Below are 115,343 nucleotides of genomic sequence, written 5' to 3'. Positions count from 1 at the left end.
ACCACTCGGGCTACAGGGCCACACGGAGCCGGCACCCCAGGACCCACAAGGTATCCTCATCGCTGGTGAGGGCTGGGTCTTTGATGTATTGAAGAGACGGGGTCACGGCCACCTCCTTTGTCAGCTGATACCGCCAGAACACTTCGGTGGTGTACTGATCATCTGCCCCTTTGAACGACACGTCATTGGGGCGTCCCCAGTTGAACCCGACCCCGATGACACCGCGCATGGGCACCGGCTGACAGCCAATGCCCGCCGACACCGATCGCTCAAGGAGGCTGCCGCTGTGAGTCGCTGTCCCCGGACAAAGGGCAGCCATGTGTCGTCGATCCATCGTTGCCAGGAAAGGTTCAACCCCCAGCCGTCGTCCGTTCCGTTTGCACGTTCGTCAATCTGCCAGAGTGTGATGTGGGTGTTGTCGAAGTAGATCTTATCCTGGCCGGGGGTCCAGCCGATTTCAACCCATCTGAAAAAATCACTGTCGTCGATGACGGACTCAAACCCTTCAAACGGATCCCTTGGGTCGGCGTTGGCATCGGCGATTCCGGCCTGAATATAGAGTGAGCTGCTTACCATGGCACCGGCTGCCGCGCCCAGGGTGGCATCATTGGGCAGATCCATGGAGGCGGACCCCGTTGAAAAAACGAAGTTGGCAAACCCCGTCCACGGACTGGAGAGCAGGTAGACATCGATAAAATCCGTGGTGTCCAGAAACCCTCCCACAAACACGCCCTTGCCCTCGGATACATACTGTTTCCAGTAGAGGTTTGTCAGACGTGCCTTCTGGTTGCTGAACGGAGGTTCGATGATGCCCGCATACCCGCTTTCAAACCCCAGGGCGCTGGGCGGAATGTCCGAGTACTTGTGGCGGTTTTCAATTTTCCAGTTCAAGCTGCCCTTGTTGGGCCCCCCGCGGTTCACCAGGTCCCAGTAGCCATAAAACCGCGCAATGCCGCTGGAGGCGCTATCTTCCCCCGGGCTGTCGCTCACGTGCATGAAAAGGACTGAATAGTCGGCCGCCAGATGCAACCCCATCTGTTCTGCCACGCCATCCCGCCAGTCCCGTACCGGAGAGAACCACGCGATTCGTTCCGGGGCTGGATAATAACGCCCTGCTGCTGGTCCAGAGCAATCTGGTTTTCAACCTCATCAGGAGAAAGCCGCGGCTTGAGTTTGCCCCCGGTTGATGCAACGGAGACCCCAAAGCCCAGGAGAAGTCCCAGAGAAACGATCATCATGACAATGCACGGTTTTGTTTTCATGGCCTCCTCGGCTTCAACCCCGTTTTTTCACGTAAGGAAAGAAAAACAGATAGACACCTGTTGCCCAGACACCGGCCAGGAGAATGGCGGTGGGCAGAAGAACCCACAGCTTGACATGTTCATGGAAAAAGCTGCCGTCATGGATGCTTTCGATGAGGTCGGAACGCCGCACGGCAACGTGCAGGACTTCACCGGTTTTCGTATCAACCTGGATTTCCCAGTGGTTCTTGGCCCGCACCTTCACCAGGCCTTTTCCGGGTCGCACGTCCAGGCGATCGATATCCTCCCAGTTGTGGATCCCCACATCCGGAACGGAGGTGGCGATGGCCAGAATCTCATCAAAACTGAGCATCAACTCATGCCCCACCCCCTTCTGGGTCGCAGGCTGAATCCACTCCAGCTTCTTTTTCATCAGAAGGACAGCGCCGCTGAGGACGACGACAAGGACCGGTAAAGCCGTTGCAATGGCGGCCCATCTGTGTATCTTCCTGTTCATCACCACGGCTCTCATGTTGCCCCCCTTGCAATGGGGAGATGAAAACACCGAAGCGTCCGCATCGCCCCATCACCTGCTGTTCAGCTATTGAGCATGTGCCACCGTCGTTCCCTCGCTTTGCAAAAAATCAGCCCATGCAGCGAGTTCGGTATCGATCTCTTTTTCCAGCATATCCACCACATCGTAGGCAGACTGGGGCGGGCGGCCTTCGCTCTGGAACAACACCCAGTGGACCGTTTGAAGCTTGGACAGCAGCTTGGACGGCTCATTGGCGATCTGGGACAGGTTGGCCCCCATGGGGACCAGCTTTCCGATAAACACCGAGGACTCTTTTGCAATGGCTGAATCCTCTCCGGCGTCCTCGGACAGTTCCATGGCGGAGATAATGGTCTTATTGGTTCTCTCGAAAATGTCCCGGATGCGCCACCACAATTCAAAACGGGCATCCGCATCTTTCTGACTCCACGTCTCGTTAGGGTTCATGCGCAGTTCAAACGCCTGATCCTGGGACTGGCCGTCAACCGTCAACCTGGCGGTGTAGGTGCCGGGCCTGGCTTCCACCACAATCCCTGCAGGCGGCTTGCCCGGTACAGAGACCACATCCGGGTAATTCATGTCCCAGACCATCCGGTTCAGGCCCGTCTCCCGGCTCAGGATGTCTCCCTCGTAGGTTTTGATCAGCTCGCCCTTGCTGTCGAGAATACTCAGGCTGACATCCCGGGCCCCATCTCCGATCAGATAATAAATAATGGCACCACGGGGCCGGGCACCTCCGGCATCAATAAACCTGCGTTTACGTTCTCCGTTGACCACCCCGAGTTCGATAAAGGTGTGCCCCATGCGCCCGTTCTGGACAAAGTAGTTCTTCTGGCCCCCTCCCACGCCTCCACCGTAGAGAGCCCACCAGTTGATGCCCAGGCGCGTATGGGTTCGCGGTTTGAACAGATGAGCCGTCTTGGCCTGGATTTCGTCTGAGGTCTGCCGCAAGGGGCTGATGTCATCCAAAATCCAGAAACTGCGCCCAAAGGTGGCGATGCACAGGTCCTCATCCTTGATTTTGATGTCGTGCACCGGTACCGCCGGCAGGTTGAGGTTCAACCGTTTCCAGGTGACCCCGTCATCCAGGGAGGCAAACACCCCCGTTTCGGTTCCCACGAAGAGCAACCCTTTGCGCACCGTATCTTCCCGGATGGTCCGCGTGATCTCCGTCTGAGGAAAATTCTCACTCAAATTCGTCCATGTCTCTCCGTAATCAGATGTCTTGAAGAGATAGGGCAAAAAGTCATTGGCGGTGCGGTACCGGCTGATGGCCACATACGCCGTCCCCGCGTCATGGGGCGAGGCCTCGATCTCGTAGACATCCGAGTCTTCGGGAAGGCCGGGCGGGGTGACGTTGGTCCATTTCCGGCAATTGTTTCTGGTCACATGGATCAGGCCGTCATCACTGCCCGTCCAGAACACCCCCTTTTTGATCCTGGAGGCGGCCATGCGGTGGATGGTGTTGTAGGCTTCCTGGCCGGACGTCTCCAGGGATGAAGGAGAGCCTCCCGGCTGCTGCTTTTTCGGGTCATCCCGGGTCAACACCGGGCTGACAACCTCCCAGGTCTGTCCCCGGTCTTTGCTGCGGAACACCACCTCGGCGGCGGTGTACAGCACCTTCGGCCTGAAGGGGTCAAAAAGGACAGGGGCATGCCAGTTAAAACGGTACTTTGCCTCGCTTTGCCCTCTTCCGAAGGTGATCACCGGCCAGACATTGACCTGCTCCCACTGCCCCGTCTTCAGGCTGACCCGCTGGATCGGGCATCCACCGGCGGCAAAGGTGCTCTGCGCCAGGTGATAAATGGTATCGGGGTCATTGGGGTCCGGTACCGAAGCACCGGACTCCCCGCTGCCGATGACCGTCACATCAGCTTGCGAAATACCGCCGTAAATGGACGCGGAGGGGACCTTGTATCCGATAAGGTCCTGGCAGTTTCCATACAGGTTATACGGAAATTCATTGTCCACATCGAGGCGATAGACCTGCTGATTGGGCTGGGTATAGGGCCCGGACCAGGTAATTCCGCCGTTTCTCGTCACCATGGCACCGCCGTCGTGGGTAACGATCATGCGATCGGGGTCTTCCGGATCAAAGGCCATGTCGTGGAAATCATCCTTGGTCCCGGAACGCTGGGTCCAGGATTTTCCCCCGTCCAGGGACTGCCACATCTTGTTGGAAAGCACCCACAGCTCGTCCCCGTTGTGGGGGCTGGCGTGGAGGTGCATGTAGTAGAAAGGCCGCTGAATGATGTTGACGTTATCCGAGACAAAGGCCCACGTCTCGCCGCCGTCCTCGGACTGATAGAGCCCCGGCTGCTCCTTGGAGTCCACAAGGGCACTGATGCGCTCGGGGTTTTTCCTGGAGTGGGCAAGGCCGATGCGGCCTAAGTCGTCGGTGGCCATGCCCGGGTTACGGGTGATCTCGGCCCAGGTTTCCCCGCCGTCCGTTGACTTGAAAATGCCGGTATTGGGGCCTCCGGCTTTCAAGCCCCAGGTCCGCCGGAACACCTCAAAGGTTGCGGCATACAAAATATTCGGATCGTGCTCGCACAGCACCAGGTCGATGACGCCGGCCTGTTCATGCTTGAAGAAAACCCGTTCCCAGGATTTACCTCCATCCTTGCTGCGGTACACGCCGCGATGCTGGCTCGGCCCGAAGGGGCTGCCGATGGCGGCCATGTAGACCAGGTCCGGATTGGTTGGGTGCACGCGCACCCGTGAAATGCGTTTTGTCTTGGCCAACCCGATGTGTGCCCAGGTCTTGCCCCCGTCCGTGGACTTGTAGGCCCCGTCACCCCAGGTGGAGCAGTCGCGAAGCTGCGGCTCACCCGTTCCGATGTAGATGATGTCCGGGTTGCTGGGTGCCAGGGCAATGGCCCCCACCGGCCCCACGTTGATCTGGCCGTCGGTAATGGGATACCAATAGGTGCCATTGTCATCGGACATCCACACCCCGCCCGATGAGTGAGCATGATAGAACCGGTTCTTGTCCGTGGGGTGCACGGCCACGCCGCAACCGCGAACGCCCACAAAGGGCCCCACACACCGCCACTCCAACGATCGCATCTCCCGGTCCACTTCCAGGTCGGCCTGTTGTGCGAATTCCCCGGGAGCGACAGGCTCAGGCGCCTCACCGGGCCGCCACTCGGCATGGCCCATACCCGACCAGATCATGACGCATAAAGCTGTTGCAATGGTAACCACGCGCTTTTTCATACCGCACTCCTTCACTTTGAGTTTAGCGGGCACATTCGAAATACCAGAACAATAAACTGTTGTTACAATGAGTTAGCGAGAAAAGTTAAGGCATCACAAAAATACAAGCCACCATTTTGGCGCTATTTTTTCACCCTTCTGACGAACCGAGAGAACCCATCTACTGCATTATCAGAGCTTTTATAAAACAACGCGTTCTGAAAGCTCTGATGCCTTGAACAGAGTCCATGAATATGTGAACGAAAGGGATAAGGTGAAGAGGAGTGACAAGATGCTCTGCTTTTTTGACATCGGCTCCAAACGCGCGCACCAATACGACAAAAATACGAGCAACAAAGATACCACGGGTTATCTATGGCGATTTAATCGCCCGGCACAGCGGATATCAACATCTTGTAAGGTATGATTGTCTTTTGGATTGGACAGGGAAAGGCAAAAAATCATTATACGCTTTAATTTTGGAAGTTTATCAAAGCGAAAATTTTCACACAAGCCATTTTTTGCTCTTCAAAGAAGCGATTTGTAGGGTGCACTCTGTGACCCCAAATCAAAGCCCTGGATGAACCGAACATGCACCCTACGGGCCGACGGACTTTTGGGACAATATCATCAACAACACCCGCAGGCCGGGACCGCCGCAGCGAGTTAGCCGTCAAGGTGGCATACCTTGCCGCTGGAGGCATTGCTTTTTTTAGGCCCTTAGCATACCGAAAAGGCGTGGAAGAAACAGAGTTATGCTTGGAAAAAGGGCCAGGATCACGAGCCCGGCAAGCATGGCCAAAATGAATGGAATCACGGCCTTGAAGGTCTCCTCCACGGGAATCTCAGCCAGGTGGGTGGTCACGTAGAGGTTCACGGCAACCGGGGGCGTGAACTGCCCGATGGCCAGATTAAAGGTCATCATGATACCGAACCAGATGGGGTCCCACCCGAACCGCGCCATGATGGGCAGGAAGATGGGGATAAAGATATAAAATATGGAGATGGCATCGATGAGCATCCCGGCACAGAACAAGATGAGGTTGATAACAAAAAGAACCACATACGGATTGTCGCTGATGGCCAGGAGCGAAGCCGAAATGGCGTCCATGGCCCCCAGGGTGCTTGCCGTCCATGAAAACAATCCGGCAAAAGTGATGATGAGCATCACCACGGCCGAGGCGTTGGAGGCCTCCACCAAAATCTCGTACAGGGCCTTTAAGGTGAGGGTCCTGTAGAGGAAAAAGCCCAGGATCAGACCGTAGAAGACCGCCACCACGGCCGCCTCCGTCGGTGTAAACACCCCGCCGTAGAGCCCGCCCAGGATAATCCCCGGGGCCATGAGCCCCCAGAACGCCTCCCGAAAGGCCTGAAACAGGCCCATGTCCGACTCCATGGCCGTCCTGCTGCCATATCCCCTTTTTTTGGAGATCCACCAGGCGGGCAGGATCAGGCAAAGCCCGGCCAGGGCACCGGGGATGGCGCCGGCGGCAAACAGGGTGGTGATGGAGGTGTTGGTGAGAGCGCCGTAGATGATCAGCGCAATGCTCACGGGCACGATGATGGCGGTGGAGCCTGCCCCGGCGATGAGGGCGGCCACAAAGCCGCGGTCGTACCCGTCCCGGATCATGGCAGGAATCAAAATGGCGCCAATGGCAGCGGCATCGGCCGGACCCGAGCCGGAGATACCGCCGAAGAAGACACACACCAGCACGGCCACAATGGCCAGGCTCCCTTTTTTGCGCCCCACAAGGAGGTTGGCAAAGCGCACCAGCCGCTCTGAAATGCCGCAGCGTTCAAACAAAAACCCTGCAAAGATAAAGAGCGGGATGGCCAGGAGCTGAAACTTGGCGATACCCGAATAGAAGTTGGGCGAGACCACGGCAATGCCCAAGTCTGCCAACCAGATGACGACCACGGAAGAGAGCCCGATGGCAACGGCAATGGGCACGCCGGAAAGGAGCAGCACCATGAAAAGAAAAAACAGCAGCAATCCCATGGTCACACTCCTTTGAGTTTCGCCTTTTCGGCGATGAGCACCTGAACGATACGGACAATAACAAGAGCGGACCCCGCGGGAATGGCCAGGGCATAGATCCACTCCGGAAGCTCCAGGGCCTCGGTGGTGATCTCAAGATCGATAAGATCGTAAATGTGAAACCAACTGAGGCCCGCAAGGGTCGCAAACAGCACGATGGCCAGGACAAGGCCGCCCATGCGGACCAGGGTGGCCGCCCGTGGGGAGAGCTTTTTTTCGTAATACTGGAGGTTCAGGTGATGGCTCTTCTTGAAAGCCGCGCTGGTGCCGAGCATGGTGAGCCAGACCAGGCCGGCCACCTCCAGCTCCTCGGTGAAGGCCAGGGAAAACTCGAAAAAGTAGCGGGTGACGACGTTGGCCAGCCCCAGGACAAACATGGAGCCCAGAAGCAGGGCTCCCAAAACTTCTTCAAAATTGCGCACACAATATTTCAGGGTGTTCAAGGCTTAATTCCCCATGTCCGCTTTGGCCTTCTCCACCAGCTCTTCACCGATGCGGGGGACCCACTTTTTGTACACGGGCTCGGTGAGCACACGAAAGGCCTTCTTCTCTTCGGGGGTGAGCACCGTCACTTCCATGCCGTTTTCCCGCATCAGCTCGTGGGCGGAAAGGTCCGGGGCCACCAGGCCCTTTCTTACGACACCCTTCTGCATGCGACCGGCGTCCACCGCCGCCTGACGGATGATCTCACGGTCTTTTTCCGAGAATTTTTTCCAGGTCTTCTGGTTCACGGTGAACATGAGGGGATCGATGACATACCCCCAAAAAGACACGTGATTATGGAACTGCCAGATCTTCAAAGGAATCTCGATGCCCACGGCGGGGTTCTCCTGAGCGTCCACAACCCCCTGCTGAAAAGCGATCTTGGCCTCGCCCCAGTTCATGTTCACGGGGTTGGCACCCATGGACTTCATGATGTCGATGAAGATGGGGGTACCCACCACACGGACTTTCAAGCCCTTTAAGTCTTCCGGGGTCCGGATGGCCCGCTTGGAGTTGGTGATCTCGCGGTACCCGTTCTCTCCCCAGCCCAGGACCTTAACCCCTTTTTTGGCGATCAGGGCTTCAATGGCTTTTCCCGCCTCCCCTGAGGTCACCTTGTCCAGGGCCTCGTAATCTTCGAAAAAGAAGGGAAGGTTAAACAGGTTCAAAGGCTTCAGGGTAGACGACCAGTTGATGGGGGAGGCAAAGGCAAAATCGGCCACGCCGCGCTTGAGCAGGAGGAACTCGTTGGTCTGCTTGCCCGCCATGAGAGAACCTGCCGTGTAGACCTTGATGTTGACCCGGCCCTCGGTGCGCTCCCGCACCAGATCGGCAAACAGGGTCGCCCCTTCGCCCCAGGGCATCTTGGGTCCCACCACACAGCTTAATTTGTATTCCTTTTTATACCCCGCCTCGGAAAGAGCCGGGAGCATCAAAAGGCACACAACCGCGATCGTCCATTTTTTAAGCGCTGTCATCATCACACGTGTCCTTAACGTATCCGGTTACAAAAAAAGGGGCCCGGCGGCTTTGACGAGCCTGCCCGCCCCATCACATTTTCAAGGATTGCGGTTTCTTTCTTAGCCGGGGCCATTCCGGGCTGTCAAGTCACCAGCAGGCTCTATCCCACCGCCCACAGGCCCTCCCGGCTGTTTCGCCCCGAAGAAGCGTTCCCCTTCAAGGATCCTAAGCCTCCCATACGCCCCTGGTGCAACCCACCCGCCAAACCAAGCCCCACAAGCCTTAAACACTCATGATATCAGCCATATAAAAGCATACCACTCACCAGGATCGCCATGACTGGCGCCCCCTCCCCTCCCACGCCGAAAGGGCAAACCGCCCCTTTCATGGCAGGCCCTCCGCAATCAAAAATATCTAAAAAAAAATGCCGCCCATCTTCATCTTTTAATGAAAACGAGCGGCACTTTTTTATATTTCATTAATTAAGGACCGCAGGCCAAGCACGTCAGACATGGCCAAAACAAGACAGCAACATGATCAGGCCCACATGGAGAAAACGCGCCCCAATCCGGTCACCGATTTACTATCGCCTATAACCTGCTTTACCTATGACCTGCTTTGCACCTGCTTTTTAGTCATTCAACTGAATGTCCTTGCCCTCATGAACCCGCTTCATGTTACGCACTGCGCACATCTTGCCGCACATGGTGCAGCTGTCCTCAAACTCGGGCTTGGAGCTGTTGCGGTAGCTTCTCGCCTTCACGGGGTCCATGGCCAGGGAAAACATCTTTTCCCAGTCCAGGTCGGCGCGGGCCTTGCTCATGGCGTTGTCCCAGTTCCGGGCACCGGGGATCTTCTTGGCGATGTCGGCGGCGTGGGCCGCGATACGCGTGGCGATAACTCCCTCTTTCATGTCCTCCAGGTCGGGGAGGCGCAGGTGCTCGGCCGGGGTGACGTAGCAGAGAAAATCCGCGCCGTTGGCCGCTGCAATGGCCCCGCCGATGGCGCTGGTGATGTGGTCGTAGCCGGGAGCCACATCGGTGACCAGGGGCCCGAGGACGTAAAAGGGCGCGCCGTGGCAGAGGCGTTTTTCCATCATCATGTTGCCGGTGATCTCATCCATGGCCATGTGGCCCGGCCCTTCGATCATCACCTGCACATCCTGCTCCCAGGCGCGCTTGGTGAGCTCACCCAGGGTGATGAGTTCCTCCACCTGGGCCGCGTCCGTGGAGTCGTTGATGCTCCCCGGGCGGCAGCCGTCGCCGAGGCTCAGGGTGAGGTCGTACTTGGTGCAGATCTCCAGGAGCCGGTCGTAGTGCTCGTAAAAGGGGTTTTCGGCGTCATTGAGCATCATCCAGGTGTAGAGAAGGGAACCGCCACGGGAGACAACACCGGTGAGGCGGTCGTTGCGCTTGATCTTCTCGGCGGTGGCCCGGTTGAGCCCGGCGTGGATGGTGGCAAAATCCACCCCGTCCTCGGCGTGGCGCTCAACCACCTTGAAGAACTCGTCCACGGTGATGTCCTTGATGTTCTTGTCGTAGAAACCCACGGCGTCGTACATGGGCACCGTACCGACCATGGCGGGGCATTCGGAGATAACGCGGGTGCGGAACTCACGGGTCTTGCCGAAGCAGCTGAGGTCCATAATGGCCTCGGCCTTCATGGCAACGGCGGCCCGGACCTTGGCCATCTCCACCTCCAGATCGCAGCAGTCCTTGGAGATCCCCAGGTTGACGTTCACCTTGGTGCGGAGTCCTTCCCCCACGCCTTCGGGATCGATGACGGTGTGATTTTTGTTCACCGGAACAGCAATGGTACCCTTGGCCATGCGCTCCATGAGGGTTTCGATGGGCATGTTCTCTTTTTTGGCCACGGTCTCCATGGCGCCGGTAACGATCCCTTTTCGGGCCGCATTCATCTGGGTTGTGTAGCTCATTTTAGTTTCTCTCCATGGCTTTGCGGATGGCTTTGACCCGCTTTGAAATATCTTCGGCTCCGACGATCTCCGTCACCAGAGCAATGGTTTCCGCGCCGTGGGCTTTCACCTCGGCAATGTTGTGTTCCTTGATCCCCCCGATGGCCACAAAGGGGATTTTTTCGTTTTTCACCACATGATCGAGGTAGGTCAGCCCCACGGCGTCGCAGACATCCTTTTTGGTCTGGGTGGTGAAGATGGGGCCGACACCGATGTAATCGGCCCCCGCCGCAACAGCAGCCGCCGCCTGGGCAGGGCTGTGGGTGGAGAGCCCGATAATCATGGATTCCCCCGCAAGCTTTCGCACCACGGGAATGGGCAGGTCGTCCTGTCCCACGTGGAGGCCGTCGGCTTCCACGGCCAGGGCCAGGTCCACATGGTCGTTGACAATAAAGGTGACCCCCGCATCCTGTGTCAGCCTGCGCACCACCTCGCACTGCCGGTATCGCTCCAGCATGGATTTGTCTTTTTCCCGGTACTGGATCAGGGTAATACCGGCGTCGATCATCGCCTTCACCACCGTGATGTTGTCCCGGCCCAGGGAGTGCTCCTCCCCGGTGATGCCGTAAATATCGGCACCTGCAATGGATCTCATGGTTTCTTATTCTCCTGTAAAAAACGCCCCCCGGCGGCCAGGGGATTTTCCTTTAGCCCTTTGCCTTTGGCCTTCAGCCTTTATCCTTCCCACCATTCACCACCCAACCAAATACCAAATCCGCCTGTTTGGCCGCCGCAATGGAGACCACCGCAGACATGGGAGGGGCTGCATCATCCGCTTCAGTGACCCCGTCCCCCACCACATAACAGGTGGGGGTGATCTTCCGGGTCACGATGCGATCGGCATCTCCCCAGCCGCCGATGCCGGAGGCGGCCACGAGAAAGGTCCCGCGTGCCAGGTATCGCTCCACCAGGAGCTGCTTGGCTTCCACCCGGTCAAAGGCCTCCACCACGGCATCGCAGCCGTCAAAAAGCCCCCCGATGTTCTCGCCGGTCACCTGCACGCAGTGGGTTTTAACCTCTACCTCCGGCTCGATGGCGACCAGATTCTCTTTCAGGGCATCCACCTTGCTCTCCCCCACCTGGCGGGCAAAAAAGAACTGCCGGTTGAGGTTAGAGGGCTCCACCCGGTCAAAATCGGCGATGACGAGGTGGCGGAACCCCATGCGCACCAGGTGCATGGCACAATTGGACCCCAGGCCCCCGGCCCCTGCAATACCGATGCAGGCCGAAGAGACACGCTCCATGTGATCTTTCCCCACGCGGCTCACAAGGGCCCCTCCGAGGGTGTCCATCAGTGCATCCTCCAGTCCTGATAGACGGGCTGGTACCCGCGCCCCCTTAAGTTGGCATCCATCTCCACCACGCTCCGTTCGTCATTGATATCGAACTGGCCGGAGCCCTCCTCTTCGGTATGGCTGCCCACGGATGTGCAGGAACCTGCCGACAGGCGGGTAATGCCCAGGGGAAGCACGTTGTCCCGAAACGCAGCGCTCTCCCGGGTGGACAGGGTGATCCCGGCCCGGGGCAAAAAGAGACGGAAGGCGGTCATGGCCTAGACCATACCGGCGTCCAGATGGCTGTTTATAGCACCGGGCGCGGGGGTGCATGCCAGGAAGGAGGGAAAGGCCCCAAAGCCATCTTGGAAGGCTGATCCAGTTGGGCGCGGTGGAGCCCTCTGCGTTTGCCAGTGGTCCAGCACCAAGCCCGCCAAGATTGATCCCACGCATCCTGGCCCGGGCTCCCCGCTCCAGGGCCTCCAGTCGAAACCTGAAATCCCGCTTGGGTCCGGCCGGGTGCAGGGTCTTGTACAGATCTTCGTTGTAGGTCTCCTGATACACGGTGAGGCTGTCGGCCCCGGCATTCACAAACCGGGCATACCCATCCTCGTCCACGGGGTAGATCTCAATCCCCACCGACGTAAAGTATTTGGAGATGATGGCCAGGCTCTCCTCGATGTAGGCGGGGGTCGCCACGTTGGGTGCCTCGCCGGTCAACAGGAGGATATGCTTGAGCCCGGTCTCGGCAATGGCCGCAGCCTCGAACTCCACCTCTTCCAGGCTCAGCTGGCGCCGGTGGATCTTGTTCTTGGCGTTGAACCCGCAGTAAACACACTGGTTGATGCAGTGATTGGAGATATAGATGGGAGTAAACAACAGGATCTGTCGGCCAAAATGGCGCAGGGTCGACTCGTGGGCTTTTTGGGCCATTGCCTCAAGGAAAGGCACTGCCGCCGGAGACAAAAGGGCCATTAAATGATCTACCGAACATTTGTGTGCGTCCAGGGCGGCTTGCACGTCACGCTCCGTGGCTCCGTTGATGCGGGCAAGGGTCTCGTCCGGGTCCAGTGTTTTCCAAACATCGAAAAAACCCATCACGCCCTCCCCTGCCCGAGGAACCCGGTAAGGGGTGAGGAGGCCGATGCCTCTTTGCGTGTCGAACCAAGGCCTGCAAGGTAGGCGGCACGTCCGGCGTCAACGGCCCGGCCAAAGGCACGCCCCATGGACACAGGATCACTGGAAGAGGCAATGGCCGTGTTGACGAACAGCGGCAGCTCCATCTCCATGGCTTCGCACGCCTGGGAAGGCTTTCCGATGCCCATCAATAATGGGAAGGGAGATCTCATCGATAAGAATACGTATCATCTCACGGGTCCGGATCCCCCGGTTGGTGCCGATGGGAGCGCCCAGGGGCATGACCGCGGCGGCCCCTGCATCCACCATGCGCCGGGCATCCATGAGATCCGGGTTCATGTACGGAAAAACATGGAACCCCTCTGCTGCAAGGATCTCCGTGGCCTTTGTGGTTTCCAGGTTGTCCGGGAGAAGGTAGCGCTGGTCGCTGATCACCTCGATCTTGATCCAGTCCCCGCACCCGGCGGCCCGGGCAAGGCGGGCGATGCGCACCGCTTCTTCAGCGTTTCGTGCGCCGGAGGTGTTGGGAAGGAGCACCATGTTCTCGGGAATGTGCTTCATCACATTGTCGGTCTCCGAGGCAAAGTCCACACGGCGCAGGGCCACGGTGATCACCTGGGCGCCGGAAGCCTCGCACACGTCGGGGATCAGGCCGTCGGCCGGGTATTTCCCGGTTCCGATGAAAAGCCGGCTTGAAAACTCTCTTCCCCCAATTTGAAAACAATCGTCCATCAGCACCCCCCTCCCACAAATCGCAGGATCTCAAGTTTATCGGTTTCGCTCAGTGTCACCGCCCCGAACCGGGACCGCTCCACCACCTCACCGTTTCGCTCCACCACGACACTGCCGGGGTGAAGCCCTTTGTGCTCCAGGAACCGCTCCAAGGTCATGTCACCTTGGGACAGGCTCTCTTCGCTGCCGTTAACCATCATAGACACACCTCCTGGAAACCCCGAAAACGCGCATGGACCGTAAACGCAGACAAAAACCGCGCCACAGGCACACCGAACCAGGGCCATAAGCTGGAGGACAGGTATTCTTGTATGAAGGGGAGATACCAAGGAAAGGGTTTCCAAGGCGCAGGACCGATGATTCCGGAGCGGCACCGAGGCCTGTGAGCCTGGGCCAGGTACCGGACCGCGAGCGGCCAAAAAAAAAGGCCGCCCGCAGGCAGCCTGATACGTGAGGTGTCGGGGGGCTTTGAAGCGCCGCGACAAAAATCGTGTATGTGGCTTCCCTACGGCAGTACAAACTGCGTCAGGTTCAAAGGGTTGGAATATCTCCGTCTCAGCCCGGTTAAGGGCACCCCCAGCAAAGTTACAACTGATTGTGAGATTCTTTTAGCATCATCCGCCCCGCCCGCGCAAGGAAAACCGACGAGGCTGTGGACGAAGGGTTCCGCAACGACTCCCGGGAGCACCTGCAGGTCGTCCAGAGCCTGTTTTCACGGCTCAGCACCCACGCAGGCCCATGATTTTTCCGACACCGGCGCCCTTCCCATGGGCGGCTGCCGGGTCGGGCTTTCCGAACCACCCCTGTTTTACCCCATTGACCCGGAGGTACCATTCCAGTATAACTATTGAAGATTCCAAGACTTGGGGCCTCTTACCATGATTTTCCAAAGCACCTTCTCACCCCCTCGAATCCCTGCACCGGAAACCTCCAAATCTCTCGTTTTCAGCGCCTTCTCCGTTCCCTTTTGCGTCCACTTTTCCCCCTGCAGCACCCGTTTTCGGAGAAAAAAAGGTTCCCTCATGAGAATTTAAGATTGACAATCGTATGCTTTTGTATATATTCGGTGCCCTTGATTGCTCCTGACGCCGGCCTTTTGTCTGGTCTAAGCAAACAAACCACCATGAGCAAAATCTGGAAAGGCTCGTTAAACCGGGGTAACGTGTGACTTACACCCACCGGACAGGGAATGATACGTCTTCATTCCCTTTTGGGTTGTCATGTGCTGCCTCGATCGTTTTTTCAAGAAGGATACGTGACAATGAAGACCGACTTGCAGAAAGTTAGAAACATAGGCATCAGCGCCCACATCGACTCCGGGAAGACCACCCTGACCGAGCGCATTCTCTTTTACACCGACAGGATTCATGCCATCCATGACGTAAAGGGCAAAGACGGCGTCGGCGCCACCATGGACTCCATGGAACTCGAAAAGGAGAGGGGCATTACCATTGCCTCGGCTGCCACCTACTGTGAATGGAAGGGCCACGAGGTCAACATCATCGACACCCCCGGCCACGTCGACTTCACCATCGAAGTAGAGCGCTCCCTGCGTGTTCTTGACGGTGCCATCCTGGTTCTCTGCTCTGTGGCCGGTGTCCAGTCACAGTCCATCACCGTTGATGCCCAGATGAAGCGCTACAAGGTTCCCTGTATCGCCTTCGTCAACAAGTGCGACCGAAGCGGCGCCAACCCCTTCCGCGTTATCGAGCAGCTCAACGAAAAGCTCGGTCACAACGCTGTTGCCATGCAGATTCCCATCGGCCTTGAGGACAACCTCCAGGGCGTGGTGGACCTCATCGCCATGAAAGCCTACTACTTCGACGGCGACAACGGTGAAAACATCCGCGTGGAAGAGATCCCCGCTGAGCTCCTCGACGAGGCACAGGCCAAGCGTGAAGAGCTCATCGACCAGGCCTCCCTCTTCTCCGAGGCCCTCACCGACGCCATCCTCGAAGAGGCTGAGATCACCGACGAGATGATCGTTGACGCGGTCCGCATCGGCACCATCGAGCGCCAGATCACCCCCGTTTTCATGGGCTCCGCCTACAAGAACAAAGCGATTCAGCCCCTTCTGGACGCGGTAACCCGTTACCTGCCTACCCCCGACGACATCACCAACGAAGCCCTGGACCTCGACAACGAAGAGGCTCCCGTGGTTCTCGAAGGGGATTCCGAAAAGCCCACCGTGGCCCTGGCCTTCAAACTTGAAGACGGGCAGTACGGGCAGCTGACATACATCCGTGTGTACCAGGGCTCCCTGAAAAAAGGCGACACCGTGAACAACGCCAAGAACGGCCGTAAGATCAAGATCGGTCGTCTTGTGCGCATGCACGCCTCGGACATGGAGGACATCAACGAGATCCCGGCTGGTTACATCGGCGCCCTCTTCGGCGTGGACTGTGCCTCCGGCGACACCTTTGTTGACTCCGCGGTCAACTACTCCATGATGAGTATGTTCGTCCCCGAGCCCGTCATCTCTCTGTCCATCACGCCCAAGGATAACAAAGCTCAGATCAACATGAGCAAGGCCCTCAACCGTTTCACCAAAGAGGACCCCACCTTCCGCTCCTTCATCGATGATGAGACCAACGAGACCATCATCGAGGGCATGGGCGAGCTTCACCTCGAAGTATACGTCGAGCGAATGAAGCGTGAGTACAACGCTGAAGTGGAAACCGGTCAGCCCCGCGTTGCCTACCGTGAGACCATCACGCGCCGCGCCGAGTTCGACTACACCCACAAGAAGCAGACCGGTGGTTCCGGTCAGTTCGGTAAAGTCATGGGTTACATCGAGCCCCTCGAAGACGAGCAGTTCTCCTTCGAGAGCAAGGTTGTGGGCGGTCGTATCCCCACCCAGTTCATCCCCTCTTGTGAGAAGGGCTTCGAAAGCTGCATGGCCAAAGGGCCCAAGCTTGAGTTCCCCGTTACCGGTATTGCCGTTACCCTTGAGGACGGCGGCTTCCACGCGGTGGACTCCTCGGAGATGGCCTTCCAGGCTGCGGCCAAGGGTGCCTTCAAACAGGCCTATGAAAAAGCCAAGCCTGTTATTCAGGAACCCATCATGAAGGTCGAGATCGAAAGCCCCAATGAGTTCCAGGGCCCATGTATGGGCTTGATTAACCAGCGCCGTGGTATTATCCTTGGTTCTCAGGACGAAGGGACCATGAGCCGTATCGAAGCTCAGGTTCCCCTCGCTGAGATGTTCGGTTTCTCAACCGTTCTGCGCTCTTCCACCCAGGGCAAAGCCCAGTACACCATGGAGTTCAGCACGTACAAGACCGTGCCCTCCTCCGTGTCGGAAGAGATCGTAAAGAAAGTGAACGAAGAGAAAGCTGCCAAATAGCCTGATGGAACACATCACCCGGCAGCATATCCGAACATCCGAATTTTTGGTTGGAGGAGACTGCCGGGTTGACACCATGGGGTCATTTTTGAGTTCGAACCTCAGCGACGAGAGAGGATACTATGACAAAAAAAGAATTGATCTTCAGGAACCCCTTCGGTGCACTGGGCATCGATTGCGATGACATGATCAACGGAGGAGAGCTCGGTGCCGTTATGGCTCGTGCCGGTCTCGGCAAGACCTCCCTGGTTGTTCAGATGGCGCTCCACGCCATGGCTTGCGGCAAGAAAGTTCTCCACGTCAGCCTGGAGGAACCCGTCAACAAGGTCAGCGTCTGGTACAACGAAATGTTCGCCAACCTGGCGGATTTGAATCGTGTGGAAGAGCCTCAGTCAGCCTACGACGAGATCCTTCCCAACCGCATGATCCTGACCATGAATGTGGATGGCTTCTCCATGGCCCGCCTGGAAGAACGCATCAACGACCTCGTCGAGCAGGACCTGTTCAACCCCGACATGATGATCATCGACGGGTACCCCTTTGAAGAGAAGGGTCGCGAAGACATGGAAGAGCTCAAGGCCCTTGCCTCACGCATGGGTTACTTTGCCCTCTTCACCGTCAAGACCCACCGCCACGAAGCCCTTGCTGAAAACGGCCTGCCCGTTCAGCTCGGCGGCGTGGACGATATCTTCTCCACCCTGCTCCAGATCGTTCCGGAGAACAACACCATCTACGTCAAAGCTGTCAAAGGCTCCAAGGCAGACAAAGAGTCCGCCGTCCTCGACCCTGAGACCATGATTATCCGCTAAGCCAATCCCCTTTGAGGGGATTGTTCTTGGATTACGGACGCAAAAAAGGCACCCCGAACCGGGGTGCCTTTTTTATTTTGATGCCATCCGAGCCTCTTTCCCGTCGGGGAAACAATTCCTATACCTCCGCTTCCCCCCAGACCACACAGCGATTTCGACCGAGTTCTTTGGCCCTGTATAGCGCTTCGTCAGCCATGTGCACAAGCTCTGCCTCCCGGGCCCCACCGTGGGGAGTCATGGCAGCCACGCCCAGGCTCAGGGTGACGTGGGTTACGAGGTCGGCCCGTTCATTCGTCACAGCCAGCCCCTCAATGCAGCACCGCATGGTCTCGGCCAGGTGCCGTGCCCCATTGAGGTCGGTACTGGGCAGAATCACCACAAACTCCTCTCCCCCGTAACGCGCCACGAGATCTCCGGGTCGGCGGGCACAGGAGACAAGGGCTTCGGCCACCCGGGCCAGGCAATGGTCACCGGCCTGATGGCCGTGTGTGTCGTTGTAGCGTTTGAAATGATCGATGTCGCAGAGGATCAGGGAGAGTTCCGATTGCTCACGGAGATGGCGGTTCCACTCCGTCACAATGCATTCGTCAAAGTGCCCCCGGTTGGCAATGCCGGTGGTGGCATCCATGATGGACGCCCTGCGCAGCTCTTCGTTGACGCGCTTGAGCTCCTGCTCCACACGCACGGTCATGGAGATATTGATGCAGAACCCGTAAAATCCGTTCACGCGTTCCTTGGCATTACGGGTGACCTGACCGTAGCACAAGGCCCAGGTCAGCCCCCCTTCCCGCCTGCGCAGCTGACAGCGAAACCGGTTGAGCTGCTCCCCTTCGTAGAGTTGAAAAAGAAACGACTCGGCCTGGAGCGGATCGGAAAAGAGACAGGAGACATTCTGAAGGCTTTCTGTGAGATGGGTGGGGGATTCATATCCGAGCATCCAGGAGAGTTCGGGATTGACCACGAGAATGCGGCCTTTGATGTCTGCCTGGAAGATACCGATGGGAGAACTGCTGAAGAGGCTCCTGGCCTGGCTTCTGGCCCGGTTGAGTTCATTGACGGCCAGGGTCTGGGCCGTGACGTCCTTGACCATGACGGCCAGGCCGGTTTCACCGGACTCCCGGAGTGCGGGCACCGCATACCAGCGACAGAAACACATATCCCCCTGCCGGGTCACGCAGGCCGTGGACACGTCGGAGACGCATGCGCCCCGGAGACACGCCTTTAAAAAGCCCTTGAGAGTATCCCCCTCCTCCGGAGACGGAACCAGGGAGGTCACCTCACGGCCGATCATCCGAGACGCGTCATAACCGAACAATGCCTCGGCCGAAGCCTCCCACTGAGAAATGGACCCATCGGGTTCCAGCCCGATGCTCGCAACCCCCGCTTTGGCCTGAAGAAGGAGGTGAGCCGGCATGGCACCCTTCCCCTCCCCTCTTCCTGTGGCCCGGTGAAACTCACCTGAGCAGCAACCACCGTCCTTTACAAGCCATTTTTCCAGCACCCTTTCCCTCCAGACCAGGCCCTGCCTGCCGTAGCCCGGGTACACACCCCGAGCCCCGAGCGGTCCCGCCCATAAGGAGTCTGAGAAATAAAACCGGGATTACAAAGCCGGCAGCCGCTCAACGTGTCTGTTTGAACGTTCCCCTGTTCAAAAACCACCCAAACCAAGGAAAGACCTACCACAATAACTGCCCCATGGCAAAGAGAGCATAAATAAAGAGGGCGATGCTCAAGCAAAATGAGCACCGCCCCTGCGGATCCCCCATCCCGGCCACAAAGGCATCCCTGCCCAGCAACACGGTGAATTCATGGGCCTGCCATGCCCCCGCCCCTGTCATGGAGCATGACAAGGGCCTTGCTTACTCGCCCTGTTTTTTCAACCCCCGGGACACGGCATCGGCAATTTTACCGAGGTTTCCAAAGTAATCCTCCGCCAGGGGGTCCAGGGGAACCACCGCCCCGTCAACGGCGGCCGCCACCTTTTCCGCGGTGTGGCGATCAAACTGGGGCTGAACAAAAATCACGCGAACCCCATCTGCCCTTGCCTGTGCAATGTACCGTGAAAGGGCCTTGCCCTTGGGACTCTTCCCTTCAACCTCCACGGCCTTTTGAACCAGCCCGTAGGCATCGGCAAAGTACCCGAAGGCCGGATGAAACACGTAAAGGGTCTCACCTTTAATGGGGGCAAGCGCCCGGGCAATCTGAGCGTCCAGAGCGTCAAGGTCCTGAAGCAGGGCAGCACACCCGGCCTCGTAAACCGATCGGCCGGACGGGTCCAGGGCGATGAGGGCGTCCCGCATGGTCACGGCCTGGATCCGAACCCTGCCCGGGTCCAGCCAGATGTGGGGATCCATGCCTTCGTACTCATCGTGGCGGTCGTGGTGCCCCGATGCCTCGTGGTGCTCATGGTGGTGGTGGTGATCCCCGTCATGGTGATGATGATCACGGGCCATGGCCAGCAGGGGCACCCCTTTTCGGGTATCCACCACCTGAAGGTTTCCGGACATGCTCGTGATCTTGGGCATGAGGTGGGTTTCATAGGGAACCCCCATGCGGAAAAAAAGGTCTGCGCCACCAAGCCCGGCTATCACGGATGGTTTGGGACGATACATGGCAGGGCTCTCCCCGGGGGTAAGCAGCACTTTTACCTCAACCCGATCCCCGCCGATGCGCTCCACAAAGACCTTTTGGGGCGGAATACTGACAAATGCCGTCACCGCCTTTTCGCCTGCAACCGCCCTTAAGGGCAGACTCAAAAACATCACACCAGCAACCCATTTCACCCACGTTTTCATATTCCCTCCTTAAGGTCTGTTTCTTTTACGGCCGCACCACTTGCCACAAGATTGCCTTCAGTGGTCTTTTTCCATCTCCTTGATTTCCCGGCGCCTTTCATCCTCTGCCTTCTGCAACACAGATTCCACCTCCCGGGCCTGCTCAAGGGCATCTCGCTGCGCATCGTACATCCGGGTGTCCTCCTCCTTCTTCCCGTCACCGGAGCAGGCAACAAAAAGGGCCACCACACACGCAGCAGCCATAATCACCACATGCTTCTTCATCATGTTTGACATCCTTTCCAAAGGGTTGGCGGAAATAAGGCAGGCAAGGGCTGTCTCCGAAGCGGGCACAGCCCCTTCAAAACCGGGAACGGCACACCATAACTAGGGTGTGCCATTGCAAAATGATCCGTTCATAGCGAAATGTCAACAGAAAGTCAGGATGAAAAAACAGCGGTGAAAGAACAAAAGCAGAGAGGATGGGAGGGGGAGCCCGCTCCTGGGGCTCCCCCGATTTCAGAGACCTACCGGTGGGAGACTGGGAGTCCTCAGGCCATGGACCCCACGGTATCCAGGACAATCAGCACGGCCTCGGTCTTTGCGAGCACCTCTTCCACGCTGACCCCCGGAGCGGTCTCTTTGAGCAGGAGGCCGCCTTCGACAACCTCCATGACGGCCAGCTCCGTGACGATCAGGTTGGCTTCCTTAACGGCTGTGAGCGGCAGGTTGCACCGCATGAGGATCTTTGACTCTCCTTTTCGGTTGGTGTGATCCGTTGCAATGATCACCTTTTTTGCCCCGGTGCACAGATCCATGGCGCCCCCCATGCCGGGCACCATTTTTCCGGGAATGATGTAGTTGGCGATGTTGCCCTCCTGATCCACCTCAAGGGTCCCCAGGACCGTGGCGTCGATGTGCCCGCCCCGGATGATGCCGAAGGAGGTGGCGCTGTCGAAAAAGCAGCCTCCGGGCAGAATGGTGACGGGCTGGTTCCCGGCGTTGATGAGATCCGGATCCGCCTCCCCTTCCGCCGGTGCCGGGCCGATGCCGATGAACCCGTTTTCGGATTGCAGGAGCACTTCCACACCGTCTGGGATATAGTTGGCCACCAGGGTGGGCATGCCGATGCCGAGGTTCACGATGTCGCCATCCTTGAATTCCCGGGCAATGCGCCGGGCAATGAGTTCCCTTCCTGTCGGTTTATCAGCCATTTTACACCTCCCCTGCCTGTACAACGGCGTCCACAAAAATCCCCGGAAGCATGACATGGTCGGGATCCATGGTCCCGGTGTCCTCGATATGCTCGGCTTCCACAACAACGTACTCGCAGGCCATGGCCATCAGGGGGTTGAAGTTCTGGGCCGACTTGCGGAATATCACGTTGCCGGCCCGGTCCGCCCTGTGGGCCTTGATCAGGGCCACGTCTCCTTTGATGGGGGGCTCCAGAAGATAGGCTCGCCCGTCCACCTCGATTTTCTCCTTTCCGTTCTCAACCTCGGTGCCCACCCCCGTGGGGGTCAGGATGCCGCCGAGGCCCACTCCGGCTGCACGGATTCGCTCAGCCAAGGTTCCCTGGGGCACGAGGACGGCTTCAATGCGGCCTTCGGTCATGGCCTTGCCGAACTCGGGATTGAGCCCCACGTGTGAGGCGTAAAAGGTTTTCACCGACCCCTGGCGCACGAACTTGCCCGCCCCTTTCCCGGGGACGCCGGCGTCATTGCAGACGATGGTCAGGCCGGTCAGGTTTTTGGCCACCACCGCGTCCACGAGCAGCTCAGGGGTGCCGACGGTCATAAACCCGCCGACCATAATTACATCATCGTTTTTTATGCTCCGGACCGCCTGGTCCAGCGTCTTTACCTTGTTCATCGTTATGCCTCCAAAGGCCGTTAGATATGTCCTCAAAGTCTTGAAGCGTAAGCGTTGTTAAAGGAACATCAGCACCACCGAGGTGACAAGACCTCCCCAGAGCAGGGCCACGGTGCAGTAGCCCATGATGTCCCGGATGGTGAGCCCGGCGATCCCCAGGAGGGGCAGGGCCCAGAAAGGCTGAATCATGTTGGTCCAGGCATCACCCCAGGCAATGGCCATGGCCGCTTTCCCCAGGGGAACCCCCAGCTCTTGTGCAGCTGGCATCACAATGGGGCCCTGGACGGCCCACTGACCGCCGCCGGAGGGCACGAAGAAGTTGACGATGCCTGCGGAAAGGTAGGTGAAAAAGGGGAAGGTGGTGACCGTGGAGACCTCCACAAACCACTGGGAGATGGAGGCGGCCAGGCCCGAATGGACCATCATCCCCATGATGCCTGCGTACAGGGGGAACTGCAGCACGATGCCGCCGGTATTCTTGATGGCGTCGTTCATCACGCGAAGATACTTGGCCGGGGTCTTGTGAAGGATAATACCGGCAAAGAGAAAGATGAGGTTCACGCTGTTGAGCCCCAGCTTGCCGCCGGTGGCAAAGTAGTAGATGATGTATCCGAAACCCATGGCGCCCAGGAGCATGGAGATCACCATGGAGTTCTCCAGCCGTTCGGCAGGTGTCATCTCGGACCGGGGCTTCAGGGGCTCCTCTTCGTGCTCATCGGCAAAAAGGGCGGGATCGACCTCCACCACATCCTCGGCCTTGGGCATCATCATTCGGTTGATGATGGGAAGGGAGGCAAGGAGGATCACGCAGATCAGAAGGCTCTGCCAGGAAAAAATCGTCTCGGATACGGGGATCTGCATGCCCCCGGTGATCTGAGCCATGAAGCCCTTGGCATCGGCCACCTTCAGGGGAATGGACCCGGAGAGCCCGGCGTGCCAGACAATGAAACCGGTATAGGCCGAGGCCACGAGAAGGCCGTAATGGACCCCCTTGACCTTTTTGACCATCTCACGGGCCAGGAGTGCGCCCACGATCAAACCAAACCCCCAGTTGACCCAGCAGGCCACCAGGGCCACGAAGGTGGTCACCGTGATGGCCTGGGACGGTGTTTTGGCAACCCCTGCGATGGCCTTTAAAAACGACTCCACCAGCTGAGTCCGTGCCAGGGTGTGGCCGGTGACCAGCACCAGCACCATCTGCATGGCAAAGGCGAGGAGTTTCCAGAACCCCTCCCCCCAGTACTTGACCATGGAGACAGGGGACTGGCCCTGAAAGATCATACCGAAGATAAAAACGAGAAACGTCAGGATGGCGGCAAACAGAAACGCATCCGGCAGCCAGCGACGGACGATTTTGCTGAAAAAGGCAGCGAGACCTCTTATCATGGTGATTCCTCCCTTGTTGTGATGCGGCCCGAAACACCCTTGTGACGGTGCCGCACCCACGGTTAAACCCAACTCTTGTCACAGGGTTAGCACCATGCATGCCAAGCCGTGAACATCAGCCACAACAGCCCTGTTTAATGAAGGATACAGATATAGCCCAGGTATCTGATCAGGAGGATAAATCGAAAAGGTGTGCAAACTTCGGGAGAGGGCTGTGTAAGGTTTACACAGCCCTGTCAAGCAGAGGAGATCGAAAAGAGATGAACCGTCAGTGTTGTGTCAATCCGTACTTATCAATTTTATAAATCAATGCCTTGCGGCTCATCTTCAGCATGTCGGCTGTTTTCACGCGGTTCCAGCCGGTGTCGTCCAGGGCGCGTTGCAGGATGTCCGCCTCCACGGCGTCCATCTTCTCCTTCAGGGAGCTTTCCTGCCCCGGCACCCCGGGCCCTGCCGTGCCGGAGGTTCCGCCCCGGAGCGAGACAGGCAGGTCTTCGGCCATGATCACCCCGCCCTGCCCCATGACCACGGCCCGCTCCACGGCGTTTTCGAGCTCACGCACGTTCCCGGGCCAGGGATAGGCCATGAGCTGGTCCAGGGCTCCGTGGGAGATCTGCTGGACCTGTTTCCCCGTCTCCTTGTTGGACCGTGCAATAAAATGGTCCACAAGAAGGGGGATGTCTTCCCGCCGATCCCGCAGCGGCGGGATATCCAGTAGAACCACGTTGAGGCGGTAGTAGAGATCTTCCCGGAAGCTCCCCTGGCGGATGGCCTCGGCAAGGTCCTTGTTGGAGGCCGCGATCACCCGGACATCTGCATCAAGGGTCCGGGTCCCCCCCACGCGCTGAAAGGTCCGGTCCTGAAGAACACGCAAAAGCTTTGCCTGAAGGTTCGGGCTCATCTCACTGATTTCATCGAGAAAAATAGTCCCGCCCGCCGCCAGTTCAAACTTGCCGGGATGGGGTCCCACCGCCCCTGTGAAGGCGCCCTTTTCATGGCCGAAGAGCTCGCTCTCAAGGAGTCCTTCGGGGATGGCGGCGCAGTTGAGGTTCACCAGGGGGCCCTGGCTCCGACGGCTGTTGTAGTGAATGGCCCGGGCCACCAGCTCCTTGCCCGTACCGCTCTCGCCCTGGATGAGCACCGTGGAGTTGGTGGGGGCCACCCGGCCGATGTTTTTGAAGACCTCCTGCATACCGGTCGATGTGCCGATGATGTTGTTGATGGAGTACCGGGTCCTCACCACCCGCCGCAGGTCTTCCACCTCACGGGTCAGGCTCTGGATCTCCAGGGCGCGCCGGACGTTGAGGATGATCTCCTCATTGTTGAAGGGCTTGGAGATGTAGTTGTACGCCCCCAGCTTCATGGCCTCCACGGCGGTGTCCACCCCGGCAAAGGCCGTGGTCATGATCACCGGCACCTCGGGCCAGGCGTCCCGCATCACCCGAAAGGCCTCCATGCCGTCCATCTCCGGCATGCGGATGTCCATGAGCACAAGGTCCACCGACTCCGCCTCCATGCGCGCCAGGGCATCCTTGCCGTTGACCGCATCCACACAGGCAAATCCCTCCATTTTAAGGACCTCGCACAGGAGAATCCGAACATGGGCCTCATCATCCACCACCAGCACGCGTTTTTTATCCGTTCCCATGGGCCTCCCCTCTGGTCTTCACAGGCAACACCACCGTAAACCGGGTCCCCTTGCCCGGCCGGCTCTCCACCTCCACCACCCCGTGATGGAGGTCCACAATCTTCTGCACGACTGCAAGACCCAGGCCAGTGCCGTTGCTCCGTGTCGTAAAAAAGGGGTCGAACAGCCGCGGGACCTGTGAAGGGTCAATGCCCTTTCCGTTGTCTTCCACCACCACGGCAACGCCCCGGTCAACGACCAAACTCTCCACACGGACATGCCCCCGGGGTCCCACCGCCTGCACCGCGTTGATCAAAATATTGAGAAAGACCTGTTTCATCTGCTCCTGGTCCACCACCACCTGGGGCAGGCCCTCGCCATAAACGGTCTCGACCTGCACATCCTGGCGGCTGGCGTTGAGATTCACCAGAAGCAGGGTATCGGTCAGGATGCCGTTGATGTCCACGGCCAGCTTCAGGGATTCGGACGGTCGGGCATAGTAGAGAAGCTCCCGGACCATCTTGTTGAGGCGATCTACCTCCGCCGTGACAATGCCCGTGTATTTGCGCCTTGGGTCACCGGCCTCCATGCCGGTTTCAATGAGCTGGACAAACCCTTTGATGGAGGTCATGGGGTTGCGGATCTCGTGGGCCACACCGGCAGCAATCTCTCCCAGTGCGGCCAGGCGGTCTGTTCTCTGCATCTGCTCTTCCAGGCGCCGCCTGGACTCCAGCACTTCTGCAAACTCGTTGACCGAAACGGCAACCTCCCCCAGCTCCCCGCCCATGGGTGCGATGCGATGGGTTACATCGGTTTCAATGGCCTTTATGCCCCGCTTGATCTCCCGAATCCTCAGGCCCACGGCATGGGCGATAAACGCCGTACCGGCAAAGGAAAAAATGATACCGGCGGCAATGGCCACATAAAAACGATAGAGCATCTTGCGGATCTGGTCGTTGATGTCGTCCATGAGCTCGTTGGCCCAGATGTAGCCGATGACCTCACCGTCCCTGTTGATGGGGAGCATGCAGTTCATGATCTCACCGCGGACCAGGGCGGCGGTCTGTACCCGTGCCATGCCCGTGGCCATGACAAACCGCCCCTTGTGATCCGCGCTGATGCTCTGCCCCACTTTGTGGCCCAGGGTTTTGCTGGGACCGTAGGTGATGATGGCGTCCAGGTCCCGTGAGTAGTACCCCACCCCCACGCCGGGCTCGGACAGGGCCACCCGATCCGTGATCTCCTTGAGCCGTCGGTTCAGGGCACCGATGCGGGCGGCCCGGGAAACGGTGGTCAGGCCATCGGCCTCAAGGATGGATTCGAAGGATCCGGCCAGACTGGCGTCCAGCATGCGGGTCAGGGCGAAGAGCTTGCGCTGCTTTTCCTGAAGCAGGGAGTGTTCTGCCTCGCGCATCAGGACAAACCCGGTGCCGATGGAAGAAATCGCAATGATAATGGAGACAAAAAGAAAGATGAAAATCCGGATGGGTATACGTCTCATGCAAACACAGCCGTTGGGGTAATGGGGGGTTGCCGTTTGGGACGCTTCAGCCTGGAGCCGCAGTCAAAAACGGCACCTTATTTCTATTAAACCCAAGGGCCCTGTGCTTGTAAACACTTTTCACACCCCCATGACCGATATTTGCCCAATAAATACCAGAAATTGTTTTCTTAAAAAACAACGACTACAAAACTCAACATACAGCCGAACATATGAGCATTGAGCCGACACAGGGAGGCCGTGGCGATATTGACACCCCCCACCAGACCCGGTACGATAGAGAGCTTTACAATCAGGGACCGACCCCATTACCCTGGGCATCCGAAGGGCATGAGGCCCATCTGGTCTGCGGGAATAGTCGCGTCCCCATGAGCCGGTGTGAACCGAAATCGATTCGCCGGTGAACTTTTTTACCAGAGCAACAACCTCGGAGACCCGACCCGTGCAATCAAAAATATTGATTCTTAAGTTCCCCAAGGAGGCCTCCCCAGAGCCGGTGGTCTGCTACCTTGCCAGAGACTATGAACTGACCTTTGCCATCCTGCATGCCAACATCTTCCCCCGTCGGGAAGGGATCATGGTTCTTGAGCTGAAGGGCACCCGGGAAAACTTCAAAAACGGATTGGAATACCTGAAAAGCAAGGGCATCAAGGTGAGCCGCTCGGATCAGGAAGTGACCCGCGACGAGGCACGATGCACCCACTGCGGGGCCTGCACTGCCGTCTGCCCCACCGGGGCACTGGCCATCGAGCGTCCCTCCATGGAGGTGATCTTCGACCTTGAAAAATGCAGCGCTTGTGAACTCTGTGTTCCCACCTGCCCGTCCAACGCCATGAAGGCCAATCCCAAGGACAAGAATTTCTTCTGATGAACAGCCACACCACAGCCGTCGCAGTAAGCGGGGGCATCGACTCCCTGTATGCGGCCTGGCGTCTCAAAAAGGCAGGCCACAAGGTGGTCGGCATCCATTTTATAACCGGCTACGAGCCCGTAAGGTCGGCGCACCAGGCCGTAAGCCCGTCCCCGCAGCTGACCCTTCATTCGGAAAGCTGCCGGGTGGCTATTCCCGCCATGAACCACGTGGCGGAGCAGCTCGACATCCCCATCCACATCATCGACATCAGAGATCGGTTCGAGGCAGAGGTGGTCTCCCATTTTGAAAAGGCGTACCGGGACGGGCTCACCCCCAACCCCTGCCTTCTCTGCAACCCCACGGTCAAATTCGGTTACCTCCTGGACGTGGCCGAATCCTTAGGCGCCCGGGACCTTGCCACTGGCCATTATGTCCGCACCCGCACCGACGAAGATGGCGGCCTTCACCTTTTAAAAGGGGAAGACCCTTTCAAGGACCAGTCCTATTTCCTTGCCATGGTGCCGCCGGAGCGTCTTGCAAAGGCCGTGTTTCCCCTGGGAGGCCTGCGCAAGAAAGAGATCAAGAAAGAGGCCGCTCTGGAAGGGCTTACCTCCTTTGCCAAGGGAGAGAGCCAGGATATCTGCTTTATTCAGGACGGCGATTACAAAGCCTTTCTCCTGTCCCGCCCCGGCTTTGCCATGGAGCCGGGCCCCATCGTCACCCCGGACGGCACCGAGGTCGGGCGACACCTGGGCCTCCACGGGTTTACCGTGGGCCAGCGCCGGGGCATCAACTGCCCGGGTCCTTACCCCTACTACGTCCTGGCCCTGGAGCCCGAGGCAAACCGCCTGGTGGTGGGCAAAAAAGAGGACCTCTTGTCCGAGGCCTGCACGGTGGCCCGAATCAACTGGATCCGCCCACCGGCCAGTGACTCATTTGAGGCCACCTGCAAAATCCGCTACAGCCACAAGGGAAGCCTTTGCCGCATCGAGCTGGACCCGAGCCGTGAGGGAGCCACCGTAATGTTCGACGCCCCGCAGTCCGCGGTGACCCCGGGCCAGGGGATCGTGTTCTACGCAGGGGACGAGGTCCTGGGCGGAGGCTGGATTACCCGTTAAAGATCATGAGTTGAGTACAATGATCAACATGACCTCCGGCGGCTCTGCCGGGGGGCAGCTTTTCTGCGACGTTTTTCCCTTTGCACGCCCGACCAACGGACGATGCAGGGACACGTTGCGCTTTTATACCCAAACACCATCGCCATGTGATCATGGCGACCATCACAGGTCGATATTATGCCACGCTATTTCATCAACACCCTGGGCTGCAAGGTGAACCGGTTTGAATCCGACGCCGTGGGCATGGCCCTTACCTCCCGGGGCTGGCAGGAAACCCAAAAGCCCGCAGACGCCGACGTCTGCATCATCAACACCTGCACCGTCACCGGCAAAGCCTCGGTGGAGTCGCGGAACCACATCCGCCAGACCATTCGGAAAAACCCATCCGCCAAGATGGTTGTCACCGGATGCTACGCCCAGACCGAAGCCGAAGAGATCGAAAAAATCGACGGCGTGGACGCCGTCATCAGCCACACGGAAAAACACAAGCTCCCCGAGCTGATCATCGCTCTCGTTGAAAAAGGAGAGGCCCACTTCTCCGAGGACCGCAACAAGAGCTGCCGGGAGACCGAGTTTAAGGGCATTGACGTAGACGCCCTGGGCACCCGCACCCGCCCCTTGCTGAAGGTCCAGGACGGCTGCAACGCCTTCTGCTCCTACTGCATCGTGCCCCACACCCGGGGCCGCTCCCGCAGCATGCCCATGGCCGAGGCCGTTTCCCGGCTGGCGTCCCTTGGAGCCCGCGGATACCAGGAGGTGGTGCTCACCGGCATCCACATCGGCTGCTACGGCCAGGACCTCACCCCCCCCACCAGCTTTTACGCCCTGCTCAAACGCCTGGAAGAGGAAAAAGCGGTGAAGCGGGTCCGCCTGAGTTCCATGGAGCCCATGGAGATCACCGACGAGGTCATTGACATCATCACCGGGTCCCCCTTCTACTGCGACCATGTCCACATTCCCCTTCAAAGCGGGGACGACACCGTGCTCTCACGCATGAAGCGCCCATACACCACCGAGCGTTTCCGCGAGCTGGTAACCCGGATCCACGCTCTTTCCCCGTCGGCAGCCATCGGCGCGGACGTCATCATCGGCTTTCCCGGTGAGACCGAAGAGCAGTTCGAGAACACCTGCGCATTCTTAGAGTCCCTGCCCCTGGCCTATCTCCATGTCTTTCCCTTCTCCCCACGGGCAAAGACCCCTGCGGCCACCTTTGACGGACGCCTCGACAAAGAAACCATGAAGCACCGCACGGCACGCGTGCGCGCCATCGGCCAGGCCGCAAAAAAACGGTTCATGGAAGCGGCCGTGGGAACCCGCGCCGAGGTCCTTGTGGAACGGGAGCGGGACCATCAGACGGGCCTTCTCAAAGGGGTGACCTCAAACTACATCCCGGTGCAGTTTGAAGGGGACGACAGCCTCATGAACCAGCTGGTGCCGGTGATTCTGAAATCCGTCACCCCCGACGGCCACCTCACGGGGAGACAAGAGGAGAGCTGATGATTCGGCGCGGTCTCTTTTCCATGGCGTGTCTTATCCTGCTCCTGGCCGGAACCTTGGCCCAGGCAGCTCCCCCGGAGCGCATCGTCTTCGGGGGAGACGCCCAGTACCCACCCTACGAGTTCCTGGATCAGGACGGGAACCCCACGGGCTTTACCGTGGAGCTGACCCGGGCTCTTGCCGAGGTCATGGGCATGGAGATCGAGATTCGCCTGGGCCCCTGGGAAGAGATCATGGAGGCCTTTAAAAAAGGAGAGGTGGATGTGATGCAGGGCATCTCCTACTCGGACGAGCGGGCACGCCGGTACCTGCAGCTCCACCACCTACACCCTGATCCACCACTCCATCTTTACCCGGGAAGAGACCCTGGGGGTGGGCAGCCTCTCCCACCTGGCGTATAAGCAGGTCCTTGTTCAGCATGACGGGATCATGCACGAGACCTTAAGGCAGAGCCCCCTGTCCATCACCCCGGTGCCCGTTCCTTACCAGACCGACGCCCTGCGCATGGTGGCGTCCGGCGCCTACGACTACGCCATTGTGGCCAACCTGCCCGGTCTCTATTACATCCGGGAACACAAGCTCTCCAACATCCGCAAGCGTGGAAACCCCGTGGCGGTGCAGCTCTACTGCTACGCCACCTTAAAGGACAACACCGAGCTGATGGCGCAGATCAGCGAGGGCCTTGCCATCCTGAAGAAAACCGGCCGCCTCCGGGAGATCCACAACCGCTGGCTCGGGGTCCTCTCCCCGGGGATCCCCACCCGAAAGCTTATCATCGCAGCCGGTTTGCTCTTCACCTTCATGGCCATGGTGGTCATCGGCAACATCCTGTGGTCCCGGACCCTCAAACGGGAGGTGGCCCTGCGCACCCGGGAGCTGGAGACCCGGCAGAAGCAGCTCCTCCAGGCCGATAAAATGACCTCCCTGGGGTTTCTGGTCTCGGGCATCGCCCACGAGCTCAACAACCCCAACGGCCTGCTCCTGCTCAACATCCCCTTGCTGGTGGCCGCCTTCAAGGAGATGCACCCCGTGCTGGAGCAGCACTACAGGGAACACGGCGATTTCAAGGTGGCGGGCCTTCCCTACTCCCGCATGCGAGACGAGATCCCCCTGATCCTGGACGAGACCAACGACGCCGCCCGCCACATCAAAACCATTGTGGAGGACCTCCGGGATTTCTCCAGGCAGAGCGACGATGAGAAGGAAGAGACCAACCTCAACACCATCGCCGTCAATGCCCTGAGGCTTGTCCGGCCCACCGTGGAGAAGGCCACCCGCCACCTGGGCGTGGAACTCCGTGAAGGCCTTCCCCCCATCCAGGCCAACCCCCAGCGCATTGAACAGGTGGTGATCAACCTGCTGCTCAATGCCTGCCAGGCCCTGGAATCAACGGAATCCGCCATCCTCTTGAAAACAGACAGCGACCCGGCCAAAGGCATCGTCACCCTGTCGGTGACCGATGAAGGCTCGGGCATCGACCCAGAGCATCTGGACCACCTCACCGATCCCTTTTTCACCACCAAGCGGTCGGTGGGCGGCACCGGCCTCGGGCTGTCGGTCTCAGCGGGCATTGTCAGAAACCATGAAGGCAACCTGACCTTCAAATCCCAGCCGGGCCGGGGCACCACCGCCACCCTTGAACTCCCCGCCCTGGACAAGGAGTAACCCATGACCGGTGTGTTGACCCACGATTTCCCCATTCTCCTCATTGATGACGAGCCCTCGTGGCTCCGCAGCTTGGGGCTCCTGCTGGAGCGCGCCGGGTTCACCAACCTGCGCAAGCTCAGTGACGGACGCAAGGTGCGCGACATCCTGGCCGAGGAAGAGATCGGAATCGTGCTCCTGGACCTCATGATGCCCGACATCCCCGGTGAAGAGCTGATCTCCGTCATCCGGGAAGAGTCCCCGGACACGGTGATTGTGGTGGTCAGCGGCATGAACCAGGTCAGCCTTGCCGTGCAGTGCATGAAGATGGGCGCCAACGACTACATCGTCAAAACCGGCGCCGAGGAACGCATCGTGGCCACGGTGAGAAACGCCGTGAACCTCTGGGAGCTGAAACGGGAAAACCGGGCCATCCGCTCCACCATCAGCAAGGCCCCGAGCAACCCCGAGGCCTTCAGCCACATCGCCACGGCCAACCGGTACATGATCTCCATCTTCAGCTACATCGAATCCCTTGCAAGCTCCCGCCAGCCGGTCCTCATCACCGGAGAGAGCGGAACGGGCAAGGAGCTCGTGGCCCGGGCCATCCACCGCGTCTGCAACCCACCCGGCCCCATGGTGGCAGTGAACGTGGCCGGGCTGGACGACACCATTTTTTCCGACACCCTCTTCGGCCATGTGCGGGGCGCCTTCACCGGAGCCGATGCACGGCGTGCAGGCATGGTGGAAAAAGCCTCGGGGGGCACCCTTTTCCTGGATGAAATCGGCGACCTCTCCGCCCCCTCCCAGGTGAAGCTGCTTCGCCTGCTCCAGGACGGATTTTCTCCCCGGTGGGAAGCGACCACTCGGAAAAAATCAACGCCCGGGTGGTCTGCTCCACCCACCAGGACCTCACCATCAAAGGAAAAGAGAGCAAAGAGCGACGCTTCCGCAAGGACCTCTTCTACCGTCTCCAGACACACCACATCCATATGCCCCCCTTAAGGGAGCGGAAAGACGACATTCCCGTCCTTCTGGACACTTTCCTTGCCATGGCCGCCGAAGAGACCGGCAAGAAGGTCCCGGCCTATCCCCCGGAGCTGCCGGTCCTCCTGGCCACCTACCACTTCCCCGGCAACATCCGGGAGTTAAAATCCATGGTCTTTGACGCCGTGGCCCGCCATGGGGGCGGCACCCTCTCCATGGCATCCTTTAAAGAGGCCATGGAAGGACATGCTCCGCACCACCCCGACGCTCAGGCTGTCTCCAGGCAAGCGGACGGCAACCCCTTTTCGGGCCTGGACCCCCTGCCCACCCTGGCCGATGCATCCAGCCTCCTGGTGATGGAGGCCATGGACCGGGCCGAAGGCAACCAGAGCATCGCGGCCCGAATCCTCGGGATTTCTCAACCAGCCTTGAGCAAGCGCATGAAGCAGCTCAGGGAAAAGCAGGATGAGTAAGCAATGGCCCCATCGCCTCCGGGCAGAAAGGGTTTAAGAAGCAAAAAAACAGGAATCGATGCGCGTTGCCTGAAGACCTGCCCTAAAGGGGTATAACCAAAATTATAGCCATAACTTTTGTTATATAAGAAAGTCTTCCCCTGTTTTTTGAGCTTTTCCACAATCTGCCGCCACCATCTATTCCTTTGGTTATAGCCCCTCACGCATATTAGAAGCCCCTCAAAATAAGACATTTTATCCATTCAATCAGTTTGTTACGAAAATTAGTATATCTTGGCACCGACCTTGCTCTTAAAAAAACTGACTCAGCACCGGAGTCACGGTTTATTTGCGTTTTCCGTTTCTCCGGTCATCAGGATGGAATGCTGCCCTTAAAATCAATTCGGATTTCGAAAGCGCTCACTTGTGCACCGTTGTGTCATTGCTTTCCGGGGGTCGCCAGAACTCGTAACGTGTAACAGGCAGGGGGACATATGAAACTTTGGATGAAAATCATGATCGGTCTGGGCTTAGGTATTGTGGCCGGACTTATCTTTCAGGAAAAAGCGGCACTGGTAAAACCCATCGGCACGCTCTTTATCAACGCCATCAAGATGCTTATCATCCCGCTTATCTTCTCGTCCCTTATCGTTGGCATGACCAGCCTCAAGGACAGCAAGCAGCTGGGTCGCATCGGCCTCAAGACCCTGGCCATCTACCTTGTCACCACAGCCTTTGCCGTCTGCATCGGCCTCCTGGTGAGCACCATCCTCCAGCCCGGCGCGGGCATGATGATCGACATGGGACAGGCCGTCTCCGCCAAGCAGGCGCCCCCCTTCATCGATACCCTGGTGTCCATCGTTCCCAAGAACCCCCTGGGCGCTCTCTCCAGCGGCCATGTGCTTCAGGTCATCTGTTTTGCCATCTTCCTGGGCATCGCCATCAACATCACCGGCGAGAAGGCTGAGCCCTTCAAGAAACTCTGCGAATCCGTGGCAGAGATCATGTACACCCTCACCGCCATTGTCATGGAATTCGCCCCCTACGGCGTCTTCGCATTGATGGCCTATGTGGTGGGACAGTACGGCGCATCCACGCTGCTGCCCCTGCTCAAGGTGATCCTGGCAGTCTACATCGGCGCCATTGTCCATGTTATTTTTGTCTACGGTTCCGGCGTCGGCCTTGTTGCACGCCTGAGCCCCGCCAAGTTCTTCAAGGGCATCGTTGACGCCCAGGCCGTGGCCTTTACCACCACGAGCAGCTCCGGCACCCTTCCCGTGACCATCCGCTGCACCCAGGAGAACCTGGGCGTCTCCAAGAGCGTCTCAAGCTTTGTTCTTCCCATGGGCGCCACGGTCAACATGGACGGTACCGCCATCTACCAGGGCGTGGCCGCTCTCTTCGTGGCCCAGGCCAGCGGCATCGACCTGACCATGTCCAACTACATCACCCTGATCCTCGCCTCCACCCTGGCCTCCATCGGAACGGCCGGCGTACCCGGCGCGGGTCTCATCATGCTCTCGGTGACCCTCTCCTCCATCGGCCTGCCCATGGAAGGAATCGCCCTCATCGCGGGTATCGACCGAATCCTCGACATGGCACGTACCAGTGTCAACGTCACCGGCGACGCCATGACCTCCCTGATCGTTGCCAAGAGCGAAGGCGAGTTCGACAAGGAGATCTTCGACGCCACCGAGGCGGTATAGCCTCAACCCAAAAAGGAAAACCCAGGAGCGTCCGGCCCGCGGAGTCCCCATTCCGCGGACCGGGCTTCGAGACCTTGCGGGGTCCCCATCCCGCAACGAATCGAACTATCCCCTCCTGATTTTCATACACATCTCAGAACACTGACACACTTTCTTCTATCCCCATAGAGAAGTGAAAGAGAAAAGGGGCCTTCCCGGGAAACCGGTGGAGGCCCCTTTTCTTTTTTGAACCCTTGCGGCCTTTCTCTATCCCGGACATTTCACGATACCACCTCATTAATAATTAAGGTGCCATTGCTTCGATCCGATGGTTTTCTCGTGAAATAGTCGGGCTAAATGAATGAAAAGAGAGGGGGTAAAAAATAAGGTGGGGAGGTCAAATGGCAGGCGCGGTTGGAAACGGGAGCACCTTACCATTTGACCAAGGAGGTAAACCGACTCAGAGGGCACCCTTGCCGGAGGCAAGGTCTGGTCAAAGAGGGCTTATAGTTTAAGCAAAATAGAGCATTCAAAATGTGAGTCCAGAAGCATTTTCACTGTATCCCCTTTATGAAAATTTCGCCTGGAAACCTTAAATCCGTCCTTTGACACAAAAAGGACATCCTTGGCAAAGGAGTGGTTCACATCACCCATGGTGACAATCCAGGCATCGATGTAATCAATTTTTCCTGTGTACCATCCTCCGCTTACACTTTTCACGTAGGCCATGACGTTCTCACCCTGTGACTTCCGAGCCCAGGCCAGCCCCGGAGAAAAAACCCCGTTCGAATAAAACCCCACAACAAAAAACGCAAGGGCCATGACGTAAGCGACCGATTTCTTCATGATCGTATCCTCTTTTAGAAATCCTTTGCATTGGTGACGACATGGGGGGCTGAGCCCCCATGAAAACCCTGTAACATCAGTCGACAAACCGCCAGTAATAGAGCCCCAGCACTTCTTTTTCGATGGCCATGGACTGCGCGGTTCCGGCCCCGTCATCCTCTCCATAGATAAGGACGTCCGTGGCATTGCCCTTGCGGTTCAGAATCGCAGGGGAGTAATAGATATCATCTTTAAACCGCCTGCCCGAAAGCGTGCCGTCGGCATCGTCCACATCCCCGTCGCCATCGGAATCAAAAAAGGGTTCGTCCGGCTGAGACCCATCGCAGGCATTGAGCGTGTAAAACACGGACCCGCCCCCTGCCGTGCAGGGAGAGAGCTTGGGAACGATGGAGGCCACGATGGCTTTGCCGTCGAGCAACTGGGTCTTGGTCACCACGCGCTCACCGGTCAACGGCAGGTCCAGGAACCATCCCACATGGGTCCCGCCCTCGTAAGCTCCCGCCTTCACCCACTCTTCGGGCACCAGCCAGTCAATGTCGTGGGAGGTTGAGTGGAGCAAGGCAGACGAAGCAGATGATGTCACGGACTGCTTTAATAAGGTGGCGTCTGTAAAATGCGAAAGGGTCCGATCGGCGGCGTAGCTTGTGGGCTGCTGCAATGATCCCAGATATCGGAAATCCGGAGATTCCCACTCATCCGCCCAGTCCCAGATGCCGTAGATGCTTTGAGTGTCCGTATTGGAGGGATCTTCATTGGCAAGGTAACGACCGGTCCCGAAAATGACCATGACCCCTTTGCGGTTTCTGTCACAATGGGACATGACGGCCGGTTTTCCTAAAATGGGCTGTATCTCACCGTCCTTGTTTTTTGCGGTAAACAGGGGGTGACCACCGTAGGCAACATGCCAGGCCACGGCACTTGAGGACGAAAGATCGAACTTCCACAGGTTTCCCAGCATATCCCCTGCATAGACGATATCCACGGTACCGTTAAAATCCGTATCAATGGGCACCGGAGAACTCAGGCCATTGCATTTTTCATCGGCGGGCACAGCGCTGCCCTCGTTGGTGCCAATGGTGGTAAACAGAGAACCGTTCATGTTTAACGCATACAAAACGGCCTTTCCGTTCAGGCTGTCGTATCCGTTGCCGACCAGAATGATGTACTGACCGGTATTGGCCTTGACGATGGCAGGCGCGCTGTAGCTGAATCCCATGTCAGAATCCGTATTGCCATAGGCCGGATACTCCCAGATTGCGGGGATCTGATGTTCTGAAATTTTCGTGGGGTTGGTGATGTCCATGCCATAATACCCCCTGCCCCCTTTGCCCAGCCCACCCACCAGCCAGGTCTTTGCGGATATGCCGTTTTTGATGGTTCGGATTTCAACGGTGTTGTCCACAAAATAGGTGTGGGTGTACTCGGAATCGGCGAGGTAGGCCAGGTTCTCGGTGACAAAGGACGGTATGTAGGCAAAGAGCTCGTTGCCGTCGGCAGAATCAAAGGCGTGGAGCATGCCGTCATTTGCGCCCACGTAGACCACGCCGTTTTCATACGTCGGCGACGAATTGACGATATCACCCAGCACAAGCCCGTCCCGGTCGCGATATGTTCCGCCTTTGGCCTTTTCCCTGCTGGAGTCACCCCGGACAAAATCCAAAATGCCCTGGGAAAGGCACTCCTTCTGGGCATCGGACAGGTTGTCGTACCGAAATGCCGTGCTGCCGCTCTCCCCATTGGTGAGGATGCATCGCGATGAGTCCCACCAGGTCAGGGACTTGGCCGCCATCACCTCCTGGGCGTCCCAGGCCTTGGTGGTGGTCAGCTTCCCGGCTGAATCCGTTCCCAGGTCAAAGGCTTTCAGGTTCCCGGTCCAGTTCGACGAATCAAAATACCCCTGGTACAACTTGGTATCCTGTTTCAGTTCCTGGGAGTTCATGCTCACACCCGCCCCGCTCATGACCTGGTTCTGGATATCACCGATCACACTCACCAGGGCGTTGGCAAGGGCCTCGCTATTCCCGGCTGTCATGAATTTTCCCCGGCCGTTGACCGCTGCATGGAACAAATCATCAATTTTTGTCTTGTCCGATGTGGGGGCGGGCCATGCCAGTTCATCCTTCATACCCGGACAGTTCGTCGGACAGTCGTAAGCGCTTGCTTTCAAGGTCCCCGAAACCCCGAAGGCCACCGTATAGGTCACCATGTGCTGGTGCCGTGCGGTACCCTTAACGGTTGTCGGCACGTTGTCAGCCAGGTCGGTGCGCAGGTCCCTTTCGTAAAAATGCATGGCGATGTCGGCAAGGGTGTTTGACGATTCATCGGCATACGGCACCCCGTCCCAGGTGGACGTATCGGATGTGGAGTTTTTGTCTGCGTTGCCCACAGAATAGTCAAAATCCCCATTGTAGTACCCATCGGTCATCACGATGGTGAATGCTTTCTGGCACGTCCCGCCGACCTCCTCGGTGTCAAAGGGGGACGCCCCGAGCCCTCCTCCCCAGGCCTTGTCGTAACACGCTCTGAACCAGAAGGGCATTTTTCAGCTCGGTCCCTCCTCCGGATTTTATGGCATAAAGCTTTTGCAGCAGGGTATCGGTCAGGTCAGTTCCATCGACATGAATCGATTTTACCCCGGACACCGCCCCGGTGTTGATGGCGTAAAGCCCCACCTTGACCCCGCTGACCTCGCTGATTACTTGGGCTACCGCCGACTTGGCGGCAAGTTCTCGGTTTCGGCTGTACTGATACCAGTTGGCCATGTTCTGAAGGGCAGCCTGGTAATCGGTAACGGCGATGGCCGAAGGCACGGAGTTGAGAAGCGTCAACGAAGCGACCTGATAATAGTTGTCTTCCCCGAAATCCGTCACCTCGTAGTACTTTGCGCTCCCACCACTCAGATTGACGAGATACACCTTGTCACCGGAAGTCTGATAATAGTGGGCATAACTTAAATCCACGTCATCAATCACGGCGAAATTACCGGCAGCATCCATATCACGGGTTCCATCATCAAAGTAGGGATGCTCTCTCGTGCTCTGGGGGTTGGCATTGGTATGCAGAGGCCAGGGCGTGTAGGTCACCTCCGGGTTGTAATAAACCTTGTTGTACCCGGCCCACTGGGTTTTCCAGTACGATTTCGCCTGGGACACGTACTGGGCCCAATTGCTCCCCCAAGAAATCTTGCGATAAAAGACACCCGTCTCGCACATAATATCGAATTTCATGCTCCCCGAGTCGTCAAGGAGAAACATCACCAACGGGGGCGCCGCCGCAACCTGGGTCGTCAACGGGGCATCAGCGATGTCCACGCACACCGTGCTCGTGCCACAGACCCTGTCCGCGCCGGAACAGTCCTGATCGACACCATCCCCGCAGATATCGATGGCATCGGGGTTGACGGATGAATCCGAATCATCGCAATCACCGCGGCGGAACGACCGACACGGCCCCCTCGGGTATGGTGCAGGCAAGATGCGTGTTATCGGCATCACCATACCCGTCACCATCCATGTCGTCATAGTAGAGGACCTTGGCCGAATCCGGGGCGTCCTCGTCCGTGAGGCCGTCACAGTCATTGTCCATGTTGTCGCACTGATTGTCCTCGGCACCCGGGTGAATCGCGGGGTTCGTGTCATCGCAATCACCGGACTGGGTCACCCACCCGCCACCGGATGGGGAAGCTGTGGTAATGTTCGGGTCACCCCATCCGTCTCCGTCACTGTCCCGGTAATGCGTCGGCCCATCCGGTTCAAACTCCAGAACCAGTCGGTACGCACCGATGTTCTTTTTCTTCTTTACCCCGCGAAGCATGGTATAGTACGAACCGGCTGAGCCCAAATACCGCTCAATCCGAAAATTGTCTTTATAGCCATCGTAATTGTCATTCACGATCATCGAATCATTGTTGTTCGTACGATAGAGAAACCCCACGGTCCTAAGGCCCGAATTGGATACAGGGACCACAGAATATATTGTTACCGTCCCGGGGGTATTGACGGAAAACCTGTAGTAATCCCTGTCAAAGACATCAAGCCCCAACCAGTCCTCTCGACGCTCAAGAACCCCATCCCTCACGATACCTGCATCGGTCAACGTGCCCAGATCGTGGGCATGGGCGATGACATCGGCAAAACCCGTTTCAGCGTCCACCGAAGCGCTCCCCCCCATCACACAAAGGAGCAGGCCACCCAAAACAACCGGCAAACACCATCGTTGAGCCATCTTCCTGCAAGCCTTCCAAATATCAGCGAACCCCATGCATCCCCTCCGTCAATTCGTCTTTTTACAATAGCCCGCCGCCATCTCGACCTTACCGGAGGAGAGCACGGAACGTCCGTAAATCACGTATTCCCATTTGAGCGGGGAGGTCATATCCAGGCTGGAGCCAGAAGCCACCCCCATGCGCAAACCGCAGAATTCGGCTTTTCCGTCCGTATAGAATGTGGACACCGCAGCGTTGGTATCCGATCCTGAGGTTTGCCATGCGTCCTGTTCCGGCTTAAAACACGTCTCCTCATTGATTCCGTCGGAGAGCCACGACAACCCGGCCGTGGCCGGATCGACGTCATCTGCATGTTCGAGGGCCAGTGCGGCCTCTTTGATGGCCGACTCCGCCCGGTAAAAATTCCGGGTGTAGCTTTGATCGTTGCCGGAAATCTTGAGCTCGGTCTGGGTTGTTGTCAGCGCATTGACCCCCAACAGAGCAACCAGAAAAAGAACGACCAACGCAATGAGGAGGACCGATCCCTCCTCACCTTCCCCATGGACATACCTGCAACACATCAAATTCTCCCGATTCAAATAAATGGTCCATGTGCTTGATGGCACTATACACACAATGGCTTTTGGAGGGGTCAAATACCCCGGGCTTTTAAAAACCGATAATCGAAGGAGTGGGCCCTGTCCCCCTCTTTCCATGCAACGGTCACCGTGATATCCCGCCTGTCGGGATCGGTTGTCGGCGAAACAACAACCCATTCCACCCCAAACCCATTAACCTTTTCTGAGCCGTCCGCAAGGTCGGCTGAGCCGAAATCAAGGGCCAGAAGCTGTTCGGCACGCTCGGAAGCGACCATGGAGGCCTCGGTGATTTTGTAGGCCGTCCCGTTGCCTTTAATGGCAGTAATCTGCATGGATGCCGCTCCCAGGATACCCACCGCGAGAATAAGCAGTGCGACCACTACTTCGATGAGGGTAAACCCGTCAGCAGCCCATGAGGAGCCATGGGAACTCGCGTTTGTGGGCCGACACGGTATCGTCTCCATCATTGATCGCATCACCTTTCTATTTGTCTTTACATATTCCGGCAATTGAAGACCCCCGTGACCATTTGCCGATAGACCCCGTCAGAAGAGAAATTCAGGGTGTTTTCCGTATGATCGTCCGGAAAAGGAAGGGCAAAGGCGGTGGGTGTCGGGTAGTCAGCCACGGAACTTTCCGTTCTCGCCACGATGGTTACCCTGATGCTTCGAATGTCATTCAGGTGCTTGGCTTCGGGTGCCCAGGTGGTGCTCCCGCTTTTCAGTACATAGATAAACTGAAGGGTTTCAATATCTTCGGCAATGGGTGCCGCCACCCCGGAAACGGTGCGGACAATGCGCTTTACCCCGTCGTCTGCAACGAGATCAAATGCCACGGGGATCAGGTTATCCGTTCCTTCTTCAACATAGGTAAAGGTCAACGCACTCTTGGTCGCCCGAGTAAAACCGGGCTGAAATTCACTGACAATATTACTGCAGTACCCTGCTTTCATCAGCTCCCTGCCCAGGACATAGTGACCGGCTCGCCAATTCTGGCGCATGGCAACAATTTTGTCCTGGGTATTTACCGAGTGCAATTGGCTGATATAAACGGCATAGACCGCCGAGATCACCACAGAGCCGATGGCCAGCGCAATGAGAAGTTCCAGCAACGTAAGCCCGGTGTTCATTGAAAGGGTTGCGGTTGATTGAGGACACTGCCGTTTCTTTCATAATCCCCGCTTCAACTTCATCCCCCCGGCAGCTGCAAGGATCACATTATGGATCTTGACGCCCTCCGTGTTGGTGACGGAGATGATTCCCGAACTGGCAGGAAGCCCTCGGGCGTTAAAACAGGCCTTTTCATCGGGCAATTCCGTCTCCGCGACGGTAATGCCGGACGGCATCTTCCCCTGTTTCACCACGTCCTCCCCCGAGTCGTGAACCAGGTTTCCGTTATCGACAAACACCGTGTACCCACTGTTGCTCCCGGTTGTAAACGCCACGACAACAGATGCATTTTTCGCGATGGCCGTGGAGCGGGCCAGCACCAGCGCCGAGCGAACATCGGCGCTGCCGTTTTTCAACCGGCTGGTTTCAACCCATGCAGCGAACTGCGGTGCAGCCAAAGCAGCAAGAATAGAGACAATCGCCACAGTGACCATCAGCTCTAATAAAGTAAAACCCGTGGTGCCGCCAGTGGCCCTTTCCTCATTCTTAAACAACCCAAACCCATTCATTATAAACGCCTCTCCACCCCGAAAGTATTCCAAGGGCATGCCTTATATTTAATTCGATTATAAAAACAGATATTCACGAGAAACGCACGAAAACTAAGCGTTAAAGAATGTTACTTTGAAGGAAACTTTGTTATTTACCATAACTCAAATCGTCATGAACCCATTCGATAGTTCTAAAACTATTATTATAGTCAAATAATTTGTTTGACAATATTTTTCTTACTTAAAAGAGATTCAGACGGCTTATTTGAGAAGCCAATGATTAAGTAAATGAATCAAGAACCGCATATTTCATGCGTCTTCGCAGTTAGAAAAAAAAGAAGAAAAAGCGGATAGAGACAAGCTCAAGGGTATCGGACAGGCGCACCGGAGCAATGCCTTATTTCTTGCCCGCGTATGGACCATAAAGGAAAGGGACCGGCCAAGGCCGAAGGAACTTCAGGCGTGAAACCACAAAGGTCACGTTTTGGAGAGAAACCAGACAGGCACAGAAAACGCCATAAAAACGGCAGGGCCCCAAGACAATGTCCATGGGGTCAGCCGGATTCACCACGGCCCCGGAGGGCAACGCCTGAGCCTTTGGTGATGGAACATGAAAAACCCGCCTCCCTTGCGGGGACGGGCCACTATATCAGCTCAACCGTCACGCGAAACCCATGGCATGAATCGTTTCGCCATACCTGCCTTCGCCGTCAGGTTTCAAGCTGCCCCTCACATTGCTGTTGGGGGCAAACTTGAACTGAGTTGATTACGGTTGCTTTATATACGCTGAATACGAAAGTTGATACCAAGGTGGGAGGGAAGGCAAATCGTTACACGGCTCTACTTGGAAATGAACCGTACCCTTGAGGTTAACCACTTATTAGCACACTACAAGGAATCCACGGCGTGGAGAAGGGCCGTGTTCTCCTCGGCCGTGCCGATGGTGATGCGCACAAAGGGGGTCAGCCCCTCTTTGTTAAAGAAACGCACCAACACGCCCTGGGCTTTTAGGCCTTCGTAGACGGCTTTGCCGTCGCGGTCCGGGGCCCCTGCAAAGACAAAGTTGGCTTCAGAAGGCAGCACCTTCCACCCCTTGGCGGAGAGGGCCTCGGAGACACGTTCTCGCTCGGCCATGACCGGCTGCGGTGTTCGTCAAACCATTCCCGGTCCGCCATGGCGGCCATGCCCGCTTTCTGGGTCAGGGTGTCCACGGGGTAGGAGTTGAAGGAGTCCTTCACCGCATAAAGGGCCCGGATCAGCTCCTCGCTGCCCATGGCCCAGCCAAGCCTGCTTCCGGCCAGGGAGTAGCTCTTGGAGTAGGTCCGCACCACCAGGAGGTTGGGGAACCGGTCGATGAGGGCAACGGCGCTTTCGCCCCCGAAGTCGATGTAGGCCTCATCCACAACCACCACGCGATCTTCTGGCCAGCGCTCCATAAGGCGCGTCACCTCATCCAGAGAAAGGAGCATTCCTGTGGGGGCATTGGGGTTGGGAAAAATAAGCCCGCACCCCTGCTCAGCCAGAAAACGATCGATGTTGACGAGGTAATCCTCGTCCAGGGACACCTTTTTGTAGTCGATGCCGTAGTAGTCGCAGTACACGGGGTAAAAGCTGTAGGTATGCTCAGGGAAAAGAAGGGGCCCCTTCGACGAATCGAAAAAGGCAAAAAAGACAAAGGAGAGGATCTCATCGGACCCGTTGCCAACCATCACCTGCTCCCGCTTGATACCGTGGGTCTCTGCGATGAGGCGGCACAGGGCGTCTGCATTGGGGTCGGGATATCGACGGAGGCTTCCAGATCGCAGAGGGATCGTAGTGCTCGGCCACACCCGGTGCCGGGGCATAGGGGTTTTCGTTGGTGTTGAGCTTGATGTAACTGCGATCCTGGGGCTGTTCGCCGGGAACATAAGGGGTCAGCTTCGTGAAACGTTCGGAGTACATTCTGGTGGGGCTCCCATCTGTCGTCATGGTCGAAAACCTGCCCCGTCAGCCGTCTGGCCAACGGAGCAGGTGGTGTCTCGTGCGTTTTAGAGCATCCTTTATAGCACCGACCATACGTCCCGGCAAGGCAACCCCACGGGCGCACGGCCAAAAAGCCCCGGCCCGCCCATTGTTCGGGCCCCCGCGCCCCCATAATTGAAAGAGCAAAGTCTTATCGCTTTTGGATCACATAGGCAAAAAGAGTGCCGTCCTTGCGGGCCACGCCTTTAACATAGACACGGTCCCGACGCTTGAAGCGAGAAAGCTTCGCCGTATTCCCCGACGCATCGAGGAGCTTCGTCTTGGTACGGGTGCCGTCATGGAACCAGGAACCGATCACAAAGGTGGACTCACCGATAAGCATCCACGTGCCGTCGGCCGCGACCTCCATCACTTCCGACTTTTTTTCCACCACCCGCTTGTCGTCATAGACCCTGGAGCTGCCCCCCGGATCCATTGAAGCAGGCACCTCAAGAACGAGGGTACGGGAATCCCCAGCCCAGGCAAAGGCGGCCGCACCGGCAGTTGCAAGAACCGCCGCCAGGAGAACAACTCCGATTTGTTTCAGCATCATGATGTCTCCTAAAGAGTTTGTTTCCAGTAAAAATAATCAACCCGATCATCTTTGGCAGCGTCCCAGCTCATGGGCCCCACCTGGATCTTCGTTCCGTTGAATATGGGTTTGGCGATGGGAAGGTTCCCCGGAAGCTCAGTGGACCGAGTCTTCGTGGATCCGCCCCAGGTGGTCACAGCCTTGCCGTCAAAGGCGCTCACCGCGTAAAGGCGCCCGACCCCGCGGGCCCCCGCCCCTGCACACGGATCCGCATCTGAATCGGAGCTGCTTTCCGAGGTAGGTGTATAGGTCGTAAAATACACAACACCTGAATTAACAAGGGCCCTGGAAACCACTTTTTCGTTGGTATTGGGAAGGTTGAAATACCACCCTTTTTTGGTTTTCAAGACATCTGCGTACGAAGCAGACTCATCGGTGACATTGACCAGGTCGCTGTCCGTCAAGTCGCTGTCCCAGAGGGTGTTCCGAACCCCATAGAACCGGTTTGATTCGGAGCCCAGGGGGTTGGCCCGGTTCCCGGTGCCGAAATAGAGAGTCTCCACCCCGGACACCTCCGCCGGTACCGGCGCATAGAAAAGCTTTCCGGAATTACACGAAAACAAGCGGTTCCGATACGCCCAGGTACCGTCCGGGTCCTTGGCCTCCACCACGCGGCTCCCATCCCTTACAGTATCCAGCACATCGTCGGCCACCACGAACACCTGCCCTGCCATGTCCCCGGCGTAGACGCGGGTGGTGATTCCGTCGGCATCGGTATCCACGGTATACAGATCCACGATACTGTGGGTCATCTTGTTGAAATTACCGTGGTTGACCTTAAGCCCGGTAAAGCTTCCGTCCGAGGCTTTCACGGCAAACAGAGCCCGGCCCATTTCCGGAACGGTGCCGACGCCAGAGCTCGCCTCCTGCTTGACCTGATTGTAGCCCCCGGGCATGACAAACACCTTGGCATCGGTGGTGGAGCTCAACTTGATACGGCAGTAGGCCGGCCGTCCCCAGGTCTGTCCCAGGGCTTCGCCCCCTGCCGTTGTCACCTCATATTTCCACTTTGGCTCACTGTACGATGAGATATCCAGGGCGTAATACCTGTACCCGCCCCTGCGTTCCCCCACCAGACGCATTGTGAAAACAGAGTGGTACCGCTCATGAGGCTGCCGTAGGAGACAGAAGGAGACCCGTCCACATAGTAATCGTAATTGTTGTCCGACAGACGATCCAGCCGATCCAGCTGTCCCGGCGGAACAAAGGCCCAGAGTTCTTCCCCGTTGGCGTCGTTGATGGCCCGGAACAACCCGTCGTTGGAGCCAAAATAGATCACCGACGAGCTGGTGGAGTAATGCACCACCACCGGTTCGGAATGAATAATGGAACCGATGGGCCACCCACCAACGCCCTCCTTCACTGCGGTAATGGCATCGGTGGTTACCCCGAGATCCAGTAAATCAGAATTGGAGGCATCAAACCGGTTGACGGTGTTTGTCAGGCTCTTTTCACTGCCCCCCGTATACGTATAAAAATTGCGGGAAGTCTGTTCCTGAACTCCAGCGAGCTGCCTCCTTTCCCCCTTCAACACATCGGCGCCGTCGCTTGTCGCCTGTGTCCAGAGGGACCTGCTGTTCTCTTTCATGGTGCCGTCTGTGTTGACCGCGTTGTTGCCCAGGGCATCCAGAACATCGCCAGACTCGGAGAGGGTGTACTTCTTAAGGTTCCCCTTCCAGTCGCCAGCCTGAACGGGTTTGAAAAAGGCAAGGTAAATGGAGTCGGCTTCTGCCGTCCGGTACTCCCGGTTTACCGGCACCACCGGAGCCACGAAGGTGGAGGACTCTTCGTACTTGGTGCTGATGATCTGCTGAAGCTCTCTTCAAATCCGAAGCCCTGGAGGCCGTATGGAGACTCTACTGCTCAATGGCCGCCCGGTTGAGCAGGTGATCGAGAGGAGAAAAACCCGATGGTGTGGGTGATGACATTCTGCTTGGCAAAAGAGGTTCCCGTCCCCATGGAGCTCACCAGGTCCTCGTTGTAAAGGAACATGGCCACGTCATCCAGGAAATCGGTGGTCCCGTAGTAGGAGTCGTCCGAGGGGTAACGATGGACACTGCCGTCGGCATTGAGATCCCGGTCGTCGTCGTCGTAGTCCCCGATGGTCTTGCCCATATATTTGTTTTTTCCGTAGAGGAGACTGGATTCGTCGCAGGTGGCCTCTCCATCGGTAAAAAGGATCACGTAGTTCTTCTGGCAGGAGTACTCGATGGGGCTGACGTAATTTGACGTCGTGTGGCTGAAATAGCCCGTTTTTCCTGCAAAGTAGAGCCCGGCTTCGGCAAGGGCTTCGGCAAGGGGGGTGCCGCCATTGGCGGTGAGGTCATCGACTTTGGAGGAGATGACCGAATTGTCCGTGCCGCAGGAAGAGATGAGGCGACCTCCGTCGCAGCTGTTCAGCTTCATCAGACCGAAGCGGACCCCGGTGGTCTCGGCGAGAAGCTCCTTGACCACATCCTGAGCAATTTCCAGTCGTGTCCTGTCAGACGCCACGGGCCGCTCCAGAAAATTCCTGTAGTTGCCGATGCGCATCCATGTTTTCCACTGTCGCCGACCCGAGCGCATGGTCACTTCTGCGTACCCGACGCTCAACAGGGTTGCCTCGATGGCGTCGTTACCGATGTCGTCCACATCATTGCTGTACCACTTCCAGCGAGAACCGGACTTGTAATAGACAGCCCTGCTCGGATGCGAACCCGAGTAGGCCGTGCCCGGATCATACGTATCGCTGACGCCGTCGGAGGGGGCACTGCCTTCGACGGTTTCAGACATACTGCCCGAGGTGTCAAAAATGATCAGCACGTTGGGCTCAATGGTCACGGACTGGGTGCCGTAGATGGCGACATCATCGGCCAGGGCGGTCAGGGGGCAGGTGAGAACCAGCCAACACAAGATGAGAGCATGCCTGAATTTCATTGTTTCCTCCGTGGGATCAAATTCCCTGCAAATGTTCCACTTTAACCAGCTCTTCCTGCATATCCACGCCGCACTGAAGAACCACGCCCGTCAGCGACGCCTTGGGATTGGCGGCACTGTAAACCGTGGGATCGATGGCTGTGGCGGTGACAGCATACCGCCGCGTGCGGTACACGCCCTTTTCAGACCCCTTGGGCGCAGGCCCGATATGGGCCACGGAGGGAATGTCGTCGGCAGACGCCGACAACGTGCTTGCCTGCTTGTTGGCCAGCAGCACAATGGCACGCACCTCGATCCAGGCCACGGGGATCCCCGCATCATTTGTCACCGGAGAGGCAAACTCGACCCCGGCATTTCTCGGATCGCGGTCCCTTAAGGGAAGGTGGGTGGAATCCTTCAGGTAAAGCCGGTTCCCGTCCGAGTCCGCCTCGTTGGCATAGATCCGGTCAAATATGGCCACAGCATCGAACAGGCCCGCTTCCGCGTTATAGAAATTGCGTTTGCTCACCCTGTCGTTGCCGGCGATCTTCAACTCTGTGACAGAGCTGTTCATGGCCGATATGCAAACAACGGTCACCAGCACAAGAAGCACCAGAACCACGAGCAGGGCACTGCCCTCCTCTCCCGAGGGGTGTGCGCCCCGTTTTCTGCCCTTCGTCATGCACCCTCCTTTCCGCGCCAGAGGTTTGTGAATGATATGGATGTTCAATGCATTGTCCTCACCACCACCTGGGAGACCCGATGCGTTTTCCCCTCTTCCGTCCAGAGCACCGTGAGGTTCACGGTCTTGCTCATTTTGTCCGAGGCATCGGTAACGACCCAGTTGACGGTATACCCGTCGGCGGTGGCCGTATGCATGTCTTCCGGCGTGTCCGGGTCGTTTGCGGCCAGGTCGCTGTCAACGGTCTCTTCCGTCCACACAGCGCTCATGATCTGCTCCACGCGGTCGCTCGCATAATTGGCGGCTTCCGTCATGGAGCGGGCCTGGGCATTTGCCTTCATGGCATGGACCTGCATCAGGGCAAGTCCCAGAAGCCCCACCAACAGAATAACCGAAGCCACCATCACCTCAATGAGGGTCATGCCCGCCTCGTCCTGTCCAATGGAAGTGCAGCGCACCGGTTTCGTCATTGGTCTATCCCCCGATTTCTGCAGCGCACCGTTCGTCTCAGAAGGCGACGCCGATACCCGTCATTGTATGGCCCCCACGTACTGGTGTAGCCCCTGTACGTTACACTGTTGGAAAAACCCGAGTCTTCGGTCCGGCTGCGCGCCAGAAGCGCCATGCGCACGGCAATGACACGTTCTCGATCCGTTGGGACGGAGACAGTGCTTCCATCGTCAAGCACGTAGTTGAACTCCAGGGCCTCCATGTTTTCCCCCACAACAACCCGGCTCGTTCCGACGACACGCACCAAATCCTGATCGCCGTCTCCGTCTTCGTCGTTCAGGGTGTAGCTGATGGTTTCAAGGGTCATGGGCAGGGCGGCTTCGCCCGCTTCGTCGGTGTCCCCGTCCCCGTCGTCGTCCAGGCCGTTGGCTTCCGCCTCAACCGAGGTGGTGAAGGTCAACGTGGAGGCCGTTGCAGCCGTGATCCCCGCATCGGTCGTTCCCTCGGGGTCGTAGCCCGCCATGCGGATATCAGAGCCCATCATGACCATGGCAGCCCTCAGGTTCTGCTGAATGTCGAGGACCCGTTCCTGGGTCAACCGGGTTTGGACCTGGGTGTTGTAGAAAAAGTACGCCGCTGCAACGATAATCACGGAAATTGCCACAGCCACGAGCAATTCGAGAAGTGTAAAGCCCTTCCGGCAGGTCATCGCGTTCATCCTGTGCATCCTTACATCATTTCAACCCGGCTGTTGCCGGCGCTGTTGAGAACCACGCGCACCGCTTTGCCGTAAACGTTCGTCATTCGGACCTCACCGTTTCGTCCGGTGGTGAGCCCCCGGCTGTCAAAGTGGGTTTTCAGTTTGTCCAGGGTTCCTGTTCCCCCCAAATCAAACCGGGCACTGCCGATGGTGACCTGATTCGAGAGGCTCCCGGAGGCAATAACCTTTTCGCCGGTGTCCTGGTCCCTGTCCCCGTCTTCATCCACAAAGGCGGCGTAAGTCCCGCTGGGCCCCGTGCCCTCGGAAAAGGCGACAACCACATTTCCCCCCACCTTGATGGCCTCCAGCCGAGCCAGCTGAAAGGCCGAGTGGATGCTCCGGACAGATGCGGAGAGTCGCTGGGACGCGGCCCACTGCTTGAGTTCCGGCGCGGCCAGACCTGCAAGGACCGTCATAAGCCCCACGACCACCATCAATTCCAGCAGGGTAAACCCCTTATTATTATCCATATGTGTTTCCTCGGCCGAAACGACCCTGAGATTCCGAATAACCGACGCCCAATAAGATGAAACGTTTCCAAAGTTTACTTATTAGCCGGTCGGCCCAACGGCTTGAAGCAGAGAGGATCATTGAAATTTTTGACTTAATTCACAAACTCACGCGCAAGGCGTGATCACAGTGCCCAGGCTGATTCGTTGCCGGCGACAAAAGCCCTGTAAAGGCTAATCTTACGTTGAGTCACCATTTATAATTCTACATTTCTAAAATTATCACTATCTCGTAATAAGTCGTTTGACAACACTTTTTTTAAGTCGCAGGGAACAAAAAAAGGCCCACGGTAAGGAAAACCTTTCCGAGGGCCTTTTACTTGTCTGTTTTATTGCATAATCTATCAGGGAGATATCACCCAAAACCCCTGAAAAACATTGTCTGAACCCACATCCTGATTCACGGCCGTAAGGAAAAGATAGTCGTTCAGCACAAACGGTTGTTTCGCATTAAGTAAAGGACGTCCGTAATAGTCCAGCACCGGTCCCAGGGTTGCCCCGCGGGTTTTGTAGAGGCACCGTTTCCCTTCCAGGGGGTGATCCGCCAGAAAGTAGAGGGCATCGCCAACGGTTCGCAGGGAACTGGCGAGTCCTGTGACCTCCCCGGGTGCCAGGGACGAAAGAGGGGTTGCCTGAAGGCTCCCGGCCGGGAGCTGCCATATGCCCCGGCTCCCCGATACATCGGCAATCACCCACAGGAGTCCCCCGGTACCGCAGAGTTCGTCGGGGTTGATCAGGCCACGGCCCTTGCTATCTGCGGGAACGGTCACGGTGTTGTCCGAAACGGAGAATCGAATGAGGCGATGCTCGGCCTGCCCTTCAGGGAGGGCGGAAAAATAGATCAGATCCCCGGTGCGATGATAGTGCTCCGGTGCCAGAAGGACGCCTTGGGGGCTTTCCAGGGGATCACCGGCCTCGCTTTGGCCAGCAGCCAGCAGCCAAAGGCGCGAAGGCCCCGAGCCTCCGGCGACCTGGGCGGCAAAAAGCAAAGATCCCTCCACAGGGTACAACGCCTCAGGGTTTTCGACCCCGAGGACCCGAGCCACCTCACCGCTGCTCTCCCGAACCCGCAGGTCGCCGCCAACACGGAAGAAAACCCGGTCTCCCGCTGTGGCAAGGGCAAGACCGACATCGGAGCCTTCCACATACGGCCCCACCACCACGACGTCATCGTTTTCGTCTGTGACGGCCTCGGTGCTGTCCTTGGTTCCGGAGGTTTTCCAGAGTTGCCACTCGTCGCTTTTAACGGCAAGGAAAAAGACCGCATCCGGGCCCGCCGCGAAAAAACGGGGCGAGACAACCGTCTCCCCGTTGCGATCCGTCAACCGCTCGGTGGACTCCAGGGTCCCGCGGGTGACCCACAGGGATCGGCCGTTCTCTTCGTCCCGGGCCGAAAAATAGAGGCGATCGTCATGGACAAACAGCCCTTCAGGGGCGCTGCCCCCGTAGCCGGGAAAAATATCCGCAAGGACCTCCACCCCACCTTCGGCGTTGAAGGTAAAAAGTTCGCGTCCGTACTCTCCGGAGGTGGCCACCATAACGGCCCGTCCCCCCACGCGCACCATCTGGTCCACATCGGGGTCCACATAAGGGTTCAGGTTATCCGTCAGTCGGGTGCCCGCCTCTGTGCCGTCGCTCTGCCAGAGTTCGCTCCCACGGACACCGTCATCAGCCCGAAACCACAGGGTGCCGTCCAGGTTTTTCAACATCTCGGGGTAACTCCCTTTTTCACCGGCACGGATATCCCGGAGCCTGAAGGTGGTGTTAACCTCGCCTTCGCTGAACCAGAGTTCCTTGTCGAACGCACCCTCCTCGGCAGGAAAGATCACCCCGCCACCAAAGGGGACCATGGGGCCGATGCCGCTGCCTGCCTCTCCGGACCGGATATCCCGGACAAGGACGGTTCCCTCTTCGGTGCCGTCGCTCTTCCAGAGTTCAAATCCTTCTCCTTGGGTTTGTGCCTTGAAATAGAGCACGCCGTTTGACCCGGCAAGTTGGGCGGGCTGGCTCCCCAGGGACGGCTCCGTCAAGATGTCCTTCACGCAGACCGTGCCTTCACCGGTGCCGTCACTCCGCCAGAGTTCCCGGCCATGTTCCATGGTGTCAGCGGCGAAGAAGAGGATGTCACCGGCCACGGCAAAACCGCCGGGCGCACCGGAAGCTCCCCCCGGAGCGATCTCTTTGAGCAGGGCGGGCCCGGCGTCTCCGTCCACCACCCACAACTCCGACCCATGCCCGGCCAGGGTGGCTCGAAAATACAGGCAGCTCCCGTACACAACCATTTCCTTGGGGCTCCCGGAGGCGTCTCCGGGGTTGATGTCCAGCAAAACAGCGGTGGTGCCCTCCACCCGCCAGAGTTCTCGCCCGGCATCGGAGGTGAATGCGGAAACATAGAGGCGACCGTTGTACGCCATACCGAACTCGGGGTTCTGCAGCGCCCCCTCCCCTTCGGCCCGAGTCACTTCCTCGGCAGCACTTGCATCATCTCCCTGCCGCCACAGGGTGACCTCTTCTTCCACGGTGCCGTTGGCAGCAAAATAGAGGGCCTCCCCGACGGCCGTAAGGTAAGTGGGGACACGGCCAGGAACCGGCTCGTCATCGTCATCCTCACTGCCGGGGGCGGGCACTTCCGGCCCTGCCAACCGAGGAGCCTGACCGGCCCTCATCACCCACAGCGCCCTGCCGTGTGTGCCGTCATCGGCGGAAAAATAGAGGCACGGGCCACACACCGTGAGTTCCATGGGCAAACTGCCCTTGTCCCCGGCATGGATGTCCGCCACCTGCTCAGCCGGAGCATTGCCCTGTTTACGCCACAGCTCCCGGCCATACGCCGGGGAGTAGGCTGAAAAATAGACGGCACCTTCAAAGGCCGTGAACCCGTCGGGGGAGCTGTGGCGGTCCAGGGCACCGTCAAAGGGAAGCATCCGGGTAGGAAAGGTATGAAACGACCACTCCTTGGAAGCGGCAAGGCTCTCCCCCTCGTCGTTGAGGGCTTCCACCTTCCACGTGTAGGTCGTGTTGTCGGACAGCTGGAGCGGGCGATAGGACTGGGCCGTTGTGGACAGGGTCATCACGGTCTGTTTGATTCCGTCCACCTCCGTAGATACCGTAACCCCCCACCGGGACTCCCCTTTGGTTTTGCTGGGACTCCAGGCAAGGGAAAACTCTTTGTTGAGAAGCGTGGCACCATGGACCGGTGACTCCAGGGACACCTCGTCAGAACTCCTGCCGGGATCCGATGTCCCCGAGGACCCGCCGCTGCTTCCACAGGCAGCCACTGCCAGGGACATCAAAAACAACACTCCGAATCGTAGGATGAAAGCCATGGTTATCTCCGGAAATGGGGAACAGGTAACGGGCCAACTCAGAACAGAGGAACCATACAACAAACACTAAATCTATTACACAAACAATGTTCACAAACAAGACAAAAAGAAACAGTACTCTTCCACAAGGAAAACCCGCACCATTGGCCATTCATAAAGTTCCCCGCCCGTTGGACATGACAAAGAAACGTCAAAACCCACTATCCTGTTGTGTCTTGCCCGTTTTCACAGAGGAAGCGAGTCTTCTTTTTCTACTTTTTTAAAGCAACAAGTGTTGAATTTTTCATCTAAAAATGTATGATATTTAAAAACAACGAGCCCACCGGTACCACAACACCATGACTGCGACCCGTGTTTGTCGGGGCCGAGGAAAAACCATGCAACCTTCACTGTTTTCCCGAGCCCTGCTCTCCTGCGATTCCTGACCACCCCTTTGGAAAGGAGCACGTTGATGTCAACACCCCGTGGAGTCACACCAGACGCCTTCGACAGTCCCGCCGATTCCCTCAGTTGCCTTATTCCCCGCCCCGCCGACACACCGCCGGATCGGTTTCCCTTCTGGAGAGCCGTTGCTTCCAGAGACGGCACCCGACTTGCCATTCCCATGCGCACCGAACCTGAGGAATGCTGCCTCTACACCTTAAGCATCGACAAAACCGAACCCGACATCTCAGAACCCTTTGTCTCCATCACCGACCTGAGGCCCATGAGAAACCGCGACTTTGCCTACCTCTGCCAGGGCGACGAGGGCTGGACCGCCGTTGCCGCTTCAACCCCCTGGCAGCTCACCGCGGAAATCGCCTGGAACCTTTCGGTCACCGACCAGGACACAACGGCCTGTGAAACCCAGGACCAACGGCGCTACACCCCGGTCGTAGACGACACCCCCTGGCCGGAATCCTACGAGAACACCTTTTCCCTCACCCTTGCCGAAACAGGCTCACGGTCCGCCGCCGTGGTGCAGACCGCCCCCATTGCCGAAGGCGACCTGGAAACTTTTCTCTCCGGGTGCTTCACCCTGGCAACGGACCAGGGCGCCTGGGCCGGTCGCTACGTTGGGGCCTTCAACCCGGTCCTCTCTGCAGACGGAGCCCTGAGCGCCGTGGATGTACGCCTCAACCAGTACGACTACACCATCTGCGTCAACGACCAGTGCTGGGGAGAAACCTGGCCTTCGGTCTGGGCCCCGGTGGTCCACCCGGAAGGAACCATGGTGTGGGCACCGGTGAAAAGCCCTGAAGGATGGATCCTGGCCTGTGACGGGGAGCAAGCATGGCCGGAGACCTATTTTCAGTTATGGGAGGTGGCCCTCTCCCCGGCTGGGGACCGCATCGCCGCCGTTATCGCCCCGGACTTCGGCAAATGGGCCGTGGTCCTGGACGGCACCCCTTGGAAAACCAAGGTGGACGGATACCTCTCCAAACCCGTGTTCAGCCCCTGTGGAACCCGCCTGGGATGCTGCGGCCACCACCGCGGCAAAGCAGTCATCCTGGTGGACGACCACCCCATGGGCAATGGGTTCGACACGGCATGGGACCCCATCTTCAGCCACCACGGAAACCATGTGGCCGCCAAGGTCAAACGGGGTGCCTCCAGTTCTCTTAGACGGCATGGAGGTCAAGCGCCCCTACATCTGGATGGCCCCCCCCGCCTTTACCCCGGACAGCAAGCACCTGATGATCTGCGGCATTGAAAAACAAGGCCCTGAGTATCGCTACACACGGGAGTTCATCGTCCTTACATAAAATCGGAGTGATCGCCATGCACTACACCCTCTACGCTTTCATGACCGGCATCGGATTCCAGGCGGCGCTCACGGTCTGCCTTATCGGAACCGCACTGAAGCTCATCCTTTTTTTCAAGCGCGCCGCGCAAAAGGACAGGGCGTTCTTCGCCTTTTACTCATGGAAATACGCCGGGCGTTCCATCCTCTTTCACCTTATCCCCTATGTCAGCCGGACCACCCGCACGCACCCGGTGATGACCGTGGCCACCACCGCCTTTCACATGGCCATCCTCACCCTCCCCTTTTTTTACTCGGCCCACGGGGTGCTCCTGTCGGACAGCAGCTTTTTCCGGCTGCCCCGCTACCCCGAGGCCGTGGCAGACGTGTTGGCCGTCATCGCCCTGTGCGCCCTGCTCTTCTTTCTGGGCCGACGTCTGTTCCTGCATGCGGTGCGTTACATCACCACCCCTGCGGACCACATGCTCCTGGCCTCGCTGATAGCCCTGGTGCTCTCCGGCCTCTGGGCCCGATTTCAATGGCCGGGCTTCCTCTGGGCCTCCCTCATCCACATGACGGCAGGCAACCTCATCATCGCCGCCATCCCCTTCACCCGACTGAGCCACATCTTCTACATGCTCATCACCCGCGGCTACGCCGGATCCGAGTTCGGCGGGGTGCGCATGGCAAAGGACTGGTAACATGACCGAGACGACCCAACGCCTGTTGGCTATCATGGACGACGGCATCGAAGCCGGGCTGGCCCGATTTGATGAAAAGAGGGTCAAAGAGATCATCCGCACCGTCATCCACAAGGAGGCGAGCCCTCGCCTGGACGCCTACCTCTCCACCTGCGTCCACTGCGGGCTCTGCAGCGATAGCTGCCACTACTACCTTTCCCGGGACAAAGACCCGGCCTACTCACCGGCGGGCAAAGTCAAAAAAAGCCTGCTGGCCCTGACCCGAAGCAGGCGCATCACGCCCGAAATCCTGAAAGAAGCGGCCATCGTGGCCTTCACCCACTGCAACCTCTGCCGCAGATGTACCCTCTACTGCCCCTTAGGCGTGGACATCGCCTACCTCATCGCCATGGTCCGTCGCATCTGCTTTCTCTGCGGCGTGGTGCCCCACTACATTCAGGACACGGCCAACAGCCACTCCGCCACCTTCAACCAGATGTGGATCAAAAACGACGAGTGGCTGGACAGCCTTTACTGGCAGGAAGAGGAGGCAAGGGAAGAGTTGCCGGACCTCACCATCCCCGTGGAGCGGGAAGGGGCTGAGATCATGTACTCGGTCATCGGCCCGGAGCCCAAGTTCCGCGCCCAGCTCATCTACCAGGCGGCGGTGATCATGGACAGAGCGGGCATCAGCTGGACCTATCCGGGCACCCGGGGCTGGGACAACAGCGACATGTGCATGTACACAGGGGATTACGAGATGATGGGCAGGCTCAAGAAAGCCCACTTCGACACGGCCATGCGCCTCAAGGTCAACCGCATCGTCATGGGCGAATGCGGCCACGCCTTCCGCAGCGTCTACGACACCGGAAACCGGTACCTCGGCTGGAAAACCCCGCCGGTTCCGGTGGTGCACGCCGTGGAGTTCTACCACGAGATCCTCACCGAAAAACGAATCACCATCAAAAAGAAACTCGACACCCCCGTCACCTTCCACGACCCCTGCAACATCGTGCGGGGCAGAGGGCTCCATGAGCTGGCCCGGGAGGTCACCCGCATGTGCTGCACCACCCTCATCGAGATGGAACCCAACCGGGAGCACAACTTCTGCTGCGGCGCAGGCGGAGGGGTGATCAACTGCGGCCCCAACTTCAAAAACGAACGGGTCCTTGGCAACCGGGCCAAGGCCGAACAACTCATGGAGGCCAAAGCCAAAGGGGCCGACACCGTCATCACCCCCTGCCACAACTGCCACGGAGGCCTGGAGGACATCATCCACCACTTCGGCATCGACATGAAGATCAAGTTCCTCAGCGACATCATCTACGAAACCATGGAGATCTGACGATGACCCGATTTCTCAATCCCTGCCTTCTGGCCCTGGCCCTTGCCCTTGCCCTTACCGGCGCAGCCTTTTCCTCCGTCCTGGAAGAGAGCATGGACGCCCCCCGCACCCGTCCCCTCTCCCGGTTCGATCACGACACCCACAATGAAGCCGCCGACCTGGAAGAATCCTGCGCCCTCTGCCACCACCTCTTTGATGACGAGGGAATGCTCCTCCCGGACGAAAGCTCGGAAGAGACGGCCTGCCGGGAATGCCATGATGACGCGGCCAAAGGCGTCCCCAAAACCGAAGCGGCCTTTCACAACCGGTGCAAGGGCTGCCACCTCTCCGTTAAATCCGGCCCCATCACCTGCGGGCAATGCCATGCAAAAGATCAACCTTGAAAAAGGGGCCTCCGGCGACCCTGCCGGGGGCTAAACTTTTAAAAAGTTTAACAAACAGGTTTTAAAAACAGATTCAGGCCAATCATAATAAAAGGCGCATTCGCAACCTGATTTCGAGGTGTTTTCGCTATCGTGGTTTCACAACCCTTTCCGCCGGAGTTATTCCGGTTAAAGTCAAGCGAATCCCAAAAATTCTTCAGCGTGTTTTTAGAAGAATGAAATGGGCTTCTCCTGCAAAGACGGTTGCCAGATGTTACACATCACGCGAATGCCCCGATAACGCAGGTAGAATGGCTACCTCCATGCATTCGCCTCAGGGTTTCAAGGTGCCCGCACCTTGCCGCCGGAGGCTTGCTTTTGAGCCCGACGTTGACCATCGAATCCATTCCACGTGATGGGCTGTCCCTGCATATACCCCCATGGCCCCTTTCCCCTGCCTGTAGTTTGCGGTTGAACCCTGGGCTGCCCAAAGAGTATAACCATACGGGCGTAGCAAACCATGAGGCCCCCGCATCGCCCTTGCCAATCGCCGTCTTCCCGGGCGCCTCGCCATACCTTGCCGTATAAGGAGCCCTGCATGGAATCACGCGTTCACGAACTCATTGACGCCCTGGATCTCGTCCCTCACCCCGAAGGCGGGTACTACCGGGAGACCTACAAATCGGACCTCTTCTTCGACGCCATGGACGAAGACGCCTCCTTTCCGGGGCGGCGCAGCACAGGGGCCGCCATCTACTTTCTCCTGGAAGGCAGGGACATCTCCCGCATGCACCGCATCAAGGCCGACGAGCTCTGGCACTTCTACGAAGGCACGACCCTCACCGTCCATGTCATCCACCCCGAAGGGACCCTGGAAGACATTCGCTTAGGTGCCGACATCGCCCGGGGCGAAACATTCCAAGCCCTTGTCAAGGCGGGCTGCTGGTTCGGCGCCTCCCTTGAAGGGGAAGGCCACGCCCTGGTGGGCTGCACCACCCACCCCGGTTTCGAGTTCGAGGACTTTGAAATGGCCGAACGAGACGACCTTCTTTCCCAGTGGCCCGAGCACGAGGCGGTGATCCGTAAACTCACGCCATAGCATCCATGATGACCCCTTTTGAAATCCACCTGATTGTCCATGGAGAGATCGGCTGGTTCCTCACGCGCAGGAACAACACGGCAGACCTTCGTCTGGTGCGGGACAGGCGGGCCTCCCTCAAGGACACCCTGGAAGCCCTTGGCCTGCCTCACACCGAGGTGGGCCGCCTTCTCGTAAACGGGATGGAGATGGGGTTCGACCATGTACCGATGCAGGACTGCCGCGTGGACGTTCACCCTGTTGAACCGCCCTTAGACGTCACCCGCCCAACCAAACTGCGGCCCGAGTCCTGGGACAACGTCCGCTTTCTCGTGGACGACAACGTGGGACGGCTCGCAGGGCTCCTGCGTGCCGTGGGTGCGGATGCCCTGCATGTCCGAGGAACAACGGATTTCGACCTTGCCGCCCGCTGCGAGGCCGAACGCCTCATCCTCCTCACCCGGGACCTGGGGCTGCTGAAACGCAAAAACATCCTTTTTGGACGCTTCATCCGGGCAACTGATCCTTACTTGCAGCTCAAGGAAGTTCTCACCGTCTTCGGCCTGACCCCACCCTACGATTTTTTCTCACGCTGCTTTCTCTGCAATTGCCCCCTTAAGCCCGTGGAGAAAGAGATCGTCTCCCACCGTCTCAAGGCGGAAACCCGCAGGTACGTCTCCGCCTTTTCCACCTGTCCCTCCTGCAAACGGCTTTACTGGCACGGCCCCCACGTCCGGCGCATGCTCGGTAAAATGGCCGATGCAGGCATCGATGTCTCCGGGGCAGGCACCGGCCCCGGAAGGTGAACGCCCCGCGAAGGCTGAAGAGAACCATCAGCAAAATTTATCGTTTGAATGCCAAAAATTTCGACACGTTAAAAACCCACCGATATTTCATCGTTCCCAATCCTCTTTTCCCTTGATTTTTCTCCCCACACCCCCTATTTAACCAAGCTCTTTTCCCAAAAATGAACGATCGCCACGGGCATGGTCCTCATTGCGAAGGCCATGCCCGTTTTGTTGTACCCCTGTGGCACTGATGCGCAGAAGCGAAAGAGAGATTGATGGTTGACCTGATCAAACGAAGCACGAGCAGCGTAAAAAACGATTTCACCTCCGGACTCACCGTGGCCCTGGCCCTGGTGCCCGAAGCGGTGGCCTTTTCCTTTGTGGCCGGAGTCGATCCTCTGGTGGGGCTCTATGCCGCCTTTATGGTGGGCCTTGTCACCTCCATTTTCGGCGGTCGGCCGGGCATGATCTCAGGGGCCACCGGCGCCCTGGCCGTGGTCATGGTCTCCCTTGTCCGGGAGGGCAACGCCCTGGGTCTTGCCATGGCACACCCCGTGGCCAACATGGGGCTGAACTACCTCTTTGCCACGGTCATCCTCATGGGCCTGATTCAGGTGGCGGCCGGGACCTTTAAACTGGGAAAATTCATCCGCCTCATTCCCCATCCGGTCATGCTGGGCTTTGTCAACGGCCTGGCCATCGTGATTTTCCTCTCCCAGCTAAACATGTTCAAAACCGTTGACGCAGGTGTCTCCCAGTGGATGCAGGGCCAGGACCTCATCACCATGGTCTCCCTGGTGCTTGCCACCATGGGCATCATGATCCTCCTGCCCAAGCTCACCCGAAAAATCCCGGCGGCCCTCACCGCCATTCTGGTGATCACCGCGGTCACCGTCTTCATGGGCCTTGATGTGCCCACCGTGGGCTCTTTTATCCGCGACGGCGGAGGCGAAGGCCTCAAGGGAGGGCTTCCCGTTTTCCAGGCCCAGCTCTTCACCCTCATCCCCCGGAACATGGAGACCCTTAGGTTTATTCTCCCCTATGCCGTCATCCTGGCAGGTATCGGCCTCATCGAGTCCCTTCTCACCCTCAACCTGCTGGACGAAATCACCGAAAGTCGTGGCAACAGCAACCGCGAATGCGTGGCCCAGGGCGCGGCAAACATCGTCACCGCCCTGTTCGGGGGCATGGGGGGATGCGCCATGATCGGCCAGTCCATCATCAACGTCAATGCAGGCGGCAGGGGGCGCCTCTCCGGCATCACCGCGGCCCTTGCCCTGCTCTGTTTCATCCTCTTCGGGTCGGCCTACATCGAGCAGGTCCCCATTGCGGCCCTTACCGGCATCATGTTCATGGTGGTCATCGGCACCTTTGCCTGGTCAAGCCTTCGCATCATGCACAAAATCCCCAAATCAGATGCCCTGGTGCTCATCTCGGTGTCCGTGCTCACCGTGGTGTTCGACCTGGCCGTGGCCGTCTTTGTGGGCATCATCATGTCCGCCCTGGTATTCTCCTGGGAAAGCGCCTTGAGGATCCGTGCCCGCAAGCGCATTAAAGAAGACGGCACCAAGGTGTATGAAATCTGGGGCCCCCTCTTCTTCGGTTCCACCAAAATGTTTGTCTCCAAGTTTGACGTTAAAAACGACCCCGACCAGGTGGAGATCGATTTCGTCGAATCCCGGGTATCGGATTACTCCGGCATTGAGGCCATCTCCGGCATCGTTGAAAAATACCACAAGGCGGGCAAAGAGGTCCGACTCAAACACCTGAGCACGGACTGCAAAAAGCTCCTCAACAAAGCCGACGACAAATACCGGTCCATTATCCTGGAAAAAATCGACGACCCCAGGTACCACGTGGTGGCCGACCCCAACGCCTTTCACTAATAAAGGACGAGGTGAGCCACCTCGAAAGCATATTGCCATTGCGCTTTGCCCTTCGTTCCTCAGGCCAAAGCGCAATGGCCTTCGGCTCGGGCTACGCCCGACATAAACGCTGATGGTTTGTGCGGACTGACTCACAAGTTTCGAAGTTTCAGGATACGTTGTTGCCGATAGTCCATTATCGATGTAACCGCAATGTCTCCGGCGGCAAGGCGAGGCCAACGCATGTAACAATTCAGTTGCCCCTAACGGGTCGCTGTGCTCACCCAAAAAACGAAGCCTCTTTGTCAAACGTTCCAAAAATTTTGCCCCTGGCAGGGCCACCGGAGGCAAAATCTAAATGCGTTGGCCCTGGCCGGCAAGATGAACCTCCTTGACAGCAGGTTGTGGATTCGTTTGGGCCATCGGCGTATTTGCATCCCCCCGCTCCCCTTTATCTTCTGGAGCGCCGCACGCCTGTGCGGCACAGGTAACGACGGACTAAAAAGCCGCACCGGAGTGCGGCGCTCCGTTTCGGTGGATCTTTCTCGATTTTTTTGAAGCTCGCGGCCCAAGCGATAACCAAAGTCCAAACCCCATTCAAGAGGGGCTATCAAGACCTGTTTATGTTTTTTTAAAAGCTTAGCCTCCGGCAGTGCTGCCGGAGGCATTGGCTGAGTCGTACCCTTTCCCCTGCCTCTCCCATCCCGAAAATGTTCCACCCCGCCTGAATATTTGTAACTTCCCGCCTACCGCGAACGAATTACTCATACAGAGAACATCGTTCTTACAAACAAACATAAAACCATAAGGAACCATCCCCATGCGAACGAACCGATGGTTTGCCGTAGCAGGGGCCCTGATTGTCCTGTGGGCCACGGGCTGCGGCTCCGAAGACGAAATGGAAGGGGTAAACATCCAGAAGAACGAGGCCTCCGGCTTTACCCTCATGGACATTTTCGAAGGCGAAGGCGCCCTTGAAGAGGCATGGGATGCCATCGACGGAGAGATGGTCAACGACCTCTTTGCCGACACGGTCAATGACAACCCCGAGGCCTTCGTCATCTTTGCCTCAGGGGTTGACGACCTCATGACCGTAAACCCCACCCTCATGCCCGACATGTGCGGCAAAGACACCCGGGGCCTCCTGGGCGTCCTCATGGCCCCCTCCCCCGACCACAGGACCGCCCAAGGGCTGGAGACCTTTTATTCGGGAGCGAGGAGACCGCGACGCCGCGCGGGCCTTTTTCCGGTTACCTGGACGATCTTGCCACAGACGTTCCCCTCCGGGATGAAGGGTATACCAACCAGATATTCGCCAGCATCCTGGGCTACTGGCGGGATACCGACACCCCGAAAGAGTTTCTCGACGACCTCCGGGACATGGTAGACACCATCACCGCCCCGGACTTCGACGAGGACTTCCATGATTTTTCGCAGATCATGGGAAAGCTCCTCATCCGGTCCGACTACCCCATGTGGAAGAATGACGACGGCAGCCTCCTCAACAGCCGGGAGATCGACCCCATGGTCCACGAAAACATGGGGATGGGCAATGTCGTAGCCGGGGTCCATGCCCTGTTAAAAGGCCTTGACGAGGTTATGGGTGATGAGCAGGCGCGCCTTTCGATCCATCAAATGATCAACGGGTTGGGGGAGATCTTCGATCCGGGCATCGACACCCCCAGAATGATCCGGGATCTCCTCTGCGGCATGGAGGATCGCCTCACCACAGGGGGTGAGGTGTACGAGGCCGACGCCACGTACCACAGGCATGACGGGGAGATCTACTCCGATGCGGAACTCGGCATTGGCCTGCGGGAGGTGTTTCCCTACCTCATGCAGTATTTCCTGCGGGCCGACAGGGAGATGGGCATGATTTCCGATCTCTTCGGCAACACCCCCTACCCCCTTGGGATCCTCTCCCAAAACCTCCACGCCATGCAGTGGGACATCCCGGGCGCCCGCATTGAGGAATCCCTCTACGACATGCTGCGATACGATCTCTGGGGCAGGGACCGCCTCACCGATCCCGAGGCCTTTCACACCTCGTTCCTTGAAAACCTGATGTTCTTCGCGGCCCTGGGGGCCCACACCGGCTACGACGACGGGGGCAAGACAGGGGAAATAACGGACAGCGGCAACCCCAACTTCGACCACGGTCACGGGAAAGGGTGCGGCACCCTCACCGTCAACGACACCCTCTTTGCCATGACCACCCACAAAACCCTGGGCATGGGCATGTACGACATCGCCCTGCAATCCAAGGATTACAACTACATGTTTCGAGGCCGTGCGCCCTTTTACGCGGACGGCCCGGAGATGGATGACTACCACTTTCGCTACGACCAGAACTACCCCATCGGCCTGATGGTGGCGGGCACCCCGGGGGACATGGGCTCTCCACAAGGGGGCAGACCCAGGCTGGAGGAAGACGGCACCCCGGTACTCAACAGCTATCGCCCCTATGGTGCCACCGGGGTGGAAGACGACAACATCGCCCTCAACACCATGAGCGCGTCGGTTCGCGCGGCATGGCATGCGGAAGGCCCCTACTACTATGCCCCCGAGACCCCGCAAACCGTCACCTTCCACAACCGAACCTGGCAGGTCACCCACACCCCCGGGGGCCTTGTGTATGCCTGGATCCACAAGCCCTCTGCAGACCCGGCCACCTGGGAATACCTCTACCCCGCCCAATTCGAAGGCCAGACCATGGAAGAGCAGGCAAGCCTTGCCGTGCAGTACGGTGTCCCCACCCACGCCCTCTTCACCTCGGACATCGACCTGAAAGACGGAATCGACAACAGCATCTGGACGGGAAGAAAGCTGGAGATCCTGCTGGGCCCCGACCGCAGGGCCACCATAGACTTTGATAAAAACCAAAAATACTTCCGGGACGACATCGTCACCATGATCAACGAGGCCTTTGGCGAAGCTGTCTGCTTTCCCCACGACGAGGGCGACGGGGAATACCTTCATATTGTCAGCGACTGCGGGCCCATCCATATAGAAAACGCAGCTTACAACCCCCTGGGGGCGTTCTTTAAACATGGCGCGGGGCTTTTAGACGATGTCGACGTGGCTGTCGAAGCATTTCGGGTCTCAGGGGACGCCACCGTCTCCATAGCCGTGGACAGCGGCCCGCCCGTGCCCGTTTCCTTTGAAAACCCCTCCCGGACCTGGACCGCCAACATGATCCTGGACCGGCTGCGTGGCCAAGGGCTCACGGTCCGCCCCTTTGGAACCGGCATCGAGATCCTCGGGACCAGCCCTGCCTCCGACGTCGGCCGCATTGACATCACCGATGTGTCGGGACAAGGCGTCATCGATTTTTTCGGGGGCGCCTCATCCACCGTCACCGGCTACCTCCATCGCATGGAGCATTACAAGGACGCGTGGCGTTCCGACTACTACCTGGGAAAACTCGGCGGCACCTACTACACCGTGGGCTACGATGCCTCGGGGAACCTTGCCATGCCCGAGGTGCAATCGGGTGAGGAGGCGGGGTCCCTCATCGTAAACGAGCTCATCGGCGACAACGACCCCGTTCGGGAGTGTGCCAGCCATGAAGAGGCCCTCTTCCGGAACTACCAGTTCTTTTTTGCCGAACGGAAATTCGTGCTGGTCATGCCCATTCACGTCACCGTCCTGGGGTCTGAAGCGGCCTTTATCTTCCAGGTGATGGAGGCCAACGGATACACAGGGTTCATGAACGGCCGCAAATACCTGGGCAACCAGGTGTGGGCCAAAAAACGAGTCCACGGCCCATCCGAGCTGCCCGGGGACTACCGCATGTGCATCCGGGTGATCAGCGAGGGGCTCATCGGGAGCATCGCCGTCACCGAAGAGTCGGTCTACAACGACACCATCGACTGCGGCGTGGCCTTCAACGCCGTCTTTCCCCACAACTCACCGGTTATCTACCGCATGGGATTTCCCCGGGCGCCCCTGATCTGCCACGGCACCGACGCGGAGGGCAACCCGGTCACCGACGCCCTGGTGGGCTCCCGTGAATTCGAGGTGGGCGACGAGATCTGGCAAAACCGCAACGCAGTGCTGGTGATCCTCCAGGCCCTGTGGGGCAGCCTGCATCGCCACACCGAGGTGGGGTACGAATCCACGCGGGGCGGGATGCTCTCCTTCTTCGACATGATGGCCTACCTGCTGAAACCCCTGTTCTACTACCAGAAAGACGCCGGACAGTGGCCGCGTGAATGCTGGAAACCGCGACTGATTGAAGGCCGTGATTTTCTTTATCCCAGTGCGGGCTTTTACGACGATCAGCCCATGGCCACATGGTACGGAAGCGAGGAAGAGCGCGGGTACTACCGCCCGGCAAAGGTTCAAACCCTTATCACCCTGCTCACGGACAGCGACCCTTACGGAGAGATAAACCCGGACAGCACGCCCCTGCGGTGCGACGGGCTCCTTGCCAGGATGACGGAGTACGACCTGGAAAACGGACCTGCCCGCTCTCGCCTCCTCACCGGGCTTTTTGCCTTTCTCCAGCGCCTGGGCGATCCCGCCTTTGACGACGCCTCCTCTCCCGCCTGCGCCGATGAGGCAAACGCCGCCTGCGAGCGATGGGGCCCGAGGCGGGACATCCTGTTCGGCCTGGAGCAGATCGTCAGCGCCGTCCGCATGACCAAGGCACCGGCCACGGCATTAAACGAAACCAAAAACGTCCCCATCGTCTTTCCGCCCTGGCTCTTTGCCCAGGGAGACCTGGACGCCCCGACCCACCTTCGGGAAGAGGACCTTCTCCTGGACTGGGGCATCGACCTCATTGTGGGGGAAGACGAAACAGAGGAAGAGGAGGGCCGGGGCCTGGCCCACTACCCGGACGACAAACTCACCGACGCGGACTGGGATGAGCTTTACGACACTGTCCACCTGCTGGAAGGGATCCTCCACCCCGGCAGCCCCCACAGCATCACCGGCAACCTTCTGGGGCTCCTTGACTCCGTCATGGCAAAACCCACCCCCTTCGACAGCTTCGAACTCGCCGGGACCCTCTACGCCCTGGGGCGCCTGTTTGCGCGCTACGATGCCGAAAGGGGCCAATGGATCCACCAGGGCGACGAAGGATTCGACGATCTCTATAACCTCCTCAAACACAGGCTCCCCGAGATCCACGCCATTTTGGACGACGACACCGGAACAACCTACCACGCCTTTCTGGTGATCCTTGCCGACCTGCTCAAGGAAAAGGGGCTGGTGGAGTGCCTTGTGGACGATGTCACCATCCCCTCGGGCTGGGAACAGATCCTCACCGACCTGTACGCCTTCCTGGGCAAACCCGTCATCACGGAACACACCCCCCTCTGGTCCACCCTGGCCTCCCTTTTAGGCGACCTGGCCCATGCCGTGGACCTGGCCCGGGACGTCACGCTCCTGTGGGATGTCTATGAAAAGTACGACCTTCAGGTAAACGAATAGGAGCACGCTGCCTTCTATGGTTTTGATGAAAAAGCGGCCTCCGGCGGCGAGGTGAGCCACCTCGAAAGCTGATTGCCCTTGCGCTTCGTCCCTCGTTCCTCGGGCCTAAGCGCAAGGGCCTTCTACTCAGGCTTCGCCCGGTAGAAAAGCGGATGGTTTGCGCGGGCTGGTCCACACACCTCGAAGCAGCAGGATACGTTGCCGTAACGTCTTTATTATCTTCTACTTTCAAACAAGCCAAAACCGTTATCAAAACCTGTTTGTCAAACCCAAGGCATCTAAATTGGCAAAAGTTTGGCCCCCGGCACGGCCACCGGAGGCATGCTCTTGTTTTTTAATTCCACCCCACCCTTACAACGACTCTGGAGCAACAATGAAAAAACTGCTTGCATGCATGGGAACGATTCTGTTGATGATCACCTTCAGCCGGTCCGCCTTTGGGAGCAGCTTCGGCACCACGTACGGTTTTTCCCCACGGGGCATGGCCATGGGCAACGCCATGACCGCCCATGTGGACGACTGGTCCGCGGTCTATTACAACATGTCCGGTTTAGGGCGAACCCTCGCCCGCATCGAACGAGCCGCCGAGACCGGTGAAAAAAGCGGCATCAACCAGATCTCGGTGAACTACCTCCACGCGGTGCCCTCCTTTGACCTCGATATCAACCGCTTCGACCCGGACACCGGAAGCCCCCTGCCCACCCACGGTGCCGACGACCTTGACTTCGGGACCTATGTCTTGGGCATGGCCATGGACCTCAACATCATCTATGAAATGCCGGAATGCATCTCGTCGGCCCGCATGGGACTCTCCATGGGCATCAACAATGATCTCACCGTGGTCAAGATCAACGACATCGACCCGCGCACCCACAACTTCATGCGTTACGGACGGGAAGCCCAGCGGGCGTTGATTATGACCGGGGCGGGGTTCGGGTTCATGGAGAGCCTCTTCGCCTGGCCTGGGGCTCAACATCTCCTTCGGCGGTTCCGGCACCATCGACCTGTCCGACCTCCAGATCACCGAGGATGAACAGATCCCCGTGGACAACGCCATCATGGACATCTCCCTGGAGCCCACGGTGGTGGCCGGTTTTTACATCAGCCCCGGAAAAAAATTCGACGCCCTTGAGGGACTGGAGCTTGGTTTTTCTTACAGGCAGAAGTCAAAGCTCGACATCTCCCCGCTGCAGACCGTGGCTGTCCTCGAAACGGGCAATGTCCTCCTCAACCTGAGGCTGGCCCTGCTGGATTACTTCCAACCGGACATCTACACCTTCGGCACCTCCTACGCCTTCTCCGACAGGCTCATGGTCTCCCTTGAGGCGGAGTTCCAGAAGTGGTCCGGGTTCGAAGTCTCTCTCAACCACGAAGAGAACTTCGGGGACGTGCTTCCCGAGCTGGACGACATTGTCGTTCCCAAACTGGGCATCGAATACCGCCTCACCCGGCGGCTGGCGTTTCAAGGGGGCTACTGCTTCGAACCCAGCTTTATCCCGGACGAAGGCCTCACCGACACCATCAACTTTCTCGACAACGACAAACACATCCTCTCCGTGGGAACAAGCTACCGCCTTCCAAGCTTCGGCCGCATGAAACGGGACATCAATTTTTACGCCGCCTACCAGCATCAGATCCTCGACGACCGGGAGGTCACGAAAACCGAGCCCACAGGCGTCAACCCCGACTACACCTTCGGCGGGACGTGCAACACCTTTTATGTGGGCATCACCATCGATATGTAACCGCCGCCATCACGCCGAAGGGGTTTCGACAGCACCGTGTGCAGGGCTGTTCATTCGTGCCATGGAAAGGAAGATCCCCAGGATGCTCAAGGCTGCGAACACCAGAAACGCATCGTGCATGGCAAGCAGGAACGACTCCCGGGTGGCCTGCTCGACGGCTTTATCTCCCAGGTGCCCTGAGACAACCAGGGTGGCAATCGTCATGCTCACGAGCATGCCCAGGGTGCGCATGGTGGAGACCAGGCTCGATGCCAGGCCGTAATGTACGGGCTCCACACTCCCCATGACCGTCAGCATGTTGGGTGTGGAAAACAGGGCAAACCCCACCCCCATGACAGCAAGGACCGTAACGATCCGTCCGAAACCGGTGCCGCCGTCCACGGTGGAGGCAAGGGCCAGGCCCGCCACACAGATGGCCATGCCCGTTGTGGCAAGGGTCGCTGTCTGAACCCGTGTGGCCAGGGCTCCGGCCACCGGCGACAGGGCCGCCTGGAGAAGGGGCTGGCTCACCAGGATCAGCCCTGCGGTGTGCGGAGCCACGCCCTTAACGACCTGAAGGTAGAGGCTGAAGAAAAAGGTAAGCCCAAAAGACGCGGCATAGTTGATGAGGGTCGCCAGGTTGCTGAAGGCAAACACGCGACGGGAGAGCAGCAGGCGGACATCGAGGAGCGGAGTATCCTTTTTGTATTCATAGAAAAAAAACAGGGCCAACCCGGCAATACCCAGGGCTGCCATGGCCTGGAACCGATGACCGGCGGCCTGATTCACCACCCCCACGATCAGCAGGAACAAAGCCCCCATATACAAAAAACTGCCCAGGGTATCGAACCGCGTCCCCGCAGCCTCCGCCCACTCACCCTTGAGCTTGAGGACGGTAAGGAGCCAGGCCGCGCTTCCCGCCCCCGCCCCCGCATAAAAAATCCACCGCCACCCCAGGTGCGTGATGAGAAATCCCCCCACCACCGGCCCTGCCGACACCCCGAGGTAGACACAGCCCACCACCGCACCCATGGCCCTGGCCCTTTTCTCCGGCGGAAACACCGAGGAGAGAATGGCCAGGCTCGTGCCCGTAATCATGGCGGCGCCGCTGCCCTGGATAAAACGAAACAGGATAAACAACGCCACGTCACCTGCCAGGGCCGCCGCCAGGGTAGCAGAGGTAAACAGGAGGATGCCCAAAACAAACACCCGCCTGCGGCCGTAGATGTCCCCCAGGCGCCCGCATGGCAGCAAAAACAGGGAGACAGCCAGGATGAACACCGTCTCCACCAGCCCCAACTGCACACCGCTCGCACCGAATTCCCCACCGAGAACGGGAAGGGCCACCCCCACTGCGGACATCATAAAAGGCGTCAAAAACTGAACCGTACAGACAATGCCCAAGGTGACCCACCCCGAGGCCTGGCCCCGGGCCATCGGCACCGCTGTTGCACTTTTTCTGTTTTGATATGCTGAATCCATTGGCATCGCTCCTTTTTCGATTTTCTCCACAAAAGCCCCCTTTGCCGATCAATTTTTCTGTCGGGGCTTCGACCCGTTGCGAGGCGTAACTCATGGATGCCTCACACCGATTATGTTCCACAGAGCATGCCAACATTCATTCAGCCATGAATTCAAACCATTGGGAAAAATCCTCGGATAGTGTGTCGCATACGACGCCCTTAAGGTGCCTGATATACCACCTTAGACAAAAAAAGCCCTGATACGGCACCTTCGAACCGCAAAGGAAACGGGTGGAAAAGAGCCGTGGGTTCCTTCCAACGAAGCGCGTTGCAACATTGCATTTGAACGAGGAAACGGAATCGTATAAGACATGTATTGCCACAGAAAAAGAAGCAATAAGGGGAGAGACACATGGATTTATATGACATGACCTTTTTTGGGGAGGCCACCAACAGGATCTGCGGAAGCCTCGACATCCACACGGCCCTGGAGCGATGCTTTCACTACCTCAAGGACTACCTGCCCATCAACGGCCTCGCCATGAACACCTACGACCCCGAAAAAAAAGAGGTCCGGAACATTGCCGTTGTCTCCGACCTCGACAATGGTCGAATCCTCTCCTTTGACCCGGTGAAGCTCACCCCCGAGGCCATATCGTTCATCGAAAATTACCCACCGACCCCCGGCCCGGCCCTTATCCTCAACGTGCCCAACCAGCAGGTGGTCGCCAACCTCGTCTGGAAAGCCATGGGCAAGCCGGAGATCTCACTGCTGCTGCTTCACCCCATTGTCGATGAGGTCAGGCTGGGGGTGGTCTTTATCTTTGCAGAAGGGTTTGACCGCTACGAGCCTGAACACTCCCGGCTCCTGACCCTCCTGCACGACCCCTTTGCCATGGCCTTTTCAAACACCCTCAAGCACCGGGAAGTGGTCAGGCTCACGGAAATGCTGGCCGACGACAACCGGTACCTGGCCCGGGAGCTCCACCACCTGGCCGGAGACCAGATCATCGGAAGCCGACACGGCCTCAAAGAGGTCACGGAGATGGTCCGCCAGGTGGCTCCCCTCTCCTCCCAGGTGCTCCTGCTGGGTGAAACCGGGGTGGGAAAAGAGGTTATTGCAAACGCCATTCACCGCGCCTCGCCCCGTGCGAACAAGCCCTTTATCAAGGTCAACTGCGGGGCCATTCCTGACGAACTCATGGACAGCGAGCTCTTCGGCCATGAGCGCGGGGCTTTCACCGGAGCACTCCAGAAAAAAAGGGGACGGTTTGAGCGGGCTGACACGGGAACCATCTTCCTGGATGAAATCGGCGAGCTGCCGCCCCGGGCTCAGGTACGCCTCCTCCGTGTCCTGCAAACCCGCGAGATCGAACGGGTGGGAGGCACGGCACCCATTGCCCTGGACATCCGGATCATCGCAGCCACCAACAGGGATCTGGAAGAGATGGTTGCCCGCGGGGAGTTCCGGCAGGACCTCTGGTTCAGGCTCAATGTCTTTCCCATCCATATCCCAGCCCTGCGCGACAGGCCCGTGGACCTTCCCGAGCTCATGGACTACTTCATCGAGCGGAAGGCAAAGGAGATGAACATCCATCCGGTCCCGGTACCGGCCCCCGGGGCCCTGGCGGACCTGTCCCGCCACGACTGGCCCGGCAACGTCCGGGAACTCGAAAACCTCATCGAACGGGCCCTGATCCTTCATATCACCTCCCCTGCCGGAACCCCGTTGCGGTTTCCCGACCTCGATTCACCGGAGACGACATCTCCTGCAACGCCCCCGCCCCTTCCCGAGGAGGCCACCCTCAACCTCGACGACGCCATCCGCCACCAGATCCGCAGAGCCCTTGAGGCAACCCATGGAAAGGTCAAAGGAGACAACGGTGCCGCAGCCCTTCTTGGGGTCAACCCGAGCACCTTAAGAAACAAAATGAAAAAGCTGGGCATTCCCTTCGGAAAGAGCCTTAAAAAATAGCCTTATAGGGACAGGGTAAAAACAATCATCCGGCGGGTCGCTTTTTTGAAATAAAGCTGCGCAAAAAACGTTCTTAATACCGAAACAGGCAAAATTACTTCGGCGGAGCCTGGAAGGCCTGCTTAAGATTTGTTTGTCTAACTTTTCATAAGTTTGGCCCCAAGCAGGGCCGCAGGAGGCTTTTCACCCCCACAAGCCACGGTGTTTCGTTTATCGCTTCGGGTACCCAACGGGCACGAGATAAAGGGGGCTTGCTTCCTTCGGAAGCTTGAGAATCTCTGCGATGCGGTCGTCATGGAAAGCCCCCACGGGAACGGCCCCCAGTTTAAACGCCGCAGCCTGGAGCAAAAGATTCTGGCAGGCATGCCCGGCCTCCATGTCCACGTAGCGGGTGGCCCTTCCTTTGTATTTAACCGCCACCCGCTCATACACGGCGGCAAACACAAACACGGCCGGGGCATCGCCCACGGCCCCCTGGTTCAGGGCGGCCTTTTGAAGGGCGTGTCGCAGGTCCCCCGGTATCTTCAGGGACAGCTCATGGCGCTGCGGGTTGTACCAATACACCCCTTCGGGCAACACCACAAAGGTCTCCAAAGGATACAACGCGCCTGACGACGGGGCCGTTCGCAGCCCCCGAACCGCATCCGTCACGCCCTGGGCAGCCCAGAGCAGCTGGCCGATCTGAGCCACAGTAAGCGGCTCTTCCGCAAAGTAGCGAACCGAACGACGGGCAGCAAGACTCATGGAAAGGGTGGCCCCTCCCGTGGTGTCCGGTGGGGGAAGCCGAATCACCTCCCCCGCCCCTGCCGCTTGAGCCATCACAACCATGGTCATCCAACCCAGAAGATTCATCTGCGAGCCTCCTTCATGCATGTCTTGGGATATTGTTGTTGATCAGGCCGCGCCGGTGAAGCACAACGCCCTGAAACCAAACGGGGGCCGCGGCCTGTTCGGCCACGCCCCCCTGGTCTTTGTCCTCAAAGAGGATTATCCCTTCATGATGCTTGCCCTAGCCTCAGCGTCTGTGCCTGCCTGACAAACCGGATCCATGAAAATGCATGGGCGATAGAAGCATCAGGAAAAACCGAAGCATCGGGCGGTTCATGCCTTGATGGGAGGGGTCCCCTCTTGGAACTCCTTCAAGATCATTTTCCTGAACTCAGGTGTATCTTTATAGCCGTGGCACTGTGTTCCGTGCTGCACAACGGCTTCGAGCAGCTCTTCCTTTGTGTCCGCCGCAAGGGCGACGGTACACTTTGTGTCGCTCGGATGGTTGCGGCAATCGATGAAATATCGTGACATGGTCCTTATACTCCTGTGCTTTGTGTGACCATGATGCGGGAAACGGTCCAGAATCGGGCCGCCCGCCCTTCCGTACACGAAATGAGAGGCTCAATGAATCGCCTGTGGGTCTTGGCACCGCATGTTGATGCCCCGCATTCCAAGGCACCGATTATACCATATTTCACAGAAAAAGAATCGCTATCAAGAGGCCACCCGTGAGGGGCTCAAAAGGCTTCCGATATTCCGACGTAGAGCCCGTCGGAATAGTCTTCGCCAACCGCATAATCGATGCGAAAGTTCAGCCTGCGCTCTTCGCTCAACAGGTACCGCAGCCCCGTGCCTGCACTGGAATAAAAACTGTCCCGACTCAGGTCCCCCGGGTCAAAAAGCACCGCTTCCCCCACAAATCCCACCACGGCCCACTTGGGTCTGCACTGCCAGCGATACTCCACCTGGGCACTGATCAGGTGCCGTGCGATGTTCTCACCTGCTATATATCCCCGCAGGTCTGCTTTCCGCCCGAGGGTAGACAGATCCGAATAGGGCGTGTCACTCGGCGTGAAGCGCCCGTAAAGGCGCCATGCAATGACATGTCCGGGTCGATATTGATCGTATCCGTTAATAAATCCGTCCAAAACGCCGTAGGATTCGTCACTGCCCAAAATGGTGGGATTGAGCATCAACGTGGCCTCGGCATAAATCCCTTCATAGGGAAAAAAACGATTATCCCGGGTGTCGAAGGAAAGTACCGGCCCCAGGGATACACTGAGATCATCGGTGGCATTGACAGCGTCGAGGTACTGCCTCCCCGCCTCGTTATCCGGAGAATAGCCAATGTCTTTGACCACCCCCCGCATCCCGGCAAAAAAATGCTCTCCAAAACCATACAGAACGTTCAAATGGATCACACGGACGGAGGTGGTAAAATCCGCCCGTTGGGGCAGTTCATCCACATTCAGTTCGCTTTTCACACCGATATCGGCCACGGCGGTCTTGATGCGCCACGCCTCGCTCGGCAACACATTTCCCCCCAAGGCCAGCAAATGGCTCCCCCGATCCGTATAGATACCTGTCAATCCAAGGGAAGACGACTGCACATTCTCATTACCGGGAGCCAAATCAAAGAGTCCCATGAGGGTGGCCCCTCCCCCATTGCCAAAATTGGGGTTGGACACGACCATGGGAGCGGTCACAAATTCAAGATTGTACCTGTCTTCGGGCTCCTCGCCACGTAATTCGCCGGGAGCAATGATGAATGTTGCCAGCACAAGGAACAACCCACGGATAAAGGGAGCATGACGCATGTCAACGTTTTCCTTTGAATATGCCATGTAAAGACAATGAAAACAGAGCACCTGGTCTCCGAGTCTCAAACGGAAATGCATCACAAAAAGAAAATTCAGAACGGTATGATCACGCTGGATACAATACGCAAAAGCAATGCCCACATTTGAGCTGCTTTCCTTGAAAAAACGCTACGTGCTGACTTTATGGGACCTTATGAAATTCAATCCCACATGCCCGATATCGGCCTGAGATGATACTCATCTGCAAGCTGTAATCTGTTTTTTATGTATCACAAATTATGAATGGGCAGCTATCACGATTTTTGTTACACTCCTCCTGATTAAGGTAAGTCTGGCAAAACAAAGGCCACCAGGCACAAACAAATAGAATTAATGAATAATATGAGGCAGAAACAAACGATCTAAAATCATAAAATACATGCTGTTTCCCTGGTAACAAGCAATCTTGCGACAAACACATCTATGCTTTTCGTCGTGCCATACACCTAATCCTTTTTTCACTTGTCACGATACCTTTACCAAAGGAATAATCCCGAATGCCCACCACCTTCAGGACTATTGTGTACAGCGTTTCAATTCTCATATCTTTGACCGGTTTCTGCCTGGCAGAAGTGAAACCCCTGTCTGAGAACCAACTTGATTCATGCATCGCAGCAGAAGGGCTTCGAAATGTTCGGTGTACAGGCACTGAAAGGTCACAAAACCCCTCTGAACTCAAAAGAGAATTCCCCATCGGCAGCACTCCGTCTCACATACATCATGGTACTGTCCGTTCCAGAATCAATCCCCCTGAACCGGTGCCACCGGAGTCAGGTCATATTACCATCTCGCATCACACCTTAGAGCATCCGACACAGGCCCAGATAAATCTACCGAACGAATTTCCCGTCCAGGTAAACCATGAATCGTTTTCTCCTGCGAGACCCCACTATCCCCTTTCTAGCGGGGGAATGTCCGGTGTTTCTGCCGTAGACTAATTCAGTCATTAGCCATCACCCCATTCACCACATCACTATACGTTCAACAAGGTGACAGCATGCCCAAGAAATACTCTCGCCTGCGGCTCATCCTCGGCGACCAGCTTAATCGCAGCCACTCCTGGTACAGGCAAAAAGACGATAACACCTTGTATGTCATTGCAGAGTTGCATCAGGAGGCATCGTATGTATGTCACCATGTCCAGAAGCTGTGCGCGTTTTTTGCTGCAATGGCCAACTTTGCCGAGACGCTCCGCAACGCCGGTCATCAGGTACTGTACTTGACACTGGACGATACAGCGTCCTTTGCAAGCCTGCCGGAACTGCTCAGCCATTTACTCGAAAAACACCAGGCAACACAATTTGAATACCAACTGCCGGATGAGTACCGCCTGCGAGAACAACTCGCTCAGTTTTGTCAATCCGCGGCGATGAAAGCCGTGGGCACCATGGTTTGTGATACCGAGCATTTTTATCTTTCAGACGAGGAGATCCATCGCATATTCAGCCGGGGCAAACGGCATCGTATGGAAGCTTTTTACCGAAAGATGCGGGTACGATTTCACATCCTCATGGATGGAGAGGAGCCGGAAGGGGGCCGCTGGAATTATGATACGCAAAACCGCAACAAATTGAAGGCCGACGACCTGAAACTGGTGCCCGAACCGTTGCTGTTCGCAAACGATGTCCGGGATATCCTGACGCGAATCAAACGGCACGGCATCCAGACCATCGGGAAAGAAGCGCCCCACCTGATCTGGCCGGTCAATGACCAGCAGGCATCAGAATTGCTGAATTATTTTTGTCATAGCGGCCTGGAGCACTTCGGCCGGTTCCAGGATTCAATGACAGGCAAGCTTGGCCCGGCAGACATTAAAAGGCAATTCGGACTGTTTCATTCCAGGTTGTCTTTTGCCTTAAACAGCAAAATGCTCAGCCCGCAGCACGTGGTCAACACGGTCATTGAGCACTACCGCAGCAGAAAGCCCGAAATGGACCTGGCACAGGTGGAAGGATTTGTGAGGCAAATCCTCGGGTGGCGGGAATTCATTCGCGGTATTTACTGGGCCAACATGCCCGAATACGAATCCTGCAACGGCTTAGATGCGACTCGCCCACTGCCTTCCTGGTTCTGGACCGGAGAGACCCGGATGCATTGCCTCCGACAGGCCATCACCCAATCCCTTGACATGGCCTATGCTCACCACATCCAGCGCCTGATGATCACGGGAAATTTCTGCCTTCTCGCAGGCATAGATCCCGACCAGGTCGATGGCTGGTACCTGGGCATCTACATTGATGCCATCCAATGGGTGGAACTGCCCAACACCAGGGGTATGAGCCAATTTGCCGATAACGGCACCGTGGGCTCCAAAGCCTACGCAGCCAGCGGAAACTACGTCAAAAAAATGAGCGACTACTGCAGTGACTGCCACTATCGCGTTGCAGAGACAACGACCCCGAACGCCTGCCCCCTCAATGCCCTGTACTGGGGCTCATACACAAGCAACCAAGTCGTTCCGGTGGTCCAACCCCAGAAATAAAATGGTGTATGCTGTGTGGGGCAAAAAATCCGAAGACCAGCGGCAGGCAATACTCGAACGGGCAGCAGCCTGGCTGGATGGTATTGAGGAGCTTTGACCCCTCTCCGTTACCATGGAGGCAAGCGGCAAAAGATACACACCGGGCGGCCCCCATGCCTTGCTCGACTCCGAAAACGTCTCCCGCCTACTTCACCCCTTCAATAAACTTAGGTACATGTTTGACCTAATTCCAATCCATGTGTTAAATTTCGGATTTCATTCTGACGCCACAAAAACGTGATCCTGTTGGAAGTCAGCCCCTTGATTTTGAGAGAATGACCGGTGCAAAGGAATATGGTTTATGAAAGGCCTGGAACTCAGTGAGGCGTACTACGCTGCATGTGCAAAAGAGATTTTCGAGCAGACATTCAAGTCCCTCATGGACCGTGTTGCCATCGGGCTCGTTGGACCCGGCTCCGAATGCTTTGGATTTGATGATGCATACTCACGTGATCACGACTGGGGCCCTTCCTTTTGCCTGTGGGTTACCCGAGAGGATTACCAGCGCTACGGCAAAGAGCTTCAGGCCTGCTACAATGCCCTGCCCGAAGAATACATGGGATTTGGCCCTCGGGTCGTGAGTCCGGGCGAAGAGGGCCGCGTGGGCGTTATGACCACCAGCAGCTTTTACGCCCGCTACACAGGGTTGGATCACACACCGGCTTCCATGAAGGATTGGCAGATACCTTCAGAAAATTTGGCCCTTTGCACCAACGGCAAAATCTTTTCAGACCCCTTGGGAGAGTTCTCCTCATGGCGAACAGCCCTTCTTGAGTTTTACCCTGAAGACCTCCGGCTTAAAAAAATCGCGGACTGCTGCATGCTCGCAGGGCAGGCAGGTCAATACAACTGGCAACGGGGTATTTTAAGAAACGACCCCTATGTAACACATACCGCCACGGTAAAATTCTGCACAGAGATCATGCACCTGGTTTACCTCCTGAACAAAGCCTATGCGCCCTTTTACAAGTGGCTGTTCAGAGGCGTTGCCCAGTTGCCGATACTTGGGGCAGAACTCTCCCCCCTGATTGCACAGGTCCTCAACGAACAGTCCCAAAATGACGGCTGGAAGAATCAACAGGACACCATGGAGATGATTTGCCGAAAAATCATCGCCGAGCTTCAGGCTCTCGGACTCACCGATGACAACATACCCTTTTTAGCAGATCAGGTCCCATCCATCCTCGGCCGCATCAAAGACCCAGAATTCAAAAACACGTTGTGGGGCGTGAAAAAAAAGGCGTCCGATAAAAAAGAGATCATCAAACAAATTCTGGAAATCGAATGGGAAATGTTTTCCTCCGTCAACGACAAGGCCGCTTCAGACCCACGGAACCAGGGCCAACCCACCTGCCGGGACTTCCCTGACGAATTCAAACTCCACAGGACGGCAAAGTTCCTGGCATGGCCCGAGACCACACTCCTCAGTTACCTGCAGGATCTCAAAGAGGCAAAACAAACCAATCGCAACCTGATGACCTATAAATATGCCAGGATGGACAACCTGATCCCCAGCGAAAACAACAGCCCCTATGTTGATAAAATCACGGAGGTCATGGTTCAGTGGCAAAAAGAGTTCATGGCCAAGTACCCGCGCATCATGGCCGGAGGCCGTGCTTTGACCGGCGGAGAGGCGGGCATCGACTGGGCCTCTTTTGAAAATTACCTGCGTTGCGAGCTGGAGTCCTACTCCGAAAACACACTGAAATCTCTTTTCCTTCACACGGAAACATTGAAAGGCTCAGGCAAAAGCATGTCCGAAGAGATCTATAAAACGTTGATTCAAGAAAAAGGATACAACAGTTTGGAGGAGGCGGAGGGAAAGCTGTCTACGTAGGGATCAGGCCTGCACAGTCGACAAAATTATTTTTTTGCATGTGTTCAGACATTGTTGAACACTCCTATCTTCATTGGACAAGACATCAAACCGCCCGCACACCTGGGAGACTGCCGATTCACTCAACCCAAAGGGTTCTCCGATCGCCTTCAGCGTGGCTCCTGAATATCTCTTCATCAGGTAGATTTTCATTTTACGGGCGAGCTTCACATCCTCAACATGATCATCTACAACACTGGCTATGACCGAAAATGACGGCCTGCTGTTCAACGCACTCAGAGCAGGCAATTCCCGATCGCTGCGTCGTCCTTCGAGGTACTTCTTGCTACATCCCTCGTAGAACTTTATCCGGCCCCAGAATGGTATCCGCCGATGCATTTCCCAAAGGGTTCGGGCAATGAAGCGCGCTCTTCTTTTCAACGAACCTCTCATATTCCCTTCTGGCCTGTGAAACCCGTTTTCCGAAATACCCATGAATGTAATCCGTCTCAAGCCATTCAGGTGACGCCTCTTTGCCGACAAATGCCCTGTAACTCGACCAGGGATAGTCGATCACTGAGTCAACCATGGCCGCCCGGACAGGATTCAAATGAATATATCTCGACAGCTTCAGGGCGTAATCGTCCTTATAAACGAGAAAGGCCTTGTAACGCCCCTGAAACAAGTGCCCGAAACGCTTCCGTTTGATATTGAAATACGTCGTATAAGAGCTGTTCACATGCTTCATGATCTGTGGAAGATTGGCATCGGGCGTCTCAATAAGGAGATGATAATGATTGGTCATGAGGCAATAAGCATGGATGATGGCCCCGTAACGTTCATGGGCCTCGCCGAGATACTCCAGAAATTTCTCCCGATCCCGCTTGCTCTTGTAGATGTTCTTTCGCTCGTTGCCCCGGGAAACGTAATCCGTAAGGGTCGTGCCATGGGCTGCCTTATTTTGAATGTTTCGAAATGGCGAAAGGGGCTGCAGATCGCGTCTATGAGCATAAACAAACTAAATCAAATCATTTTTTATATTTTGTCAAATATGTAGACTTGCCCCCTTATCTCTCCTTTACAAGATATTAAATGTGTGATCCCTATCTCAAGATAGCATTCTGCAAAACCTCTATTCTGATCTTTAAAAAATACCCCCGGGCCACAGCATCCGGGGGCATATTGCACGTTTACATTTGACACACGTGAATTCTATGGGTTTACCGTAACTGAAATGTCATCCCACTCTCTTCCGTCGGATGTGAATGAGTAATTATCGTACTGCTGAAATCTGATTCGAAACTCAGAGGTATAACCAAAACTTGCATCATAGCCGTTTCTGATTCGTTCAATTTCCGCATCAAGATCAACGGCAATGGTTTTCCCTGCGCTTCCCACATCTATATCTACGGCATTTAATATACGATACCATTTGATATTATCCATACTATACATCGCATTCATGTGCCCAGTAAACATTTCTCCCATCAAATGGCTTTCATCCGAAGATTCAGCATGGAAAAAGCTTAGTGTCACATTACTAAGTGAGTTCAGATCGATTGTCAGTACTGCCTCATTAAGATTGTATTGACCATTGGTATTTACGTCCATCCGCAATCGCCCATTCAAAACATCAATTCTTCCTATGGACGTATCAGACGAATAATAATCCCATGAGTCATCAACGCCGGGCAGGCCGCTGGAAAATTCCTGAAAATAGGGTGGGCGAAGCGTATCGCCTTTCATCCGTAAGGTAAGGCTACGTTGTTGGGTAACGTTAATAGAGTCTGAAAATTCAACGATCCCGGTATGGGACTCTCCCGAAGCAAGCCCTGCAGCATCCCAACACGCGTCGACAGTTGTCGTTTCTCCCGGTGCCAGCTCGCCCTGATTTATACTAAATGTCAGCCATTCTTCTGCTGTCGTTACTGTCCAGTCCACACTCACAGTACCGGTATTCGTTAAAACAAAGGCCTGGCATTCTGCCATTGTTGGATGATCAGCCGGGACTAATATTTCTGCCAGTTCTACCGGATTGATTTTCAAGGCAGATTTTACGCCGGTAATCTGAATAGTATCCCACTCCCGACCATCTGAAGGATAAATATAATTATCATATTGTTGAAACTTCAGTTTAATATCCGCTGAATATGCAAAGTCCGGGTCAAAATTTGAACGTATTCCTGAGATCGTTTCATCGAGAGAAATGGTATAATTCTGTCCGCTGCTACTCACATCAAGGCTGGATGAACTTATAATACGGTACCAGGTGTTCCCGTCACTGCTGATGGCAACTCCATCTCCATTAAAATGCCCGGTAAACTGCTCAGGAATTACAGTCACTTCATCACCGTGGTCTGCCTGAAAAAAACTGAGCATTACATCACTTGCACCTTCCAGATCAACTGACAATATTGCTTCATTTAAATTATAGTTACTATTCTGACTGACATCCATTCGCAGCCTTTCACCAACGATCTGAATGCGGCCATACTGGTGAGAAGAATAATACGTCCAACCGGTTTCTGCGTCGGGTAAGTCATCTGAGAAGAAATATTCATAAGGCAGAGTATCTTTCTCTTTATCAACCATTATAGAGATATCGCGTGTTACGGATAGCCCACTTGATGTTTCAAAAAAAGTAATACGTGCACTATAATTACCTGCCTGAAGCGCCTTTGCTGATGACGTCAGACATAGCTGAACATCCTGACTTCCGCCTCCAGTAACCCTCCCTGCATTTACGGATGCCTCGATCCACGGTTCAGAAACCGTGAGTGTCCAGTCAACCGAATTTACAGACTCATTCGAAATTGTGTAAACAGCACATGCAGGAGTAAAAATGCCCCCTTCAATACCGTTGAACTCAAAAGGCTGATCAGGTGAAACATCAAGAGAATAGATTGGTAACACTGTAACAGTCAACGTATCTTCGCCAACACCACCATCATCATCGGAAATCCTCAGAGTAACAACAAAGGTTCCGGGCCTTGTGAAGGTATGCTCTGGTGTCAGTGTACCCGAACTCTGAAACCCGTCGCCGAAATCCCACACGATTGTATGGGTATCGAGACTCCCTTCGTCACTGTACTGTCCGGCAAAGCTGACGGGTGAATACATACTCGTACTGATATGATAGCCTGCGTCAACCAGAGGAGCTGAATTCGTCACGGATACAACTTGGCTGTCACTACCTGACAGCCCGTTATTATCCAGTGCGGTAAGCGTTATCGTATAGTCTCCGTCGTCAGCATATACATGATTAACCGTACCGGTACCCGTAGCGGTAAAGCCATCCCCAAAATCCCATAAAAAGCTATGGGTATCGGCAATGTTCGGGTCATAAAGATAATCCAATTCCACTTCAACCGAAGAGCCTTCAATAATGGTACCATCAGGGTTAACGCGGAGCATCACAATCGGAGGCTGGTTCGACATTGGAAGCACCTGAATATCCTGACCGGCTGTATTGTTTTCATAATTATTGTCAGTTTGCTGAGTTGATATCGTTGCTGCAAAATTATGGACACCGCCTGTTTTAGGAGTGACAATGAACTCTTTTTCACCCGATGATCCTGCCTCAACACTTCCGACATAGCAGGTAAATGTGTTTCCAACCCTCTCACAACCCGGAGATGCGCTAACAACATATACATCCTGAGGCAGGGTGCCGGAAATAACAACTCCGGATGCTTTTTCACTACCGGTATTTCCGTAATAAAGGGTATAGTTCAGCTCTCTACCGGCTTCTATCTGGTACGGAAAATCGCTTTGAGTTAACCCAAGGTCCACTTCGGCATCCCGTGGCGTACCTGTAATTAAAAAGTCCCCCCAGTCGCGGCCGTCATCATAAAAAAACGTGGAGTTATCATACTGCTGAAAACGCAGTTTAAATCCAGAGGTATATTGAAACAAAGGATCATAATTACTCCTGACACGAGCCACTTCAGCATCCAGGTCAACGGTAAACGTATTTCCCCTTGAACCGACATCCAGGTCTTCTGCAGAAACAATCGTATACCAGGTTGCTCCGTCTGAACTGATGGCAACCCCATCACCATTGACTGATCCGGTGAATGTTAAGGGCAACCCATCAGCTTCGTCTCCGTGGTCTGCCTGAAAAAAAGTCAGGAAAACATTTGCGGCACCTTGCAGATCAGCAGTCCAGTCTATTTCATTCAGTGTATAATACGAAAATGGCAAACTCTGATCCATTCTCAGCCACCCGTTGACAACTTGGAACCGGCCATAACTATTACTCGACTGAAGGTTAAATCCATAATCACTATCGGGGTAAGCCCAATCAAAATGGTGCTGATAGATTGTATCGTCGGGAGTGATAATCTCACCCGGTTCATCACTCAGGGTGAGGCCTACACCATAGAAGACCTGATTACTAGTCTGATAGCCATTAAAAATTAGTTCATCATCATATGTATTATTGATCATACCTTCGCTCGCTACGCGCACATTCAAGCCCAGATACCGGTACCCTTGATGAATCAACTCTCTTATATAAGGTGCGAGCTCTACCTGGTGACTTCCAGCCCAATCCAGAACCACAGATGATATTAACACATCTCCTTCGTTTGAATCCGAGAGATCTGCAACCCCGTTTCCTTTATATCCCCAGAATTGAATCTCAGGCCGATTGGAAAGCTTTGTCGCATAAAATTTTAAAAGCGCAGATTCAACTCGGCTTTCAGCTGGAAAAGCTGAAAGGTCAACTTCAATAATCCCTCTACTTTTATATCGCTGGTTCTGATAGTTTACATTTCGCCATATAACACGAATCTGTGACGTTGATATTACAGACTCAAATGTATCATCCCCACCTGAATCGTAGACACTCACATTTCCGACAATTGCAGCTTCATACTCTGTTGCGTTCGTTATTACAACCGACAAGATTAAAAAAAGACAAGTGAATAAAAACAGTTTTTTTTTTCATTTGATCCTCTTTAGCCTTCGTTAAAGTTTTTTTACTTACATTCGACGCAAACGAGTTCATGAACATGTGCCCATGACTTATAAAATATATGCTGGCCCGGAATAATCTGGGGAAGCCCGGTTTCGTTGGATTTGAAAAGAAATCACTGACAAAAGTTGAGCAGGAATTGGTCAAGGTGGACCGGGATATTCTAAAAAAGGCCAAGTGTTTTTTGCAAATCAGTCGTTCTGAAGTGCGCGTTTATAGATCTTGAACGCTAACCATTCAGATCCTCGTTCCCTCAAGAGGTCCAACCGGGGCAAAGCTTTAAAAAAATAGGCAAACAGGTTTTGAAAGCTGCTTCGTATAAGCAAACCCATTAGTTTGACACAATTTTCGATTTAACGAGTAAGCATTCCCTACATAAACCCCAATGTTAAACTCACTTGATTAATCAAACAGTTACTAATAGGGTCATTTTGCACCCGACATTTGATCACCTGTACTAACCGAACATACGGGTCGTTGAAGCATTTACTACGTCGAGTAAACTTCGATCTTATTAGTAAAAAAACGAGAACCGGTAGAAATGACACAACGAACTAAACCACTCGAAAACAAGTGAGACAATCAACGCAACCCGATATAAGCACGTAAAACCCTGTACCTATCTCAATCAAGGGCATGTAACGGCTTCATTGGGTCTAATTACGAAATGCGGATAATTAAAAAGTGAACGCATCAAAGCCAAATCAACACAAAAAAGAGTTAAGTAGATTGGACCGTCGCGATCTAAATAAGGTTGGAATCTAAGACTGGGAAGCGACTGCTCTCAATTCTCAACCAATTGACAAACAGCTAATTATATACAACTTTTGGCCACCCATCATTATTCACGTTTCCCAGAGAGTATTTTTTACAGGAAAGATCACAAAACAACAAGATGAAATTCCAAGCTCTCCCATTAGACACCATGGACCACAACCATCCGCCGAGAACTGAAGGCCCCACCCACCAAACATAACACCATAGCTCAAAAACACTAGGCCAAAGATCATTCCAAAACAACATGCTGCTCAACAAAAACATCCGTCAACAAAAAGGAACTTATTCCACTAAACAACCAGCACAAGTTCAACATAATCCATTCAAAAATAAAAGCAGACTTCCCCTCAGTTTTTCATGCAATCTCATGAACAAAAATATTGGACAAAATGACAGTTGATTGAGGGAAAGAAGGTCTTAAAGAAAGAAACATAGACAGAAGAATTGAATCTCAGATTGACCCACGAAGCCCTTGATAAACAGGCTTCGTGGGGATTTCGGGTCAGGGCTACTGGCTGGCCCAATCAGCAGGATACGTCACAAACATAAACCGGGCCGAGTCAGGGGTGCTGAAGGTGATGGAGGAGTCTTTGGGGATAAAGAGGATATCCCCTTTGCGGGCCGTGACTTTCCGGTCGTCCAGGAGAATCTCCAGGGTACCGTCGATGATGTAGTCCACCTCGTCGTAGCGGAGGGTCCAGTCAAAGGCAGAGCCTTCCTGCATCTCCATGATGCCGAAGCCGAGACGGGGGCTCTCTTCCAGGGTCGCCACGTCGGTGATGAAGACTTTGTCTCCTTTTTTGCCGGTGTCAAAGGGCTCGGGGGTGACCGTTGCGGCTTTAACGCAAAACACCCCGCTCTCTTTGTCGACGATTTTTTCAAACTCGCCGGCCTTGCCTGTGAGCTGCTCGGCGACGATCTTGCGAATCAAGGCTTCGATATTGACTTCTTGTTTATCCATGACACACTCGCTGCAATTCATGCACGCTGGGGCACCGCAAGGTGCCAGGGGCGCGATTTGGTTGTGGGCGCTTGTCCCCGCCATGAGCAACACGCGGTTGTCCCGTAACAGGTCCCGGGCGGCCGGGGTGAGGATGATCTCCTCGTTCAGGTGGAAGACGCCGTCCGTCACGTGGTTCATGACGGTCTCGGCGCCGATCAGTTTCTTCTTCATTTAGTCTCCCTTTCATGACGCCTTGTATGGCGCGAACATGCCGCCCAAGGCACTCATCTCCCAGACACCGCGCTCATCTTCTTGAGCTGCTCCATGATCATGTGGGTCACCGCCTGGACGTCGACGGTATCGCCGGACCGAGCCGGGACGGTGGCCGCATCATCAACGCCGTAAGCCATGCGCCGGATATTAAAAAGGTGTTGCGGGCCGACGTTCTCCGAGGTGGCGCTGCCCCCCACCGTGCCGCACCCCAGGGTGAAGGAGGGAGAGAGGTTGGTGGTGATGCCCACGGCGCCCTGGGTGGTGGGGGTGTTGACCAGGAAGCGGGAGACGGGTTTCTTGAGGGCAAACTCGCGGATCACGGTCTCGTTGTTGGAGTGGATCCCCATGGAGTGCCCCATGCCCCCGTTTTTGAGGAGCTTGTAGCAAAGCTCGCAGGCCTCCTGCCAGTCGTTGACCACGTAGAAACCGAGCAGAGCGGTGAGCTTCTCCTTGGAGAAGGGGAATTTGGGACCCACGCCGGGCTCGTCGCAGAGCAGCATGGTGGTGCCGGCGGGCACGTCAATGCCGGCCACCTTGGCAATGTCCGCTGCGCAGCGGCCCACGATGGCGGGGTTCATGGAGCCGTTGGGGCGTTCCATGACGCGCTTGACCTTGGCCAGCTTCTCCCCTTCCAGGAAGTAGCCGCCCTGGGCGATGACGCTGGCCTTGACCTTGTCTGCGATGCAGGCTTCGGTAACGATGGCCTGCTCGGAGGCGCACACGGTGCCGTTGTCAAAGGTCTTGGAGGCAAAAATCTTCTGGACGGCCACGTCCACGTCGGCGCTGCGCTCGATGAAGGCGGGCACGTTGCCGGAGCCCACGCCCAGGGCGGGGGTGCCGGAGCTGTAAGCCGCCTTGACCATGGCGTTGCCGCCGGTGGCCAGGATCATGTCGGAGATCTTCATCAGCTCGTCGGTGCCCTCCATGGTGGGTACGCTGATGACGCCCACGAGGTCCTCTGGAAGGTCCATGGCCTTGAGAACGCTCCGGATCATGTTCACGGTGGCCGTGATGCACTTCACCGCGCTGGGGTGGGGCGAGAACACGATGCTGTTGGCGCTCTTCAGGGCGATGATGGCCTTATAAAGCGTGGTGCTCGTGGGGTTGGTGGAAGGAATGAGCCCTGCGATGACCCCCATGGGCATGGCGATCTCGACGATTCGCTTTTCGGTGTCCTCATTGACGATCCCGACGGTCTTCATCCCCCTGTAATAGGCGGCCAGCTTTTCGGTGGCGTGGATGTTCTTCAGGGTCTTGTCCCGCCATTTGCCGAAGCCGGTCTCTTCGGCGGCCATCTTGCCAAGTTCTTCGGCCATTTGTGCGCCCACCCCGGCGATGGCGTCCACCAGGGCGTCCACACGCTCCTGGCCAGCCTGTTCAAGGGAGGGCTGCGCTGCCCGCGCCGCTCGAACCAGTGCCCGTGTTTCCTGAATGGAGAGTAAATCCTTGTCTACCATAGTGTGTCTCCCTACCTACGACTCCGATGTCGTTATGTACTGAACAAATGCTTCGAGAAGGTCTTTTTTCCTGGCGTATTTGATTTCGCTCCGTGCCAGGGGAAACCCGGGAATCCCCCGGGCAATCCGCCTCAGTGCGGTGACCTTCTTCTTCTTGAGATCGTCCATGTCCGCGGCAACGGGTTCCCCTGCATCGGTTCTCCCGTCACCTGATTTTAAACTTGGCCCCGGCAAAGGTGCCTGGACGGTGTCACACGCCGCCTCTGCCCTGAGCCCTTCGCCCGGGTTTGCGGCAGGCACGCTTTTGGGCCGTGCCCGCTCCCGGACCAGAACCTCCTCCAACCCGTCTGCGGTACGGGCGATGACGGTCACCGAGTGCACCTCGCCCAGGCGTGCCGCCGCCGTGCTCCCCGCATCCACCGAGGCTTTCACTGCGGCCACGTCCCCTGTCATCAGCACAGAGACGAGGCCACCGCCCACTGCCTGGGAACCCAGGATGGAGACGTCGGCGGTCTTCACCGCCACGTCCCCTGCCTCCACCGCAGGGACAAGCCCCACAGTCTCGATCATGCCCAAGGCCTTACCCTTCATGGCATCCCCCCGTTATCAGTATTTCAAAGGGTTGTCCGCCACGTGCTGAACAGCATCGGCAAAGGCATCGCAAGCCGCTTTGCAGGCGGACTGGCTCCCGGTGAGAAGCGCCCCGCCGAAGTTGGTCTCCGAGGGGGGGCCGTAAAAAACAGCCATCTTCACGTCTGCTGCTTTCAGGGCCGCATCCACCGCGTATACCGCCTCAATGGGAGGAGCGATGAGATAGGCCATGGCCTCCCCTTCCTGAATCCCCCCTTCGGCAGAGAGAAACGAGCCGGTGCGGGAGATGCAGTGGGCGTAGTAGCAGATGGAGTCGTCGTCGTTGCAGCTGTAGAAACAGGCGTCGTTCTCCAGGAAATCCACGGCCGCGTTGAGGCCGCTCTTCACCTCCGCCGGATTCGGCCCGGAGAGAATGGCGATGAACTCACCTGCCAGTTTGGTATTGGCGTTGACAGCCCCGCCGTAAAAACTCTTGGCGTAGGCCACCTTCACGTCGGCCTTCTTGGTGGCCTCGTCAATGGCGGTGTACCCCACGTCGTCGATATCGCAGGTGAGCATCCCCACGCTGCGATGCCCGTCGGGAAGCGAAAGCTCCCGAACCATGTCCCGGTCCACGTTGGGTATCATTTTTATGCTCAGTACCTTGGACTTCAGGGCATCCCCTTTCATATCTCTCCTCCTTGCCGGTCTGTGCCGGTATCATTCATCGGTTGAAGCGACATCTCACCACCATGCGTCATTGCACGGAAACGAATCGGTCGTCGTATAAGCGTCGCAGGAGCTAAATCAGCTCGTCTCACCCTTTGGTTATGCGACATTCTGCAGGGCGTGCTTGCACACCATGTGTTCGGAAACCCAACGCGTTTTGCCATTTTGATGTTCTCTGAGCATCATCCGGAGACATGATCGTTACGACTCTTCGGCGGTGCGCAAGCGCACCCTACCTCACATCACCGGTACCGTCGGCTTCGCGTTGCCCGTCACATAAAAAGACAGGTTGCCTTCATGTCCACTCACGACTGCCGGGTCTCGAACACCAGGGTCTTGATCACCACGGGCACCACCGTTCCACCGGCCATGGAGCGGCCGATGTCGATGTAGTCCCCTTCGCTCACCTCGATCTGGTCCACGCAGATAACCTGAGCCCCGGGGTTCAGGGCCCGAAGACTCTGCCCCAGGACCTTGCCGCTGTCCTGCTCCATCACCACCACCACGGGATGACCGGCCCGGATCAGAGGGGCCAGTCCGGAGAGCAGCCCCCGGGCGAGCACCTGCACCTTTTTATAGGAGAGGTACCCGCCGCCCTGGATCCCGATGGCAAGGGGCTCCAGGTCCATGGCCTCGTAGAGGCTGGAGACGCTGCGGCCCACGGCCTCGGCCATCTCTTCCGGGGTGTCGGAAATGCCCTCCCCAAAGGGAATGACCACGGGAACGTTCTTCATGGGCAGGCGCTCGTCGCTCACCACAATGGTGCTCCCGCTCACATCCACGGTCTGGGCACCGGCGCCGATCACCGTGGCCCGGATGGTCTCTGCCGGACGTATCATCTCCATGCCATTATCCAGGAACACCTGCCGGACCTGGCGCCCCAGCAGGGGCCCGATATCGCCATAGCGGGCAATCTCGTCCAGGGTGTCGCATGGGGCCGTGGTGTAGGCATGATCGGCCACGCCACCTGAGATCATCACGCAATCCACCTCGTAATCGAGGCGCAGGGGCGTGGTCATCATCAGCGCATCCTCCAGGCCGGTGAGGTGGTTTTGCTTCAGGGCATTTCCCACCACCTCGGCCATGCGACGGCAGAGGATCTCAAGAATCGACGGGTCCACACGGTCCCCGGGTGAAAGGGAAAGGCCCAGGTCATCCAGTACGCGGGCCATGGGCTCGCTCACCTGGACCACCCGCCCCTCAACCGGATCCACCCGAAGCAGGCGCCCGCCGACATTGATACAACAGCTGTCGATGGCTTTGCCGCTCCGGTAAATCCCGATGTTGGCCGTGCCGCCGCCGATGTCGATGTTGGCCACGGTGAGAAAATGCCTGCGGGAGTAGTCCGAGGCCCCGGACCCGCGCCCGGCGATCACCGACTCCAGCTTGCCCCCTGCCGTGGCCACCACAAAGTCGCCCGCGTAGCTCGCCATCTCGCCGGAGATTCGGCGGGCGTTCTCTTTTTTGGCGGTCTCGCCGGTGATGATCACCGCCCCGGTGTCGATGTCCGAAGGGGAGATCCCCGCCTTGGTGAACTCCCCGTTGATCAGACGAAACACCGCATCCGTATCCACGAGGTTGTTCCCGGTAATGGGGGTAAAATGGATGCCGCTCCGGTAGACCACCTCCTTGTCCGTGATCTCCATACGCGGAACCAGGGTCCCCGGCGCCGTGTTTTTCACCGTCAGCCGACTCACCACGCACTGGGTGGTGGTGGTGCCGATGTCGATACCCACGCTGGTCACCACCTCGGCGGCGGAGGACTCCGCCGCACCGCTCAGGTGAGCCGCATAAAGGGACGATATGGTTGAACTCTCAGACATGGCCGCTACGCTTTCATGGCCTCGGACAGGGCCACGCCACTGGCCTTGTGGGCGAGCATCTGCTTGACCACGGTGGCCATGTGGGCCCCGGCCTCGGCAGGGGGCGTCCCGCCTTTGTGAATGTTGGAAATGATGGTGCGATCGGCCTCCACGGTTTTCTCGCCAGCCTTGTAGACCATATAGGCGCTCATGGACTCGGCGGTGATCAGCCCGGGACGCTCGCCCACCAGCTCCACCACCACATCACAGCCCAGGAGGGCGCCCACCTCGTCCATGACGCCCACGCGGCCGTACTTCACAAAGAAAGGCGTGCCCACGCTCAGGCCCTCGGCCTTGAGCCCCTGGATCAGGGCGGGGACCGTGTCCCCGATGTTGGCTTCAATGGCCGTGGAGCTCAGGCCGTCCACCACGATGATCTGCACCTGAACGCCCTTTTCGCAGCGCTCGGAAATCATCTTTTTGGCATCTTCGCTGAGCCGCTTGCCCAGCTCCGGCTTCATGAGGTACTCGTCCTTGTCCTTCACCACGGTCTGGACGCCGAACAACCCGTTCTCGGCCAGGCAGGCATCGGAAACATCCAGGAATACGGCGTCCACGGCTGCTGCGTGGTCGGCCTGGAAATGAAGAAACGAATGGGTCTTCTGGCGCGCGCCGCATCGGCCCATGAGGATACGGGCCGGGGTGGTCTTGCGCATGGCCTCAAGGGCCGCCATGTTTTTGGGGCTGTCCACCTTCACCTCGTCCAGCGGAGGCAGGGTCACGAGGTCTCCGGAACAGAGGCCGGAGCCGGTGGAAGCCACCGGCGCAGCCCCCCTGTCGCTTGCCGAAGGGGCGCTTTGAAGCACTCCCTGCTCCACCAGCTTGCCGATGACGCTTTGAATCAGTTCCTGTTCGTTCATTGCTCTGTGGTTCCTTTGCTATTTGTCAAACATTGAGGCGTCGCCGGCAGCCTCGGTGAGGCAGCCGTCTTCCATGATACCCATCTTCTCAAGCCAGGTTTCGAACTCGGGGGCCGGCCTGAGGCCCAGGATCTCCCGGGCGGACGCATCATCGTGGAAACTGGTGTCCTGATAGTTGAGCATGCAGTCGTCGCCGCCCGAAACCCCCATGAAAAAGTTGGACCCGGCCATGGCGCAAAGCATGGTGCCGATCTCCTGATCGTCCTGGTCAGCCTTCATGTGGTTGGTGTAGCAGGGGGCGATGCCCATGGGCAGGCCGTGCATCTTGCCCATGAAAAGGTCCTCCAGGTCTGCCCGGATCACCTCTTTGCCTGTGTAGATGGTCTCCGGGCCAATGAAACCGGACACGTTGTTGAGCATGAAGGGGGCATAGCGCCTCGCCAATCCGTAGGTGCGGGCTTCCAAGGTCATTTCGTCCACGCCGTGGTGGCAGTCCAGGGAGATCTCCGAGCCCTGGCCGGTTTCGAAATACATCACGTTGGGGCCGGTGGAGGTGGCCCGGTGCAAAGCCAGGTCCCGAGCCTCGCCCAGCATGGCGGCGGAGATACCGAAGGCATCGTTGGCGGTCTGGGAGCCTGCGATGCTCTGAAACAGAAGGTCCACGGGCACGCCCTTTTCCATGGCCTGCATCTGGGTGGTGATGTGGGCCAGGACAACACACTGGGTGGGCACCTCGTAGAGATCCCTGAAATCGGTGATGGCCCGCATCACCCGTGAGAACCCTTCCACGTTGTCTTCCACCGGGTTCACCCCGAAGCAGGCGTCCCCGGAACCAAAGGAGAGGCCCTCCTTCAGAGAGGCCAGAATCCCTTCGATGGCATCCGTGGGATGGTTTGGCTGACACCGGAACGACAGGGTCCCGGGCAGGCCGATGGTGGTGTTGCAATGGGCCGACACCTTGATCTTCTTGCTGGCGTACACAAGGTCCATGGTGGACATGAGCTTGGCCGCGGCGGCAATCATCTCGCTGGTGAGGCCCCGGCTGATGTTCAGCAGGTCCCCCTGGCGGCGGCTCTTCAGAATGGTTTCGCGCAACTCGGCCACGGTCCAGTTCTTGATGCTCTCGTAGATGGTGGTGTTCAGGTCGTCGTAGATCACCCGGGTCACCTCGTCATCGTCGTAGGGGATGACCGGGTTCTCATAGATGTCCTTGAGCTGCAGGTTGGCCAGGCAAAGCTTGGCCGCAACGCGCTCCGTGGCGGACTCCGCCGCGATACCGGCCAGGGCGTCGCCGGATTTCTCGTTGTTGGCCTTGGCCAGGACATCGCGGACCGATTGAAAGGCAAATACCTTATCGCCGATCTTGCTTCTCAGATTCACGTGTGTATCTCCTTACTTGATTATGGCAAATGCCTTGATAGCGCCATTATACGGACGCCATCAAAGCACTCGCCCAGTATTTCAAGGCGCCCCCCTGCCGCCGGGAGCGCGCTATTACTCGTCCCCCTGCTCCTGCTCGATCTTCACAGCAGCGGGAACCGAAAGAATGTAGGCCAGGCAGAAGCCTGCAATGCCCCCCGCCAGCTTGCCGCTCATGACGGGCAGGATCATGTTGGGCTGAAAGTTGGCGGTAAAGGCGAGGTGATCACCGAACATAAAGGCCGCGCACACGGAAAAGGCAATGCACAGAACCTTGTCCTTGGCCCGCATGTCGGCGATGAGACGGAACATGGCCAGGATGTTGGCGGCGGCGGCCAGGATGCCTGCGGCGCCTTCGCTCTTCAGCCCGAGCTTTCCGCCCACGGCCTCCATGGGCCCGGCCAGGTAGTGTTTGATAAGGTAAACCATGGGAAAGGCGCCGCAGAGCATGATGCCGATGTACCCGGCGATCTCAAGGGCCCGGAACTGATCGGCTTCGTCGGCGATGATGGGATCAAACCCCCAGCCCCCCAGGACCGTGGAGAAGATGCCGGTGAAGTACTCCACCACAGAAAAGACCAGAACCAGGGTCAGGCCGATGCCCATGGCCCGGCCAAAGACAAGAAACCCCTTGATCATGGCCTTGGGGGCGAGCTTCAGGCCCACGGCAAGGGCCACGCAGAAGATGGTCAGGGGCAGCAGGTTGGCAAAGATGGTTCCGAAACTTAATGAGAGGATATAAGCGGACTCGGCGTTGGCCGAGATCACGCCCCGCACAGCCAGGTCCGTGACCGAGAGGATGGCGCTGCTCACAAAAACCCCCACGGGGATGCTCAGGATCCCGGACATCACCCCCAGGGCCATGTACTTGTGGTCCTTCTTCTCCAGCATGGTCAGCCCCACGGGGATGGAAAAGACGATGGTGGCCCCGGACATGTAGCCCACCACCATGGCCATGATCCAGCTCTCCTTGGTCTGGGCCAGGACCTCGGCCAACTGGTACCCGCCCATGTCCACGGCGATGAAGGTGGTGGCGGCAATGGCCGGGTCCGCTCCGATGGCGGAAAAAAGAGGCCCGAAAACGGTTTTTACAAAAGCAGAGATGTACGGCGTGGCCGCCATGATCCCGGCCACGGGGACAAAGATGGGGCCGATGCTGTTGAGGCCCTCGATGAACTCCCGGCCAAGGCCGCTCTCATCGTCCTTGATGTAGGCAAAGGCGCCTAAAACTGCACACCCCATGATAATGTAAATGATAATCGTACCGATGCTTCCCATAAGGCAATTCTCCTGATCTGTGGTGTCACTTCATCATGACGGTTGGTCAGGGCCGGGGTAAAACGACCGAGGGGGCGGTTCCTGTCCCGCGGTCGGAAAATCTTTGTGCCCCGCTCCCTCCATGCTTTAAGCGGCTCCCCGGTATCGTTCCGGGCCCGGTGCACGCAAAGCCCGGTGCGACAGGCTCCTTTGCCTGTCACGCCGAGCGGAAGGCGCCCCTTCCCTGCACACGATCGCCACCCATGCCTGAGGTCCCCGCAACGCATCCATCCCGTTGCAGGTACACCCCTTCCTCAATCAAAATGCATACCAACCCGAAGAAAATGACTTTTTAAGAAGAATTACGTGGAATTAAACCCAAAGAAGAAACAAAGGTGGGCTATCTGTGTTCTGCCTGTCCGGCAGGAAAAAGGATGTATCCACTTTTCGTGAACGCTTGTGCAGGGGAAAGGGAGAAAGGGAACGGTTCAAGTCATAGGGGGAAAATAAGCCTCTGGCGGCAAAGGGCTACAGCCCCTTGACCCCAGGGTCGGGAATGCTCTTTCGCCTTTCGTTGTGGCGCCGTAGCCCGGTGACGTTGGTTGAGTGGTGACGCACAGACACGGGCATAGGCGAATTCCTCAGGCTCATCACATTCCCTGACGGGCTTCGCCCGTGTGGAATACGGAACCCTTGCCGGGATACTGTTATCTTTCGTTCCCAGGCTCTGCCTGGGAATGTCCCTCGTAGGCTCTGCCTCCACCATCGATACCCCCGGCCTTGTGACGAACGCCACCCACGGAATGATTTTGCATACCGGCAAGGCGGAGCCTTGCTAATCACACTCCCAGGCAGAGCCTGGGAGCGATACGATAAAAATCGGCAGAAACGGAAAGCTGCACTCCGATGCGGCTTTTTAGTCCGCCGCTACCCGAGCCGCACCAGAGTGCGGCGCTCCAGAGAACAAGGGAGCTCCCAGATAGATAAAATGAACCTCTCCTGCAAAGACAGCTGCCCCATGTCACACATCACACGAATGCCTCGAGAACCATGGCATAATGGCGGCCTCCATGCATTCGTCATAGGGTTTCAAGGTGCCCCACCTTCTTTCGTTCCCAGGCTCCGCCTGGGAATGCCCCCGGAGGCTCTGCCTCCACGGTTGATACCGACAGACCCCGTGACGTGTGCCACCCACGGGATGATTTTGCATACCGGCAAGGCGAAGCCTTGCTATTCACACTCCCAGGCAGAGCCTGGGAGCGATACGATAAAAATCGGCCGAAACGGAACGCTGCACTCCGATGCGGCTTTTTAGTCCGCCGCTACCCGAGCCGCACCGGAGTGCGGCGCTCCAGAGGACAAGGTAGGTCCCAGATAGATAAAATGGACCTCTCCTGCAAAGACAGCTGCCCCATGTCACACATCACACGAATGCCCCGAGAACCATGGCATAATTGCAGCCTCCATGCATTCGTCATAGGGTTTCAAGGGGCCCCCACCTTCTTTCGTTCCCAGGCTCCGCCTGGGAATGTCCCTCGTAGGCTCTGCCTCCACGGTTGATACCGACAGACCCCGTGACGTGTGCCACCCACGGGATGATTTTGCATACCGGCAAGGCGAAGCCTTGCTATTCACACTCCCTGGCAGAGCCTGGGAGCGATACGATAAAAATCAACCGAAACGGAATGCTGCACTCCGATGCGGCATTTTAGTCCACCGCTACCCGAACCGCACCGGAGTGCGGCGCTCCAGAGGACAAGGAAGCTCGGAGGGAATATAAACAGGCCGATGGCCTAACGATAATCAAGGTCGACGTTTGTTTGAAAGGCGAATGGCAAAGGGCACTCACAATCTACTTTCAAGGTGGCACACCTTGCCGCCGGAGTTATTGCGGCTACACCGATAATGGACAAGTGGTAACAACGTATCCCGTGACTTCGAAACTTGTAAGTCAGCCCGCAGCGTTTATGTCGGGCTTAGCCCGAGCCGAAGGTCATTGCGCTTTGCCCTGAGGAACGAAGGGCAAAGCGCAATGGCAATATGCTTTCGAGGTGGCTCACCTCGCCGCCGGAGGCTTGCTTTTGCTCCCGACTTTAACCATAGACACCGTTTTACGCGTTCACGCCCCACCCCATGCGGTCCACGCTGTGTTTTTTAAGGAGGGTGTACAGACGGGTGCGGCCGAGGCCGGAGATGGCGCAGGCCTCTTTGATGGACCCACGGGTGGCTTTCATGAGTTTCTGGAGGTATTTTTTTTCTGCCTTGTTGAGGACCGACTCCCGGTAGGCCTTGTAAGTGGACAACGGAAGATCCGAAACGTCCTCGGCGTCCGCAGCAGGCTTTGGCTCCGATGGCAGGTCTACCGGTACGGCAACGGAGACTGACTCTTTTTCCTCACCAGGGTCTCCGAAGGTTTCGGCCACCGACGACCGGGCCATGGTGATGCGGATCTGTTCGGGCAGGTGCTTGGAGAAAAGCTCGGGCTCGTAGTAGGCGTCGCTGATGGAGGACTCAAGGGTGTTCACCAGTTCACGCACGTTGCCCGGCCAGTGGTAGCTGCCAAGGGCGGCAATGAAATCCTGGGAGACCTCCTTGGGCTTGATGCCCAGGGCGCCGTACACTTTGGCGCTGAGCTGCTTCACCAGGCCGGGCAGGTCTTCGAGGCGCTCCCGAAGAGGGGGAAGGGTCAGGGAGACGGCGTTGAGGCGATAGAGCAGGTCTTCCCGAAACAGACCCTGCCTCACCATGTCCGAAAGCTTCCGGTTGGTGGCAGCCACCAGCCTGAAGTCGCTCTCCACCTCCTTTTTGCTCCCCACGGGACGATAGCGCCGCTCCTGGAGCACCCGCAAAAAGGCTTTCTGGAGGTTAAGGTTCATCTCGCCCACCTCATCCAGGAACAGGGTGCCTCCGTTGGCAAGGCCCACCAGCCCTTCGGCGGCCTTGTCCGCCCCTGTAAAAGAGCCCTTCTCATGGCCGAACAGGGCGCTCTCCACCAGGGTTTCGGGCAGGGCCGCGCAATCCACCACCACAAACCGGTGCCGGGAACGTCCGCTGTTGGCGTGGATGGCCCGGGCAAACAGCTCCTTGCCCGTACCGGTTTCCCCGGTGATCAGCACATTAGAGAGGCTCTGTGACGCCTTGGCCACGGTGTCCAGGCACTCCTGAACCTGGTGGCTGTTCCCCACGATCCCCGCCCGCTTGAGGGTCCTGGCGGGCCGGGCCGCGGTGCGGATGTTGTCCCGGTACTGGAGCACCCGGTCCAGGGGCTGGATGATCTTTTTGGGGGACAGGGGCTTCTGGATGTAATCCCAGGCCCCGTTTCGGATGGCCCGCTCCGCACCATCGGAATCGCCCATGCCGGTCATGACGATGATCTCCGGCGGAAAGTCGATCTCCAGAATCTCTTTCATGGCCTCAAGGCCGTTCCCGTCGGGCATGCGCACGTCCAGGAAAACCACGTCAAACCCGCCGGAAAGGGCCAGTCGCAGCCCCTCGGCCAGGGTCTGGGCGTAGGCCGCTTCATGGTCCATATGGTGGACAAGGTCGCACAGCATGGTGCACATCTGCAGGTCATCATCTATGATCAATACATTGGACATCTCTTACTCCTCCGGTATCCGGTTCCCACTTCGCCTCCTGCCCGGAGACCTGATCCATCATGCCACCGGCTCGCGGTGCAGCACCCGGGAGACCAGATCGGCCAGCTGTCGCGCCCCGATGGGCTTTTTCATAAAACATCGTATGCCCGCGGCCCGGGCCTCCTCCTCCAGCCGGGAGGAACTGAATCCCGTGCAGAGCACCACAGGCAACTCGGGCCTCACGGCCATCACCTCCAGGGCAAGATCGAACCCCGTCATCTCGGGCATGGTCTGGTCCGTGATGACCAGGTCAAAGGCGCCGGGGTCCTGCATGAACCGCCTGCGGGCCCGGATGCTGGAGGTCTCTGCAGCCACGTCATATCCCAGGTGGGAGAGGATCTCTGAGCTGAAGCTCACCAGCTCCTCTTCGTCATCCACAAAAAGGATCTTCCCACGGCCCCGGGACATCGTCACGCGGGCCTCCTCTGGCACCGTTTCCCCGGCGTCGGGACAGGCGGGGATCAACACGTGAAAGGCGGCCCCCTCCCCTGGCTCGGAACTCACCGTAACGGCTCCATTGAAGTGCTTGACGATGCCGTGCACCACGGCAAGGCCCATGCCCGTGCCGTCCCCGGTCTGTTTAGTGGTAAAAAACGGGTCGAAAATCCGATCGATCACCTCGGGTTCGATGCCAGGCCCTGTGTCCGCAACAGAGAGCTGCACATGGGGCCCTGGGAGCACCCCGGAGAGGCCCCAGGCCTGGTCCGTGTCCACGTCCACATTGCACAACGAGACGGTGAGGGTCCCGCCCCTCTCATGCATGGCGTAGGATGCGTTGGTGCACAGGTTCATCAGCACCTGATGCACCTGGGTGGCGTTGGCCACCACGGCGTCGTCGGGGCAGTCGATCTTCTCGCAGATACGGATGGTGGACGGAATGGATGCCCTCAGGAACTTCAGGCTCTCCTTGACGATGGGGGACAGGGAGAGCTGGCTCTTCTCCTGCTCGCCGTGACGGCTGAAGGTGAGGATCTGGTCCACGATCTGCTGTAATAATGCTCCTTTGAGGATGTGCTCGATGCGCACGGCCACCCGGTCGTTGCCCTCCACGTCAAACATCTCGATCATCTCGGCGTACCCGATAATCCCCCCTAAGATATTGTTAAAATCATGGGCTATGCCCCCTGCCAGGGTGCCGATGGCCTCCATCTTCTGGGATTGCTGAAGCTTGGTCTCAAGGGTCTTCTGTTCGGTAAGGTCCCGCTCGTTGACCACCACCCCGCTCACGGCCCCCGCCGCATCAAAGCTGGGGTAGAAGGTAAAATCCACAAAACGAAGCCCCCGCTTCGGAAACCCTACCCAGGCCCTGTGCCGGACGTTTTTTCCCAAAAGGCACGCCTCAAGATAGGGTTTTACGTGCTCTGCAAAGAGGGGCTCACCCAGCACCTCTGCCACGGGCCGGTTGATGAGCTCGTAGCGATCCCGACGCGTGGCAAGCAGGTAGGCTTTGTTCACCGCCTGCATGGAAAGAGCCCTGTCCACCAGCCACATGCAGTCGCTGGAGGCGGCCACCATCTGCTCGTATTTCCGCAACTCGTCTTCCGAGTGCTTTCGCCGCGTGATGTCCCGGGCAATGCCCATGGCCCCCATGGGGCTGCCGTCGAAATCCTTCTGGATGGTGATGTTGAGCTCCATATGAATAAGGGAGCCGTCTGCCTTGATCAGCTGGATCTCATGCAGGTTGGTCCTGCCCTCAAAGGCGCCCTGCTTCAGCTGCTCAAAGTCATCCGACCCGTATCCCGAGGCAAGAAGTTCGAAAAAGGGTACGCCCAGGAAGTCGGTCACATGAAAGCCGGTCCATTTCTCAAAGTTCTGGTTCATATAAACCAGGCAACCATCGAGATTGGTTCGAAAAATAATATCCGTTGTTCCCTCCACCAGATTTCGGTAATTGGTCTCGCTCTCCCGGATCCTGCTGTCCCGCAGGGCCACCTGCTCCACCATGGTGTTGAACTCATGGGCAATGACCGAGAGCTCGTTGTTTTTCCTCAATCGCACCCGCCTGGAATAATCCCCTGCAGAGATCCGGTGAAAGGCTTTCTCCATTACACCCAAGGGCCTTAAGATCTGTCGGTTCAGGAGGATCCAGGTGGTGCCAACCACCGCAAAGAGGGCCGAAAACATGATGGCAAGGTCGGAAAAAATCATCTGCTGGGTGAGCCGCCACACATCGCTGTTGGTAAAGGTCATGACCACCCGGCCGATGCCCTTGCCGTTGTAGCTCACTGTGCGATCAAGCTCCCAGCGAATACGCGCCGTGGCCGGGGCGTCTCCCGTGCGGTCTTTGACCACCAGGGTTTTGCCCTGCTCGTCAAAGACCTCCAGGTGGACCAGGCTGCTGTCGTTGGCCAGGATATCGGCAAAGGTCCGGATAAAATCCACGTCGTAGTGCCAGAGGGGCTGTTCCAGGGTCTTCACAGCCCTTTCCATGGTGCTCCCCGCATTTTTCTCCAGCATGCGGGTGTTCCGCACGTAGACCATGTAGCAGTCGATGATGGTCACGATGATGCAGGTGACCCCTAAGACCATGAAAAACGCATAGATAAAATCGGACCGCAGGGAGGTCTGCTTGCCCGACTCGCTGTGAAACGGCCTCATCGCCCCTCCCCGGCCCATTCAGACGGTCTCGTCTTCATGGCCTCGCTCCATAAAAATTTAAAGGCATTGCGATCCCGGGTCTCCAGGATCTGCCAGGGAATCCGCTTCTTCAGCAAGAGCCTCAAGGTGTCCCCGGACGCCGTGTCCGGAAGGGAGGCCACATAGTCTGAAAGCCCTTTGCGGGTCACGGGATAGGTCCCAAGTTCCATGGCAATGGACCGGGTCTGTACCTCATCGGTAAGCAGATAATTGATCCACTCTTCGGCAATGCGGCGCAACAGGGGCTTCTTTTTCAGGGTATGACTGATGAGCATGGCATCGACCCACCAGGGGGTGCCCTCTTCGGGAACCGCAATGCGCCATCCGTCAAAGGCATCGTCCGCCGTCGGGAACATGCACCGCCAGGTGGTGGAAAGGGCCAGCCCCCGATAGTTTTCAGGCTTGTCAAACCCTTGCCAGAACGAAGCGGACTCGGCGGCAAGGTAGTCGATCTTCTCCTCCAGCGGCCTTCCCTTGATGGCGTCAAAGCGGAAAATGTCCGGGCTGCGGTGGCCCAGGGCCAAAGCGGAAATATAGACGTTCAGCTCGTAGTAATCCTTGTGGACCATGAATTTTCTTTTCCAGGCAGGCTCCCAGAACACCCGCCAGCTGGTGGGCTCATTCCGCACCAGGGCCGTGTTGTACGCCAGGGCGTAAGGCCCCTGCACCACGGGCACCGCATACACGTCGCCCCCTTCCATGGCCCAGGGCTGACGGTAGAGTTCCGGGACGAGGTGCGCATAATTAGGGATGTTTTCCAGCCGGATGGGCAGGGTCAGGCCGTTGGTGGTGAGGTTGTAACGAAAATCCTTGGGCAGGTTGTGGGCAGGGGAGATCAGGTCCACCTTGTCGTTTCGCAGGGCATCAAAAAAATCATCGGGGTTGGAGGCATACGTAATGGAAAAGGCAAGATCCACGCCGTAGGTTTTCCGGACATACGTCACAAAGGTGTCCTGAACCGCCTTGGGAGCGTATCCATCCCAGATGAGGAGCCGCAGGGTCATCCGCTCCGGGGAGGCCGCGCCATCCCGACCGGCGAACGCAGCGCCGCAACATATGACCAGGCACAAGACGACTCCCACAGCCGCCACACACCACTTCAGATTCATACCATTCATTCCCCGTTCCCCCGGCGACCTGCACCGATGTGGTCACCTTGATAACACCATAACCCGGGCTTGCCATGGGCTCGTAAATCATCGGCCAGCGACGGGTCTGTTTGCCGCGGCCACACATCCAGCGACACGAACGCCTGGCCTGATCACAGCAAAAAACCTGCCGCCAACCCTTAAAGCCGACACGATTTTCCAAACCGCTTTCATTGCATCGGTTTTTTCACCACACCGGCAAAAAGAATGTTCCCCCTGGACGCACCACTATCCACTATTTGTGAACATTCCGCCAGCCCTGAAGAACATCCGGCCCATTTCTCTTACCCCGACCGGACCTGAAATACCCTCCGCAAATTGAAGCGAAGTAAAAGGAACGAACCCGTCAAACGGGGATCCGGGCAGCCCCCCTACGCCACGAACCCACTGATTTGGTGAGCAATTCGATTTGACATCCAGCCTGCCACATGGGATATGTAGGGTATACGTCAACACGACCCAAAGCTTGCCTGTCCCGCAACACCCAAGTCCAGCGAGTAACACCGATTTTTTTAGAATAGAAGAATGAAGCACCCTGTCCGAGGCCCGGATATGTCACGGGTCGAGTGCACCCATTACCTTCCATTTATTTCGGGGAGACTTACATGCTGAAGAGATCCCTTCGATCATGTGTCGTGGTTATCGCCGTCACCCTCTGGCCCCTTGGCACCATGGCCTTCACCCCCATGTCCGCAGACGCGCTCAAGGCAGCCACCGGCAGGGCCCTCACGCCCTCGGCGGAACACAGCGCAGACACACTCCTGCAAGCCTATTACGACCTCTTCGACACGTGGGACTACAACCTTTCCGCAACCACCTACGAAGAAAATGAGGCCTTTGCCAACGGTGAAGAGACTGGCAAACTCGGCGTCATGGGCTGGGCCTACCGCATGCTCACCCCAGACCCTGCCGGCTCCCCTTCCCTGTTCGACCGCATGGGCACCTTCAATGCATCAGCGGCAGCCCATCGGATCCCCCTTGTGACCATGGACATTCCCCGCCTGGTCATCATCGCACCCAAGACCTCCTATACCGTCATGTTCCGCTCCGATGACGAGAGTGACGACAAGGATTTCCTGACCATCACGCGGGACACCTCCCTCATGGCCCTCCAAACAGGCACCATGGAAGTGGCGGCGCGCTGACAGGTATAGCCGCGAGTATTTTTCCAGCCTCCTCACACTCCAAAGCGGCTGAACCCATCAGGGAACGCCGCGCCATCACGGAAAAACCGCGCCACGGCTTTCTGCCGTCGGCCTTTCGTATCCCCCTCGACCCTTAAACGGCTTCACAGGTCGGTCCGTTCGCCCCTCCCACATTGCCCCTTGAGCCTGCCATATGGGTCCACCCACCTTCTGCGTTATCAGAGCGTTGAGGTAACAACGACATCAACTGCTCCGATGCCCTGAATATGGGTGCACTCGCCCCGTGACATATCCAGGCTAAAACGGAAAGCACAACGTGACACGTTTTGACTTACTCACTTTTTCACCTAAGGGTTTACCATACGTACAAAATTGACTTAATTTTATTGTACGCCCATACAAAAACTTCCCATCCCCCCCCCACCACCCGCACCAACACCTCCGCAGCCAACAAATATATTCTTTATTACTTTCAATGCATTAGGACAAAGACGCACAATTCAGAGCATCGCCAAGAAGGGCCACCCAGACGCCCAACTATCCAGAATAGTGGACAAAATCATCTTTCCACCGTTCTAAAATTATTTTCAGTTTTACTTTCAATAAGTTAAAAGCATTCCATTGACTTTATACCAAAATAAAATTTGACACGAAATATCATGCATGGCATATGAAAAACAAATCATACAAACTCTATCGACGTTCTAATATTAAAACAGAGTTCACCCCATGATGCGACCGACAACAGCCCCGCATCATGCCGTTTTCAAGCATTCCAAACCAATGAGGTGCATGTGACGGCCGCGTTACCAAAACACCCCCACGATGTGAACTTGTTTTCCATTGCCCCACGTTTTCATGTGGGAATGACTTCCCCCGCAATTGATACGCAATGCCGTCGCCAACGCTGGTTTTAAACACTTTCGTGTTTTGACGTTTCATAACAGGTTGTACCCAGGCATACCACACCACAGCCACCGACAAAGCCAAACCCGGAGCAATCCGGCGACGGAAAGCCACGAGTCCGCATTCCTGAAAAGTGCGGATCGTCGGGCCGCCTCTGGCACCATCTATTCACTTATTTATTTTGGAGGTAATTGTAGATGAAGAAATCAGTTCTTTCCCTCATCGTTGGTGCTGCCATCACCATCGCCCCCATGACGGCCTCTGCCCTCTCCCCCATGTCCACCGACAGCCTCAAGGACGCCACCGGTCAAGCGGGTGTAAGCATCGCCCTTGACAACATCGTGCTGTATCAGTCCGTGGGTGCCACCACCTACACCGATACCGACGGCTACTACGACATGGACGCAGCCAGCGGCAAGGGCGGCGTGGCTGAGGGTGCTGCGGCTTCAGTTGTTATCGGTAACAAAGAAAAGGTAACCACCATCTACGCCATTTTGGATGACACCGATCGCGGCGGCAAGCTTGCCAGGTCTTACAGTTCGGCTTCCCTGCTGAACAACGGCGACGCCTTCGGCGCCATCGGCATTGACCAGGGCGACATCCGTCCCCTGAACATTGACGTGGCCTCCCGCACCCAGGCACTCTCCTCCGGCATGATGTTCAACGCCTCCGGCATTGCCGTAGCCGACCAGGATGCTGCTGTGGCCGCATCCACCGCTGACATTGCTGCCGCCGTCCAGGCTGACTTCCTCGCCTCCGGTGCTGGCGACTACGACACCTGGGCCGCTACTGAAGTCTCACCCGGCGTCACCAATTACGATGCCTCCGTCGCAACCTTTGCCGCAGGCGGCGGAAACACCGCAGCCATTGCTTACGCTGGCACCCAGGTCGCCGGTGTTGTCATCGGCCTCCCCACCGTTGAAATCTGCACCACGGCTGATTCCTATGACGTAGGCATCGCAGCCTCCGGCGCTCACAATGACGGCGCTAAGTTCATCCACATCTCCAAGGGCAAGTCCGTTATGGCCATCCTCGGCGGAACCGTTGAGATCGCTGCTCACTAAGGGCCTTACCCGTCTCACGTTTCGCATCGTATGACGCTTGACGCGGGCCCCTTTCACCTGAAAGGGGCTCGTTTTTCACGCCCCAAAGCCAGACAAAGCCAAACCCGGAGCAATCCGGGGACGGAAAGCCAACGAGTCCGCAAGCGGTAAAGCCACCTAAGCAATGCGTGGAGCGGATGGTCGGGTTGCCACAGTGTCTGAGGATATCATGCCCATGACAAAGCCCCTGGTACCAACCGGCACATCCCCGCGCCATTGTTTGCCCGGCATGGCGAAAAGCCTCGCCCGCAAAAGCCATGGCGTCTTCACGTTCCTGGCCGTACTCTTTGCCCTGCCTTGCACCGCCCTGGGGCTGCACCCCCTTTCCAACGACCAGATGAAAAGGGCCACCGCCCAGGCGGGAATCAGCATCGCCATGGATGATGTGGCCATCTACCACCACGTCGACGCTTTCCGTCTCACCGACCCGGACAACCCGTCCGGCACCATGGAATTCCAAAACATCGAATCCCTCACCACCATTGATGTGGGGACCTCGGATGTGAACGGCGACAATACCATGGGCTGCATCACCCTGGACATGTTCACCGTCTCCGACGCAACCAGCCCCATCAACGGGACTCCCCTGATCTACCTGGCGGGAGAAGATATCGATTACCACAAAGACCTCACCGTCGAATCCATCCTTGTCTGCGGCAACGACATCGGCTCGGCATCCGTCGACAACCTCTCCAAAACGTCTTCATCTCACCCTCGGCGCCCACGACGGCCATGGAATACGGGGCCAGCATCACCATGGACCGGTTCTCCTACGGCACCGGGCCAGGCGACGAGCTGGCACTCTCCGGAATCACCCTTGCCGGCTCCTTTACGGACAACCCCACAGACACCCCCAGCGATCCGTCCACCTGGCAGGCAGGCGGCGAATTCGTCCTGGGAAACATCGCCTCAGGCAATCCCATGACCATCGACGTGGCAACGGACACCACCGCCTCCTGGGCCGACGACGCCGACGGAAACCCCATCCCCAACCCGCGCCTGGGAAGCGGGTTCATCGCCATCAACATGCCCATGGAGGGATCGCTGCGCATAGAAAGCATGGCATTCGGTGAAAATGATTTCGGGGCCCTGGCCCTGGATAACATCAAGGCCCACAAACTCTACATCGAAATCCCGGGACGGGGGTTGGGGGTACCGTAGGTCAGGTCATAGGGAATAGGGAATAGGGAATAGGGAATAGGAAGAAATAAAAAAACAGTGGTGAAGGGCAATAACAAACACAGGCTCACGGGATCACCCATGCTGAAACCGACTCTTCACATAGCCTTGGCGGGCGTTTTTCCAGCAGTCAGACGAGCTGCCAGGTGGCGTGCGGCAGCTTTTGTGCTCCTTTGGTTTTTCTGTGCTGCAGCCCCGTCCGCGGCCAAACTGAAACCACTGGCTCCGTCCGAGATGAAAGAGACCACGGCCCAGCAGGGATTCACCCAGTTCGTCATGGACAACAACACCGCGCGGATGTTCCTCGATATCCACATGGAGACCTACACCACGGTCAATGCCTTTTCCGCCGGTTACTATGAAAAAAACGGCGTCACTGCCTGGGACCAGCAATGGTCAGAGGTTTCCATAGGAAACTCCGTAAGCGATGACATGGATATCGACGGCCTCATGTTCATGGCTGATTTCAACGGCACCACCAACGAACTTCAACGCGTGGTTTTAGGAAGCAATCGGCTCCAGGGTGATTTGACAGCCACCTTCAACAGCTACTCCGGGACCTACAACACCGCCCTCACCGGCGGAGACTGGGAGGCTGCCGACCTCACCCGGGCTCCGGTGACCGAGCCCGCCACCCCAGGGGACCCGGTTCCGTCCACCACCTTTGCCTTCAACTCCGACGGATACGCAGACAAAGACATGGGGCTCTTCTTCATCATCAACATGGAAGGCCCCCAGCAGGGCGTCCAGGTGGTGGCCGGGTTCGACGAGCAGTCCCTGACGCCGGGCCAGTGGTGGGACAGACCATAGCAAAAAGGCCCAAGACCAAGGGCGAAAGGCCAAGGGAAAAAAACGCCCGGCGGTCATGCCACCGCTGCCGGGTAACTTAGTTTTAAAAACAACGCGCTCGTTCACAAACAAACAGACCACGCGACCACACACGAGAACACGGGTTTCACCGCATCACACAAAGGAATGGTTTCATGCACGCTGCCCTGGGCATTATCCTCTGCATCTGCTTTTTTGCCGGGTTCCATCCCCAAAAGGACCTCCCGCAGGTGAAGCCAGTTTGCCGTGGGAAACGAGCACCAATTCAGGGTGCGCCAGGAGGTCTCCCCCCTCTCCGAAGACCTTTTCAAAAACATCGTCAAGCAGCAGCACGATTACAGCTGCGGGTCCGCCTCCCTGGGCACCCTCCTCAACCATTGCCTGGGGGAAAACCTCACGGAAACCCAGATTATCAACGGCCTCATGAAATTCGGGGACATCGAGCAGATCAAGCGGCTCAGGGCCTTTTCCCTCTGGGACATGCAGCAGTTCGTCGGGGCACTGGGCTATGAGTCCGGGGGGTTCAACGCCGAACTCGAAGACATCAAGGACGCTGAAAACTGGCCCTGCATTGTCCCCCTGGAGCTCTTCGGCTACCGCCATTTTGTCGTCCTCAAAGGAGTGAACAAGGACCACGTCATCGTGGCAGACCCCTGGCGCGGCAACGGAAGCTACACCATCAGCCAGTTTGAAAAGATGTGGTACAAGAGCATCCTTTTTAAAATTTTCCCGGACAAAGGATGCGTGGTCTCCGGCCTGCGCCTGAAGGATGAAGACATGCGATTCATCGATCAGGACATGCAGCGGAGCCTCATCATTGACAAGGAAACACCCTTTGACCTCCCCAAAGAACTTGAAACGGATTTCTACGTCGGGCCGTCGCAGCGCTACAAGCCGTGACGCCGATTTTCGCTATTGCAGGGCCCGTAACCGAAGGTCCGCCACTGTTGCCCCAGACCAAGGAGATTCTATTGACGAGGCGCCTACACATACTCCCCTTTCTGATTTTCGCGGTTCTCTTCTCTTCCGTTGCCCTGTGCGAGGAGTCGCAGGAGGTGCAGCAACTCAAAGAAAAGCTCCAGCTCCTCGAAGAGAGGCTCTCACAGATGGAAAAAGAAAACGACGTCCGCAAGGAGCTGCAAAGCACGGAAGAAGAAAAAAAAGGATCCACGGAGGACGTCCTCTCCGCCGCTGGCAGGGCCTACACCCTCATGCGGGAGGGAGCCCTGGGCCTGGAGTACAGCTTCCGTTACACCGGTTACACCTACGACGCCATCGTCGAGGCCTCAAAGGTCGAGCACAACGCCATGCACAGCATCACAAACGCCGTCCTCGTGGAGTACCCCCACAAGGACAACATCACCCTGAGCATGAACGTTCCCTTTGTGTACAAAAAAAACAGTTCGAGCGGGTCGGACGCCAAGGACGTCACCGACCTGGGGGATGTCTCCTTCAGCGCCCAGTGGCAACCGGTGAAAGCCGGAGGAGGCACCACCTCCAAGATCCTCAGCGCCTCCCTCATCGTCCCCACGGGCAGGAGCCCCTACAAAATCGACAGCACCACGGAGATCTCCACGGGTTCGGGGGGCTACGCGGTCTCGGCCGGGTTGAGCCTGAGCAAGCCCATCGACCCCCTGGTGGCCTTCGGGAGTATTCTCTACCAACACGGCTTCGACATCACGGGCCTCAACTACAAAACCGGCACCCAGGGCGAGGCCGGGATCTACTTAAGCGAAGTCCAGCCCGGCGACACCTACTCCCTGAGCATGGGCATCGGTTATTCCCTCTCCTACAAGGTCTCCCTGAACTTGAGCTACCAGTACAGCTACTCCATGAAAACACACTACGACTGGGTGGGCATCGACGACACCCGGTCCGAGGCCACCATGTCGTCCACCTTCAGCGTCGGCACCGGATGGAATTTGTCTCCCAGGCGATCGGTCAACGTCAAACTCAATTTCGGCCTGACCAACAACGACCCTGATTTTTCCGTTTTGGTGCGAGTTCCCTTTGAGTTCGAACTTTAGCCCGGATCGTCCCGGGTCGGGTGCGCTTCCACGCAAGGCACCCCCTACAGGCGCGGAGGAATAATGGACGTGTTCCGTCACAGCAAAAAACGCCCCTCACCCAGAACGGACTCCAGGCCGGGCCATACCTGGCGATGCGCCGCATGGATGGCCTGTACCCTGCTGGTTCTCTGGGGCTCCCCTCCCCTGTCCCGCGCCGCGTTCAACGAACAGGTGGCCACCGACGCCCTGGCCCTCTCCCTGGCCAACACCGTCACCGCCGATCCCCCGGGTATCATGTCCATCCACTACAACCCGGCCGGGCTTTCCCTGCTCCCCGAAGGCAAGACCTTCGGCAACAGCCTGGTGCTGGCCCGCATCGAACGTACCGGCCGCTTCAACGCCGACCCCGACTGGCCCGGGGTCATGAGCGGCCAGTGGGGACCGGACCCCGAAAAATGGCCGGACACCTACTCCAAGGAGACGGACCCCAACAGCGACCACGCCGGTCCCGACCCCCTGGACGGCACCGAGGGCACCAACTCCGCCAACCAGATGTACATCCCCTTTGTGGGCCCCGTGGAGGTCCCGGTGATGCCCAGCCCCAACCTCGGCATCGCCTCCCGGAAAAAAAACAGCCCCTTGACCTTCGGCATTGCCAACTACGTCCCCTACGGGGCCGGTTTTGTCCACGGAGACGAAGACGACCCCTACCGGTTCAGCGCCAAGAGTGTCTACACCCAGCACCTGGTCTATGCCGCCCCGGCTGCCTCCCTGAGGCTGTCGGACACCCTGTCCGTAGGGGTCTCCGTGGGGTTTGCCCAGCGGGCCATGGGCGTGGAGGTAGACCTCAGGACCCCCAACGAGCTGGTGGCCATGACCCGCGTCATCGGCGACGCCACCAAGGACCTGGAGATCCCCGTGGTCTCCGAACAGACCCTCCCTCCGCCCTGGCTCGGGGGCGGCCTGGGCCCCTATGAGCACGTCCTGAGCCTCCAGCTCGACGAACTGCGGGACGATTTCGTGCCCTCCTTCAACCTGGGGCTCCTCTGGCGGCCCAAGGATTGGTTCTCCTTCGGCATCTGTTACCAGAGCGAATCCGTGGCCGAGCTCACCGGGGAGTACACATGGACCTACAGCGACCAGTTCCAGCGCCATGTGGAGTGGAACGGCAAAACCGAGATGACCATGCAAAGCGCGGGCATGCTGGACCTTCCTTTCATCCCTGTGGAGACTCAGACGGGCACGGTCACCGCCACCCAAACCCTGCCCATGCGCGTCCAGACCGGTATCATGGTCAAACCCTTCGACCGCCTGAAAATCCTGGCGGATCTCCACTGGGCCAACTGGTCCGTGGTGGAGGCAGCACAATTGTCGACCCTTCACCTAGCGAATCCAGATCTTACGAATCGCCAAGCTCCTGGGTTACGCCCACGGCGACAACGACTACGTGGTGGAACGGGACATGAAGGACACCTGGCACTGGAGCGCTGCCATTGAGTACCAGGCCACGGACAACCTCGCCTTCCGCCTGGGCTACGAACGACGCCCCACCTCCCTGAACCAGGACCAGATGGACGCCCTCTACTTTCTCCCGGACGCCACCCTCTACGGGGCAGGCGTGGGCTTGAAACTCGACAAGGGGATCAAGCTGAACCTCACCCTGGGCCTGCTCCTCTCCGACGAACTCAAGCTGGCCAACAACGAGAGCACCAAGCCTCAACTCAACGGATTTCACCAAAATAGGCAACCACTATGCGGGCCTCCACTATGAGCAGGAGGCTGCCATCTACATGGCCGGGTTCTCCATTGAGATGCCCCTGGAGGTCCAAATGGAACTCCTCCACCACCAGATGGAGACCGTCAAGCACCTGGTTGGAAAACTCAACCCGTTTAAAAAGGACAAAAAGGAGACCCATGAAGAAGTGGAAATACCGTCCCATGAGATGCACTGACAGTCGCCCATGGTTACGGGCCCTTGCGCTGACCCTCATCCTGAGCCTGCCTGGCGCGCACAGTGCCCTGGGTTCGGAGATCCGTTTGAAAGAGACTCCCGTCTCTTTGGGAAAAATCCCGGCCAATGCCAAAATCTTCGGCATCCGGGTCAACCTGCCCGACGCCGATCACCTGGCCTATGCCACCCGGGTGAACGACATCATGGCAGTCTACGTGGACGGTATCAAAGGCCCGGATGCCAAGGCCGTTGCCAAGGGCACCCCCATCTTCAGCCCGTACACAGACCGCGTGGCCTATATCGTCTATGAGGGCGACAAAGCCCGCACCGTGGTGGACGGAGAAAAAGGGCCGGCCTCGACAGATATCAGATCTGAGCTTCTTCAGCCCGGACGGCCTCTCCTGGGCCTGCAGGATCCAGGAGGGAAAAAAGCAGGCCGCCATGGTCAACGGCAACATCGGGGAGCGCTTCGATTTTGTAAGCGGCATGCCCCTGTTCAGCCCCGATTCGCAAAAAACAGCCTTCCTGGCTGCCAACAACAAGGCGTGGTTCGCCGTGGTGGGGGATAAAAAATACGGCCCGTACGAAGGAGTGAGAGACCACCTTCACCCGGACTCACCGGCGTTAGCTTGCGGCCAGGACGAAAGGAAAGTGGACCCTTGTCTGCGACGGCGCCGAGGGCAAGGCCTACGAAAACATCAGCGCCGTCACCTGGAGCCCGAACTCCAGCCACCTGGCGTGTGTGGCCCAGGCAGACAACATGCTCCTCATTGTTGAAGACAAGAAGGAACACGAACCATACCGAACGGTAAGTGCCCCGCTCTTTACCCCCGACTCGGCCCGTCTCGTTTACTCTGCCCAAAAGGGGAAAAAATGGATGGTGATCACCGACGGCAAAAAGGGCCCGAAATTTGACCAGCTCGGCCCCACCATTACCAGCGCTGACTCGGCCAGGCTGGCTTACGTGGGCATTAAAAAGAACAAACCCGTTGTGGTGGTCAACGACAAAAAAGAAAAAAAATACGATTCCGTGGGCATGCCCGTCTTCAGCCCCGACGGCAGGCACCTGGCCTACAGGGCCATGAAGAACAACCGATGGTTCATGGTGCTGGACGGCACCAGGGGCACCCCGTACGACGAGGTGAGCCGACCGACCTTCAGCCCGGACTCCTCATCCGTTGCTTATACGGCCTCCCTGGGCGACCGCAGGGTCATGGTGGTCGACGGCAAAGAGCACCCCTCCTTTGACGACATCGGCCCCCCCTGCTTCAGCCCCGACGGCACCACCCTGGCTTACAAGGCCCTGGTGAACAGTCAATGGGGCATCTGCATCGACGGTACCCTCACGGACAACCGGTACGCGGGCTTTCTCAAATCCGTGCCCATCGTCTTCGGGTCCGACACCCGCCTCCACGGCATCGCCCTGAAAAGGGAACCCGAGGCCGAGTTTTTTCGGCTTGAGGTGGAGATAGAAAGGGCTGAAGGCTAAAGGCTAAAGGCTAAAGGCTAAAGGCTAAAGGCTAAAGGCTGAGGATAGCGGACAAAGCTGAGAACGAAAGGCTAACGTGGATATATGATGGACATTCGGTACACACGAGCACTCTTCACAACCGTCATGCTGCTGCTTGTTCTGCACGCAGCCACGGGACGGTGCGCACCCGTGGGAAACATCGGAGACCCTGCCCTGTGGAACGGCAACATGTTGCCGGAGCCGGGCTCCCGCCTGTTGGCGGTCCATGCAACATCCAGGACAACACCCTCGACGACCAGCAGCGAAGGGTTCGATGGGACGATCCCAGATCGTCCACCGAAGAGGTGAGGCACTATGAGCAGATCCGCTCATCGGAAAGCACCTTCACCTGCATGGGCCTGCGCATCGGTGCGGTGATGTCCGACGCATGGACCCTTTACGCCCTTACCGGTACCTGCGACACCGAGCTCACCTTCCACTACACAGACACCACCATCAACTTCGGTTTTGATACCAGCAGCGATTTCGAGTCGTCGTCGGATCTCTACTTCGGCATCGGCACCACAGTGCTCCTGCACAAGGGGACCTTTCGCGAGGAGGTGCCCTTTACCCTCGGCATGGATATCACCTACCGGAGGTTTGATTTTGAAGACGACAGCTTAAGCGACAACGGTACCTTTTACTCCGCCACCCTGGATGAGATTCAGCTTGCCGTGGTGCTCGCCGCCGAGCTCTGGGGGATTCATCCCTATGCCGGAGCACGGATCTCCAGTATCACGGGCAACGAGCGCTACATCAACAAAACCATCCGGAGCTACTGGTACCCCCACGGGTACATCGACTACGAAGACGACATCACCTGGTCAAAAAACGTGAACTGTGGTTGGCGCCTCGGTGCAGCTTCCCGGGGCAGTCTCCCTGACCGTTGAATCCCGGCTCGGCGACGAGGAGGCCCTTGGGATCTCCGCCGCCGTTGCCTTCTGACCATGGCCGGTCCCATGTGTCATGCAACCCGTCGGCCCCCGGGCCGAGAACCCAGAACCCGCTCCTTCACGGTGGATCGCATCATGAACCTCAAACACTGCACCTTCGCCCTGCTCCTCCTCTGCACCGCCACCACCCAGGCCCTGGCCTCCGCAACCCTGAGCGCCCTGGCCCGATGGCCCTACACCCCGGTGGCCTCCTTTTTAAACCCGTCCCCCAATGCCGTGACCTCGGGGGACCATGGGAACTATGCCCAGCCCCTTGTCGCCTGGTCCGTGGGAGACACCGTCTCCATCCTCCAAAGCGACACCATGGCAACGGTGAGCGCCATGCGCGTGGAGACCAGCACCGTCATCCACGACATCCACTACAATCCCACCCCCGGCGCGGAAACCCTTTACGTGGCAGCAGGCCAAAGCGGCCTGCTCATCTACGACCTGTCGGGGCTCAACGGAACACCCTCCGCCTCAGCGCCGGTCCTCAAGGGCAGCTTGAGCCAGGCCCCGGGAAACCCGGGCTCACGGCTCATTTCAGAGACCCAGACCCAGGCCGTGCCGCAGATCGACGCCAGGGGCCTGGGGTATCATGACGGGTTTATCTTTCTTGCGGACATGAACTTCGGCCTGCGGGTCATCAACGTCACCGACCCGGAAAACCCCGTGGAAGAGCCCCTGACAACCCAGACCGCAGACCGGATCTCCGGGTACAAGCAACCCGACATCAACGGCACCTACAAAACCACCGGCGGCTATACCAACGCCACGGCATGCCGCTTTGACGGAAAGACCTTCGCCCTGGTCCTCGACTACTACCACGGTCTGCGGGTCTTTGACGTCACCGATCCCAAGGTGATAGCCGACCCGGTGTCCAAGGACATGCGAAGCAATCTCCTGTACGGATCCATCGCCCTGGTCACGGGCCTCTTTGCAGCAGAGGCACCGGACGGAAACCTCTATGCCTACGTCACGGCCATGGACGCCTACGCCGAACATTCCGTGGCCTCCAAACTCAAGGTCCTTACTCCCGGCGCCGCCCTGGGAGCCAGCCCCATCGTCAACACCGGGCGAAGCCTCAGCCCGGGGGATGCAACAGGGATCGTGGTGGCAGATGTCACCGGCTTTCTCGCCGACGGAGACAAGGGCCTTCAGGTCATCGACTTCTCGGCCCCTCCGGTGGACGGCGTGGTGCTGGACTACCCCATTATCGGAGCCTACCATACCGACACACGCGGCTCTTACAGCGTGGACCTCATCGGCGACGACGCCTTCATGGCCGCAGCCCAAAACGGCCTGCAGAAGATCGATGTGGCCACCCCTTCCGCCCCGGCCCACATCCAGACCGTCACCTCTCCGGTGAGCGGGGATGCGGTGTGGTACCATGCCGGATATGTCTATCTTCTGGACGGCGACAGCGGCCTCTTCATCTTTAACGCGGCCGAGCCCTCGGCCCCGTCCCTTGAAGGAATGTACGAAAACGAGGGCCCCGCAAACGACGTGGCCGTCACCGGAAACACCGCCTGCATCGCCGACGGCGCCAAGGGGCTCACCCTGGTGGACGTCTCCACCAAATCCGCCCCGGTCCTCTTCTCCACCACAAACACCTCAGGCACCGCCACAGCGGTGGCAACCTTTGTCTCGGCCACCAGAACCTATGCCTGCGTGGCCAACGGCGCCGCACAACCCTATGTGGTTGTCGAGATCACCAACCCGGCATCTCCCGGCACGCCCCGGGCCGCAAACCTCGCTGGCTTTACCCCGGGCACGGCCCGGGATGTGGCCACCATGGGCAACCATGCCTTCTTTGCCGACGAACGGGGGCTAAAAATCGTGGACATCACCAACCCGGGCGCCCCTATGGTCATTGCGGAAAAGGCCACCCCCGGAACGGCTGTGTCCGTTGCGGTCTTTGCCCACGAGGGCCGTACCTATGCCCTCATCGCCGACCAGGGCCGGGGCATTGCCGTGGAAGATGTGACCAACCCCCTTGCCATTCCCGGAACCGTCGCCCTGATCCCGCCACCAGGAACCGGCAGCTACCAACACCTGGCCGTCCAAAACCAGGTGGCCTTTGCCGCCGCAGGGGCGGGAGGCCTCTTCACCTTTGGCCTGAGCGACCCCGAAGCACCCGAGGCCCTTGCCTCCTAC

Annotated in this window: 95 protein-coding genes, 4 pseudogenes and 3 riboswitches (1 of these 102 running past the window's edge); of the genes and pseudogenes, 38 read left to right on the top strand and 61 right to left on the bottom strand. The window is 57.5% G+C overall.

Translation table 11 applies throughout. The features are described 5' to 3' along the window. Window positions 1–10 precede the first annotated feature (10 nt). From ACOYW2_RS09395 to thiS, 15 genes and pseudogenes are all read right to left on the bottom strand, one after another. Window positions 11–112, bottom strand: coding sequence for a hypothetical protein (locus ACOYW2_RS09395; RefSeq protein WP_482422684.1), 102 nt, complete (start codon window positions 110–112; stop codon window positions 11–13). 8 nt (window positions 113–120) lie between these two features. After that, window positions 121–1,047 (bottom strand): carbohydrate porin, encoded by a 927-nt coding sequence (locus ACOYW2_RS09390; protein WP_482770223.1) that lies wholly within the window; start codon window positions 1,045–1,047, stop codon window positions 121–123. Window positions 1,048–1,275: 228 nt separating this feature from the next. Then, complete coding sequence (locus ACOYW2_RS09385) at window positions 1,276–1,773, bottom strand: PepSY domain-containing protein (RefSeq protein ID WP_482770222.1); 498 nt, start codon at window positions 1,771–1,773, stop codon at window positions 1,276–1,278. Window positions 1,774–1,842: 69 nt separating this feature from the next. Next, the gene (locus tag ACOYW2_RS09380; RefSeq protein WP_482770221.1) at window positions 1,843–5,013 is read right to left on the bottom strand and encodes a WD40/YVTN/BNR-like repeat-containing protein; all 3,171 of its coding nucleotides are present in this window, start codon (window positions 5,011–5,013) and stop codon (window positions 1,843–1,845) included. A 691-nt stretch (window positions 5,014–5,704) separates the two neighbouring features. After that, on the bottom strand, window positions 5,705–6,991 hold the full coding sequence (locus tag ACOYW2_RS09375) for a TRAP transporter large permease (protein ID WP_482770220.1): 1,287 nt from the start codon (window positions 6,989–6,991) through the stop codon (window positions 5,705–5,707). Between the two features lie 2 nt (window positions 6,992–6,993). After that, window positions 6,994–7,473, bottom strand: coding sequence for a TRAP transporter small permease (locus tag ACOYW2_RS09370; protein ID WP_482422678.1), 480 nt, complete (start codon window positions 7,471–7,473; stop codon window positions 6,994–6,996). 3 nt (window positions 7,474–7,476) lie between these two features. After that, window positions 7,477–8,493 carry a TRAP transporter substrate-binding protein DctP gene (gene dctP / locus ACOYW2_RS09365; protein ID WP_180141351.1) on the bottom strand — a complete coding sequence of 339 codons (1,017 nt, stop codon included), beginning with the start codon at window positions 8,491–8,493 and terminating at the stop codon, window positions 7,477–7,479. Window positions 8,494–9,104: 611 nt separating this feature from the next. After that, window positions 9,105–10,409 (bottom strand): phosphomethylpyrimidine synthase ThiC, encoded by a 1,305-nt coding sequence (gene thiC, locus ACOYW2_RS09360; RefSeq protein ID WP_482422676.1) that lies wholly within the window; start codon window positions 10,407–10,409, stop codon window positions 9,105–9,107. A 1-nt stretch (window position 10,410) separates the two neighbouring features. Continuing rightward, entirely contained in the window at window positions 10,411–11,043 is a 633-nt protein-coding gene (gene thiE, locus ACOYW2_RS09355; RefSeq protein WP_482770219.1) for a thiamine phosphate synthase, read from the bottom strand. A 73-nt stretch (window positions 11,044–11,116) separates the two neighbouring features. Further along, the gene (gene thiF, locus ACOYW2_RS09350) at window positions 11,117–11,740 is read right to left on the bottom strand and encodes a sulfur carrier protein ThiS adenylyltransferase ThiF (RefSeq protein ID WP_482770218.1); all 624 of its coding nucleotides are present in this window, start codon (window positions 11,738–11,740) and stop codon (window positions 11,117–11,119) included. Continuing rightward, the gene (locus ACOYW2_RS09345; protein WP_482770217.1) at window positions 11,740–11,997 is read right to left on the bottom strand and encodes a hypothetical protein; all 258 of its coding nucleotides are present in this window, start codon (window positions 11,995–11,997) and stop codon (window positions 11,740–11,742) included. Before ACOYW2_RS09345 ends, thiF begins: the two co-directional genes overlap by 1 nt. Before the next feature lie 184 nt (window positions 11,998–12,181). Next, window positions 12,182–12,655: pseudogene (locus ACOYW2_RS09340) on the bottom strand (radical SAM protein); the annotation flags it as partial. 164 nt (window positions 12,656–12,819) lie between these two features. After that, window positions 12,820–13,011: a hypothetical protein gene (locus tag ACOYW2_RS09335; RefSeq protein ID WP_482770216.1), complete on the bottom strand. Its 192-nt coding sequence runs from the start codon at window positions 13,009–13,011 to the stop codon at window positions 12,820–12,822. Then, window positions 12,959–13,591: a thiazole synthase gene (locus ACOYW2_RS09330; protein ID WP_482770215.1), complete on the bottom strand. Its 633-nt coding sequence runs from the start codon at window positions 13,589–13,591 to the stop codon at window positions 12,959–12,961. Before ACOYW2_RS09330 ends, ACOYW2_RS09335 begins: the two co-directional genes overlap by 53 nt. After that, the gene (gene thiS, locus ACOYW2_RS09325; protein ID WP_180141344.1) at window positions 13,591–13,791 is read right to left on the bottom strand and encodes a sulfur carrier protein ThiS; all 201 of its coding nucleotides are present in this window, start codon (window positions 13,789–13,791) and stop codon (window positions 13,591–13,593) included. The genes ACOYW2_RS09330 and thiS overlap by 1 nt, the downstream gene beginning before the upstream one ends. A gap of 285 nt (window positions 13,792–14,076) precedes the next feature. After that, window positions 14,077–14,179: riboswitch (TPP riboswitch) on the bottom strand. 673 nt (window positions 14,180–14,852) lie between these two features. Here thiS and fusA point away from each other — a divergent pair. Both fusA and ACOYW2_RS09315 read left to right on the top strand, forming a co-directional pair. Beyond that, complete coding sequence (gene fusA / locus ACOYW2_RS09320; RefSeq protein ID WP_482416531.1) at window positions 14,853–16,937, top strand: elongation factor G; 2,085 nt, start codon at window positions 14,853–14,855, stop codon at window positions 16,935–16,937. A 122-nt stretch (window positions 16,938–17,059) separates the two neighbouring features. Then, window positions 17,060–17,746 (top strand): AAA family ATPase, encoded by a 687-nt coding sequence (locus ACOYW2_RS09315; RefSeq protein WP_180141340.1) that lies wholly within the window; start codon window positions 17,060–17,062, stop codon window positions 17,744–17,746. A 118-nt stretch (window positions 17,747–17,864) separates the two neighbouring features. Here the strand turns inward: ACOYW2_RS09315 and ACOYW2_RS09310 are convergent, their stop codons facing one another. The 8 genes from ACOYW2_RS09310 to ACOYW2_RS09275 all read right to left on the bottom strand — a co-directional run bounded on the left by ACOYW2_RS09310 (window position 17,865) and on the right by ACOYW2_RS09275 (window position 26,906). Beyond that, the gene (locus tag ACOYW2_RS09310) at window positions 17,865–19,160 is read right to left on the bottom strand and encodes a GGDEF domain-containing protein (protein ID WP_482770214.1); all 1,296 of its coding nucleotides are present in this window, start codon (window positions 19,158–19,160) and stop codon (window positions 17,865–17,867) included. Between the two features lie 445 nt (window positions 19,161–19,605). Beyond that, window positions 19,606–20,541, bottom strand: coding sequence for a metal ABC transporter solute-binding protein, Zn/Mn family (locus ACOYW2_RS09305; protein ID WP_482770213.1), 936 nt, complete (start codon window positions 20,539–20,541; stop codon window positions 19,606–19,608). Window positions 20,542–20,598: 57 nt separating this feature from the next. Next, window positions 20,599–20,808 carry a hypothetical protein gene (locus ACOYW2_RS09300; RefSeq protein ID WP_482770212.1) on the bottom strand — a complete coding sequence of 70 codons (210 nt, stop codon included), beginning with the start codon at window positions 20,806–20,808 and terminating at the stop codon, window positions 20,599–20,601. A 263-nt stretch (window positions 20,809–21,071) separates the two neighbouring features. Further along, complete coding sequence (locus ACOYW2_RS09295; RefSeq protein WP_482770211.1) at window positions 21,072–21,734, bottom strand: 3-oxoacid CoA-transferase subunit B; 663 nt, start codon at window positions 21,732–21,734, stop codon at window positions 21,072–21,074. 1 nt (window position 21,735) lies between these two features. Further along, window positions 21,736–22,392, bottom strand: a complete 657-nt coding sequence (locus tag ACOYW2_RS09290) for a CoA transferase subunit A (RefSeq protein WP_482770210.1) — start codon at window positions 22,390–22,392, stop codon at window positions 21,736–21,738. A 57-nt stretch (window positions 22,393–22,449) separates the two neighbouring features. Next, a complete protein-coding gene (locus ACOYW2_RS09285; RefSeq protein WP_482416536.1) occupies window positions 22,450–23,778 on the bottom strand; it encodes a short-chain fatty acid transporter in 1,329 nt (442 codons plus the stop codon). Window positions 23,779–24,046: 268 nt separating this feature from the next. Further along, window positions 24,047–25,426, bottom strand: coding sequence for a sigma-54-dependent transcriptional regulator (locus tag ACOYW2_RS09280; RefSeq protein ID WP_482770209.1), 1,380 nt, complete (start codon window positions 25,424–25,426; stop codon window positions 24,047–24,049). Next, window positions 25,413–26,906: an ATP-binding protein gene (locus ACOYW2_RS09275; RefSeq protein ID WP_482770208.1), complete on the bottom strand. Its 1,494-nt coding sequence runs from the start codon at window positions 26,904–26,906 to the stop codon at window positions 25,413–25,415. Before ACOYW2_RS09275 ends, ACOYW2_RS09280 begins: the two co-directional genes overlap by 14 nt. A gap of 442 nt (window positions 26,907–27,348) precedes the next feature. Between ACOYW2_RS09275 and ACOYW2_RS09270 the strand changes: the two genes are divergently transcribed. The 8 genes and pseudogenes from ACOYW2_RS09270 to ACOYW2_RS09235 all read left to right on the top strand — a co-directional run bounded on the left by ACOYW2_RS09270 (window position 27,349) and on the right by ACOYW2_RS09235 (window position 35,163). After that, window positions 27,349–27,774 carry an NIL domain-containing protein gene (locus ACOYW2_RS09270; RefSeq protein WP_482416539.1) on the top strand — a complete coding sequence of 142 codons (426 nt, stop codon included), beginning with the start codon at window positions 27,349–27,351 and terminating at the stop codon, window positions 27,772–27,774. Further along, window positions 27,774–28,877, top strand: a complete 1,104-nt coding sequence (mnmA, locus tag ACOYW2_RS09265) for a tRNA 2-thiouridine(34) synthase MnmA (RefSeq protein WP_482770207.1) — start codon at window positions 27,774–27,776, stop codon at window positions 28,875–28,877. The genes ACOYW2_RS09270 and mnmA overlap by 1 nt, the downstream gene beginning before the upstream one ends. A 177-nt stretch (window positions 28,878–29,054) precedes the next feature. After that, window positions 29,055–30,374: a tRNA (N(6)-L-threonylcarbamoyladenosine(37)-C(2))-methylthiotransferase MtaB gene (gene mtaB / locus ACOYW2_RS09260; RefSeq protein ID WP_482770206.1), complete on the top strand. Its 1,320-nt coding sequence runs from the start codon at window positions 29,055–29,057 to the stop codon at window positions 30,372–30,374. After that, entirely contained in the window at window positions 30,374–30,775 is a 402-nt protein-coding gene (locus ACOYW2_RS09255; protein WP_482770205.1) for a transporter substrate-binding domain-containing protein, read from the top strand. The genes mtaB and ACOYW2_RS09255 overlap by 1 nt, the downstream gene beginning before the upstream one ends. Next, window positions 30,747–32,039, top strand: coding sequence for an ATP-binding protein (locus ACOYW2_RS09250; RefSeq protein WP_482770204.1), 1,293 nt, complete (start codon window positions 30,747–30,749; stop codon window positions 32,037–32,039). The genes ACOYW2_RS09255 and ACOYW2_RS09250 overlap by 29 nt, the downstream gene beginning before the upstream one ends. Window positions 32,040–32,042: 3 nt before the next feature. Further along, window positions 32,043–32,947 (top strand): annotated as a pseudogene (locus ACOYW2_RS09245) (sigma-54-dependent transcriptional regulator); the annotation flags it as partial. Window positions 32,948–33,010: 63 nt separating this feature from the next. Further along, window positions 33,011–33,478, top strand: coding sequence for an AAA-type ATPase lid domain-containing protein (locus ACOYW2_RS09240; RefSeq protein ID WP_482771008.1), 468 nt, complete (start codon window positions 33,011–33,013; stop codon window positions 33,476–33,478). Between the two features lie 473 nt (window positions 33,479–33,951). Beyond that, window positions 33,952–35,163, top strand: coding sequence for a dicarboxylate/amino acid:cation symporter (locus ACOYW2_RS09235; protein ID WP_180141319.1), 1,212 nt, complete (start codon window positions 33,952–33,954; stop codon window positions 35,161–35,163). Between the two features lie 483 nt (window positions 35,164–35,646). Here ACOYW2_RS09235 and ACOYW2_RS09230 read toward each other — a convergent pair whose 3' ends face one another. The 20 genes and pseudogenes from ACOYW2_RS09230 to ACOYW2_RS09135 form a co-directional block, all read right to left on the bottom strand. Further along, the gene (locus tag ACOYW2_RS09230) at window positions 35,647–35,988 is read right to left on the bottom strand and encodes a hypothetical protein (protein WP_482770203.1); all 342 of its coding nucleotides are present in this window, start codon (window positions 35,986–35,988) and stop codon (window positions 35,647–35,649) included. A gap of 76 nt (window positions 35,989–36,064) precedes the next feature. Then, a complete protein-coding gene (locus tag ACOYW2_RS09225) occupies window positions 36,065–38,527 on the bottom strand; it encodes a pilus assembly protein (RefSeq protein ID WP_482770202.1) in 2,463 nt (820 codons plus the stop codon). After that, the gene (locus tag ACOYW2_RS09220) at window positions 38,460–39,215 is read right to left on the bottom strand and encodes a vWA domain-containing protein (RefSeq protein WP_482771118.1); all 756 of its coding nucleotides are present in this window, start codon (window positions 39,213–39,215) and stop codon (window positions 38,460–38,462) included. Before ACOYW2_RS09220 ends, ACOYW2_RS09225 begins: the two co-directional genes overlap by 68 nt. A gap of 126 nt (window positions 39,216–39,341) precedes the next feature. After that, window positions 39,342–39,479: pseudogene (locus ACOYW2_RS09215) on the bottom strand (MopE-related protein); the annotation flags it as partial. Then, window positions 39,412–40,140 carry a putative metal-binding motif-containing protein gene (locus ACOYW2_RS09210; RefSeq protein WP_482770201.1) on the bottom strand — a complete coding sequence of 243 codons (729 nt, stop codon included), beginning with the start codon at window positions 40,138–40,140 and terminating at the stop codon, window positions 39,412–39,414. The gene ACOYW2_RS09210 and the pseudogene ACOYW2_RS09215, both read right to left, overlap by 68 nt. 120 nt (window positions 40,141–40,260) lie before the next feature. Further along, window positions 40,261–40,773, bottom strand: a complete 513-nt coding sequence (locus ACOYW2_RS09205) for a PilX N-terminal domain-containing pilus assembly protein (RefSeq protein WP_482770200.1) — start codon at window positions 40,771–40,773, stop codon at window positions 40,261–40,263. A 71-nt stretch (window positions 40,774–40,844) separates the two neighbouring features. Next, window positions 40,845–41,258 carry a type IV pilus modification PilV family protein gene (locus tag ACOYW2_RS09200; protein WP_482770199.1) on the bottom strand — a complete coding sequence of 138 codons (414 nt, stop codon included), beginning with the start codon at window positions 41,256–41,258 and terminating at the stop codon, window positions 40,845–40,847. 26 nt (window positions 41,259–41,284) lie between these two features. Further along, entirely contained in the window at window positions 41,285–41,920 is a 636-nt protein-coding gene (locus ACOYW2_RS09195; protein ID WP_482770198.1) for a prepilin-type N-terminal cleavage/methylation domain-containing protein, read from the bottom strand. Window positions 41,921–41,959: 39 nt separating this feature from the next. Then, a complete protein-coding gene (locus ACOYW2_RS09190) occupies window positions 41,960–42,469 on the bottom strand; it encodes a GspH/FimT family pseudopilin (RefSeq protein WP_482770197.1) in 510 nt (169 codons plus the stop codon). Window positions 42,470–43,339: 870 nt separating this feature from the next. Continuing rightward, the gene (locus ACOYW2_RS09185) at window positions 43,340–43,534 is read right to left on the bottom strand and encodes a hypothetical protein (RefSeq protein WP_482770196.1); all 195 of its coding nucleotides are present in this window, start codon (window positions 43,532–43,534) and stop codon (window positions 43,340–43,342) included. After that, window positions 43,459–44,295 carry a pyridoxal phosphate-dependent aminotransferase gene (locus tag ACOYW2_RS09180; protein WP_482770195.1) on the bottom strand — a complete coding sequence of 279 codons (837 nt, stop codon included), beginning with the start codon at window positions 44,293–44,295 and terminating at the stop codon, window positions 43,459–43,461. Before ACOYW2_RS09180 ends, ACOYW2_RS09185 begins: the two co-directional genes overlap by 76 nt. Window positions 44,296–44,603: 308 nt before the next feature. Next, complete coding sequence (locus ACOYW2_RS09175; protein WP_482770194.1) at window positions 44,604–45,005, bottom strand: hypothetical protein; 402 nt, start codon at window positions 45,003–45,005, stop codon at window positions 44,604–44,606. Window positions 45,006–45,013: 8 nt separating this feature from the next. Next, the gene (locus ACOYW2_RS09170) at window positions 45,014–46,039 is read right to left on the bottom strand and encodes a hypothetical protein (RefSeq protein WP_482770193.1); all 1,026 of its coding nucleotides are present in this window, start codon (window positions 46,037–46,039) and stop codon (window positions 45,014–45,016) included. Next, window positions 46,036–46,815 carry a hypothetical protein gene (locus ACOYW2_RS09165; RefSeq protein ID WP_482770192.1) on the bottom strand — a complete coding sequence of 260 codons (780 nt, stop codon included), beginning with the start codon at window positions 46,813–46,815 and terminating at the stop codon, window positions 46,036–46,038. Before ACOYW2_RS09165 ends, ACOYW2_RS09170 begins: the two co-directional genes overlap by 4 nt. Before the next feature lie 92 nt (window positions 46,816–46,907). After that, window positions 46,908–47,960 carry a VWA domain-containing protein gene (locus tag ACOYW2_RS09160; RefSeq protein ID WP_482770191.1) on the bottom strand — a complete coding sequence of 351 codons (1,053 nt, stop codon included), beginning with the start codon at window positions 47,958–47,960 and terminating at the stop codon, window positions 46,908–46,910. A 16-nt stretch (window positions 47,961–47,976) separates the two neighbouring features. Then, complete coding sequence (locus ACOYW2_RS09155; protein ID WP_482770190.1) at window positions 47,977–48,621, bottom strand: PilX N-terminal domain-containing pilus assembly protein; 645 nt, start codon at window positions 48,619–48,621, stop codon at window positions 47,977–47,979. Between the two features lie 44 nt (window positions 48,622–48,665). Next, the gene (locus ACOYW2_RS09150; RefSeq protein ID WP_482416555.1) at window positions 48,666–49,091 is read right to left on the bottom strand and encodes a type IV pilus modification PilV family protein; all 426 of its coding nucleotides are present in this window, start codon (window positions 49,089–49,091) and stop codon (window positions 48,666–48,668) included. Continuing rightward, entirely contained in the window at window positions 49,088–49,789 is a 702-nt protein-coding gene (locus ACOYW2_RS09145) for a PilW family protein (RefSeq protein WP_482770189.1), read from the bottom strand. The genes ACOYW2_RS09150 and ACOYW2_RS09145 overlap by 4 nt, the downstream gene beginning before the upstream one ends. An 11-nt stretch (window positions 49,790–49,800) precedes the next feature. Further along, complete coding sequence (locus ACOYW2_RS09140) at window positions 49,801–50,301, bottom strand: GspH/FimT family pseudopilin (RefSeq protein WP_482770188.1); 501 nt, start codon at window positions 50,299–50,301, stop codon at window positions 49,801–49,803. A gap of 383 nt (window positions 50,302–50,684) precedes the next feature. After that, window positions 50,685–53,666, bottom strand: a complete 2,982-nt coding sequence (locus ACOYW2_RS09135; RefSeq protein WP_482770187.1) for a hypothetical protein — start codon at window positions 53,664–53,666, stop codon at window positions 50,685–50,687. A 451-nt stretch (window positions 53,667–54,117) separates the two neighbouring features. Between ACOYW2_RS09135 and ACOYW2_RS09130 the strand changes: the two genes are divergently transcribed. The 11 genes from ACOYW2_RS09130 (at window position 54,118) to ACOYW2_RS09080 (ending at window position 68,691) form a co-directional block, all read left to right on the top strand. Further along, window positions 54,118–55,359, top strand: coding sequence for a hypothetical protein (locus tag ACOYW2_RS09130; RefSeq protein WP_482770186.1), 1,242 nt, complete (start codon window positions 54,118–54,120; stop codon window positions 55,357–55,359). Between the two features lie 68 nt (window positions 55,360–55,427). Continuing rightward, window positions 55,428–56,090, top strand: coding sequence for a TmcC family electron transfer complex membrane anchor subunit (locus tag ACOYW2_RS09125; protein WP_482770185.1), 663 nt, complete (start codon window positions 55,428–55,430; stop codon window positions 56,088–56,090). Window position 56,091: 1 nt separating this feature from the next. Then, the gene (gene tmcB, locus ACOYW2_RS09120; protein ID WP_482770184.1) at window positions 56,092–57,414 is read left to right on the top strand and encodes an electron transfer complex ferredoxin TmcB; all 1,323 of its coding nucleotides are present in this window, start codon (window positions 56,092–56,094) and stop codon (window positions 57,412–57,414) included. Between the two features lie 2 nt (window positions 57,415–57,416). Further along, window positions 57,417–57,797 carry a cytochrome c3 family protein gene (locus ACOYW2_RS09115; RefSeq protein ID WP_482770183.1) on the top strand — a complete coding sequence of 127 codons (381 nt, stop codon included), beginning with the start codon at window positions 57,417–57,419 and terminating at the stop codon, window positions 57,795–57,797. 577 nt (window positions 57,798–58,374) lie between these two features. Then, window positions 58,375–58,875, top strand: a complete 501-nt coding sequence (locus tag ACOYW2_RS09110) for a cupin domain-containing protein (protein ID WP_482416563.1) — start codon at window positions 58,375–58,377, stop codon at window positions 58,873–58,875. A 5-nt stretch (window positions 58,876–58,880) separates the two neighbouring features. Beyond that, the gene (locus ACOYW2_RS09105; protein ID WP_482770182.1) at window positions 58,881–59,660 is read left to right on the top strand and encodes a Mut7-C RNAse domain-containing protein; all 780 of its coding nucleotides are present in this window, start codon (window positions 58,881–58,883) and stop codon (window positions 59,658–59,660) included. Between the two features lie 257 nt (window positions 59,661–59,917). After that, a complete protein-coding gene (locus ACOYW2_RS09100; RefSeq protein WP_482770181.1) occupies window positions 59,918–61,528 on the top strand; it encodes a SulP family inorganic anion transporter in 1,611 nt (536 codons plus the stop codon). Between the two features lie 799 nt (window positions 61,529–62,327). Beyond that, window positions 62,328–62,894 (top strand): hypothetical protein, encoded by a 567-nt coding sequence (locus tag ACOYW2_RS09095; RefSeq protein ID WP_482770180.1) that lies wholly within the window; start codon window positions 62,328–62,330, stop codon window positions 62,892–62,894. Continuing rightward, on the top strand, window positions 62,888–66,946 hold the full coding sequence (locus ACOYW2_RS09090) for a hypothetical protein (RefSeq protein WP_482770179.1): 4,059 nt from the start codon (window positions 62,888–62,890) through the stop codon (window positions 66,944–66,946). Before ACOYW2_RS09095 ends, ACOYW2_RS09090 begins: the two co-directional genes overlap by 7 nt. 373 nt (window positions 66,947–67,319) lie before the next feature. Continuing rightward, entirely contained in the window at window positions 67,320–67,979 is a 660-nt protein-coding gene (locus tag ACOYW2_RS09085) for a hypothetical protein (protein WP_482770178.1), read from the top strand. A gap of 10 nt (window positions 67,980–67,989) precedes the next feature. Beyond that, the gene (locus tag ACOYW2_RS09080) at window positions 67,990–68,691 is read left to right on the top strand and encodes an OmpP1/FadL family transporter (protein ID WP_482770177.1); all 702 of its coding nucleotides are present in this window, start codon (window positions 67,990–67,992) and stop codon (window positions 68,689–68,691) included. 9 nt (window positions 68,692–68,700) lie between these two features. Here the strand turns inward: ACOYW2_RS09080 and ACOYW2_RS09075 are convergent, their stop codons facing one another. Further along, on the bottom strand, window positions 68,701–70,152 hold the full coding sequence (locus ACOYW2_RS09075; protein ID WP_482770176.1) for an MFS transporter: 1,452 nt from the start codon (window positions 70,150–70,152) through the stop codon (window positions 68,701–68,703). A gap of 393 nt (window positions 70,153–70,545) precedes the next feature. On the opposite strand from ACOYW2_RS09075, the gene ACOYW2_RS09070 reads away from it, so the two are divergent. Next, complete coding sequence (locus ACOYW2_RS09070; protein WP_482770175.1) at window positions 70,546–72,108, top strand: sigma-54 interaction domain-containing protein; 1,563 nt, start codon at window positions 70,546–70,548, stop codon at window positions 72,106–72,108. A 210-nt stretch (window positions 72,109–72,318) separates the two neighbouring features. Here the strand turns inward: ACOYW2_RS09070 and ACOYW2_RS09065 are convergent, their stop codons facing one another. The 3 genes from ACOYW2_RS09065 to ACOYW2_RS09055 all read right to left on the bottom strand — a co-directional run bounded on the left by ACOYW2_RS09065 (window position 72,319) and on the right by ACOYW2_RS09055 (window position 74,840). After that, a complete protein-coding gene (locus tag ACOYW2_RS09065; RefSeq protein ID WP_482770174.1) occupies window positions 72,319–72,960 on the bottom strand; it encodes a SagB/ThcOx family dehydrogenase in 642 nt (213 codons plus the stop codon). A gap of 249 nt (window positions 72,961–73,209) precedes the next feature. Further along, window positions 73,210–73,410: a DUF1059 domain-containing protein gene (locus ACOYW2_RS09060; RefSeq protein ID WP_482770173.1), complete on the bottom strand. Its 201-nt coding sequence runs from the start codon at window positions 73,408–73,410 to the stop codon at window positions 73,210–73,212. A 206-nt stretch (window positions 73,411–73,616) separates the two neighbouring features. Next, a complete protein-coding gene (locus ACOYW2_RS09055; RefSeq protein ID WP_482770172.1) occupies window positions 73,617–74,840 on the bottom strand; it encodes a BamA/TamA family outer membrane protein in 1,224 nt (407 codons plus the stop codon). Between the two features lie 895 nt (window positions 74,841–75,735). Here ACOYW2_RS09055 and ACOYW2_RS09050 point away from each other — a divergent pair. Then, window positions 75,736–77,220: a cryptochrome/photolyase family protein gene (locus ACOYW2_RS09050; RefSeq protein ID WP_482770171.1), complete on the top strand. Its 1,485-nt coding sequence runs from the start codon at window positions 75,736–75,738 to the stop codon at window positions 77,218–77,220. A 340-nt stretch (window positions 77,221–77,560) separates the two neighbouring features. Beyond that, window positions 77,561–79,096, top strand: a complete 1,536-nt coding sequence (locus ACOYW2_RS09045; protein WP_482770170.1) for a DUF4125 family protein — start codon at window positions 77,561–77,563, stop codon at window positions 79,094–79,096. Between the two features lie 3 nt (window positions 79,097–79,099). Here the strand turns inward: ACOYW2_RS09045 and ACOYW2_RS09040 are convergent, their stop codons facing one another. From ACOYW2_RS09040 to ACOYW2_RS08975, 14 genes and pseudogenes are all read right to left on the bottom strand, one after another. Continuing rightward, window positions 79,100–79,570, bottom strand: coding sequence for a hypothetical protein (locus ACOYW2_RS09040; protein WP_482770169.1), 471 nt, complete (start codon window positions 79,568–79,570; stop codon window positions 79,100–79,102). Window positions 79,571–79,745: 175 nt separating this feature from the next. Then, window positions 79,746–79,940: pseudogene (locus ACOYW2_RS09035) on the bottom strand (transposase); the annotation flags it as partial. Between the two features lie 347 nt (window positions 79,941–80,287). After that, window positions 80,288–83,929: a PKD domain-containing protein gene (locus ACOYW2_RS09030; RefSeq protein ID WP_482770168.1), complete on the bottom strand. Its 3,642-nt coding sequence runs from the start codon at window positions 83,927–83,929 to the stop codon at window positions 80,288–80,290. A gap of 1,409 nt (window positions 83,930–85,338) precedes the next feature. Then, window positions 85,339–86,004, bottom strand: coding sequence for a cupin domain-containing protein (locus ACOYW2_RS09025; RefSeq protein ID WP_482770167.1), 666 nt, complete (start codon window positions 86,002–86,004; stop codon window positions 85,339–85,341). A 53-nt stretch (window positions 86,005–86,057) separates the two neighbouring features. Continuing rightward, window positions 86,058–87,503 (bottom strand): acetaldehyde dehydrogenase (acetylating), encoded by a 1,446-nt coding sequence (locus tag ACOYW2_RS09020; RefSeq protein WP_482770166.1) that lies wholly within the window; start codon window positions 87,501–87,503, stop codon window positions 86,058–86,060. A gap of 15 nt (window positions 87,504–87,518) precedes the next feature. Further along, the gene (locus ACOYW2_RS09015; protein WP_482770165.1) at window positions 87,519–88,094 is read right to left on the bottom strand and encodes a BMC domain-containing protein; all 576 of its coding nucleotides are present in this window, start codon (window positions 88,092–88,094) and stop codon (window positions 87,519–87,521) included. 15 nt (window positions 88,095–88,109) lie between these two features. Next, window positions 88,110–88,763, bottom strand: coding sequence for an ethanolamine utilization microcompartment protein EutL (gene eutL / locus ACOYW2_RS09010; protein ID WP_180141234.1), 654 nt, complete (start codon window positions 88,761–88,763; stop codon window positions 88,110–88,112). A 344-nt stretch (window positions 88,764–89,107) separates the two neighbouring features. After that, window positions 89,108–90,625: an ethanolamine ammonia-lyase reactivating factor EutA gene (locus ACOYW2_RS09005; RefSeq protein ID WP_482770164.1), complete on the bottom strand. Its 1,518-nt coding sequence runs from the start codon at window positions 90,623–90,625 to the stop codon at window positions 89,108–89,110. A 5-nt stretch (window positions 90,626–90,630) separates the two neighbouring features. Continuing rightward, a complete protein-coding gene (eutC, locus tag ACOYW2_RS09000) occupies window positions 90,631–91,524 on the bottom strand; it encodes an ethanolamine ammonia-lyase subunit EutC (protein ID WP_482770163.1) in 894 nt (297 codons plus the stop codon). A gap of 18 nt (window positions 91,525–91,542) precedes the next feature. Next, window positions 91,543–92,904 (bottom strand): ethanolamine ammonia-lyase subunit EutB, encoded by a 1,362-nt coding sequence (locus ACOYW2_RS08995; RefSeq protein ID WP_482770162.1) that lies wholly within the window; start codon window positions 92,902–92,904, stop codon window positions 91,543–91,545. 114 nt (window positions 92,905–93,018) lie between these two features. Further along, window positions 93,019–94,221, bottom strand: a complete 1,203-nt coding sequence (eutH, locus tag ACOYW2_RS08990) for an ethanolamine utilization protein EutH (protein ID WP_482416591.1) — start codon at window positions 94,219–94,221, stop codon at window positions 93,019–93,021. Between the two features lie 2,090 nt (window positions 94,222–96,311). Further along, the gene (locus ACOYW2_RS08985; RefSeq protein WP_482770161.1) at window positions 96,312–97,799 is read right to left on the bottom strand and encodes a sigma-54-dependent transcriptional regulator; all 1,488 of its coding nucleotides are present in this window, start codon (window positions 97,797–97,799) and stop codon (window positions 96,312–96,314) included. A gap of 57 nt (window positions 97,800–97,856) precedes the next feature. Beyond that, window positions 97,857–100,436 carry a hybrid sensor histidine kinase/response regulator gene (locus tag ACOYW2_RS08980; RefSeq protein ID WP_482770160.1) on the bottom strand — a complete coding sequence of 860 codons (2,580 nt, stop codon included), beginning with the start codon at window positions 100,434–100,436 and terminating at the stop codon, window positions 97,857–97,859. Next, window positions 100,433–101,584 carry an ABC transporter substrate-binding protein gene (locus ACOYW2_RS08975; protein WP_482770159.1) on the bottom strand — a complete coding sequence of 384 codons (1,152 nt, stop codon included), beginning with the start codon at window positions 101,582–101,584 and terminating at the stop codon, window positions 100,433–100,435. Before ACOYW2_RS08975 ends, ACOYW2_RS08980 begins: the two co-directional genes overlap by 4 nt. A gap of 644 nt (window positions 101,585–102,228) precedes the next feature. On the opposite strand from ACOYW2_RS08975, the gene ACOYW2_RS08970 reads away from it, so the two are divergent. From ACOYW2_RS08970 to ACOYW2_RS08905, 14 genes are all read left to right on the top strand, one after another. After that, on the top strand, window positions 102,229–102,768 hold the full coding sequence (locus tag ACOYW2_RS08970; RefSeq protein ID WP_482770158.1) for a hypothetical protein: 540 nt from the start codon (window positions 102,229–102,231) through the stop codon (window positions 102,766–102,768). A gap of 975 nt (window positions 102,769–103,743) precedes the next feature. Beyond that, a riboswitch (cyclic di-GMP riboswitch) is annotated at window positions 103,744–103,830 on the top strand. Window positions 103,831–103,871: 41 nt separating this feature from the next. Further along, window positions 103,872–104,738 (top strand): DUF6160 family protein, encoded by an 867-nt coding sequence (locus tag ACOYW2_RS08965; protein ID WP_482770157.1) that lies wholly within the window; start codon window positions 103,872–103,874, stop codon window positions 104,736–104,738. Window positions 104,739–104,825: 87 nt separating this feature from the next. Next, window positions 104,826–104,931, top strand: a riboswitch (cyclic di-GMP riboswitch). A 21-nt stretch (window positions 104,932–104,952) separates the two neighbouring features. Beyond that, complete coding sequence (locus ACOYW2_RS08960; RefSeq protein WP_482770156.1) at window positions 104,953–105,702, top strand: DUF6160 family protein; 750 nt, start codon at window positions 104,953–104,955, stop codon at window positions 105,700–105,702. Next, a complete protein-coding gene (locus ACOYW2_RS08955; RefSeq protein WP_482770155.1) occupies window positions 105,699–105,938 on the top strand; it encodes a hypothetical protein in 240 nt (79 codons plus the stop codon). The genes ACOYW2_RS08960 and ACOYW2_RS08955 overlap by 4 nt, the downstream gene beginning before the upstream one ends. A 252-nt stretch (window positions 105,939–106,190) precedes the next feature. Then, window positions 106,191–106,766 (top strand): hypothetical protein, encoded by a 576-nt coding sequence (locus ACOYW2_RS08950; RefSeq protein WP_482770154.1) that lies wholly within the window; start codon window positions 106,191–106,193, stop codon window positions 106,764–106,766. Window positions 106,767–107,030: 264 nt separating this feature from the next. Then, window positions 107,031–107,684, top strand: a complete 654-nt coding sequence (locus ACOYW2_RS08945) for a C39 family peptidase (protein WP_482422607.1) — start codon at window positions 107,031–107,033, stop codon at window positions 107,682–107,684. A 71-nt stretch (window positions 107,685–107,755) separates the two neighbouring features. Next, entirely contained in the window at window positions 107,756–108,811 is a 1,056-nt protein-coding gene (locus ACOYW2_RS08940) for a transporter (RefSeq protein WP_180141207.1), read from the top strand. Between the two features lie 63 nt (window positions 108,812–108,874). Continuing rightward, window positions 108,875–110,290 (top strand): OmpP1/FadL family transporter, encoded by a 1,416-nt coding sequence (locus ACOYW2_RS08935; RefSeq protein ID WP_482770153.1) that lies wholly within the window; start codon window positions 108,875–108,877, stop codon window positions 110,288–110,290. Continuing rightward, window positions 110,256–110,564, top strand: a complete 309-nt coding sequence (locus ACOYW2_RS08930; RefSeq protein ID WP_482770152.1) for an outer membrane protein transport protein — start codon at window positions 110,256–110,258, stop codon at window positions 110,562–110,564. The genes ACOYW2_RS08935 and ACOYW2_RS08930 overlap by 35 nt, the downstream gene beginning before the upstream one ends. Before the next feature lie 19 nt (window positions 110,565–110,583). Beyond that, on the top strand, window positions 110,584–110,745 hold the full coding sequence (locus ACOYW2_RS08925; RefSeq protein ID WP_482422603.1) for a hypothetical protein: 162 nt from the start codon (window positions 110,584–110,586) through the stop codon (window positions 110,743–110,745). Then, on the top strand, window positions 110,732–111,313 hold the full coding sequence (locus ACOYW2_RS08920; RefSeq protein WP_482770151.1) for a hypothetical protein: 582 nt from the start codon (window positions 110,732–110,734) through the stop codon (window positions 111,311–111,313). The genes ACOYW2_RS08925 and ACOYW2_RS08920 overlap by 14 nt, the downstream gene beginning before the upstream one ends. Before the next feature lie 191 nt (window positions 111,314–111,504). Further along, window positions 111,505–112,233: a hypothetical protein gene (locus ACOYW2_RS08915; protein ID WP_482770150.1), complete on the top strand. Its 729-nt coding sequence runs from the start codon at window positions 111,505–111,507 to the stop codon at window positions 112,231–112,233. 197 nt (window positions 112,234–112,430) lie between these two features. After that, a complete protein-coding gene (locus ACOYW2_RS08910; protein WP_482770149.1) occupies window positions 112,431–113,144 on the top strand; it encodes a hypothetical protein in 714 nt (237 codons plus the stop codon). Window positions 113,145–113,282: 138 nt separating this feature from the next. After that, window positions 113,283–115,343, top strand: the 5' portion of a protein-coding gene (locus ACOYW2_RS08905; RefSeq protein ID WP_482770148.1) for a hypothetical protein. The gene runs 204 nt beyond the window's last position; 2,061 of the gene's 2,265 nt are visible here — the first part of the coding sequence; its start codon is at window positions 113,283–113,285; its stop codon lies beyond the right edge, outside the window.

The organism is Desulfoluna sp. CLI2B (assembly GCF_056847375.1).
Note: the sequence above shows the minus strand (reverse complement) of the source record. Positions and strands in the feature narration are given on the sequence as shown.

Excerpts from the sequence above, each read along its gene's own strand:
- ACOYW2_RS09385 (WP_482770222.1), bottom strand. The coding sequence starts at position 1,773 with ATGAGAGCCGTGGTGATGAACAGGAAGATACACAGATGGGCCGCCATT.
- ACOYW2_RS09380 (WP_482770221.1), bottom strand. The coding sequence starts at position 5,013 with ATGAAAAAGCGCGTGGTTACCATTGCAACAGCTTTATGCGTCATGATC.
- ACOYW2_RS09375 (WP_482770220.1), bottom strand. The coding sequence starts at position 6,991 with ATGGGATTGCTGCTGTTTTTTCTTTTCATGGTGCTGCTCCTTTCCGGC.
- dctP (WP_180141351.1), bottom strand. The coding sequence starts at position 8,493 with ATGATGACAGCGCTTAAAAAATGGACGATCGCGGTTGTGTGCCTTTTG.
- thiC (WP_482422676.1), bottom strand. The coding sequence starts at position 10,409 with ATGAGCTACACAACCCAGATGAATGCGGCCCGAAAAGGGATCGTTACC.
- thiE (WP_482770219.1), bottom strand. The coding sequence starts at position 11,043 with ATGAGATCCATTGCAGGTGCCGATATTTACGGCATCACCGGGGAGGAG.
- thiF (WP_482770218.1), bottom strand. The coding sequence starts at position 11,740 with ATGGACACCCTCGGAGGGGCCCTTGTGAGCCGCGTGGGGAAAGATCAC.
- ACOYW2_RS09345 (WP_482770217.1), bottom strand. The coding sequence starts at position 11,997 with ATGACCGCCTTCCGTCTCTTTTTGCCCCGGGCCGGGATCACCCTGTCC.
- ACOYW2_RS09335 (WP_482770216.1), bottom strand. The coding sequence starts at position 13,011 with ATGGAGATGGAGCTGCCGCTGTTCGTCAACACGGCCATTGCCTCTTCC.
- ACOYW2_RS09330 (WP_482770215.1), bottom strand. The coding sequence starts at position 13,591 with ATGGACGATTGTTTTCAAATTGGGGGAAGAGAGTTTTCAAGCCGGCTT.
- thiS (WP_180141344.1), bottom strand. The coding sequence starts at position 13,791 with ATGATGGTTAACGGCAGCGAAGAGAGCCTGTCCCAAGGTGACATGACC.
- fusA (WP_482416531.1), top strand. The coding sequence starts at position 14,853 with ATGAAGACCGACTTGCAGAAAGTTAGAAACATAGGCATCAGCGCCCAC.
- ACOYW2_RS09315 (WP_180141340.1), top strand. The coding sequence starts at position 17,060 with ATGACAAAAAAAGAATTGATCTTCAGGAACCCCTTCGGTGCACTGGGC.
- ACOYW2_RS09310 (WP_482770214.1), bottom strand. The coding sequence starts at position 19,160 with ATGCCGGCTCACCTCCTTCTTCAGGCCAAAGCGGGGGTTGCGAGCATC.
- ACOYW2_RS09305 (WP_482770213.1), bottom strand. The coding sequence starts at position 20,541 with ATGAAAACGTGGGTGAAATGGGTTGCTGGTGTGATGTTTTTGAGTCTG.
- ACOYW2_RS09300 (WP_482770212.1), bottom strand. The coding sequence starts at position 20,808 with ATGATGAAGAAGCATGTGGTGATTATGGCTGCTGCGTGTGTGGTGGCC.
- ACOYW2_RS09295 (WP_482770211.1), bottom strand. The coding sequence starts at position 21,734 with ATGGCTGATAAACCGACAGGAAGGGAACTCATTGCCCGGCGCATTGCC.
- ACOYW2_RS09290 (WP_482770210.1), bottom strand. The coding sequence starts at position 22,392 with ATGAACAAGGTAAAGACGCTGGACCAGGCGGTCCGGAGCATAAAAAAC.
- ACOYW2_RS09285 (WP_482416536.1), bottom strand. The coding sequence starts at position 23,778 with ATGATAAGAGGTCTCGCTGCCTTTTTCAGCAAAATCGTCCGTCGCTGG.
- ACOYW2_RS09280 (WP_482770209.1), bottom strand. The coding sequence starts at position 25,426 with ATGGGAACGGATAAAAAACGCGTGCTGGTGGTGGATGATGAGGCCCAT.
- ACOYW2_RS09275 (WP_482770208.1), bottom strand. The coding sequence starts at position 26,906 with ATGAGACGTATACCCATCCGGATTTTCATCTTTCTTTTTGTCTCCATT.
- mnmA (WP_482770207.1), top strand. The coding sequence starts at position 27,774 with ATGAACAGCCACACCACAGCCGTCGCAGTAAGCGGGGGCATCGACTCC.
- mtaB (WP_482770206.1), top strand. The coding sequence starts at position 29,055 with ATGCCACGCTATTTCATCAACACCCTGGGCTGCAAGGTGAACCGGTTT.
- ACOYW2_RS09255 (WP_482770205.1), top strand. The coding sequence starts at position 30,374 with ATGATTCGGCGCGGTCTCTTTTCCATGGCGTGTCTTATCCTGCTCCTG.
- ACOYW2_RS09240 (WP_482771008.1), top strand. The coding sequence starts at position 33,011 with ATGCCCCCCTTAAGGGAGCGGAAAGACGACATTCCCGTCCTTCTGGAC.
- ACOYW2_RS09235 (WP_180141319.1), top strand. The coding sequence starts at position 33,952 with ATGAAACTTTGGATGAAAATCATGATCGGTCTGGGCTTAGGTATTGTG.
- ACOYW2_RS09230 (WP_482770203.1), bottom strand. The coding sequence starts at position 35,988 with ATGAAGAAATCGGTCGCTTACGTCATGGCCCTTGCGTTTTTTGTTGTG.
- ACOYW2_RS09225 (WP_482770202.1), bottom strand. The coding sequence starts at position 38,527 with ATGCCCTTCTGGTTCAGAGCGTGTTACGACAAGGCCTGGGGAGGAGGG.
- ACOYW2_RS09220 (WP_482771118.1), bottom strand. The coding sequence starts at position 39,215 with ATGAAATTCGATATTATGTGCGAGACGGGTGTCTTTTATCGCAAGATT.
- ACOYW2_RS09205 (WP_482770200.1), bottom strand. The coding sequence starts at position 40,773 with ATGTGTTGCAGGTATGTCCATGGGGAAGGTGAGGAGGGATCGGTCCTC.
- ACOYW2_RS09200 (WP_482770199.1), bottom strand. The coding sequence starts at position 41,258 with ATGATGGAGACGATACCGTGTCGGCCCACAAACGCGAGTTCCCATGGC.
- ACOYW2_RS09195 (WP_482770198.1), bottom strand. The coding sequence starts at position 41,920 with ATGAACACCGGGCTTACGTTGCTGGAACTTCTCATTGCGCTGGCCATC.
- ACOYW2_RS09190 (WP_482770197.1), bottom strand. The coding sequence starts at position 42,469 with ATGAATGGGTTTGGGTTGTTTAAGAATGAGGAAAGGGCCACTGGCGGC.
- ACOYW2_RS09180 (WP_482770195.1), bottom strand. The coding sequence starts at position 44,295 with ATGCCCCGGCACCGGGTGTGGCCGAGCACTACGATCCCTCTGCGATCT.
- ACOYW2_RS09175 (WP_482770194.1), bottom strand. The coding sequence starts at position 45,005 with ATGATGCTGAAACAAATCGGAGTTGTTCTCCTGGCGGCGGTTCTTGCA.
- ACOYW2_RS09160 (WP_482770191.1), bottom strand. The coding sequence starts at position 47,960 with ATGAAATTCAGGCATGCTCTCATCTTGTGTTGGCTGGTTCTCACCTGC.
- ACOYW2_RS09155 (WP_482770190.1), bottom strand. The coding sequence starts at position 48,621 with ATGACGAAGGGCAGAAAACGGGGCGCACACCCCTCGGGAGAGGAGGGC.
- ACOYW2_RS09150 (WP_482416555.1), bottom strand. The coding sequence starts at position 49,091 with ATGACGAAACCGGTGCGCTGCACTTCCATTGGACAGGACGAGGCGGGC.
- ACOYW2_RS09145 (WP_482770189.1), bottom strand. The coding sequence starts at position 49,789 with ATGAACGCGATGACCTGCCGGAAGGGCTTTACACTTCTCGAATTGCTC.
- ACOYW2_RS09140 (WP_482770188.1), bottom strand. The coding sequence starts at position 50,301 with ATGGATAATAATAAGGGGTTTACCCTGCTGGAATTGATGGTGGTCGTG.
- ACOYW2_RS09135 (WP_482770187.1), bottom strand. The coding sequence starts at position 53,666 with ATGGCTTTCATCCTACGATTCGGAGTGTTGTTTTTGATGTCCCTGGCA.
- ACOYW2_RS09130 (WP_482770186.1), top strand. The coding sequence starts at position 54,118 with ATGTCAACACCCCGTGGAGTCACACCAGACGCCTTCGACAGTCCCGCC.
- ACOYW2_RS09125 (WP_482770185.1), top strand. The coding sequence starts at position 55,428 with ATGCACTACACCCTCTACGCTTTCATGACCGGCATCGGATTCCAGGCG.
- tmcB (WP_482770184.1), top strand. The coding sequence starts at position 56,092 with ATGACCGAGACGACCCAACGCCTGTTGGCTATCATGGACGACGGCATC.
- ACOYW2_RS09115 (WP_482770183.1), top strand. The coding sequence starts at position 57,417 with ATGACCCGATTTCTCAATCCCTGCCTTCTGGCCCTGGCCCTTGCCCTT.
- ACOYW2_RS09110 (WP_482416563.1), top strand. The coding sequence starts at position 58,375 with ATGGAATCACGCGTTCACGAACTCATTGACGCCCTGGATCTCGTCCCT.
- ACOYW2_RS09105 (WP_482770182.1), top strand. The coding sequence starts at position 58,881 with ATGATGACCCCTTTTGAAATCCACCTGATTGTCCATGGAGAGATCGGC.
- ACOYW2_RS09100 (WP_482770181.1), top strand. The coding sequence starts at position 59,918 with ATGGTTGACCTGATCAAACGAAGCACGAGCAGCGTAAAAAACGATTTC.
- ACOYW2_RS09095 (WP_482770180.1), top strand. The coding sequence starts at position 62,328 with ATGCGAACGAACCGATGGTTTGCCGTAGCAGGGGCCCTGATTGTCCTG.
- ACOYW2_RS09090 (WP_482770179.1), top strand. The coding sequence starts at position 62,888 with ATGGTAGACACCATCACCGCCCCGGACTTCGACGAGGACTTCCATGAT.
- ACOYW2_RS09085 (WP_482770178.1), top strand. The coding sequence starts at position 67,320 with ATGAAAAAACTGCTTGCATGCATGGGAACGATTCTGTTGATGATCACC.
- ACOYW2_RS09075 (WP_482770176.1), bottom strand. The coding sequence starts at position 70,152 with ATGGATTCAGCATATCAAAACAGAAAAAGTGCAACAGCGGTGCCGATG.
- ACOYW2_RS09070 (WP_482770175.1), top strand. The coding sequence starts at position 70,546 with ATGGATTTATATGACATGACCTTTTTTGGGGAGGCCACCAACAGGATC.
- ACOYW2_RS09065 (WP_482770174.1), bottom strand. The coding sequence starts at position 72,960 with ATGAATCTTCTGGGTTGGATGACCATGGTTGTGATGGCTCAAGCGGCA.
- ACOYW2_RS09060 (WP_482770173.1), bottom strand. The coding sequence starts at position 73,410 with ATGTCACGATATTTCATCGATTGCCGCAACCATCCGAGCGACACAAAG.
- ACOYW2_RS09050 (WP_482770171.1), top strand. The coding sequence starts at position 75,736 with ATGCCCAAGAAATACTCTCGCCTGCGGCTCATCCTCGGCGACCAGCTT.
- ACOYW2_RS09045 (WP_482770170.1), top strand. The coding sequence starts at position 77,561 with ATGAAAGGCCTGGAACTCAGTGAGGCGTACTACGCTGCATGTGCAAAA.
- ACOYW2_RS09040 (WP_482770169.1), bottom strand. The coding sequence starts at position 79,570 with ATGGGTATTTCGGAAAACGGGTTTCACAGGCCAGAAGGGAATATGAGA.
- ACOYW2_RS09025 (WP_482770167.1), bottom strand. The coding sequence starts at position 86,004 with ATGAAGAAGAAACTGATCGGCGCCGAGACCGTCATGAACCACGTGACG.
- ACOYW2_RS09020 (WP_482770166.1), bottom strand. The coding sequence starts at position 87,503 with ATGGTAGACAAGGATTTACTCTCCATTCAGGAAACACGGGCACTGGTT.
- ACOYW2_RS09015 (WP_482770165.1), bottom strand. The coding sequence starts at position 88,094 with ATGAAGGGTAAGGCCTTGGGCATGATCGAGACTGTGGGGCTTGTCCCT.
- eutL (WP_180141234.1), bottom strand. The coding sequence starts at position 88,763 with ATGAAAGGGGATGCCCTGAAGTCCAAGGTACTGAGCATAAAAATGATA.
- ACOYW2_RS09005 (WP_482770164.1), bottom strand. The coding sequence starts at position 90,625 with ATGTCTGAGAGTTCAACCATATCGTCCCTTTATGCGGCTCACCTGAGC.
- eutC (WP_482770163.1), bottom strand. The coding sequence starts at position 91,524 with ATGAACGAACAGGAACTGATTCAAAGCGTCATCGGCAAGCTGGTGGAG.
- eutH (WP_482416591.1), bottom strand. The coding sequence starts at position 94,221 with ATGGGAAGCATCGGTACGATTATCATTTACATTATCATGGGGTGTGCA.
- ACOYW2_RS08985 (WP_482770161.1), bottom strand. The coding sequence starts at position 97,799 with ATGTCCAATGTATTGATCATAGATGATGACCTGCAGATGTGCACCATG.
- ACOYW2_RS08980 (WP_482770160.1), bottom strand. The coding sequence starts at position 100,436 with ATGAGGCCGTTTCACAGCGAGTCGGGCAAGCAGACCTCCCTGCGGTCC.
- ACOYW2_RS08975 (WP_482770159.1), bottom strand. The coding sequence starts at position 101,584 with ATGAATCTGAAGTGGTGTGTGGCGGCTGTGGGAGTCGTCTTGTGCCTG.
- ACOYW2_RS08970 (WP_482770158.1), top strand. The coding sequence starts at position 102,229 with ATGCTGAAGAGATCCCTTCGATCATGTGTCGTGGTTATCGCCGTCACC.
- ACOYW2_RS08965 (WP_482770157.1), top strand. The coding sequence starts at position 103,872 with ATGAAGAAATCAGTTCTTTCCCTCATCGTTGGTGCTGCCATCACCATC.
- ACOYW2_RS08960 (WP_482770156.1), top strand. The coding sequence starts at position 104,953 with ATGACAAAGCCCCTGGTACCAACCGGCACATCCCCGCGCCATTGTTTG.
- ACOYW2_RS08955 (WP_482770155.1), top strand. The coding sequence starts at position 105,699 with ATGACCATCGACGTGGCAACGGACACCACCGCCTCCTGGGCCGACGAC.
- ACOYW2_RS08950 (WP_482770154.1), top strand. The coding sequence starts at position 106,191 with ATGAAAGAGACCACGGCCCAGCAGGGATTCACCCAGTTCGTCATGGAC.
- ACOYW2_RS08935 (WP_482770153.1), top strand. The coding sequence starts at position 108,875 with ATGGACGTGTTCCGTCACAGCAAAAAACGCCCCTCACCCAGAACGGAC.
- ACOYW2_RS08930 (WP_482770152.1), top strand. The coding sequence starts at position 110,256 with ATGAAGGACACCTGGCACTGGAGCGCTGCCATTGAGTACCAGGCCACG.
- ACOYW2_RS08925 (WP_482422603.1), top strand. The coding sequence starts at position 110,584 with ATGGCCGGGTTCTCCATTGAGATGCCCCTGGAGGTCCAAATGGAACTC.
- ACOYW2_RS08920 (WP_482770151.1), top strand. The coding sequence starts at position 110,732 with ATGAGATGCACTGACAGTCGCCCATGGTTACGGGCCCTTGCGCTGACC.
- ACOYW2_RS08915 (WP_482770150.1), top strand. The coding sequence starts at position 111,505 with ATGCTCCTCATTGTTGAAGACAAGAAGGAACACGAACCATACCGAACG.